The sequence below is a fragment of the Janthinobacterium sp. BJB401 genome (assembly GCF_013372745.1).
In the GTDB taxonomy this organism is placed as follows: domain Bacteria; phylum Pseudomonadota; class Gammaproteobacteria; order Burkholderiales; family Burkholderiaceae_D; genus Janthinobacterium; species Janthinobacterium rivuli.
The window spans coordinates 1-108,863 of sequence record NZ_JABXFH010000017.1; the positions used below are offsets into that span (position 1 = coordinate 1).

96 protein-coding genes are annotated in these 108,863 nt (G+C 60.7%); 55 read left to right on the plus strand and 41 right to left on the minus strand.

Features of this window, described 5'->3' with window-relative positions; translation table 11 throughout:
- The first annotated feature begins 40 nt into the window (after positions 1 to 40).
- Together HWE17_RS13120 and HWE17_RS13125 are read left to right on the plus strand one after the other, a co-directional pair.
- The gene (locus tag HWE17_RS13120; RefSeq protein WP_217916774.1) at positions 41 to 4,960 is read left to right on the plus strand and encodes a hypothetical protein; all 4,920 of its coding nucleotides are present in this window, start codon (positions 41 to 43) and stop codon (positions 4,958 to 4,960) included.
- A gap of 28 nt (positions 4,961 to 4,988) precedes the next feature.
- Positions 4,989 to 5,276: a hypothetical protein gene (locus HWE17_RS13125; protein ID WP_176389037.1), complete on the plus strand. Its 288-nt coding sequence runs from the start codon at positions 4,989 to 4,991 to the stop codon at positions 5,274 to 5,276.
- Between the two features lie 341 nt (positions 5,277 to 5,617).
- Here the strand turns inward: HWE17_RS13125 and HWE17_RS13130 are convergent, their stop codons facing one another.
- The 7 genes from HWE17_RS13130 to HWE17_RS13160 form a co-directional block, all read right to left on the minus strand.
- The gene (locus HWE17_RS13130; RefSeq protein ID WP_255206234.1) at positions 5,618 to 6,115 is read right to left on the minus strand and encodes a hypothetical protein; all 498 of its coding nucleotides are present in this window, start codon (positions 6,113 to 6,115) and stop codon (positions 5,618 to 5,620) included.
- Positions 6,108 to 8,435 carry a hypothetical protein gene (locus HWE17_RS13135; protein WP_176389038.1) on the minus strand — a complete coding sequence of 776 codons (2,328 nt, stop codon included), beginning with the start codon at positions 8,433 to 8,435 and terminating at the stop codon, positions 6,108 to 6,110. Before HWE17_RS13135 ends, HWE17_RS13130 begins: the two co-directional genes overlap by 8 nt.
- Positions 8,428 to 9,951, minus strand: a complete 1,524-nt coding sequence (locus tag HWE17_RS13140; RefSeq protein ID WP_176389039.1) for a site-specific integrase — start codon at positions 9,949 to 9,951, stop codon at positions 8,428 to 8,430. Before HWE17_RS13140 ends, HWE17_RS13135 begins: the two co-directional genes overlap by 8 nt.
- Positions 9,951 to 11,198 carry a site-specific integrase gene (locus HWE17_RS13145; RefSeq protein WP_176389040.1) on the minus strand — a complete coding sequence of 416 codons (1,248 nt, stop codon included), beginning with the start codon at positions 11,196 to 11,198 and terminating at the stop codon, positions 9,951 to 9,953. Before HWE17_RS13145 ends, HWE17_RS13140 begins: the two co-directional genes overlap by 1 nt.
- Before the next feature lie 326 nt (positions 11,199 to 11,524).
- A complete protein-coding gene (locus HWE17_RS13150; RefSeq protein WP_176389041.1) occupies positions 11,525 to 14,104 on the minus strand; it encodes an AAA family ATPase in 2,580 nt (859 codons plus the stop codon).
- 230 nt (positions 14,105 to 14,334) lie between these two features.
- Positions 14,335 to 14,616 carry a hypothetical protein gene (locus HWE17_RS13155; RefSeq protein ID WP_176389042.1) on the minus strand — a complete coding sequence of 94 codons (282 nt, stop codon included), beginning with the start codon at positions 14,614 to 14,616 and terminating at the stop codon, positions 14,335 to 14,337.
- 118 nt (positions 14,617 to 14,734) lie between these two features.
- Positions 14,735 to 15,055: a hypothetical protein gene (locus tag HWE17_RS13160; protein WP_176389043.1), complete on the minus strand. Its 321-nt coding sequence runs from the start codon at positions 15,053 to 15,055 to the stop codon at positions 14,735 to 14,737.
- Positions 15,056 to 15,331: 276 nt separating this feature from the next.
- On the opposite strand from HWE17_RS13160, the gene HWE17_RS13165 reads away from it, so the two are divergent.
- Complete coding sequence (locus HWE17_RS13165; protein ID WP_176389044.1) at positions 15,332 to 16,048, plus strand: DUF6710 family protein; 717 nt, start codon at positions 15,332 to 15,334, stop codon at positions 16,046 to 16,048.
- A 339-nt stretch (positions 16,049 to 16,387) separates the two neighbouring features.
- On the opposite strand, the gene arsH is transcribed toward HWE17_RS13165, so the two are convergent.
- Positions 16,388 to 17,119, minus strand: coding sequence for an arsenical resistance protein ArsH (gene arsH, locus HWE17_RS13170; RefSeq protein WP_176389045.1), 732 nt, complete (start codon positions 17,117 to 17,119; stop codon positions 16,388 to 16,390).
- A 217-nt stretch (positions 17,120 to 17,336) separates the two neighbouring features.
- Between arsH and HWE17_RS13175 the strand changes: the two genes are divergently transcribed.
- The 3 genes from HWE17_RS13175 to HWE17_RS13185 all read left to right on the plus strand — a co-directional run bounded on the left by HWE17_RS13175 (position 17,337) and on the right by HWE17_RS13185 (position 21,267).
- Positions 17,337 to 18,374: a zinc-dependent alcohol dehydrogenase gene (locus HWE17_RS13175; protein ID WP_235211667.1), complete on the plus strand. Its 1,038-nt coding sequence runs from the start codon at positions 17,337 to 17,339 to the stop codon at positions 18,372 to 18,374.
- A 92-nt stretch (positions 18,375 to 18,466) separates the two neighbouring features.
- Positions 18,467 to 19,177 carry a hypothetical protein gene (locus tag HWE17_RS13180; protein WP_176389035.1) on the plus strand — a complete coding sequence of 237 codons (711 nt, stop codon included), beginning with the start codon at positions 18,467 to 18,469 and terminating at the stop codon, positions 19,175 to 19,177.
- A 140-nt stretch (positions 19,178 to 19,317) separates the two neighbouring features.
- Positions 19,318 to 21,267, plus strand: coding sequence for a cytochrome c/FTR1 family iron permease (locus tag HWE17_RS13185; protein ID WP_176389046.1), 1,950 nt, complete (start codon positions 19,318 to 19,320; stop codon positions 21,265 to 21,267).
- A gap of 39 nt (positions 21,268 to 21,306) precedes the next feature.
- Here HWE17_RS13185 and HWE17_RS13190 read toward each other — a convergent pair whose 3' ends face one another.
- Positions 21,307 to 22,698 (minus strand): amidohydrolase family protein, encoded by a 1,392-nt coding sequence (locus HWE17_RS13190; protein WP_176389047.1) that lies wholly within the window; start codon positions 22,696 to 22,698, stop codon positions 21,307 to 21,309.
- Between the two features lie 149 nt (positions 22,699 to 22,847).
- Here HWE17_RS13190 and HWE17_RS13195 point away from each other — a divergent pair, with 149 nt between their 5' ends.
- The 9 genes from HWE17_RS13195 (at position 22,848) to HWE17_RS13235 (ending at position 34,819) form a co-directional block, all read left to right on the plus strand.
- Positions 22,848 to 23,744, plus strand: a complete 897-nt coding sequence (locus HWE17_RS13195) for a LysR family transcriptional regulator (RefSeq protein ID WP_176389048.1) — start codon at positions 22,848 to 22,850, stop codon at positions 23,742 to 23,744.
- A gap of 3 nt (positions 23,745 to 23,747) precedes the next feature.
- Positions 23,748 to 24,278 carry a ribonuclease domain-containing protein gene (locus HWE17_RS13200; protein WP_176389049.1) on the plus strand — a complete coding sequence of 177 codons (531 nt, stop codon included), beginning with the start codon at positions 23,748 to 23,750 and terminating at the stop codon, positions 24,276 to 24,278.
- An 80-nt stretch (positions 24,279 to 24,358) separates the two neighbouring features.
- Positions 24,359 to 24,964: a TetR/AcrR family transcriptional regulator gene (locus HWE17_RS13205; protein ID WP_255206237.1), complete on the plus strand. Its 606-nt coding sequence runs from the start codon at positions 24,359 to 24,361 to the stop codon at positions 24,962 to 24,964.
- 103 nt (positions 24,965 to 25,067) lie between these two features.
- Positions 25,068 to 25,877, plus strand: coding sequence for an oxidoreductase (locus HWE17_RS13210; protein ID WP_176389051.1), 810 nt, complete (start codon positions 25,068 to 25,070; stop codon positions 25,875 to 25,877).
- A gap of 37 nt (positions 25,878 to 25,914) precedes the next feature.
- Positions 25,915 to 26,922, plus strand: a complete 1,008-nt coding sequence (locus HWE17_RS13215; protein ID WP_176389052.1) for an NADP-dependent oxidoreductase — start codon at positions 25,915 to 25,917, stop codon at positions 26,920 to 26,922.
- 120 nt (positions 26,923 to 27,042) lie between these two features.
- Positions 27,043 to 28,200, plus strand: coding sequence for an ABC transporter substrate-binding protein (locus HWE17_RS13220; protein WP_255206235.1), 1,158 nt, complete (start codon positions 27,043 to 27,045; stop codon positions 28,198 to 28,200).
- A gap of 37 nt (positions 28,201 to 28,237) precedes the next feature.
- Positions 28,238 to 31,888: a response regulator gene (locus tag HWE17_RS13225; RefSeq protein WP_176389053.1), complete on the plus strand. Its 3,651-nt coding sequence runs from the start codon at positions 28,238 to 28,240 to the stop codon at positions 31,886 to 31,888.
- The gene (locus HWE17_RS13230; RefSeq protein WP_176389054.1) at positions 31,885 to 34,425 is read left to right on the plus strand and encodes an EAL domain-containing protein; all 2,541 of its coding nucleotides are present in this window, start codon (positions 31,885 to 31,887) and stop codon (positions 34,423 to 34,425) included. The genes HWE17_RS13225 and HWE17_RS13230 overlap by 4 nt, the downstream gene beginning before the upstream one ends.
- A gap of 19 nt (positions 34,426 to 34,444) precedes the next feature.
- Positions 34,445 to 34,819: an oxidoreductase gene (locus HWE17_RS13235; RefSeq protein ID WP_176389055.1), complete on the plus strand. Its 375-nt coding sequence runs from the start codon at positions 34,445 to 34,447 to the stop codon at positions 34,817 to 34,819.
- A gap of 13 nt (positions 34,820 to 34,832) precedes the next feature.
- Here the strand turns inward: HWE17_RS13235 and HWE17_RS13240 are convergent, their stop codons facing one another.
- Entirely contained in the window at positions 34,833 to 36,338 is a 1,506-nt protein-coding gene (locus HWE17_RS13240; protein ID WP_035818954.1) for a DASS family sodium-coupled anion symporter, read from the minus strand.
- Positions 36,339 to 36,602: 264 nt separating this feature from the next.
- Between HWE17_RS13240 and HWE17_RS13245 the strand changes: the two genes are divergently transcribed.
- The 3 genes from HWE17_RS13245 (at position 36,603) to HWE17_RS13255 (ending at position 39,500) form a co-directional block, all read left to right on the plus strand.
- The gene (locus HWE17_RS13245) at positions 36,603 to 37,709 is read left to right on the plus strand and encodes an acyltransferase (protein WP_176389056.1); all 1,107 of its coding nucleotides are present in this window, start codon (positions 36,603 to 36,605) and stop codon (positions 37,707 to 37,709) included.
- Positions 37,710 to 37,934: 225 nt separating this feature from the next.
- Positions 37,935 to 38,708, plus strand: a complete 774-nt coding sequence (locus HWE17_RS13250) for a ferredoxin--NADP reductase (protein WP_035818959.1) — start codon at positions 37,935 to 37,937, stop codon at positions 38,706 to 38,708.
- Positions 38,709 to 38,924: 216 nt separating this feature from the next.
- Positions 38,925 to 39,500, plus strand: coding sequence for a type 1 glutamine amidotransferase family protein (locus tag HWE17_RS13255; RefSeq protein WP_176389057.1), 576 nt, complete (start codon positions 38,925 to 38,927; stop codon positions 39,498 to 39,500).
- Here HWE17_RS13255 and HWE17_RS13260 read toward each other — a convergent pair.
- From HWE17_RS13260 to HWE17_RS13270, 3 genes are all read right to left on the minus strand, one after another.
- Positions 39,497 to 40,942: a serine hydrolase domain-containing protein gene (locus tag HWE17_RS13260; RefSeq protein ID WP_176389058.1), complete on the minus strand. Its 1,446-nt coding sequence runs from the start codon at positions 40,940 to 40,942 to the stop codon at positions 39,497 to 39,499. The genes HWE17_RS13255 and HWE17_RS13260 overlap by 4 nt on opposite strands.
- Positions 40,943 to 41,027: 85 nt before the next feature.
- Positions 41,028 to 41,357, minus strand: a complete 330-nt coding sequence (locus HWE17_RS13265) for a hypothetical protein (RefSeq protein WP_176389059.1) — start codon at positions 41,355 to 41,357, stop codon at positions 41,028 to 41,030.
- Between the two features lie 7 nt (positions 41,358 to 41,364).
- Positions 41,365 to 41,745 carry a hypothetical protein gene (locus HWE17_RS13270; RefSeq protein WP_217916775.1) on the minus strand — a complete coding sequence of 127 codons (381 nt, stop codon included), beginning with the start codon at positions 41,743 to 41,745 and terminating at the stop codon, positions 41,365 to 41,367.
- Positions 41,746 to 42,001: 256 nt separating this feature from the next.
- Here HWE17_RS13270 and HWE17_RS13275 point away from each other — a divergent pair, with 256 nt between their 5' ends.
- Genes HWE17_RS13275 through HWE17_RS13285 form a run of 3 tightly spaced genes read left to right on the plus strand, consistent with a single transcriptional unit; the run spans position 42,002 to position 43,459 of the window.
- Positions 42,002 to 42,316 (plus strand): hypothetical protein, encoded by a 315-nt coding sequence (locus HWE17_RS13275; protein WP_035818984.1) that lies wholly within the window; start codon positions 42,002 to 42,004, stop codon positions 42,314 to 42,316.
- A 33-nt stretch (positions 42,317 to 42,349) separates the two neighbouring features.
- Complete coding sequence (locus tag HWE17_RS13280; protein WP_176389060.1) at positions 42,350 to 43,156, plus strand: OBAP family protein; 807 nt, start codon at positions 42,350 to 42,352, stop codon at positions 43,154 to 43,156.
- 54 nt (positions 43,157 to 43,210) lie between these two features.
- Complete coding sequence (locus HWE17_RS13285) at positions 43,211 to 43,459, plus strand: DUF3297 family protein (RefSeq protein WP_010398340.1); 249 nt, start codon at positions 43,211 to 43,213, stop codon at positions 43,457 to 43,459.
- Positions 43,460 to 43,535: 76 nt separating this feature from the next.
- Here the strand turns inward: HWE17_RS13285 and HWE17_RS13290 are convergent, their stop codons facing one another.
- The 4 genes from HWE17_RS13290 to HWE17_RS13305 form a co-directional block, all read right to left on the minus strand.
- Positions 43,536 to 44,183 carry a hypothetical protein gene (locus tag HWE17_RS13290; RefSeq protein WP_176389061.1) on the minus strand — a complete coding sequence of 216 codons (648 nt, stop codon included), beginning with the start codon at positions 44,181 to 44,183 and terminating at the stop codon, positions 43,536 to 43,538.
- Positions 44,180 to 45,046 carry a hypothetical protein gene (locus tag HWE17_RS13295; RefSeq protein WP_217916776.1) on the minus strand — a complete coding sequence of 289 codons (867 nt, stop codon included), beginning with the start codon at positions 45,044 to 45,046 and terminating at the stop codon, positions 44,180 to 44,182. Before HWE17_RS13295 ends, HWE17_RS13290 begins: the two co-directional genes overlap by 4 nt.
- An 81-nt stretch (positions 45,047 to 45,127) precedes the next feature.
- Complete coding sequence (locus tag HWE17_RS13300) at positions 45,128 to 45,922, minus strand: glutaminyl-peptide cyclotransferase (protein WP_369681730.1); 795 nt, start codon at positions 45,920 to 45,922, stop codon at positions 45,128 to 45,130.
- Between the two features lie 49 nt (positions 45,923 to 45,971).
- Positions 45,972 to 46,880 carry a LysR family transcriptional regulator gene (locus HWE17_RS13305; RefSeq protein ID WP_176389063.1) on the minus strand — a complete coding sequence of 303 codons (909 nt, stop codon included), beginning with the start codon at positions 46,878 to 46,880 and terminating at the stop codon, positions 45,972 to 45,974.
- 103 nt (positions 46,881 to 46,983) lie between these two features.
- Between HWE17_RS13305 and HWE17_RS13310 the strand changes: the two genes are divergently transcribed.
- Both HWE17_RS13310 and HWE17_RS13315 read left to right on the plus strand, forming a co-directional pair.
- Positions 46,984 to 47,442 carry a CidA/LrgA family protein gene (locus tag HWE17_RS13310; protein WP_176389064.1) on the plus strand — a complete coding sequence of 153 codons (459 nt, stop codon included), beginning with the start codon at positions 46,984 to 46,986 and terminating at the stop codon, positions 47,440 to 47,442.
- A complete protein-coding gene (locus HWE17_RS13315; protein ID WP_099401999.1) occupies positions 47,439 to 48,128 on the plus strand; it encodes an LrgB family protein in 690 nt (229 codons plus the stop codon). Before HWE17_RS13310 ends, HWE17_RS13315 begins: the two co-directional genes overlap by 4 nt.
- Here the strand turns inward: HWE17_RS13315 and HWE17_RS13320 are convergent.
- Positions 48,125 to 48,808 carry a TetR/AcrR family transcriptional regulator gene (locus HWE17_RS13320; protein ID WP_176389065.1) on the minus strand — a complete coding sequence of 228 codons (684 nt, stop codon included), beginning with the start codon at positions 48,806 to 48,808 and terminating at the stop codon, positions 48,125 to 48,127. The two genes, HWE17_RS13315 and HWE17_RS13320, sit on opposite strands and share 4 nt — an antisense overlap.
- An 84-nt stretch (positions 48,809 to 48,892) precedes the next feature.
- Between HWE17_RS13320 and HWE17_RS13325 the strand changes: the two genes are divergently transcribed.
- From HWE17_RS13325 to HWE17_RS13375, 11 genes are all read left to right on the plus strand, one after another.
- The gene (locus tag HWE17_RS13325) at positions 48,893 to 50,035 is read left to right on the plus strand and encodes an NAD(P)/FAD-dependent oxidoreductase (protein ID WP_176389066.1); all 1,143 of its coding nucleotides are present in this window, start codon (positions 48,893 to 48,895) and stop codon (positions 50,033 to 50,035) included.
- A gap of 90 nt (positions 50,036 to 50,125) precedes the next feature.
- Positions 50,126 to 51,217: a tRNA 2-selenouridine(34) synthase MnmH gene (gene mnmH, locus HWE17_RS13330; RefSeq protein WP_176389067.1), complete on the plus strand. Its 1,092-nt coding sequence runs from the start codon at positions 50,126 to 50,128 to the stop codon at positions 51,215 to 51,217.
- Between the two features lie 45 nt (positions 51,218 to 51,262).
- Positions 51,263 to 52,327, plus strand: a complete 1,065-nt coding sequence (gene selD, locus HWE17_RS13335) for a selenide, water dikinase SelD (protein ID WP_176389068.1) — start codon at positions 51,263 to 51,265, stop codon at positions 52,325 to 52,327.
- 27 nt (positions 52,328 to 52,354) lie between these two features.
- Positions 52,355 to 53,221 (plus strand): putative selenate ABC transporter substrate-binding protein, encoded by an 867-nt coding sequence (locus HWE17_RS13340; RefSeq protein WP_176389069.1) that lies wholly within the window; start codon positions 52,355 to 52,357, stop codon positions 53,219 to 53,221.
- 169 nt (positions 53,222 to 53,390) lie between these two features.
- Positions 53,391 to 54,203, plus strand: coding sequence for a phosphonate ABC transporter ATP-binding protein (locus HWE17_RS13345; protein WP_176389070.1), 813 nt, complete (start codon positions 53,391 to 53,393; stop codon positions 54,201 to 54,203).
- A 17-nt stretch (positions 54,204 to 54,220) separates the two neighbouring features.
- Positions 54,221 to 55,033 carry an ABC transporter permease gene (locus tag HWE17_RS13350; RefSeq protein ID WP_176389104.1) on the plus strand — a complete coding sequence of 271 codons (813 nt, stop codon included), beginning with the start codon at positions 54,221 to 54,223 and terminating at the stop codon, positions 55,031 to 55,033.
- A complete protein-coding gene (gene phnE, locus HWE17_RS13355; protein WP_176389071.1) occupies positions 55,030 to 55,833 on the plus strand; it encodes a phosphonate ABC transporter, permease protein PhnE in 804 nt (267 codons plus the stop codon). The genes HWE17_RS13350 and phnE overlap by 4 nt, the downstream gene beginning before the upstream one ends.
- A 25-nt stretch (positions 55,834 to 55,858) precedes the next feature.
- Complete coding sequence (locus HWE17_RS13360; protein ID WP_176389072.1) at positions 55,859 to 56,224, plus strand: hypothetical protein; 366 nt, start codon at positions 55,859 to 55,861, stop codon at positions 56,222 to 56,224.
- 104 nt (positions 56,225 to 56,328) lie between these two features.
- Positions 56,329 to 56,823, plus strand: a complete 495-nt coding sequence (locus HWE17_RS13365; RefSeq protein ID WP_176389073.1) for an N-acetyltransferase — start codon at positions 56,329 to 56,331, stop codon at positions 56,821 to 56,823.
- 27 nt (positions 56,824 to 56,850) lie between these two features.
- Complete coding sequence (locus tag HWE17_RS13370) at positions 56,851 to 57,435, plus strand: hypothetical protein (protein ID WP_176389074.1); 585 nt, start codon at positions 56,851 to 56,853, stop codon at positions 57,433 to 57,435.
- Positions 57,436 to 57,581: 146 nt separating this feature from the next.
- The gene (locus HWE17_RS13375) at positions 57,582 to 58,328 is read left to right on the plus strand and encodes a hypothetical protein (protein ID WP_176389075.1); all 747 of its coding nucleotides are present in this window, start codon (positions 57,582 to 57,584) and stop codon (positions 58,326 to 58,328) included.
- Here HWE17_RS13375 and HWE17_RS13380 read toward each other — a convergent pair whose 3' ends face one another.
- The 7 genes from HWE17_RS13380 to cyoA all read right to left on the minus strand — a co-directional run bounded on the left by HWE17_RS13380 (position 58,329) and on the right by cyoA (position 65,106).
- Positions 58,329 to 58,865 carry a response regulator transcription factor gene (locus HWE17_RS13380; protein WP_099402007.1) on the minus strand — a complete coding sequence of 179 codons (537 nt, stop codon included), beginning with the start codon at positions 58,863 to 58,865 and terminating at the stop codon, positions 58,329 to 58,331.
- A complete protein-coding gene (locus HWE17_RS13385; protein ID WP_034748064.1) occupies positions 58,855 to 60,204 on the minus strand; it encodes an ATP-binding protein in 1,350 nt (449 codons plus the stop codon). Before HWE17_RS13385 ends, HWE17_RS13380 begins: the two co-directional genes overlap by 11 nt.
- On the minus strand, positions 60,188 to 61,024 hold the full coding sequence (locus HWE17_RS13390; RefSeq protein WP_176389076.1) for an SURF1 family protein: 837 nt from the start codon (positions 61,022 to 61,024) through the stop codon (positions 60,188 to 60,190). Before HWE17_RS13390 ends, HWE17_RS13385 begins: the two co-directional genes overlap by 17 nt.
- On the minus strand, positions 61,021 to 61,407 hold the full coding sequence (cyoD, locus tag HWE17_RS13395; RefSeq protein ID WP_034748058.1) for a cytochrome o ubiquinol oxidase subunit IV: 387 nt from the start codon (positions 61,405 to 61,407) through the stop codon (positions 61,021 to 61,023). Before cyoD ends, HWE17_RS13390 begins: the two co-directional genes overlap by 4 nt.
- The gene (gene cyoC, locus HWE17_RS13400) at positions 61,404 to 62,042 is read right to left on the minus strand and encodes a cytochrome o ubiquinol oxidase subunit III (protein WP_034788486.1); all 639 of its coding nucleotides are present in this window, start codon (positions 62,040 to 62,042) and stop codon (positions 61,404 to 61,406) included. The genes cyoD and cyoC overlap by 4 nt, the downstream gene beginning before the upstream one ends.
- Positions 62,035 to 64,038, minus strand: coding sequence for a cytochrome o ubiquinol oxidase subunit I (gene cyoB, locus HWE17_RS13405; protein WP_034748052.1), 2,004 nt, complete (start codon positions 64,036 to 64,038; stop codon positions 62,035 to 62,037). Before cyoB ends, cyoC begins: the two co-directional genes overlap by 8 nt.
- An 84-nt stretch (positions 64,039 to 64,122) precedes the next feature.
- Positions 64,123 to 65,106, minus strand: coding sequence for a ubiquinol oxidase subunit II (cyoA, locus tag HWE17_RS13410; protein WP_071653323.1), 984 nt, complete (start codon positions 65,104 to 65,106; stop codon positions 64,123 to 64,125).
- Between the two features lie 217 nt (positions 65,107 to 65,323).
- Between cyoA and HWE17_RS13415 the strand changes: the two genes are divergently transcribed.
- The gene (locus tag HWE17_RS13415; protein WP_035819021.1) at positions 65,324 to 66,670 is read left to right on the plus strand and encodes an MFS transporter; all 1,347 of its coding nucleotides are present in this window, start codon (positions 65,324 to 65,326) and stop codon (positions 66,668 to 66,670) included.
- A gap of 329 nt (positions 66,671 to 66,999) precedes the next feature.
- Here the strand turns inward: HWE17_RS13415 and HWE17_RS13420 are convergent, their stop codons facing one another.
- Entirely contained in the window at positions 67,000 to 67,452 is a 453-nt protein-coding gene (locus HWE17_RS13420; protein ID WP_176389077.1) for an Hsp20/alpha crystallin family protein, read from the minus strand.
- Positions 67,453 to 67,734: 282 nt separating this feature from the next.
- On the opposite strand from HWE17_RS13420, the gene HWE17_RS13425 reads away from it, so the two are divergent.
- Genes HWE17_RS13425 through HWE17_RS13440 form a run of 4 tightly spaced genes read left to right on the plus strand, consistent with a single transcriptional unit; the run spans position 67,735 to position 76,183 of the window.
- Positions 67,735 to 71,217: a response regulator gene (locus HWE17_RS13425; protein WP_176389078.1), complete on the plus strand. Its 3,483-nt coding sequence runs from the start codon at positions 67,735 to 67,737 to the stop codon at positions 71,215 to 71,217.
- Positions 71,217 to 72,095, plus strand: a complete 879-nt coding sequence (locus HWE17_RS13430; RefSeq protein WP_176389079.1) for a protein-glutamate O-methyltransferase CheR — start codon at positions 71,217 to 71,219, stop codon at positions 72,093 to 72,095. The genes HWE17_RS13425 and HWE17_RS13430 overlap by 1 nt, the downstream gene beginning before the upstream one ends.
- The gene (locus tag HWE17_RS13435; RefSeq protein WP_176389080.1) at positions 72,092 to 73,282 is read left to right on the plus strand and encodes a hybrid sensor histidine kinase/response regulator; all 1,191 of its coding nucleotides are present in this window, start codon (positions 72,092 to 72,094) and stop codon (positions 73,280 to 73,282) included. The genes HWE17_RS13430 and HWE17_RS13435 overlap by 4 nt, the downstream gene beginning before the upstream one ends.
- A gap of 6 nt (positions 73,283 to 73,288) precedes the next feature.
- A complete protein-coding gene (locus tag HWE17_RS13440; RefSeq protein WP_176389081.1) occupies positions 73,289 to 76,183 on the plus strand; it encodes a PAS domain S-box protein in 2,895 nt (964 codons plus the stop codon).
- On the opposite strand, the gene HWE17_RS13445 is transcribed toward HWE17_RS13440, so the two are convergent.
- Entirely contained in the window at positions 76,180 to 79,380 is a 3,201-nt protein-coding gene (locus tag HWE17_RS13445; protein ID WP_369681731.1) for a PAS domain-containing protein, read from the minus strand. The genes HWE17_RS13440 and HWE17_RS13445 overlap by 4 nt on opposite strands.
- A 140-nt stretch (positions 79,381 to 79,520) precedes the next feature.
- On the opposite strand from HWE17_RS13445, the gene HWE17_RS13450 reads away from it, so the two are divergent.
- The 3 genes from HWE17_RS13450 to HWE17_RS13460 all read left to right on the plus strand — a co-directional run bounded on the left by HWE17_RS13450 (position 79,521) and on the right by HWE17_RS13460 (position 82,904).
- Entirely contained in the window at positions 79,521 to 80,435 is a 915-nt protein-coding gene (locus HWE17_RS13450; protein WP_176389082.1) for an alpha/beta hydrolase, read from the plus strand.
- Between the two features lie 162 nt (positions 80,436 to 80,597).
- Complete coding sequence (locus HWE17_RS13455) at positions 80,598 to 81,290, plus strand: hypothetical protein (RefSeq protein WP_176389083.1); 693 nt, start codon at positions 80,598 to 80,600, stop codon at positions 81,288 to 81,290.
- 141 nt (positions 81,291 to 81,431) lie between these two features.
- Positions 81,432 to 82,904: an AAA family ATPase gene (locus tag HWE17_RS13460; protein WP_176389084.1), complete on the plus strand. Its 1,473-nt coding sequence runs from the start codon at positions 81,432 to 81,434 to the stop codon at positions 82,902 to 82,904.
- Positions 82,905 to 83,134: 230 nt separating this feature from the next.
- On the opposite strand, the gene HWE17_RS13465 is transcribed toward HWE17_RS13460, so the two are convergent.
- Both HWE17_RS13465 and fusA read right to left on the minus strand, forming a co-directional pair.
- The gene (locus HWE17_RS13465; protein WP_176389085.1) at positions 83,135 to 83,665 is read right to left on the minus strand and encodes an SRPBCC domain-containing protein; all 531 of its coding nucleotides are present in this window, start codon (positions 83,663 to 83,665) and stop codon (positions 83,135 to 83,137) included.
- Between the two features lie 183 nt (positions 83,666 to 83,848).
- Entirely contained in the window at positions 83,849 to 85,957 is a 2,109-nt protein-coding gene (gene fusA / locus HWE17_RS13470; protein WP_176389086.1) for an elongation factor G, read from the minus strand.
- 286 nt (positions 85,958 to 86,243) lie between these two features.
- Here fusA and HWE17_RS13475 point away from each other — a divergent pair, with 286 nt between their 5' ends.
- Positions 86,244 to 87,362 carry a phospholipase A gene (locus HWE17_RS13475; protein ID WP_369681732.1) on the plus strand — a complete coding sequence of 373 codons (1,119 nt, stop codon included), beginning with the start codon at positions 86,244 to 86,246 and terminating at the stop codon, positions 87,360 to 87,362.
- 63 nt (positions 87,363 to 87,425) lie between these two features.
- Here HWE17_RS13475 and HWE17_RS13480 read toward each other — a convergent pair whose 3' ends face one another.
- The 5 genes from HWE17_RS13480 to HWE17_RS13500 form a co-directional block, all read right to left on the minus strand.
- Positions 87,426 to 87,623 carry a hypothetical protein gene (locus HWE17_RS13480; protein WP_034784591.1) on the minus strand — a complete coding sequence of 66 codons (198 nt, stop codon included), beginning with the start codon at positions 87,621 to 87,623 and terminating at the stop codon, positions 87,426 to 87,428.
- A 163-nt stretch (positions 87,624 to 87,786) separates the two neighbouring features.
- Positions 87,787 to 88,035, minus strand: coding sequence for a hypothetical protein (locus HWE17_RS13485; protein ID WP_035819046.1), 249 nt, complete (start codon positions 88,033 to 88,035; stop codon positions 87,787 to 87,789).
- 217 nt (positions 88,036 to 88,252) lie between these two features.
- Positions 88,253 to 89,176 (minus strand): methyltransferase domain-containing protein, encoded by a 924-nt coding sequence (locus HWE17_RS13490; RefSeq protein WP_099402023.1) that lies wholly within the window; start codon positions 89,174 to 89,176, stop codon positions 88,253 to 88,255.
- 270 nt (positions 89,177 to 89,446) lie between these two features.
- On the minus strand, positions 89,447 to 90,106 hold the full coding sequence (locus HWE17_RS13495) for an ankyrin repeat domain-containing protein (protein WP_176389087.1): 660 nt from the start codon (positions 90,104 to 90,106) through the stop codon (positions 89,447 to 89,449).
- A gap of 16 nt (positions 90,107 to 90,122) precedes the next feature.
- Positions 90,123 to 90,902, minus strand: coding sequence for a TatD family hydrolase (locus HWE17_RS13500; protein WP_077404693.1), 780 nt, complete (start codon positions 90,900 to 90,902; stop codon positions 90,123 to 90,125).
- A gap of 327 nt (positions 90,903 to 91,229) precedes the next feature.
- On the opposite strand from HWE17_RS13500, the gene HWE17_RS13505 reads away from it, so the two are divergent.
- Positions 91,230 to 92,225: a hypothetical protein gene (locus HWE17_RS13505; RefSeq protein WP_176389088.1), complete on the plus strand. Its 996-nt coding sequence runs from the start codon at positions 91,230 to 91,232 to the stop codon at positions 92,223 to 92,225.
- 17 nt (positions 92,226 to 92,242) lie between these two features.
- Here HWE17_RS13505 and HWE17_RS13510 read toward each other — a convergent pair whose 3' ends face one another.
- Positions 92,243 to 92,629 (minus strand): VOC family protein, encoded by a 387-nt coding sequence (locus tag HWE17_RS13510; RefSeq protein WP_035819054.1) that lies wholly within the window; start codon positions 92,627 to 92,629, stop codon positions 92,243 to 92,245.
- A gap of 153 nt (positions 92,630 to 92,782) precedes the next feature.
- Between HWE17_RS13510 and HWE17_RS13515 the strand changes: the two genes are divergently transcribed.
- Entirely contained in the window at positions 92,783 to 93,136 is a 354-nt protein-coding gene (locus HWE17_RS13515) for a hypothetical protein (RefSeq protein ID WP_176389089.1), read from the plus strand.
- 60 nt (positions 93,137 to 93,196) lie between these two features.
- Here the strand turns inward: HWE17_RS13515 and HWE17_RS13520 are convergent, their stop codons facing one another.
- Genes HWE17_RS13520 through mltG form a run of 3 tightly spaced genes read right to left on the minus strand, consistent with a single transcriptional unit; the run spans position 93,197 to position 95,892 of the window.
- Positions 93,197 to 94,225: a DNA polymerase III subunit delta' gene (locus HWE17_RS13520; protein WP_070302470.1), complete on the minus strand. Its 1,029-nt coding sequence runs from the start codon at positions 94,223 to 94,225 to the stop codon at positions 93,197 to 93,199.
- A 14-nt stretch (positions 94,226 to 94,239) separates the two neighbouring features.
- Positions 94,240 to 94,881, minus strand: a complete 642-nt coding sequence (tmk, locus tag HWE17_RS13525; RefSeq protein WP_176389090.1) for a dTMP kinase — start codon at positions 94,879 to 94,881, stop codon at positions 94,240 to 94,242.
- A gap of 24 nt (positions 94,882 to 94,905) precedes the next feature.
- The gene (gene mltG, locus HWE17_RS13530) at positions 94,906 to 95,892 is read right to left on the minus strand and encodes an endolytic transglycosylase MltG (RefSeq protein WP_035819066.1); all 987 of its coding nucleotides are present in this window, start codon (positions 95,890 to 95,892) and stop codon (positions 94,906 to 94,908) included.
- Between the two features lie 176 nt (positions 95,893 to 96,068).
- On the opposite strand from mltG, the gene HWE17_RS13535 reads away from it, so the two are divergent.
- The 9 genes from HWE17_RS13535 to HWE17_RS13575 all read left to right on the plus strand — a co-directional run bounded on the left by HWE17_RS13535 (position 96,069) and on the right by HWE17_RS13575 (position 105,595).
- Positions 96,069 to 97,184, plus strand: coding sequence for a folate-binding protein YgfZ (locus HWE17_RS13535; RefSeq protein ID WP_176389091.1), 1,116 nt, complete (start codon positions 96,069 to 96,071; stop codon positions 97,182 to 97,184).
- 7 nt (positions 97,185 to 97,191) lie between these two features.
- Positions 97,192 to 97,482, plus strand: a complete 291-nt coding sequence (locus HWE17_RS13540) for a DUF4936 family protein (protein ID WP_035819070.1) — start codon at positions 97,192 to 97,194, stop codon at positions 97,480 to 97,482.
- Complete coding sequence (locus HWE17_RS13545; protein WP_176389092.1) at positions 97,473 to 98,210, plus strand: NRDE family protein; 738 nt, start codon at positions 97,473 to 97,475, stop codon at positions 98,208 to 98,210. Before HWE17_RS13540 ends, HWE17_RS13545 begins: the two co-directional genes overlap by 10 nt.
- 293 nt (positions 98,211 to 98,503) lie before the next feature.
- A complete protein-coding gene (locus tag HWE17_RS13550) occupies positions 98,504 to 99,511 on the plus strand; it encodes a LacI family DNA-binding transcriptional regulator (protein WP_176389093.1) in 1,008 nt (335 codons plus the stop codon).
- Positions 99,512 to 99,532: 21 nt separating this feature from the next.
- Entirely contained in the window at positions 99,533 to 101,032 is a 1,500-nt protein-coding gene (xylB, locus tag HWE17_RS13555; protein WP_176389094.1) for a xylulokinase, read from the plus strand.
- Complete coding sequence (gene tal / locus HWE17_RS13560) at positions 101,032 to 101,982, plus strand: transaldolase (RefSeq protein ID WP_176389095.1); 951 nt, start codon at positions 101,032 to 101,034, stop codon at positions 101,980 to 101,982. The genes xylB and tal overlap by 1 nt, the downstream gene beginning before the upstream one ends.
- 64 nt (positions 101,983 to 102,046) lie before the next feature.
- Entirely contained in the window at positions 102,047 to 102,982 is a 936-nt protein-coding gene (locus HWE17_RS13565) for an ABC transporter substrate-binding protein (protein ID WP_077404737.1), read from the plus strand.
- A 76-nt stretch (positions 102,983 to 103,058) separates the two neighbouring features.
- The gene (locus HWE17_RS13570) at positions 103,059 to 104,558 is read left to right on the plus strand and encodes a sugar ABC transporter ATP-binding protein (protein WP_176389096.1); all 1,500 of its coding nucleotides are present in this window, start codon (positions 103,059 to 103,061) and stop codon (positions 104,556 to 104,558) included.
- 26 nt (positions 104,559 to 104,584) lie between these two features.
- Positions 104,585 to 105,595: a ribose ABC transporter permease gene (locus tag HWE17_RS13575; RefSeq protein WP_035819084.1), complete on the plus strand. Its 1,011-nt coding sequence runs from the start codon at positions 104,585 to 104,587 to the stop codon at positions 105,593 to 105,595.
- Positions 105,596 to 105,696: 101 nt separating this feature from the next.
- On the opposite strand, the gene HWE17_RS13580 is transcribed toward HWE17_RS13575, so the two are convergent.
- Together HWE17_RS13580 and HWE17_RS13585 are read right to left on the minus strand one after the other, a co-directional pair.
- A complete protein-coding gene (locus tag HWE17_RS13580) occupies positions 105,697 to 106,122 on the minus strand; it encodes a GNAT family N-acetyltransferase (protein WP_176389097.1) in 426 nt (141 codons plus the stop codon).
- A 68-nt stretch (positions 106,123 to 106,190) separates the two neighbouring features.
- The gene (locus HWE17_RS13585) at positions 106,191 to 106,553 is read right to left on the minus strand and encodes a helix-turn-helix domain-containing protein (protein WP_369681733.1); all 363 of its coding nucleotides are present in this window, start codon (positions 106,551 to 106,553) and stop codon (positions 106,191 to 106,193) included.
- Here HWE17_RS13585 and HWE17_RS13590 point away from each other — a divergent pair, their 5' ends adjacent.
- Positions 106,554 to 107,750, plus strand: a complete 1,197-nt coding sequence (locus HWE17_RS13590; RefSeq protein WP_176389098.1) for an FAD-dependent monooxygenase — start codon at positions 106,554 to 106,556, stop codon at positions 107,748 to 107,750.
- 51 nt (positions 107,751 to 107,801) lie between these two features.
- Here the strand turns inward: HWE17_RS13590 and HWE17_RS13595 are convergent, their stop codons facing one another.
- Positions 107,802 to 108,800, minus strand: a complete 999-nt coding sequence (locus HWE17_RS13595; protein ID WP_176389099.1) for an NADP-dependent oxidoreductase — start codon at positions 108,798 to 108,800, stop codon at positions 107,802 to 107,804.
- Between the last annotated feature and the right edge of the window lie 63 nt (positions 108,801 to 108,863).

Sequence of the window (108,863 nt, forward strand, 5' to 3'; positions counted from 1 at the left end):
TGGTGAAATCTCAGACGCGAGCAAAAGAACCTTCGAAACCTTGTGCGAATGGGCGCGTGCGGAGAGTTCTTCGGAGCGGTTCGGGAAAAAACTCCGGACAGAGGGCGCTGCTGGCGAAAAGCTGGTGCACTACGAGGCAGTCCGAACAATCCTCACCCCGCACGTTCTGCAAGATGAACTCGATGCAGTAGCTTTTAGGTTATTGGCTCACTTCACGCTTATCCGCCTGGATATGCTGACTGAAGGCTCACCAACGGAGGCAAACACTGTTTCGCTGCTAGCAAATGCGCTTGCTCCAATCGACCGCGAGCGGGCGGATGATTTGTGGCGCCGGCTCCTCGCTTTGATTCGCGTGTCTCAAGGCCGAGCGGCGGCGTTCGACCGAAAAACGCTCGTGGCTAGGCTAAATGGAGCGTTCCGGCTATCAGGTGGCCCAAGTCTGCGTGCTGCCTTGCAGGCGATTGAGCACGAGAGCAGACTTGCTGTTGCTGAAATCGGTGACGACATCTCTGGGTTGAATGTGCCGCGAGATAGACACGTAAAGTCGATAATTGACGCTATCGCAACGCCCGGCTTTTATCAGATTACCGGTAAGCCAGGTGCAGGTAAGTCCGCGGTACTTCGTTCGGCAATCGAATGCCTTTTGGAGGCATCGCCGGTCATTTTTCTGAAGTCCGACCGGCTTCAAGGGGCGACGTGGTCACAATATGCGACTACCAGCGGCATTTCACATACCAGTCTTGAGGAACTTCTTGTTGAACTTGGCGCTGCTGGTACCGGTGTTTTGTTCATCGATGGTATTGACCGCATTGAGGTCGCACATCGCGGTATTGTTCTTGACCTGCTTAACACTATCCATAATTCCCCACACTTGTCTGACTGGTGTATCGTCGCTACGGTGCGCGATACCGGCATGGAGCCATTGCGTACTTGGCTTCCCTCGCAGATGTTTGCTAGGGGAATTCGCTCACTGGTCGTGGATTCGTTTAACGACGAAGAGGCTAAAATTCTCGCGAAAGGGAGGCCGGAGCTTCAGCACCTTCTGTTCGGCCCAGCTGCCGTACAATCTGTCGTCCGCAGACCATTTTTTGCAGCGGTTCTCGCGAAGGAATCTGATGCAGGAAACACGGCCGCGACCTCTGAGGTCGACTTAGCTGCGCTCTGGTGGCAGCGTGGTGGCTATGCTGCGGACCACAACCGCGTTGGGTACCGTCGCAAAGCGCTTGTTGAATTAGCAAAGTTAGGCGCACATCAGCTAGGCCGCCGTATCCCAGCTTTTGAGATTGATGCGCAGATTCTCGCAGAACTTGAAGCGGACGGAATTATCCGCGCTGTCCGAATGGGTCACACCGTTCAGTTCGTTCATGACATTTTCTTCGAGTGGGCGTTCCTGCAGTATCTGGTGAGCGAAGGTGACACCTGGTTCCGTGTCATTCATCAAATCGGAGAACCGCCCGCACTGGGTCGAGTCGTCGAGCTGCTATCACAGATGGAGTTGCTATATCAAGAAAACTGGACGACATACCTCATAGCGCTTGAGACCGATACCATGCTTCGCTCACAGTGGCTTCGTGCATGGCTGGCGGGCCCATTTGCACTGGAGACTTTTGAGGAGCATTCTTCCACGTTTAGTCAAGCTATGCTTGACCCAGCTCACACGAGGGTAGGCAAGTTAGTCGTTTGGTATCAGGCAGAGAAAACGAGGCCAAACGCGAAGATTCTAAACCGCGGCGACCTTCCTGCTATCGACATTGCAGAGCGGATGATGTATGCCGATATGTTTGGTTACCCATCAGATATCCCTGCGTGGGCTCGCTTCTGTAACTGGCTACTCGACAATTCGGCTTACCTCCCGACCAATATCCTCCCGGACGTCGTTGCCGCATTCGGTGTATGGCAGAACGCGTTTGCGAATTTTCATAATCCTGTCTCCGAACGAATCATTCAAACGTGTCTCGCCTGGTTGTACCACATCGAACACGAGCGGCATCGTAAAGAATTCACTTCCGACTATGGCGTTTGGCGCACTTTGGACCGCAAAGGGGTAGGGCGGGATGATTTGGAGCACCTGGAGCAGTCGTTGCGGTCAATGGTGCTAAGCGCAGCACTTGCACAGCGAACGCAGGTGGCTCAGTATGTGCGCGACTTGCATCATCTCGAACGTATGCCCCGCGAAGTCGTGAAGGCGCTGTTCTCAAGCGCACCGTTCCTTGCCAGAACATGTCCAGCCGAGTTGGTCGATTTCATGCTGAGGTTCGTCAGGAAACGCCTGCCTGTCGATGTAGAGAGATATGTACGGGGTCATGAATATAGAGTATCGCGCAGTTTTGGGCAATGGGATTGGGACAAGCTTTCCATTGAGGACAATCACAACTTTTTCCCGGCCGCGCCCACCAGAGAGCCCTTCCACTCACTGTTCGAAGAAGCACCTGATGAGGGACGCAGGTTAATTCGAGAGCTTGCGAACCATTCCATTCAGGCGTGGCGACAGCTTCATCGTCTGTCGTACGAACGCAAAGGTACCGCTATTCCTGTTGTTATGCAGTTTCCGTGGGGTAGGCAGATGTTTTGGGGCGGCAAACGAGAGTATATGGGTGCCAGGGGTAATTGGTCACCATCGACGGTGAATTCAGGGTGGATGGCGCTGGAAGCTTGGGCGTTCCGGCAACTCGAGAAAGGTGTTCCGATTGACGAAATTCTCCAAGATGTTTTGGAGGGGCATCGGTCAGTCGGAGCTTTAGCAGTGGCTACTGCCATCATCACCCAGGCGCAGCATTCCTCTGCCGCGTGCCTGCCCCTTGCGATAAACCAGCGAGTCTGGTGCTGGGACATTGAGCGAAGGGTTCATGACATGATGCAGATGGCTAACCTCATTGGCTTTAAGCCGTATGAACAAACGCACGCCAAAGCCGTGCGCGACGGGAATACTCGTCCCGTGCGCCGCCAGGATATCCGGTCTCTGACCATGCTTATCCTTCTCAATGGAGGTGAACTAGGTGCACAGGCTGGTGCCGCCATTCAACGCTTCCCTGAAGAGTTGCCGTTCAATTATGTAGAAGAGCGCGAAAACGAAAGTATCATCGCGGACCTTAGCAGCACAGCCAAAATATGGGCGGAGTTCGGTAAGACCAAAAACTATCGAGCAGAGGTAAGTGAAGACAAATCGAAAATAGTCATTTCACTGGAGAATCCGAAATCAACCGGTCCGGAATTTGACGCCATGCGGGCCAAGCACGACGATATGTCCCGCAATTTGCGCATCCTGAACTGGGTCCATGGATATTTCGATGGAGGCAAGCTAGCAAACTCGCTCACCATTGAGGAAGCGGTTGCTGCGGCGAAAGAGTTGCAAACTCCGGACCTTTTTGAGGCCGGCTATCCGGGCTTGGACCCACGCCACCAAAGGCAAGCTGCGGTCGCAGCGGTTGCCGCAATCGTCGTCGCCGAGAACGCCGTTGACCATGTCGAATGGGCGGTAGAGGTTTGTATATACGCTTCTCAAGTGCCTGAGATTTTCGATGATTTTTTTATTAAAAGTGCAATTCTCATGCACCACCCAGTGCTGTTTGCGACAAGTGGCTTGGGAGCTTGCTTTAAGTTATCCGACGACGAACAAGACATCCTGTATTTGCAATCGCAGCTTACTAAGCTCGTCGCTCACCCCTACGAAGAGATTACTGTTGCGGCGTTAAAAGGCCTATTGGGTACATGGGAAAGCGATTCAAGCATTGGCTGGGCTGCGCTTTGCTTGGCCACTGAACATGCTCTGGTTGAAGTCCGACACGACTTACGGGCCAACGAATCTCAGTTGCATCGGCAGACATACGTGCACGCAGTCATTGACGCTGAACTTGAACGCATTTCTGAAGGAAACACTGTCAAGGATACCCAACCAAGTTTGCCAGCGCCTTGGATTGAGGTATCAGTGTCGGATAGCGCACCAAAAAGAAGAGGACGAGGGCATCATCAGGAGTCCGGGTGGAAACTGAACGCCATGCAAGTAGATGTCGCATTCCTTCAAAAAATCATTGGCGTAATCCCGATAGATGCGGCCGTTGCGGATAAACGCTTTGCAAGCCAATTCCTGGATTGGTGCGAAGATTTAGTGAGGTGGACTACTGAACGAGTTGCACCATCTTGGGTAACAAGCAAACGAGAGCTTGAAGTTGACGGGGCCGATTTCTACGAGTGGAAACGGTACCTATATGCGTTCTTGGCGAAAGTTTCGCTTTGCCTTCCAGCGGAAGAGGGTATCCGCAGATTTCTCGCGCCAGCCGTCGCCGCAGATGACGATACTTTTGGCAGCGTTGCCGAAGAGTTCACCGGGCATCTCATTGCGGCCGTAGTGGATAGCCCTGAAATTCCGCCGGTAGCACTCACACTGCTTTCGGCGGTCGCACAGCGAGTGCTGCAGTATCGCGGCTGGCACTATGCCGGCGAACCTGGTGGGCGCACTGATAGAGAGATTATCGAAATCGTTCAGGATTTATTTTTCTCCAAGATGCCGTATGCAGAGCTATCTGCGAGGTTTGCAAACCGTGAATGGTCCGAAGTCGAGGTTGTCATTCCCATATTTGAGCCGATTCTGAAAGCGCATGGGTCGGTCGCCTTTGTCGCGGGTGCTTGGATGACTTTATGTGAGACCAGCTTTGAACACTATCCAGTCGAACACTTTGTGAGCAGTCTCGATTATATGTTCGTGCTAGATGGTAGCCCGAGTGGGTGGCGAGATGCTCAGCTGCCGGCAAGGCTCTCTGGACTGATTCAGAGATTCAGTGAGCGAGAACAACCTATGCCGGTAGCCATGGCACAGAAGCTACTGAGAGCATTGGACCGGCTCGTTGACATGGGCGACCGAAGGGCGGCCGCCGTTCAATTGAGCGAGATTTTCCGCTCGGTCCGAGTCGTAAGTTCAGAGCAAGACGTATGGCTAGCTAAAGCACAGTCGCGCGCAAGTTGACCTCTAATGTCGGCTGAGGCTTCGAGAAGTGCCTGTCGTCGCACATGCCTTCAATCTGGAGCTGACGCGCAAGACCGACACCGACAAGGGCAGCGACGGTCCACGTGCACTGGACAGCTTGGAAACCGAGCGGTGGCTGCGCTTGGCGATGAAGTTCGCCCCGTTCTTGGCTGGCGACGCCGAACAGGGCATAGACCGCCTGAGCGCAGGCGACCGTCGTAACCACGCCACCATGGTCATCATGGACGCCGGAGACTGCGCAATCACCCAAGTCGGCCCAATAAGTCTCGTTGGTGCCGCCTACGCTTGTCGGTAAAGGAGGGGAGGGTGAGTGCTGCCATGCGACTGACACCAAATGGTATTACGGTCTATGGACTTTGTCAGCACGGTCGCCAAGGCATCAATGGCTGCTGGTCGGCTGCAGGCGGGAGGAAATGCATTACGTGCTGCTGAACTGCACAACCTATGTGGGCAAGATTTAGCAGACATGCGAGCTGATGCACCAACCTTACCTCATGAGGACAACGCTTATTACGTGCGCTTGCCGGCCCCCGGATGTGATGTGTAAGTCTTGCTTTAGGCAATTATGCTGACGGTTGGGAACTCCAGGTAGCCCTGGCTGAGAGCCTTGTCGCTCTCCCAATTTTGCGTGGCCGATTAGCGACCTTTTTCATCTAAAGCGATGACTTTTGCGGTTGGCATTGCCCCCATTTTTATCAGTTCGTCTCGTATATCCTTGTAGCTTTCGAAGAATTTAGCCCATTTCGCATATCCACCGAGCTCGCCCACCGCACGTAACATTGCGACGTGCGATGCAGTCAATAGTTCAACTTGACGCTCCAGTTCGGCGATTCGACTATCTTTTTCCGCCATGCCCATAGCGGCGCTATCCTTCGAGCGCTTCGCCAGACGAGTCCGCCAGCCCCTGAACTCTTCTTGTCTCGCCTGGAATTTGGCCAGCATTTGCGAACGCGCCGGGTTCCTTGTAATGGAAGAAGCGGCACTTAAGGACGCGTACCTGCGTATCACACCGCGGGCGGTAATGTCCTCGTCATTTTCCAACATTGTCCGAAGAATTTCTTCCATTTCATGGTCATAAGATGCAGGCATTGATGATACTGATGGCGCGCAGGTGTTGTCGGTCCTATTAGTCATCAAGAACACTCCCCGGAGGTGTCAATTTAGATAAATCGGGACCGTCCGGGAATACCCGCTTTCCGCGGGGGGTGGACAGTAGTTTGCGAACACCCTCCAGCCCAATAGTCGCATGTTGTAGCTGGTTTTTTCTACCCACCGTTCCGACGGGGCGGGCTTGGATATCCGACAGGGCAGCTTGAAATCTTACTTCAAGTCCCTCAAGATTCCTTCTGTTCTCGGGTAGGCCCGTTGCAATCAATTGGCTGCAGCCGGTGAAGCATTGGAGATGCAGGGGGCAGGGCTCCGTCATGAAACTTTGAACGCACGCTCCGTAGGGAGTAGAGTGATATCCGTCCGCTTCTACCCTCAGGTATTCGAATGCTGCCTGGTCCCCTTGTTCACGTTGAATACGCTTATACGTGGTCGCTATCGGACCCACGGCTTTCCCTGCGAGGATGAGAGCAGCAACGGTCGCAGAGCTTTGACCCAGAGCGACCTCGGTGCCGGCAGGCAAATCCATGTCTTCCAGGTGCTCGGCAAGAGTCCGGTGGTCATACTCATAAGACTGGGCGACATCGCGGCGGTTGAGGTGCTTGGAAATGATGGTATCCGCCAAACCTAGTCTGAATAATTCGTTCGTCAGGAGGTGCCGGAGCATATGCGAGTCCAGTGTTAGGGCCCGGTCTTCAACGGTTTGACCATAGCGCATAAAAAGACTTTCTTTTTGGTCCTTCACATCCCCTAGGACAGAGAGTAGAAGCATGTCGTTGGGGACGCCAACGGAGCAATATCGCGTAATATCGCATATCCCGTCGTTGCGCTCCTCGGATAACGCCCTTTTGGGTGTAAGGTAAAGAAACTCCCACGCCTGGAATTCACCCGCTCCGAGCTTTAGCGATGTGATGTCCGAAAGCTTGGTTGGGGCAGAGGCGGCCAGATAGTTCTCCAGTTCGCCTACGCGTACGAAGACTTCACGCCACGTTTTCCTTTCAGGGGCATATTCTTCCCCGGAAGAATGACGTAGCTTCAACAAGGGATATTCTTTAGAATCGTTTTTTAACAATCGGTTGTAGTAAACGTATGTCGCCGAATCAAGCGCTCCGGCCTTTTCAAATTCTTTGTGCTGATGTTGTGCGAGTGACTGCAGCACCTGAGCGTCGAAGCCCTGGCGGTACCTAGCGACGTAATCGTCAGACAGCTCCTTTCCCATCTTCAGCCAGAATGGATTGCCAGTAATAAATGGATACAGCTCGGCGACAGGAACCAGGTCGTTTTCCCCAAACTGCGGCAGCATTCGGCCCGTCTCAACTTGACGTTTTAAGGTGTCGCGCAAGGGTTGCGTCAATCGAACCGTATCGTCTAAAGTCGCCGTAATGATTTCAGAAAAAATCTTCGGAACGTACTGCGCCTTCTCAATCAAAACAGCGCTATCGCCGTGTCTCGGTTGCTGTTTCTCAGCGAAATGACGTAGCATCAGCGCTTTTGAATATCCTCCCGACTCACCGGCTGGCCGTCCATTCGCGTCATAATATTCGCGAAATCGTTTCCAGTCCGCAGGCAACCCTGTCATTTCGCCCACCCGCAGTCCGGACAGAACCATAGCTTTCAGGGCGTTGAACCGTATCGCGTCAACAAACGTCCTTGGAGTTTCCGTAAAGATGATGCGCACCAATTCCCAGAACGCGCGCTTTGTGGGGAGACGTTCAGCGCGTTTGCGATGTTCCAATGACTGACGTATCTCGTCCTTTGATTTAACTTCCTTAGACTTTCTATCAGGGTTGGGAGCCAACCGCTCAGTGGGCAGGGCGGAGGATAACGGGCAATTTTCGGAGAGATGATTCGTGTCGACAACTGTTTTGATAATTCCAATTACAAGGTCCGCCAACTTGCCGGATTTTTGCATTCGCCCGGCCATTGAAATGGCGTCGCGCGCCACGTCGGCGGTCAATTGCCACGGTTCGACAGTGCCGGCCCAAGTTGCGAGCACCTTTAGAGGGCGAATGATGTTCTGAGCCACGTGCGAAGGTGTATTCCTCTTGAATAATAGTTGGTCGCAGGTAGCCGCTTTGATGAAGTCTTGCCAAGGCGTGCTGAGGGCGGACTTAACGAGGGGAGGGTGGCCTCGTTCGACGCGTAATGCATTCATAAATGCAAGCGCCTTTGTATCTTGACCAAGGTCCCGCAGGTAGTGCGTGGGCGGCCGGCCGCGGATAATTTCGGTCAGATTCCACCCGATGACGGATGCCCCTGCGTCATCCAAAGGAAAATCCCATGCCATCCCTCTGCCTTTGGCCAGGGCCTTGCCGCTCTCGACGAAGGAAACGAATGCATCATGCATCGGTGTCGTCCTCTAATTCCCGGATGACTTCCTGTACAGCTAATAGCGTGTGACGGAGTTGGTATGCCGGCGACTTCTTCTCCTCACGACTTGCATCGGCGAAGAAAATCACCACTCCGCGTAAGTCCCCGAGGACCCGCCGGTGGAGCTCGATGTCCCGCACAGGCTTAAAGTTAGGGCAACCATAGCATGAGGTGATGGGGTTATACGGGCAAGACGGTTGGCCTACACCGCACCCGCCGATTCCTGCAATTGGAATTCCGTGGGGAACCCCAGCAATTTGTTCTTCTTCTTTTAACTCGGATAACTCAGCTGCACTAATGAATTTGTCATGCGCAATCTTTATCACCCGCTGATATGTTGGCGAGATGGCTAATGCCCGATTGATTAATTCCGCTTGGTTTGGCGAGGATTCGAAATATACGAGACAGGTGGTGATATCCGTATGTCCAAGAAACGTCGCAACTTCTTCCTGACTGGCCCCCGAATCGGCAAGACGCTGAGCGGCGGTGTGGCGAAAGTCGTTCGCGCCAATTTGACGGTGAGCGATTTCGGTGGCAAGTACTTTAATCGCGACGCCGACATCATCTGCGGAGACAACGGAGAAAAGCCTGTCGCTTCCGCGTAAGTTTTGCTTCAAAGCTCGTTCGTGCAATAGGAGAACTAGGGGTGCCCAAGCATGCTTTACACGCCGAACCATGGGGAGCGCCGCTGAATCACTCCGTTGCTTAATCATATAAAAGGTAATGTGTACAGATGGGTGTGTCCCTTCCTGCTCATCCCAAATACGCACGTCGCGCATCGCGACTTTGGCAATCTGATACGGCCGCATCCCAAAAAGATAGGAAAACATGAGCATCGCGCCATTGCGAATAGTCGCATCGGTCAATTGTTCCGGGGCTCGAATACTGGTGGCCACCAGCCCGTCCAGATAATGGACAATTTGTGCCTCCTCGCTCGCTGAAAGGAAGGCGTCGCCGGTCAGTACAGTGGAATACTTGGTATTAGCCGGAAGCGGCAGGGTGGAACTAATGAATTCTAGGTAGGCAGGCTCCCAGCCGCACAAATGGCGTTGGCTCAACATGACTAACAGCCATTTGAGTGCCATGAATGACTCTTTTTTGAGGTTTTTAGCGAACAATAGCGGCCATATCTCTTTGATTTTCATCGGGCTGGCACACAACACGTCCACCAACAGGTCATGTTCAACATGCTGAAGGGCTGCAATATAGAGATAAACGGTAGAAATGCTCAGGTCTGCCGTGATACAGTGAAAAAACAAGTGTTTCGCTAAGCAACCGTAGTTCAGTCCCAACCTAAAAAAATCGAGGGTTTCGCGCCTTCCTGCCCGATAAATGGAAAAGATGTATCTGGAATCGAAATTCTCAATCGACCGAACTTTTTCGTCGAATTCGTCGTAATACCGGACGGTTCCCGGCAAGGAAGGCAGCGCCGCTAATAGGGACGGTAAGACATCCGCCCTGACTGCAGAGGGTTCGAGATTGAGTTTTGTCATCAAATACCCTTAGGGATTGACCTGACCAGTTCAATGCGGTCGTCAAGAATCCTCGCCCACACGTTCGCATTTCTGTCTTCGAACACGGCCCTGGCATACCTAAGCGGCATGTCTGACTTGTAGGACCAACCGAAAAATGAACGCAACCTTTGTAGAGCCTCGACCATTGGTACTTTTTCTTCTAGCATTTGGTTGAGCCGGACAACTGCACAAGTATGCCGAAGGTCGTGAGGGGAAATAGAATCCTTCTTATTCTTGTCCTGTAGCAGTTTGCGCACAGAAGCCGGCATACGCTCGGACAAGTGGTTGAAGTAAGCAGTCAACGACTCATGAGATAGTGCCGTTTTCAACTGTGTATTTAAGAGGAAAGGGTGGTCACATTTGCCTCGAAAATTCTCAACGTAGGATTGAATCAAATTGGATATCAAATCACTTACAGGAATTTGGCGGATGGAATCATTAGTTTTGATACTGGGCTTGTTATACCTTGTGTCAACTATAACTGCGGCGCCGCCTTCATCATCCTCTACTTCAAGGTTTTGAACATTTATCCAATGCCGATAGCGCTGTGTTTTTTTGTCAAACCTGGTCTTGACCGCATCGACTGAGAGAAGCAGCAACTCGCCACGCCGCAATCCCTCATGCAGCATGACAACGAATGCAATAAAGACCCTCCAGCGTGTTATTTGACGTTTGAAGGGGTTCTTCGGGGATTCGGGGTCGAGCGTCTCATATAGCCATTCGACGACTTCCGCAGGGAGCGAGCGGAGAGTCGCAGGACGACGTGTTTTCTGAAGTCTTAATTGACCATACGATGTGTCCAGTTGAAGCAACTTAGTCTCAAGCTGTGACAAGCCAGAAGGCGCTGCGGCGTTTTTCCCAAGGCCTGTCACCACGTCGCGCACAAACGATAGGCCGGTCCGCCATTGCTTCTGAGCCGCCTCCGTCAGCTTGGGCCTGTTCCTCAAGCTAATGAAATAGGCTTCCAACAGGCTGCCCAGTTCGGCAAAGTCACATTGGGTCAGCATATCGTCCAGGAAGCCTGGGCGATGGAGTTCGTCGGCGAAAACGTAGAACGCTTCAATGTAGCGCAGATTCCTTGTTTCGGTTGTCAGCGCCAAATCCCGCGACGACACCGCCGCGCTCACCGCCGCCCAGTATCTGGGCAAGCCGATATCATCCAGAAGCACCGGCGACCTAAGTGCCTGATGGAGTGCAACTGAACCGGAGAATTGTTTGAATCCCATGGCATATGCAACATGTGAATATAACATTTGTCAAATGTATGTTGCGTCGCCTGGACTGTCAAGCTGGATTCTTAGCAACACATAAAAATATGCTAGTCTTTCGCATAATTTATATTATGTCAAATGATGGACGGAGGTGGGCGACACTTTTTAGTACATTCAGACTCTCTTACGCATCACAAGAAAAGTAGCCAGGCGTTTGGACCTTTTGTCATCATCACCCAGCGCCACCTCGCCCTCATGAAGACCTAAAGAATGCCAAAATATAGAAAAATTTCTCAGCCATTGAAAAAACCTAATGGCCGAGAACCATTGCACCAACCTACTTAGGCAGCAGCCAACTTACGACGATTTGTAAAGTCAGTGCGCCACTGCTTAAGTAATTCAATATCTTCCTTCAATTCAACCGCTTCTGGAATGAAAGCTGGAACTTCTTGAGATTGGCTATGCTCATAAAATGAATATTTTGTCATCAATCTATCAATAAGTTGGCAATCTTCTGCTTCAATTGAGTGTATTGTCCCAAGCCGGTTATCAGTTGTTATGCTTCGACGATGACGTTTAACGACCTCGTTGAAAAGATCGTCTTCGACAGTGCGCTCTAATAACTTCCGGAAATCGCTGCATATCCCCTGAGCTAAACCGCGATACGTCTCAGCACCATCCACATCACCGATCTTTTTTGCCGTATCAATTCGAGTTATTAGTATATTATTTGCCTTCTCAGTCTTCCCATTCCATACGGCTTGTTCAACAGGATGACCCGCAGCACCCGAAAATGCTTCAATGCATAACTGAGTGAAATTTTTCTTTTTCCAATCTTCGCCTATTTTCTTTGCTGCGTCATCCATTAATCCATACAGTGAAAGTCTATGTGTAAACACCAAAACTTGTCGACTTTTTGCTAGCTCAGCCAGACGCACAGCAACGTTCCATTCAAAATCATGATCCAAAGAGGAAATAGGATCATCAAAAATAAATGGGGCAATTTGCGGCTTCTCCGCCACATCTGCTAAAAATGCTGCAAGTGAAATAATTCTTCGTTCACCTTCACTCAGGATGGCCTCAGGCATTGCTTGATCATTTTTTACGCCCTTCAATCTTAGCTGATGATATACCTTGGCTCGACTCGTTCGACTTTTCACAAGCTCAATTTGAATCCTCCGTGCTCCTAGTGCTTGCAATTCTTTATTGAACCTCGCCACATATGCTTGAGTAATGAACTTTTCTGAAACATCACTTGCTTTAACGGATATTTTCCTCGAATTAGTCAGCGCCTTCCAAGATTCATAGATTTTGATTTTCTTCAACCGTTCGATTTCTATAAGAACAGCTGCCGCCTGTTGCGATACCCATTTCTGTGCCTCCAACTCTAATTTGGCGTTTTCAGCTTGACCTCGATCAAATCCCATTGCATCCATATCATAGCGTTGAGCTTCCGACTCTAGCTGCAAAACATAATCACGAAGTATGCGTAAGTTCTCAGTCTGCTCATCAACAGGAATAGCTATTTCATTTGCTTCATCAGTCAATAAACTATTTCGAACCTGTATAACCATAGTCCAAAAACTGTAAAAATTCTGCTTCCATTCATCAGTACTAACGCCAGCGGCCTCACACTGCGTATCAATCTGTTGTTGATTTAAAGCAACAGGAAGATTTTTTAGTACGTCACCATAAAGTATCTCTGCAGACTTAGCCTCGGCTTCCAACTTGCTTTGTACAAACGCCTCAAAATCTTTAAGTCGTTGTTGGGCGTCGACGTTTAACTCTTGATGACACAAGACACAAAATGCATCGTTAGTTACTGGAAAAACCTGTTGGGGATATGCGGTGGCAGAATATGATTTTGCTGCAAGCCAAAGAGCGCGCCATGTGGGTGATCCAACACCATCTAATCTTGCAGATACAACTTGCGCCGCTTCAGTCGCAATTTTCCGTTTAGCCCATGCGTCGCTTCGAAGCATTCTCACAAGTTCAATATGAGCCAAACCATAATTTTTCGTGGCGTGATTTAGGTTGGTGATTAAATGTTCCACCTGCAATTTTGTTGCTCTCTTTTTCCTGGCAAGTGCTGCTGGATCGACTACCTTTAAGCGCTCAACTAGTTCATCGAGCTTATTACCATCCAGTTCTGTCCAACTAAGCAGGTTTTTGAGCGCTAATTCTTTTATCCCTTGGGGCGCTAGATACTGCTTTGCGCACACAGTTGGAAGGAAATTAGCAGGAACTTTAGGAAGCACACTAATCAATCGATCCTGCTCTGCTTGCAAATAATCTTTAATACTATCGCTTGCGGAAGCCAACGATTCAAACATGGCCACCATAGGCGGTGTGTATGCCGCAGCATTTTCCTTGCTTAAATAATATCCAGCCTCGTCGCTATCAAAAATATCCGTGGCGCGAATTCTGTCAATTACTTCACCATTGGCAATCCATTCGATTGCAGTATCTTCGCCGCTGTACTTATAAGAAATAGTACATTTTTTATCGATAGGTATAGGCTGAAACACGTTGTGTTTTAGGTCTGTTGCCCTAGGCTTCCCAGATGCTCTTTTAAGAATTCGAGAATAACTAGATTTGCCCGATCCATTGTGGCCATAAATTATAGTTAAATTTCCTGGCCCAAAAACCAACGGCTGTCTCGGACAAAGATTTTCGATGCCGACAACGCTACCGATAGAATTCAGACGAAGTTCATGTCCACCATCTCCTCCGACAATCAGTCCTTCGAATATCCGATTTTTAGTGACGAGTTGACCGGCAGGAGTCTTGAGAATTGCCGTAATTTCCAAAATATCGTCATCACTGAGTACACCTTTTCTCATTAGCCTATCAGCTGCGACTTGAAGCCACTCCTGTTGCGTCAAAAGCCATTCATGAACATCCTCTTGAATTGTCGACATCAAATTTTCCTTTATGGTATTTCATAAATTGGCATTAAAATTTCTATCATCTCAATTTTACTTAGTAACGATATCCATATTATCAGAAAAAAAACTAAGTCCGTAAGACAAATAATTTAATTTGCACATATTTCAAAAGCCATAAAGAAATAAATAAGAACCGGTGGTTTTATTGCAACAATTTGTTGTTCTATTGAAATCAATATACATCCATACAATTGCAAAAAAATTTATTTATTGAAGTCGCCTCGTCTTGCGCGTTCAGAAATTCCATGGCAGCGAAACTCGTCCTTAAAGCATCGCTCACATACCCGTAGACGCAAACTGTAACGTGCTTGTTGCACCGCCCATTTCGGTACCCCAAGCATGTACATAAAATCTCCAAGCATCCTAGTCCGGTTGACCGCCCGCCAGTTGGTGCGCCTAGAATTGCGAATGATCCAGTACTGGTTGCGGAATTCATCCTCAATTAACTCAAGTATCCGCAGTGAATTAGCATCAAAATTTGCCATGTCACGTCCCTCCTCCCCTTCAATTAAGGTGGAGTAACTGTCAGAACGGACAATCGTCCACCACTTGTGGCAACCCCGGAGCCGTTGCCAGGTACACAACGCCAAGATTGTTGTTGCATCAGGTCTGCAGGCCGTCCATGCAATGGCCGGAAAGCGCCTGGAATGCGACCTGTGCGGCGCGCAGCATGTTTGTACAAAACGGCACCCGCCATACATCGACTTCCGGCACTACAATGCCCCTGGAGCGGAAGTAGCGTTTCTGGTCAAGCGCCCTGCACTGCATTTCTTTGCCGCAGTATTTCGCTATGTAGCTGGCGATCTTGTGCGCCCCGGCCACGCCAAAGCCGAAACGGTGCGGGTCGCGGACGTGTCCCATCTGCTCACCGTTTGGGCCGCGTCCCAGGATGCCTTGCCAGATGGAGCGCAGCAGCGCGTACATTTGCCGTCCTGCGACGGCTACATGAAAATGAAATGCGCCACGGGCCTGTTCTTCAATAACCGCGACATAATGATATTGTTTATGATTACTTGCTTGTATAGGCCGTTTAAGTTTCTTTTAACTGTCAAACATATCCATATGGAAATCTTTTCAGGTATATTTGAATAACCTGACTTTACCTGCTTGATGAGGATTTCTTATGCTTAGTATGGATCGCGCCCCGAAACACATTGATATTCCATCCGTTAACAGCCGCCCTACTGTATATTGCCTATCTTGAGCTGGTTCCGCGATCTCCTGTCGGCAGATCGCACTTCGACGTTGAAAAGAACATCCAAAAGCGGAGTCAGCGATGACGAACTGAATGCATTTCGACTCTTGGTCGGCCAAGCGCATGAGATTCACAAGGCAAATCCCGCTGGGCTGCGCTCTCTAGTTACCGCCATCCTTCGCCCGCTGCAATCAGAGCAAATTTTGTCGGTCGCTGAACGCATGGAGCACGCCGCAGTTGGTGAAATAGCAATATGGCGACTATTCTCTCGGGACAGTTTTTTCTCTATATTTGAAGAGCGCGATTGCCTGCGACACGAGGCAAAGAGCTATCGAATCAAGTTCTCGCGCGATATAGTGCTGACGACGCCTTGGCAGCGCGACCGTTTCACGGACGCCTTGGCGTTTATTGGAGAAGGAAAAAAAATGGGAAACTGGGAGCAGGATCGCAATCACTCGATCGCGCTGATCCTTCCATGGAACTTCGGGATCGTCAACGGTGGCAATCACTCGATTGCGGCGGGTATCTTGAGCGGAGAGGGTGAAGCTACGCCGACTGACGTGTGTGACCTCACGCCACTACTGTCCAGGGTCCATTGCGATGGTGAATACTACATCGACACCCTTTCTCAGGCTCGCCTGGCTCCGGTGTCGAATTATCGTATGGGCGCGCTGTACGAGATTGGCCGAATCATCACTGGCGCGAACAAATCTACTGCTTAGCCCCTTCCCCTGATGGGCGTTCATGAACACCGGAAAACGCGGCCACTTCCTGCGAAGCCAGCCTGGTAGTTAATTTTTACCGGCTATACCCATGCTTTCCATGATCCTTGCAGGCCACAGTTGATCGCGTATATGGCGATGGTGAAGTATCAGCTGCGACGCCTGAGTCAGGGCAAGCAGACCCGGCCGCAGGTGGCGCCTGCCCTGGTGCTGCTGATACAGCAATGGGAAACCGCCATCCGGAACCGGCAGTATCGCCGCAGGATGCATAGCGGCTTTTGAATTGACTTTTCCAAGTCAAACATTGCTGGAAGTCATTATTAATAGACCATTGATAACTTACGTGCCCGGCATCTCGTGCACCATGGCCGCCGCAGCTAGGGCGCGCACGTCGGCCGGCATGGATTCCTTGCGCTCGCTGTAGCGGCTGGTCAGGTAATCCGAACGGTCGCGCACCACCAGGGTGAATTTATACAATTCCTCCATGACGTCGACCAGTCGGTCGTAGTATGGCGACGGCTTCATGCGGTCGTTGTCGTCGAATTCCTGGTATGCCTTGGCGACGGACGACTGGTTCGGGATCGTCACCATGCGCATCCAGCGGCCCAGCACGCGCAAGCCGTTGACGGCGTTAAACGATTGCGAGCCGCCTGACACTTGCATCACCGCCAGGGTGCGTCCCTGCGTGGGGCGCACGCTGCCCATTTCCAGCGGCAACCAGTCGATCTGCGACTTGAACACGCCCGTCACGGCGCCATGGCGCTCCGGGCTGCACCACACTTGCCCTTCCGACCACAGCGACAGTTCGCGCAGTTCCCGCACCTTGGGATGGTCAGGGCTGACGCTGTCGACCATGGGCAAGCCATGCGGGTCGAACACCCGCGTCTCGGCGCCGAAATGCCGCAGCAGCCGCTCCGCTTCCAGGGTCAGCAAACGGCTGAACGAACGTTCCCGCAGCGAGCCGTACAGCAAGAGGATGCGCGGCGCATGCGTGGCCACCGCCGGCGGCGCAAGTTTATCGAGGGTCGGCGTGTCGAGGTGGGCCGCGCTGATGTTGGGCAAGTCATGCATGGTGGTTTCCTTCTTCAATTATTCCATAATAGTCGAATTATGGAATTAATGTAAGCCTGTTTTCCATCTGAGCACATGCCATCGCTTCCCGTATATGTTGATGTGGATCAATCAATTTTCGTATCGTGTGCAGCAGAATATGATCATTCGCAAGACTTTGTTCTGCATCCTGCGTCCTACATCCTCCACTAAACATTAGCCACTTCAAAGGAATAATATGCTACCCACAACAATGAAAGCCGCCGTTGTCGAGCAACTGGGCCAGCCGCTGGTGCTGCGCGACGTCCCCGTGCCGGTGCCCGGCCCCGGCCAGATCCTCGTCAAGACGGAAGCGTGCGGCGTGTGCCACACGGACTTGCATGCGGCGCGCGGCGACTGGCCCGTCAAGCCGACGCCGCCGTTCATTCCCGGCCACGAAGGCATCGGCCTGGTAGTGGCCGTGGGCACGGGTGTGACCGAAGTGCAGCTGGGCGACCGGGTCGGTGTGCCCTGGTTGTACTCGGCGTGCGGCCATTGCGAACATTGCCTGGCAGCCTGGGAAACCGTGTGTGCCGAAGCGCAGTTTGGCGGCTATACCAAAAATGGCGGCTTTGCCGAATACATCCTGGCCGACCCGCGTTACGTTGCGCATATCCCGGCGGGTCTGTCGGCCGTGCAGGCGGCGCCCATCATCTGCGCCGGCGTGACCAGTTACAAGGGCATCAAGGAAACGGGCGCGCGGCCGGGCCAGTGGCTGGCCGTGTCCGGCATCGGCGGGCTGGGCCACCTGGCCATCGAATATGCGGTGGCCATGGGCTTGCGCGTGGCGGCCGTCGACATCGATGAAGGCAAGCTGGAGCATGCGCGCGCCCTGGGCGCCGAAGTGACCATCAATGCGCGCCAGGGCGACCCCGTCGCGGCCTTGCGCGAAGCGACCGGGGGCGGCGCCCACGGCGTGCTGATCACGGCGCCGTCGATCGATGCCTTCCAACAAGGCGTGGCGATGACGCGCAAGCGCGGCACCTGCGTGCTGGTGGGCTTGCCGCCGGGCGACTTCCCGACGCCGCTGTTCGACGTCGTCGCCAATTGCGTGACGATACGCGGCTCTTTTGTGGGCACGCGCCAGGACATGGCCGAGGCGCTCGCCTTCGCCGCCACGGGCAAGGTCAAGGCCGGCGTGGAATTGCAGCCGCTGTCGGCCATCAACGAGATCTTCAGCCGGCTGGAGCACGGCAAGGTGGCCTCGCGCGTGGTGCTCGATTTCAGCGGCAAGTAAGCGCGACGCCGGCATGCCGGTGTGTCGTGCGACGGCAAGTAAATTTATGTTGCTATGATGGCATTCCATAAAGACACACCGAGGACCTACCGATGAAGAAATCCCTCTCCGGCCTGCTGGCCTGCGCCGCCCTCGCCTTGTCCTTTTCGGCTGGCGCGGCCAGCGCGGCGGCCCCCGTCGCGACTTCGCTGCCCGGACACTATTATCTGCAAGGCGTCATGGAAGTGGGCTCCGAACTGCTGCTGAAAAAGGATGGCAAGTTCGAATGGACGCTCAGTTATGGCAATACCGACGAGCAAGCCAGCGGCGAGTGGCGAGTGGCCGGCGATATGGTGACCCTGGTGGCGGGCGACGGCGGCAAGGAGCCGCAGTTTCGCGTGTTCGAGGAATCGGAAATGCGCATCCAGAAACCCGCTGAAGCAGGCACGTGGGTGGCCATCGTCGGTTTCCCCCAAGTGGGACCGATGGCCGACGTGGAAGTGAAGTTCGAAGCGCAAAGCGGCAAAACGGCCACGGCCGTGAGTGTGGCGAACGGCGACGCCATCGTCCGCATGCCGGCGTCGGAACGCTGGGTGCGGGCCGGCTTGCGCCGCCAGGGTTCCAAAGCCGATTATCAATGGCTGGCCGTGCCAGCCGAGCGGGCGCAGGAACGCCTTGCCGCATTCGCCGTCACCGACGCCCAATGGCTCAGGGGGCAAGCCTTCCAGACGCTGAACTTTCGGGTGGTCAAGGGCGGCCTGAAACTGCACGGCATGGACAGCGCCGTCGCCAAGGGCCTGTACGCGAAGGCATCCGGCCAGTAAGGCACATTCCCCCTTCACATTCTCTACAGCAGCTCGGCGCCTGGCCGGCAATATCGTCCAGGACAAGGCCCGTGCGCCGTTGACACCCTGCGCTGTCTGTCCTATAGTCGCCGGGTTAACGACAAATGAGAATGAGAATCATGTTCAGTTCTATCAAGAAATGGCTCGCGTGCTACCCGCTCGTGGCCGCCAGCCTCAGCCTGTTACTGGCCGGTGGCGCGCACGCGCAAGCGACGGATCCTGGCGCCGGCGCCAAGCAATTGTGGCAATTGATTGACTACGTTGCCGTCGATTACAGCGGCGCCGTCGAGCACGGTAAAGTGGTCAGCGAGGCGGAATACGCCGAAATGCTCGACTTTACGGACAACGCGACGACACAGATCGCCGCCCTGCCCGCCCACGCCTCGCAAGCGGCCATTGCCGCCGCCATCGCCGACCTGCGCAAAGCCGTCGTCGCCAAGGCGGACGGCGCGGAAGTCAAGCGCCTGGCGCACCACGCAAATGGCTTGCTGATCGCCGCCTACCCGATCCCCGTGGCGCCGAAAGTGCTGCCGAACCTGGCGCGCGGCGCGGCCCTGTATGCGGCCCAGTGCGCTTCTTGCCATGGCGTGGCCGGCGGCGGCGATGGTCCGTTGGCGGCCAGCCTGGAGCCGAAACCGATCGCCTTCACGGATGGCGAACGGGCGCAGTCGCGCAGCCTGATGGCGCTGTACCAGGTCATTTCGCAAGGCGTGGCCGGCACCTCGATGGCCAGTTTCGGCCAGCTGTCCGAGAACGAGCGCTGGGATCTGGCCTTCTATATCGGCGGCATGTCGCACGATGCGGCGGCCAGCGCGCAGGGCGAAAAGCTGTGGCAGGACGATCCGCGCAGCAAAAAACTGTACGCGGACCTGGCCGCCGTGACGACCTTGACGCAGGAAGCCGTGGCCGCCAAGCTGGGCGCGGACGAGGCCAAAGCGCTGACGGCGTATCTGCGCAGCCATGCCGACAAGGCCGAGGCGCACAAGCCGGCCGGCCTGGCCTTGTCGCGTCTGCGCCTTGCCGAAAGCCTGGCGGCCATGCACACGGGCGACCGCGCGGGCGCCACGCGCCTGGGCCTGTCGGCCTACCTCGACGGTTTCGAGCCTATCGAGCCGATGGTCGGCGCGCGCAACAAGTCCCTGCTGCTGGCCGTGGAAAACGCCATGCTGGCCTACCGTTCCGCCGTGGCCAAGGGCACGGTGGCCGACGCCGACGCGGCCGGTGAAAAGCTGCAGCAACTGTTTACCCACGTGGAAGCGGAGCTGGGCGACGCCAAGGCTGACCCGATGACAACCTTCGTCGGCGCCCTGACGATTCTGCTGCGCGAAGGCGTGGAAGCGCTGCTGATCGTGATCGGCATCATCGCCTTCCTGCGCAAGGCCAAGCGCAAGGACGTGCTGGCCTATGTGCATGCGGGCTGGGCCAGTGCGCTGGTGGCGGGTGGACTGACGTGGGTGGCGGCGACGTATCTGGTGACCATCAGCGGCGCCAGCCGGGAAGTGAGCGAGGGACTCGGTTCCGTGTTTGCGGCCCTGGTCCTGCTGAGCGTGGGCTTGTGGATGCACCAGAAGAGCAGCGCCGGGCGCTGGCAGGAATACCTGCACGAGAAACTCACGGCGGCCATGACGCGGCGCTCTGCCTGGGGCCTGTTCGCCCTGGCCTTCATCGCCGTCTACCGCGAAGTCTTTGAAACCGTGCTGTTCTATTCAGCCCTGGCGGCGGACGGCAATGGCGGCGCCTTGCTGGGCGGCTTCCTGGTGGCCATCGTGCTGCTGGTCGTGATCGCCTGGGCCTTGCTGCGCACGAGCGCCCGCATGCCAATCGGCAAGTTCTTCTCGTGGACGTCGGCCTTCGTGGCCGTGCTGGCCGTGATCCTGATGGGCAAAGGCGTGGCCGCGCTGCAGGAAGCGGGCTGGGTTGGCGTCAGCCCCGTCGATTTCATCCGCGTCGACCTGCTGGGCATCCTGCCGACCCTGGAAACGCTGCTGGCGCAAGCGGCCATCGTGGCCATCATCGTCGCCGGCTATGGCTGGAACCGCGTTTCCGCAGGCAAGCGCAAGCTGGCCTGATCCTGCAGTCGGGGCACGGCAGCGTCCAGCGGGCGCTGCCTACGCCTGGTGGATCGGCGCGAACGACTCGGCAAACAGATCGGGCTCGTAACCGGCGGCATTGAACAGGTGGGCACAGGATTCGTCGATCGCGGCGCGCAGTTGTGCCTGATCGACGCCCAGCACGACGCCGCCCCGTTTGCGCACGCGCCCGCCAATGATGACGGTATCGATATTGCTGCGCTCAGCAGCATGCACGACGGTACCGATGGCGTTATTGACCGGGTAAAGGTTGAGGTCACCGGTGCGTATCAGCACCAGGTCGGCCTGCTTGCCTGGCGTCAAACTCCCGATGCGCTGTTCCAGCCCCGCCACCGCGGCGCCGTCGATCGTGGCGGCTTCCAGCAAGCGGAAGGCATCGGTGGGCGCGGCCGCATGGCGATGTCCCTGGCGATGCCCCTGGCAATTTCCCATTACCCGCTGCAGGTAGAACGCCACGCGCATTTCCATGAACATGTCGCCGCTGTACGAGGTCTCGTTGTCGACACTGAGGCCGGGACGTATGCCGTGCTGGTACGCCGCCTGCCAGGCGTTCATGCCATCCTCGATACCGTAGTGGGCATCCGAACGCGGGCATACATTGACGCGCACGCCCGCCTCGCGCAAGATGCGCCAGCCCGATTCCGGCAGACAAGTGCAGTGGTTGAAGATATTGTCGCTGCCGAGCAGTCCCTGCCGGTGCAAGCTTTCCAGTTCGGCCGCCATGCCGCCGCCAAAAAACTCGGTCACGATGGGAATACCCAATTGACGTGCGACGGCCCACTGCGCCGGTTCCAGCTGCGCCATCATGGCCAGCGTCACCAGGCTGTCGGGATTCGTAAAATACCTGGCCTGCAGGCGCGCCAGGTTGCCCGGCCAATGCGCCTCATCCCAGTCGCCCGACACGGGCGCCCCCGAGGCGTGAACGGCGCGGATGCCCGCATCGAGCAGCGCGTCGACCGCCGCGTCGGAGTGCGCCGCCGTGCGGCTGTTGTGGGAATTGTCGACCACGGTCGTGATACCGGCGTCGATGCAGCCCAGAGCCGTGAGCACATTGCCCACGTAAATGTCGCGCGGCCGGTAGTATTTGGCGAACGAGAAATGCGTGGCGTTGCAATAGTCCTCGAGCGTTGCCGCATTCGGGTTGATGCGGCGCAGTTGGCCTTCCCAGGAATGGCGGTGGGTATCGACCATGCCTGGAATGGCGATCATCCCTGCGGCATCGATCACTTCGGCGCCGTCGGCTTGCAGGTTCTGGCCGATGGCGGCAATGGTGCCATCGGCAATCAGGATATCGCCCCTGGGTACATTGCCGACATTGCCATCCATGCTGATGATGGTGGCGCCTTTGATCAGCATCTTGTGCGGGGCTGGGGCCAGCGGAGCCAGCAATTGAGAGACTTGTTCAGACATGCTTGATTTCCTGCCATAGGTAGTGGATTGCACGCAGTCTAGTGCAGGCAAGCACGGGGAAAAAGTGGCGCCCCGCGTTTTCAGCATGCGGAAAAACCGAACAATGTTGGGTTATAGTGCCGTTTCCCCTACTGCCAACAAGACAAGACATGGACCGCGTACAAGCAATGCAGGTATTCCTCCGCGTGGTCGAGAGCAAGAGTTTTGTGCGCGCGGCAGAGACCCTGGGCTTGCCCGCCTCGTCGGTCACCGGCATCATCAAGCGGCTGGAAAAACATTTGCAGACGCGCCTGCTGAACCGTTCCACCAGAAACCTCAGCCTGACACCGGAAGGCGAGCGCTACTTTCACCGTTGCCGCGAGATCCTCGACCTGATCGCCGACACCGAAGCGAGCCTGCAGGGTTCCAGCGAGCGCCCGCAAGGACGTTTGCGCGTGGATATGCCTGGCGGCATCGCCCATGCCGTGATCCTGCCCCAGCTGGCGCAATTCCAGCAGCGCTACCCCGATATCTACCTGATGATCGGCGTCAATGACCGCCAGGTCGACTTGATACAGGAAGGCGTCGATTGCGTCATCCGCACCGGCAGCCTGGAAGACTCGACGCTGGTCGCGCGCCGGCTGGGCGAACTGCGCTGGATCACCTGCGCGGCGCCGTCCTACCTGGCCGAGCACGGCGTTCCCGCAACTGTGGAAGAGGTACCAGGACACCGGGCCGTCCACTACTTTTCCAGCACGCCGCGGCGCGGCGGCGAGCTGCAGTTCATCGACGACGGCGCCAGCATCACCGTTCCCCTCCCCGGCACGGTCGCCGTCAACGAGACGGGGCTGTACATCGAGCTGGGCCTGGCCGGCCACGGCTTGATGCAGCTGGCCGAGATCCTCGTAAGCGGCCATTTGCAGGCCGGAGCTTTGGTCGAGGTGCTGGCCGACAAGCGGCCGGCGCCCGTGCCGGTATCGCTGCTCTACCCCCACCAGCGCTTTCTTTCCCCGGCGATGCGGGCGTTCATCGACTGGACTACGGGGCTGTTCAACAACGGTGCGTGACAATTGAATAGTAATATTTTCAAAAATTTAACTATATTCGGTATTGCAGAGATTTATGCCGGCCAGCCGGACATTGGCCGTATCGGAAGCAAGCCATCCATTGAACGTTCCACCAACGAAAGCATATCGATGAAAACTTCACGCGCAACTAGCTGGTCGCTGGGTCTTATTGTGGCAGGCGCCCTGCTCTCTTCCCATGCCTTTGCGGCGAAAATCCCCGACTGCGGCAAAAGGGAGCCAAGCAAAACCCTGCCCACCCCGCAAAACAGCGAATATGACGCCTACCGCAATGCGAAAACGAGTGCGGTGGCCGGTGGTCCTGGCAATACCGTCTTCAATAACAATGAGGGCCGCCTTCCCGCCGCCGGCAAGGACGAGGTTTATTATGAATACTATCTGGGTATCGGCGGCGATGGCGGAGCCGGTTCGCATCGTGCGGTCTTGCTTGTGCAGACTCCGAAGGGGAAACGCAAATTGGTGGAGCGCTATTACACGCAGGACCACTATGCCAGCTTTTGCAGCCTGAAGAGCTAGTCTCTCCTCAACTACCGGCCGCGGCGGGGAAACGTCTGCCGCGGCTGGGTCGCGTGCACGGTGTTGAAAAGTACGATATGATGACCGTCATGCAGAACTTACCCAACAAGAAATCCTCGGCGCACAGCCGCAAGGAAGCCACCCACGAACGCATCGTCGAAGTGGCCACGCGCGCCATCCGCCGCAGCGGCTACGCGGGCACGGGCGTGGCCGACATCATGAAGGAAGCGGGCCTGACGCACGGCGGCTTTTATGCGCACTTCGCCTCGCGCGACGCCCTGCTGGCCGAAGCGGGCGACCGCGCGGGCGCCGAAGCGGTGGCGCTGGCAGCCCGGGTAGCGGCCGCCGCCCCGGCTGGCCAGGCGCTGCAGGCCATGCTGGCCGCGTATCTGTCGCCCGAACACATCGCCGCCATCGAGGTGGGCTGCCCCGTGTCGGCGCTGGCTTCGGAAATGCCGCGCCAGGCGCCCGAGGTGCGGCGCGCCGCCACCATCCACATCAAGGAAATGATCGACCTGTTCGCGCGCCAGATGCCGAACTGGGGCCAGCCGGAAGCGCACGCGCAAGCCATGGCGACGGTGTGCGCCATGATCGGCACCACCATCCTGGCGCGCGCCGTCGACGAGCCGGCCCTGTCGGACGCGCTGTGCGCGGCCACCCTGGCGCAGTTTCAGACACCAGACTAGCCGTACCGGCCTGGGCCATGATCCGTCCCGGGCTTTTTTTCAAACAAGAATATGATGATCGTCATATTTTGTATTCCACGCTGTCAACCACTGAAGGAACATCATGAACAACAAGAAAATTGCCCTGGTCACCGGCGCCTCGTCCGGCATCGGCGCGGCCACGGCCCGGCGCCTGGCGCAAGCGGGCTATACCGTGTACGGCACCAGCCGCAGCGGCGCGCAGCTCCCTGGCCAGCAATACGCCATGCTGGCGCTCGACGTCACCAGCGAGGAGTCCGTCGCTGCCGCCGTGGCAGAGGTAATGCAGCGCGAGGGCCGCATCGACCTGCTGGTGAATAACGCCGGCTTCGGCGTGGCCCCGGCCGGCGCCGAAGAAAGTTCCATCGCGCAAGCGCGCGCCATCTTCGAGACGAATTTCTTTGGCGTCGTGCGCATGACCCTGGCCGTGCTGCCGCACATGCGGGCCCAGGGCGGCGGGCGCATCCTCAATATCGGTTCCGTCGTGGGCTTTTTGCCCATGCCCTACGGCGCGCTGTATTCGGCCACCAAACACGCCATCGAAGGCTACACTGAATCGCTCGACCATGAAGTGCGCGGCTGGGGCATCCGCGCCAGTGTCATCGAACCGGCCTATACGAAAACCACGTTCGAAGCCAATCTGCTGGCGCCCGACACACCGCTGTCGGCCTACCGGCAAGTCAGCGCAGCCGTCACAAGCCGGCTGCAAACGCTGATGGCCGGCGCCGATGACCCGGCCATCGTGGCCGACAGCGTATTGGCGGCAGCGATGGCAAGCGAACCAAAATTGCGCTACACGGCCGGGCCGCTGGCCGCGCGTTTGCGCCTGATGCGACGTTTCATGCCCGCGTCGCTGCTGGACGCCGGCTTGCGCAAGGACCTGCGCCTGGCGTGAACGCGGGCATTTCATTCAACCTGACAAAGAGAACAGCATGCAAGCTCTGCAACTGAAAAAATACGGCGGCCCCGATCACGTGGCGTTTGTGGAACTGCCCCGCCCCACGCCCGGCCCCGGCGAATTGCTGGTGCGGGTGCGCGCCGTGGGTCTGAACCCCATCGACAACCTGATTCCCAAGGGCGACTTCAAGCCGATCTTGAAAACGCGCTTGCCGGCCACCCTGGGCAGCGATCTGGCCGGCGTGGTCATGGCCGTCGGCAGCGGCGTCACGCGTTTTACAGTGGGCGACGCCGTGTATGCGAGTATTTTCGACACGCCACACGGCAGCCTGGCCGAATTTGCCATCGTGCCGGAACAGGCGGCCGCGCTGAAACCGGCCAACCTCGATTTCGTGCAGGCGGCGTCGATTCCCATGGTGGGCCTGACGGCGTGGCAAGCGATGCATGAGCGCATGCAGCTGAAGCCGGGCCAGAAAGTGTTCATCCCGGCCGGTTCCGGCGGCATCGGCACGTTCGCCATCCAGCTGGCCAGGCACCTGGGCGCCCGCGTGGGCTCCACCACCAGCACGGCGAACGTGGAACTGGTGCGCGGCCTGGGCGCCGATGAGGTCATCGATTACAAGCAACAGCCGTTCGAAGAGGTGCTGCGCGACTACGACGCCGTACTGGGCACGGTGCGCGGCGACGGGCTGGAAAAGGCCTTGCGCATCGTCAAGCCGGGCAGCCATGTCGTCTCGCTGATCGGCCCGCCGGACGCCGCCTTTGCCCGCGCGCGCGGCATGAACGTGGTGCTGAAACTGGTGTTTGGTTTGCTTAGCCGCAAGATCATCGGCCTGGCGAAGCGGCGCGGCGCCAGCTATGCCTTTCACTTCGTGCGTCCCGACGGCAGCCAGCTGGCGCAGATCGCCGGCCTGCTCGAGGCTGGAACCATCCGCCCCGTCATCGACAAGGTGTTTCCTTTTGCTGAGGCGAAACAGGCGCTGGCCTACCTGGCGCAGGGCCGCGCACGGGGCAAGGTGGTGGTGCAACTGCCCGAGTCTTGAGGCATATTTGAGCTGCTTTCCGCGCTGTGACTATGTGTGAGTTTTTTGTTGGCAATTTACTCCATACTCGTTGTCAACCCTATGCCTCTTGATACCGGTCAACCTCCATAAAGGTAGCTCATGCGCGTTTTCCCGGAATGCTGCTGGCTCGCTATCACCCTCGTGACTGGCATGGTCCACGCCGCCGAACCGGGTGTCACCGATACGCACATCCGGCTGGGCATGGTCAATGCGCAAACGGGCGCGGCCTCGGGGCTGGGGAAAGCCATGCTCGACGGCGCGACGGCCGTGTTCCAGGAAGCGAACCAGCGCGGCGGCATCCATGGCCGCAGCATCGAACTGGTGCTTGCCGACGATGGCTACGATCCGGACCGCGCCATCAGCGAAACGCTCAGGCTGGTAGAGGAAAAACAGGTGTTCGCCCTGTTCGGCAACGTGGGCACGCCGACCACCAACGCCGTCATCCCTATCGTCCGGGAAATGAAGGTGCCGCTGGTGGGCGCGTTTACGGGGGCGATGACCTTGCGCCGCCCCGTGGTGCATGAAATTATCAACTTCCGCGCCAGTTATGACGATGAATCCGACGCCCTGGTGCAGTATTTCACCAGCCGCGGCGTCAAGCGCTTTGGCGTGCTGTACCAGGACGACGGCTTCGGCAATGCCGTACTCGACGGCACCGTGCGCGCCCTGCAACGGCGCGGCATGGAACTCGTCGCCAAGGGTTCCTTCCAGCGCGGCACGACGGCCGTCAAGGCGGGACTGGCGGCCCTGATCGGACACGACCTGCAAGCGGTGATCATGGCCGGGCCCTACACGCCGGTGGCCGCGTTCGTGCGCGAGGCAAGCCAGACCGGGCTGAAGGCGGCCCTGGCCACGGTATCGTTTGTCGGCACGGACAGCCTGCTGCAATTACTGGGCAAGGCAGGCGACAATATCGTCATTTCCCAGGTGGTGCCGCTGCCGGAAGAGCGCCAACTGCCCATCGCCGCCGACTGCGCCGCGCTGCTGGCAAGGCATGTGCCGGCGGCCAGGCTGACTTTCGTCAGTTTCGAAGGCTGCATCTCGGCCACCCTGATGGTGGCGGCGCTGCGCGGCGCGGGCGCCGACCTCACGCGCGAGCGCCTGATCCAGAGCTTCGAAACGTTCGACCGGCTCGACCTGGGCGGCATGCGGGTGACGCTGCGGCCCGACAACCACCAGGCGTCGACGTCCGTCTTCCTGACCCGCATCGCCGACGGCAGGATCGTTCCGGCCGACCTCGACCCTGGCGCGAAGTGATGCGCGCTCCCCTGCCCTGCGCGACCTGGAGCCTGACATGAAAATCAGGACCAAGCTGATCATCAGTACCAGCGTCCTGCTGGCGGGCGTGGCGGCCATGGCGGCGGCCAGTCTGCTGCTGGTGAAAGGCATCGAAACCCATGTGCACGGCTTGACCGACCGGACCGTGCCGCTGTACACGGACGTGTTGCGCCTGCGCTATACCGTGCAAGACATGGCGTCGGATTTTTTCGAGCTGGGCAAGGCGGAAGACCTGGCGCAGCTGGAGCAGGTATCAAGCAAGATCGTCGCCAATATCCAGGCCGCCGAGAGCATCAGCCAGCAATTGCGGCGTCACGGCGAGTTGCAAACGCCCCGCTACCACTCGGCCTTCGAGCAGGAATTCCAGCGCATGCGCGTGGCCGTGCGCAAACGCCTGGAAAACGAGGCTTATTACAAGGCGCAGGCGACGGAAATGCGCCAGGTGCTGGCGCAGATCAAGGCCGCCGCCAAGGGCGCGCGCGGCAAGATCCGCCTGGTTGACAGCCAGGCCCAGGCCACCGCCGCCGAAGTGCAGCTGGAAAGCCAGCGCCTGAACGAGAACGCCCGCTACCTGACCGACTTACGCAAGAGCATCCTCGACATGCAGATTGCGCTGGCCGAAACGGAGGCCGTGAAGAACCGTTTTCGCATCGCCCCCTTGCGCGAACGGCTGACGGCGGCCGTCGCGCATCTGGCGGGAAGCGGCGAGCGCGGCATCAGCCCGGCCCAGCAGGCGCTGCGGGAAAAGCTGCTGGCCACGGCGCGCCAGATGCTCGATCCCGCCAGCGGCTTGCTGGCCCTGCGCGCCGGACTGCTGGCCGAGGGCGGCGCAAGCACGGCGCAGCAGACGCACTATGCGGCGCTCAAGGAACAAGTCGGCGCCACCCTGGCTTCCACGCTCCTGCGCCTGGCCGAGGAACTCGATCCCATCGAACTGCAGCTGGCCATCGGACGCGACCGCCTGGCGCAGGCCAACCGCTACATGCGTACTTCGGCCCGCATCGAGGACGCCAGCGGCGAAATCAACCTGGCCGTCGACGCCATCAGCATCGGCGTGGGCGAAGTCATGCTGGCCACGGCCGCCGGCGACGTCACGCGCCTGGGCGACGATATCGCCCTGCACATCAGCACCCTGCACGGCGACATGGCGACCATGCAAACCTTGCTGCAAAGCATAAGCCAGCTGGGCTTGCTGGCCGAAACGCGCGGCGTCAACACCTACCTGGACGCGGTGGAACGCTCGGGACAGCGGCTGGTGCAAGCCAAGGGCAGCGTACTGGACAGCGAAAAGGCGCTGGACGAGGTCATCGACCACGTGCGCGCCTTCGAGCGCGAACAGGCCGCCTATTCGGCGCAGCAAGTGGCGCGCATCACGGGGCAGCAGCAGGACGCGGTGGCCCAGGTGCGCGACGGCGTGCGCCATGCCTTCGTGCTGATTCTCGGCATCGGACTGATCCTGCTGCTGGCCTGCGTGGCCATCACGGGGCTGATCAGCGCTTCCATCGCCAGGCCGCTGGCGCACCTGTCCCATGCAATTGCCCATATCCGCGGCGGCAAACCGCTGTCGGTGCGCGTGGCGCAGCATGGCAGCGATGAACTGGGGCAATTGATCATGGGCTTTAACGGCATGCTCGAGCACGTCGAACAGCGCGACCTGGCGCTCAAGCAGGCCAAGGCCGAGGCCGACGCCGCCAACCGCGCCAAGTCGGAATTCCTGGCCAAGATGAGCCACGAGATCCGCACGCCGATGAATGGCGTGCTGGGCATGACGGAATTGCTGCAGCGCACGGAACTCAGTCCCAAGCAGCAGCGTTTCGTGCACACGGTACACCGCTCGGGCGAAAGCTTGCTGAGCATCATCGACGATATCCTCGATTTTTCCAAGATCGAGGCGGGCAAGCTGGTGCTCGAACATATCCCCTTCGACCTGCGCCAGGTGATCGACGATGTCGTGGCCCTGTTTGCCAACGGCATCCAGCGCAAGGCCATCGAATTTACCTGCCGCATCGCCTCCGACGTGCCGCAGCACGTGCGCGGCGACCCCGTGCGCCTGCGCCAGATCCTCACCAACCTGCTCAACAACGCCACCAAGTTCACCGAACGGGGCGAGATTTCCGTTGATGTCAGCTGCCCCGCCGCCGGCCAGATCCGCCTGGAAGTACGCGACACGGGCATCGGTATGGCGCCGGAGGCGGCCGCCGCCGTCTTCCAGCCCTTCCGCCAGGCCGACAGCACCACTTCGCGCAAATACGGCGGCACGGGCCTGGGCCTGGCCATCATCAAGCAGCTGGTGGAAATGATGGGTGGCAACATTGTGCTCGAATCCGTGGCGGGCCAGGGGTCCAGCTTTGCCGTCACTGTTGCCGTGGGCACCGTGGCGCCCGAGGACGCGCCGCCGGCGCCGCCGCCGCGCGTGTCGCTGGGCGCCTTGCACGTGCTGATCGTGGATGACCATGCCACCAACCGCACGATCCTGCTGCAGCATGCGATCGAGTGGCAGATGGCCGCCGCCAGCGCCGCCGACGGCGCCGAAGCGCGGGGCCTGCTGCAAGCCGCGCTGCGCGGCGGGCGCCCGTTCGACCTGGCCATCATCGACATGCGCATGCCGGTCATGGATGGCCCCGAGCTGGTGCGGGCGATCAAGGCCGACACCGGCCTGGCGGCCCTGAAAATCATCATGCTCAGTTCACTCGATGCCTCGGCCGAGTTGCGCCAGGTGACGGCGCTGGGCGTGGCATATTGTCTGACCAAGCCCGTGCGGGCGCTGGAACTGCGCCACTGCATCGAAGCCGTGTGCGGCTACGCCCCCCTGGCGCCAACAATACCTGCCATGCCTGCCCTGCCCGCGCCAGCGGACACCGCGGTCGCAGGCCAGGCGCCGCTGCGCATGCTGCTGGTGGAAGACAATGCCATCAACCAGGAAATCGCCCTGGCCATGCTGGAAGATAGCGGCTACGAAGCGACGCCGGCCGACAACGGGCGGCGCGCGCTGGCGCTGTGGGAGCGCTACCCGTTCGACGTGATCCTGATGGATTGCCAGATGCCCGAAATGGACGGTTTTGAAGCGACGCGGCGCTTGCGCCGCATGGAGGCCGAGCAAGGCCGTGTCCGCACACCCATCATTGCCCTGACGGCCAACGCCATCCTCGGCGACCGCGAACTGTGCCTGGACGCGGGTATGGACGACTACCTGGCCAAGCCGTACACGCGCGCCGCCCTGCTGGAAATCCTGGCCCGCTGGCGCCCGTCGCCCGCCGCGCAGGCCACAGCCGGGACGCCTACAGTAACCACGGAGGCGGCGCCGGTGGAATCGGCCGCCATCCTCGACGCCGCCGCCCTGCAAAACCTGCGCGCCATGCGGCGTCCCGGCCGTCCCGACGTGCTGGGCCGCATCATCGACCTGTTCTACAGCGACGCGCCGCGCCTGCTGGGCCAGCTGGAAGTGGCCGCCGAGGCCAGCGATACCGCGGCCCTGCAGCTGGCGGCCCATACGCTCAAGTCCAGCTGCGCCAACGTGGGCGCGCTGGGCTTGTCGGCCACCTGCCGTGAAATCGAACAATACGCGCGCGGCAATGACGTCGGCAGCGCGCTGCAGCATATCCGCGGCATCCAGCAAGAACTCGACCGTGTCCTCGCCGCCCTGGCCATTGAGAAGGAAGCCATATGAATACCGCACTGCTCCCGCAAGCACTGGTCCTGGTGGTCGATGACGACACCATGACGCGCATCCTGGTGACGGAAGCGCTGGAACCGGAAGGCTTCCGCATCGAGGAAGCGGCCAGCGGCCTGGAAGCGCTGGCCGCTTTCCAGCGCGGCGTGCCCGACCTGATCCTGCTCGACGTTGCCATGCCCGGCATGAGCGGCTTCGAATGCTGCCAGCAGCTGCGCCGCTTGCCCGGCGGCGCGCACGTGCCCATCGTCGTGCTGACCGGCAACGACGACGATGACTCCATCAAGCAGGCGCTGGAAGCGGGCGCCAGTGATTTTATCTCCAAGCCGATGCAATGGCGGCTGCTGGCGCACCGGCTGCGCTACCTGCTGCGGGCCAGCAGCGCGCTCACCGAATTGAGCCGTATCCAGGAAAGCCTGAACCACGCGCAGGCGCTGGCCCGCCTCGGCAACTGGGAATACCAGGTCGCCGGCGGTGACGGCTACTGGTCGCCGGAACTGTTGCGCATCCTGGGCCTGGACGCCGATTCCGGCCCCACCAGCTTCGAGCGCCTGCTGCAATGCCTGCCGGAAGACCAGCGACCGCTGCTGCTCGATGCCTTCATGGAGCTGCATGCGAGCGGCACCAGCTACGGCCTGGAACACAAGGTGCTACGGCCCGATGGCGGCGAATGCATCGTCTTTCACCAGGCCGAAGCCGTGCGCGAAGGCCGCCAGGTGCTGCTGATGCGCGGTACCGTGCAGGACATCACGGAACGCAAGCTGCAGCAATTGCGCATCGAATACCTGGCTAACCACGATGCGCTGACGGACTTGCCCAACCGCCAGTTGCTGAACGACCGCATCGGCCAGGCCATCGCCCATGCCCGCCGCACCCGCCTGCACCTGGCCACCCTGATGCTGGACCTCGACCGTTTCAAGTTCGTCAACGACAGCTATGGCCACCCGGTGGGCGATGCGCTGCTGCAGGAAGTGGCCCGTCGGCTGAAGCTGGCGGTGCGCGAGGGTGACACCGTGGCACGCCAGGGCGGCGACGAATTCGTCCTCCTGCTGACGGACCTGCCCGACATCGTGACGGCCGAACAGATCGTGCAAAAAGTGCTGGCGGTGTTCGCCGATCCTTTCGTGCTGGGCGAGCATACCCTGCACGTGAGCACCAGCATCGGCGCCAGCGTGTTTCCGTCCGACGGCGACAGCGGCGACATGCTGCTCAAGACGGCCGATGCGGCCCTTTACAGCGCCAAGGACAAGGGCCGCAACGGCTACCAGTTCTACAACCACAAGATGGGCGTGCTGGTGGAGGAGCGGGCCGAAATCGAACACGCGCTGCACCAGGCGCTGGCGCTGGGCGAGCTGGAACTGCACTACCAGCCCAAGGTCGACCTCACCAGCGGCAAGATTTATGGCATGGAAGCGCTGCTGCGCTGGCGCCGCGACGGCATCGGCCTGGTGCCGCCGGACCGCTTCATTCCCCTGGCCGAGGAAACGGGCATGATCGTGCCCATCGGCGAATGGGTGCTGCGCACGGCGTGCGCGCAACTGGGCGTCTGGCATGCCTACGGCTTTACGCACCTGACGATGGCCGTCAACGTGTCGGCGCGCCAGTTCCGCCAGGCCGATATGCCGCAGCTGGTGCGCGAAGTGCTGGCCGACAGCGGCGTGCCGGCCCACTGCCTGGAACTGGAGCTGACGGAGAGCGTGCTGATGCAAAACCGCGACCTCGTGGTGAAGGCATTGGAACAGTTGAAGGAAATCGGCGTCACCCTGTCGCTGGACGACTTCGGCACCGGCTATTCCAGCCTGTCCTACCTCAAGCAGTTCCCCATCGACGTGGTGAAAATCGATCAATCGTTCATCCGCGACGTGACCGACAGCGTGGATGGCGCGTCGCTGACCCGCTCCATCATCGCCATGGCCAAGTCGCTGCACATGACCACCGTAGCCGAAGGCGTGGAAACGGAGGGGCAATTGGGATTTCTCAATACCAACCACTGTGACGCCATGCAAGGCTATTACTTCAGCCGCCCGCTGCCCGGCGCCGAGATGGATCAGATGTTGCATGCCGGCACCCATTTGCCGCCCGAGAACTGCCATGCCGAAACGCCGCAGCGTGTGCTGCTGCTGGTGGACGACGAAGAGCACATCCTGTCCGCCCTGCGCCGCTCGCTGCGCAAGGAAGGCTACCAGATACTCAGCACCAGCAAGCCGCAGGAAGCGCTGGAACTGGTGGCCGCCAATGCCGTGGGCGTGATCCTCACGGATGCGCGCATGCCGGGCATGTCCGGCAACGAACTCTTGCGCCGCATCAAGGGCATCTATCCGGAGATCGTGCGCGTGATGCTGTCCGGCTACCCTGAACTGCATTCGGTCACGGCAGCCATCAACGAAGGCTCGGTCTACAAGTTCATCACCAAGCCCTGGGACGAAACCTTGCTGAAAGACCATTTGCGCGAAGCCTTCGTGCGCTTCGAATCGGGCGTGCAGCGCCCGCCCGTGGGTCCGCATGGCATCGAGATCGGCAACCGTGCCGCCTAGCGCGCCACCAGGAGCAAGCATGCCGGATCAGCTGTTCTTCGCAGGCTTGCGCGCCTTGGCCGAAGCCGCCTTTCCCAAGCATTGCGCCTGCTGCGGGCGCGTCTTCGCCACGGCGGACGAGTTTATCGGGCAGACGCAATCGATGCGCCAGAATGTCTCCGGGCTGAAACAAAGCTTCGACGATAACAACGTGGCCATCGTCGAGGTCTACCGCAATTGCCTGTGCGGTTCGACCCTGATGGATTTCTTTTCAGACCGGCGCAGCACCTCCGAGGCCAGCCAGGAGCGGCGCCAGCTGTTTGAGCGCCTGTTGCCGCTGCTGATGGAAAAAGGCATGGAACGGGCTGCCGCGCGCGAATATCTGCTGCACGTCGTGCGCGGCCAGTTGCCGTGACGAGCCGCCTGCTTTACCAGTAGCCCAGCACCTTCCACCACGTCGTGCCGACGACGGCAAAGATCAGCAGCTCCACCACGCACATGATGAAGCCGACTCTCCACCAGTTGCCCATGGTCACGAAGCCGCTGCCGAAGATGATGGGCGAGGTGCCCGTCGCATAGTGGGTCAGTGTCATCATGATGGCCGAGCCGGCCGTCATCATCAGCATGAAGGGCACGTGGTATTCGGCCGGGATCAGGTGCAGGCCCACCGTCAGGAAGGCCAGCAGCATGGCGCTGATGTGGGCCGTCGTGCTGGCGAAGAAGTAGTGCGAGAAGACAAACACCAGCACCAGGACGCCGGCGATCGGCAGCCAGTCCATGCCGCTGGCGACAATCGCCGCCTTCATGCCGGCCGAGAACCAGGCGATCACGCCCGTCTTGTTGAGTTGCTCGGCCATCATGACGAGCGCGCCGAACCACACCAAAGTGTCCCAGGCACTCTTTTCCGACAGCACGTCATCCCAGTCGATGGTGCCCGTGATGATCAGCACGAACAGGCCGACAAAGGCGACCACCGTCGCATCGAGCGAAAACGCGGGGCCGAACAGCATGGCGGGAACGTTGGCCCACAGCAACAGCAGCAAGGCGAAGGTGCCCAGCATGACTTTTTCCGACGGCGACAGCGGGCCCATGCTTTTCAGTTCCGCCTTGGCGTAGGTGACGGCGTCGGGCGTGGCCTTGAGTTCCGGCGGCGACAGCCAATAAATAATCAGGGGCATCAGCAGCAGGCAGACCAGGCCCGGCAACAGCATGCACAGGGCCCAGGTGGTCCACGTCAGGTGGAAACTCTGGCCGCTGGCCTTGGCCACGAAGTCGACCACCAGCGGATTGGGCGCCGTGGCCGTCAAAAACATGGCCGAGGTGATCGGGTTGGCGTGGTAGTTGACGAGGGCCAGGTAGGTGCCGACCTTCTTTTCCGTGCCCTTGGCCGGATCCGAATCGAAGGCGTTGGCGATCGATTTCATGACGGGGTGGACGATGCCGCCGCCGCGCGCCGTGTTACTGGGCGTAAATGGCGCCAGCACCAGTTCGCAGATGGCCAGGCCATAGCCGATGCCCATGGTGCGTTTGCCGAGCAGCGAGATGAACAGCAGGCCGATGCGGCTGCCCAGTCCCGTCTTTTTCAGGCCGCGCGAAATCAGGATCGCCACGACGATCAGCCAGATCAAGGGATTCGAGAAACTGCTGAGCGCATCCGTGATGGCGCCCTTGGACGAGGTCGACGTCACTTGCGACAGCGACACGATGACGATCGCCATCATCGCCATCACGCCGATCGGCATGACTTTCAGAATGATCGCCAAAATCGTGGTGAGGAAAATCGCCACCAGGCCCCAGGCCTTGGGCGTCAAGCCGTCCGGCGCCGGCAGCAATAGCATGCTCACGAGCAAAGCGGTGCAGATCAGGGCGGGGACGAGGCGGAATGGGACGGCTTCCTTGAAATGCAGGAACAAGTCGCGCACTGTTTTATACATCTTTATTACCTTTCGCTGTGGGTCAGGCATCGTAGCAAGCGGCGTGGCACGCGCAGAGTCTTGGGCCGGGACGCAGGAAAAAACGCGCCTTCAACGATGACAGATGCCCAACAATTCTGTTCGGCAATATCATACACGCAAGACTTCCCTGCCCGTGCCCCATTGCCGCATTCGCTACCGACTATCTGTAAAATCGTTGACCAGCAAGCGACACATGTCGCATAATTGCCCCATTAGTCGCCAGACCGGCTGACAAGGAAACCATTGAATACCCGCAACCACCATATCGACGCCTTGCGCGGCGCCGCCATCCTGGGCGTGCTGCTGCTGCACTTCGCCCTCGCCTACGGCTTGAAGAACAGCCCGCTCGAAATCCTGCCCGCCTGGCTGCTGCGCGCCGCCTACCAGGGCAATTACGGCGTGACCATGTTTTTCGTCATTTCCGGCTATCTGATCACCTCGACCTCGCTGCAGCGCTGGGGCGACCTGGCGCGCATCGACCTGGCGGCGTTCTATCTCTACCGCATTGCCCGCCTGCTGCCATCGCTGCTGCTGGCCCTGTCCATCATCGTGCTGCTGGGCGTGCTGGACGTGCCCTACTTTGCCAACTCGGACGGCGGCAAGGATTTGCCCGCCAGCTATTTCGTCATCGCCATCGCCTCCGTGCTGACCTTCTGGCATAACGTGCTGATGCAAAGCGCCGGCTATTTCAATTACTGCTTGAATGTATACTGGTCCTTGTCCGTCGAGGAAATGTTTTATCTGCTGCTGCCCTTGTCGTGCCGCATCCTGCGCCGGCGCCAGGCGATCATGCTGCTGTGCGGCGCCGCCATCGTCGCCGGCCCCGTGTATCGCAGCCTGCATGCGGACAACGAGATTGACTTCATGTACGGCTATATCGCCTGCTTCGACGCCATCGCCATCGGTTGCCTGACGGCATTGCTGACGCAACGCTGGCGGCCGGGTGCACGGATCGGGCGACTCTTGCGCTGGACAGCGGGCCTGGCCCTGGCGGCCGTGTATGTGCGCGGCATCGGCGGCCATGAGGTGTTCGGTTTTACCCTGGTCGCCGTGGCCAGCGCCGCCTTCATTCTTGGCGGCGTGGCGGCCGAACCGGCCAGCCAGCGACGGCCCGGCCCGCTGCAATGGCTGGGCCGCCATAGCTACGAACTCTATCTGTTCCATATTATCGTGCTGGCCGGCATGCGCAATGTAGTGGACAAGGCGGGCCTGGCCTACGCCGAGCGCCTGCCGTGGCTGGCGCTGTTCCTGGCCGCAACGGCGCTGGCTGCCGCCCTCGTGGCCCGCTACGTGTCCGAACCGGCCAATGCCGCCATCCGCCAGCGCTGGCGGCGTGCCGCGGAAAAGTGAGCCAGGTCAAGAGTCCGCATGCCCACCGCTCATTTCCGGCCCATTTCCAGCCCCGCCTTGCCATTCGCACTATAATGTCGGCACCGCGTGCGGCAGCAATGGCGGCGATAGACGGTAACAATTTCGTGTGGAGGCCAGTACAATAGCGTCTGGGCCTACACAGGGTTTCACTTTTGCCAGCAGTTGCCAGCAACTAACCATTTTTTTGACCAGCCAACACATACTATGAGTTCGATGAATGAAGAGCGCGTTTTAAGCGTGCACCACTGGACGGATACCCTGTTCTCCTTTACCACCACGCGCGACCCGTCGCTGCGTTTCTCGAATGGCCATTTCACCATGATCGGCCTGCGCGTCGATGGCAAGCCGTTGCTGCGCGCCTACAGTATCGCCAGCGCCAATTACGAAGACCACCTGGAATTTTTCAGCATCAAGGTGCCGGGCGGTCCATTGACGTCGCGCTTGCAGCACTTGCAAGTGGGCGACACCGTCATCGTCGGCCGCAAGCCGACGGGCACCCTGGTGTCCGACTACCTGCTGCCAGGCAAGCGCCTGTACATGCTGTCGACGGGCACGGGCCTGGCGCCTTTCCTCAGCATCGTGCGCGATCCCGACATCTACGAACGCTTCGACGAATTGATCCTCGTGCACGGCGTGCGCCAGGTCGATGAGCTGGCTTACCACGACTTGCTGGAAGAGCACCTGCCGAAACACGAATTCCTGGGCGAAATGGTCAGCGACAAGCTGCGCTACTACCCGACCGTGACGCGCGAAGACTTCCGCAACATGGGCCGCATCACGGAACTGATCGAAAACGGCAAGCTGGCCGAAGATCTGGGCGTGCCGGCACTGAACCCTGCCGAAGACCGCGTGATGATCTGCGGCAGTTCGGACATGCTGCGCGACCTGAAGGAAATGCTGGAAGCGCGTGGCTTCAAGGAAGGCAATACCTCGACGCCTGGCGACTTCGTTGTCGAGCGCGCGTTCGCCGAGAAGTAATCCGCAAAAGTCATCCGCCATACCCCAGGGGCCCGGTCCCGCCGCACACTGCGGCGGCGCCGGGCCTTTTTCATTGCCGCGTCAGCGGGCCGGCGATTGTTGCGCAGGCTGTTCGCTCCTGACAGAAACTGTCAGTACCGTTCATTATGATTTCGGCACCAGCAGGCTAGCGAGCCTGTATTACTATTGATATCTCCACCTGCGACAGGAATTTTCATGACACGTGCCATCACCATTCTGACCGAGAACTTTGCCGATTGGGAAACCGCCCTGCTCAATTCCACGGCGCGCCTGTATTACGGCTTTTACACGCAGTTCGCCACGCCCGGCGGTTTGCCCGTCACCTCGTCCGGCGGCATGCTGGTCACGCCGCAACTGGCGCTGGAAGAGATTGTGCTCGATGAACTCGATTTGCTGATGGTATGTGGTGGCAGCCACTGGCAAAGCGGCAAGGCGCCCGACATCTCCCCCTTGCTGCGCGCGGCGCGCGACAAGAATATCGTGCTGGCCGGCATTTGCGACGGCACGCGCGTGCTGGCGCAGGCTGGCGTGCTCGACAACGTGCGCCACACCTCGAATTGCGCCGATAACCTGACGGCAACCGGCTATGCGGGCGCCGCCCTGTACCAGGATGTGCCGTGGGCCGTGGCCGACCAGCGCGTCATCACGGCACCGGGCACGGCGCCCGTCAGCTTCACCAAGGAAGTCTTGCGCGCCTTGGGCATCGCCGATGACAACCTGGCCGCCTACCTGGCCATGCACGGCGCCGAACACGGCAAGACGCCCGGCTAATTGGCGCCCAGCGCGCGCAAGCGCGCCACGGCGTGCGTGTTGCCCGGATCCAGTTCCAGCGAACGGCGATAATGCGTGATGGCCTGCGCCTTCGCGCCGTCCGCCTCGTACGCTTCGGCCAGGCTGTCGTGGCCATTCGCCCCTTGCGGATACAGCTGCACGCCAAGCTCGAAGACGGCCACCGCCTGTTTCGGCTGCTGCCGGCCCAGCAGGCGATAGCCCCAGGCATTCAAGTCATCTTCCGTGGGTTCCGGCAAGCCATGCTGGCGCCGGATGGCCGCCAGTTTCTTGTCCAGTCCGTCGAAACCGGCGCTGGCCGCTTTGTTGCGCAGCAAGTGCGCGGCATACGCGCCGCCGCGCTGCTGGCGCAGGGCGGGAAGATAAAAGCCGGCGACAGTATCGATCAGCTGTTCCGGCTGGGCGCCGGCCAGGTTGCTGAGGATAATGACGGCCAGGCCATCGTTGGGATACACATAAAAGGCTGAGCGGGCGCCGCCGATGCCGGCCACGGCGCGGTGACCATCGCGGCCGATGGTGGGCCAGCCCAGCGCCCACGGCGCCGGCTTGCCGTCATTCAAGCTGGTCGGCTGCCACAGCCGTTCCACACTGGCGGGCGCCAGCAAGCGCCCGGACTGCAGCGCGATGAGCCAGTTGGCCAGTTCGCCCGCATTGCTGTTGATGCCAGCGCCGGCGCGCATGAACACGGGAAAGTCTTCGATCACATTGCGGTAACCGTTACCGCCCCGGTCCAGCACGTAGGAACTGGCCTTGTTGGCCACCACGTCCTTCGCGTCGCCAAAGCCGCTATGCGGCATGCCGGCCACGTCAAACTGCCCGCGCTGGACGAAAGTGGTAAAGGGCATTCCGCCTAGCCGCTCGACCAATTGCGCCAGCAACACGTAATTCGTCTGGTTATAGCGGAAGCGCTGGCCAGGCGCAGCTTCCACGGGCAGCGCCTGTACGGCTGTCCACGCCGCAGCGCCATCGTCCGGCTGCGGCCCCACCAGCTTGCCGCTGCGCTGGTCCAGCACGTCGGGCAAGCCCGAGGTGTGGTTGAGCAATTGCGTCACCGTCACGGCTTGCCAGGCGACAGGCAGCCCCGTCAGGTACTGGCCGATGGGCGCAGCCAGGTCGATCTTGCCCTGTTGCACCAGCTGCAGTACGGCGACACCCGCAAACGCCTTCGTTGCCGAATTGATGGAAAACAGGCTCGCCTCCGTCACGGGCACCTGGTATTGCAGGCTGGCCAGGCCGAAATTGCGCTTCAGCACAACCTTGCCACCTTGTATCACGGCCAGTTGCAGCCCTGGAATCTGGCGCTCCTGCATTTCGCTGCGCACGAAGGCGGCAATGTCGTGTTCCACTGGGGATGCCTGCACATGGCTGGCGGGGGCGGCGGCAAGCGCCAGGGCGAACAGGACAGACGGCAGGCGTGGCTTCAAGATGCGGCTTTCGACAGTGGAAAACGGAACCGCAGCATCCCATACCTATTTATCAACGTCAACGACAATCTTGCCGGTCGGAAAGTTACTCTTCCAGCCACACGTCCTCGTACCCTTCGCGGTCGAGGATGAATCTGGCGCCGCTGGGCAAGGCCAGGTAATCGACCACCTGCGGCAGCATCTCGTGCAGGTGTTCCGCATGCAGGGGCTGGTAAAAGCCACTGGCATCGTCGTGTTCGCCGCAGTGGATGAACCAGCTGATGGTGCCGTTTTCCGGCAGCACGACGCGCGTGCCATAGATGGGCGACTGGTCCAGGCTGCCGATGGCCAGGGCCACCATGGGTTCGGGTGCTTGCGCCGGCAAGCCGAATTTGTCGCAGATGCGCTGCTGTGTTTCGGTGATCAGTTCAATCATAGGGTCTTCAGGATCCGATATATTGGTAGTGGAGGCGCAGCGCGCCATCGTGACCGGACATTTCCAGGTGCAGGATCGCTTCGCCCGGCTTGCCATCGGCCAGCAGCAGGCATTCCAGGCCCAGCGCTCCAGCGTCGGTGGCATATACGTCGACGCCGGGACGGCCGCCCTTGCCCGGCACGAAGGCTTGCGCCAGCGGCGACAGGGACAATGCCTGGTTCGCCGCAAAATAGCTGTCGAGCATCTCGATGATCTCGTCGGACACGGCCGGCGACAGACCCCAGTCGCGTTGCAGCGCAACAGGATCGCGCACGTCCAGCGTCTGCACGAAGGCGGCGGCCTGCGCGTATGCCAGCTGCCGCAAGCTGTCTGTGATGGCCATTTCCATGCTGCGACTCCTCGCTCTTGAACAGGCGCCATTATAGTGCGTGGCCTGGAGCACACGCCATACATTGCCACCGCCTGCAGGCCGTAAATGCAGTGTAGAAATGGTTGTCATCCACCACAGAGTTTTCCTACGTGGCGACAAGTGGTGTCCCTATGGTTAAGCCCGACGCAGGCAGCGAGAATGGTTTCAACGGTGCAGCCTATGCTGGACCGGATGATCATGCAAACCAGCCAAACCAACCATAGGGGACACGACCATGACTTCGAACAGCAACGACAAATCCGGCAGCCAATCGGACAAGCAGCAATCGGGCCAATCGGGCAGCCAGCAGTCGGACAAGCAATCCGGCACCCGCCAATCGTCGGGCGGCACCCAGGGCGGCACGCACGAGCAGCATGTCGAGGCAGGCCGCCAAAGCCACAAGAATGACGGCGACAAGCAGTCGGGCTCGCAGCAATCGGGCCAACAGTCGGGCCAGCAATCGGGATCCGGCACCGGCACGCGCGGCGGCACGCATGAGCAGCACGTGGAAGCGGGACGTCAAAGCCACAAGAATGACGATAAATCCTGATCCCGGTGGCATGGCTAGACGCGCCTTCTCAACATGAAAGCACTGACGGCCATGCTGTGCGCGGGGTTGGGCATGGGCCTTGCCGCCTGCGGCGCCAGGAATACGGCATCAAACGTGGAGGCGCCCGGCGCGCCGGCCGGAGTCTCCACGCGCGTGCTCGACGCGGGTGCCGACGCATTGCAAGCGCGGCCGCCCGTCGCGGCGCTCAATGCCTATCTTGACGGTTTTCATTTTTACAACGGCAACCAGCGCGGCCAGATGGAAGCGCACCACTATTGCGCCATCGTCAACGAAGAGCTGATCCAGTGCGTGATCTACGATGGCAACGTCAAGGACGCCAAGCTGATGGGTGTCGAATACATCGTCAGCGCCAGACTGTACCAGGGCTTGCCGGCGGCGGAAAAAGCGCTGTGGCACAGCCATGTGCATGAAGTGAAATCAGGCCAGCTGATCGCTCCCGGCATTCCCGCCGTGGCCGAAAAGGCCTTGATGCAAAAACTCGTCGCCACGTATGGCAAGACTTGGCATACCTGGCACACGGATCTGCACAAGACCTTGCCGCTGGGCGTGCCGCAACTGATGATGGGTTTTACAAGCGATGGCCAGGCCGATGCCGCCATGGTCGCCGCGCGCGACCGCCGCTTCCGCATCGATTCCGCCGAAAAACGCCGCCAGCGGGCCGACATCGCCGCGCCCGCCATCATAGACGGCGCCGATGCCTGGCAACACGGCACGACCATCCAGCTGGCCGACCCGAGCGGAACGCAGCACGGGGACTCATCGCCGCCGTCCCTCTCCCCGCACACGGCCGCGCCCGCCATTTCGCCCCCGGCCAGATAGGCTGCGCGCGAAAGGCCGTTGTCTGGATCGGCATTCTGGGCGATAATTACGCCCATGAACGATACCACCACCTTACCCCCATTGCCCGATCGCCTGTCGATCGACCCTAGCAGCCCTTACCACGTTGCAGCCGTGTTCGAGAACGACGTCGGCATCCGCTTCAACGACAAGGAGCGTCTTGACGTGGAAGAATATTGCATCAGCGAACGCTGGATCAAGGTTGCTTCCACCAAGTCCCTCGACCGCCGCGGCCGTCCGCTGCAGATCAAGCTGAAGGGCAAAGTCGAAGCGTTCTACCGCTAAGCAACACCTACCGTTGTCATCGAGGCCGATTTGCATCGGCCTTTTTTACGTCCGCAGGAATTGCCCAGCAGGCCGATCAGGCTGCCGGCGGCGGCTGGAAGGCGCAAAAACCCGGCCACTGGTCGCGGCTGTCGCACACTTTCAGGCAACCTTTGTTCTCCTTGAACGTGGCGACGACCTTGATGGGGAAGCCATAGAGTGGCGTAGTGGCCAGGAAGGCGGTCGAGCAGCTTTGCTCGTTGCTGAAGCGAAAGGTGATTTCTTCGCGGCGGCCCTTGCGCTCAAAGCTCAGCATGAAGGTTTCATTGCTGTTCCACTGCGCCTTGCCTGGTACGCGGAAACGGTAGCGGGGGCTGCCCTGTTGCTGACCCTCAAGTTTCTGCCCGAAGACGCGGCTGCTGGCCGTGGCCGTTTCGACCTTGGCAACGGGATACACGACGCCAAAGATATAGGTGCCGGCAAACCCCTGGTCGAAGCCGAGTCCCTTCTGGTAAAACGGCACGACGATATGCGGTGCGCCCGCGTATTCCACGGTATTGCGCGCCGTCACGCGCGACGTCAGCTTGTCATCGGGCTCTTTGCCGAAGACCACGTCCAGTTCCAGCAAAGCTTGTTGCTTGTCGATATCTTGCGCCAGATAATCCTTGGGGAACGTTTCGCCGTGCACGCAGCCGGCCAGCAAGGAGGCGGCAAAGCAGCCGGCGATCAGTTTACATATTGTCATGGCTGTTTTCCTTCCGGCGGCGCGGAGATGAGACCCAGCCCCGTCACTTGCAAGCCGTTCTTGCCTTGTTTCCATTGAAATTGCTGGCCGAACCAGGCCAGTTCCAGCTCGCGCCGGATGCGGATCGAATCCGTGCGGCCCTGGCGCGCCTTGATGGCGGCGCCCGCCTGCGCGGAAGCGGCCTCCGACAAGGGCTTCAGCCACCGTTGATAGGTGTCCGGCGGCAAGGCCAGCTCACCGGCCACGCCGTCGTCGCGCGTGGCAACGATGATGCCCACCTTCGTCAGCGTATTCGTCAGATAGGCGCCGCGCCGCCCGTCGGGCGAGACGGAGACGAGCATGGCATGCGGATAATCGCCGCGGACGTTGCCCGGCACGTCAAACCACAGCAGTTCGCCCGTGCCCGTATCGAGCGCGCGTCCGTCGCGGGGAAACAGCAGTACCTCGCTATTGCCCGGCTGCGGTACGCCCCATTCGGGGTCGCGTTCCGTGCGGACCATATTGTCGCGCTGCATGGGACTGATGGGGCGCATCAGCGGCTCGCCATTCTGCACGCCGATCAATATCGTGCCCTGGCCCGTATAGCCCTTGGTAAACGCCAGCAGCATGGGCTGGCCTTCGCGCGTGGCCTTGATGGGCCGCACTTCCACCACCTCGCGCGCGCCGCCGGGCCAGTAGCCGTGCCGGCGGAAAGTCAAGGTAACGAGCGGGTCGTGGCGGTCACGCGTGACGACAAAGTCGCCGTATTGCTTCATCACCGGCACGTAGGATGTTTGCGCCTGCGCGGCGGGCAGGACAGCGGGCAGGACAGCGGCCAGCAAGCTGGCGGAGGCCGCCAGGCGGCATAAAGAGAGGGACAGCATGGCATCCTGTAAAGGTCGCACGGAGCGAAGAATCAGAATTCTAAACGATTCCTCGCCAGCAACACTGCCCAATTGGAAACATCAGCGGCGCTGGATTTCGATCAGCTCGATCTCGAACAGCTTGGGCCACAGTTTTCCCGTGACAAACAAGCGCTTGCCCCGTGCATCCCAGGCGATGCCGTTGAGCACGGCGTCGGGATTAGCCGTGCCCCGCTGCCCGGGTGGCAGCAAGCCCGTCAGGTCGATCCAGCCGACAACCTTGCCGCTGGCCGGGTCGATGCGGGCGATCACGTCCGCGCCCCACACATTGGCAAACAATTGCCCGTCGACCATTTCCAGCTCGTTCAGACGCTCGATGGCGCGGCCCTCGGCCTTCACCTCGAAGCGGCGCACCTCGGCCAGGGTTTTCGGATTGAGCACGCGGATGGCGGACGTGCCATCGCTCATGTAGACGAATTGACTGTCGCTGGCCAGGCCCCAGCCTTCGCCCTGGTAGCTGAATTTGCGTTTCAATTTGAAGGTCTTCAAGTCGAAGACATAGCCGGTTTGCGAAATCCAGGTCAGGCCCAGGATTTCATCGCCCACGTCCGTGATGCCTTCGCCAAACACTGTCTTGTCCAGCATGGTTTTCTGCAAGACCTTGCCCGTCGCCAATTCCACCTTGCGCAAGGAAGACTGGCCGTTCTGGCCCGTGCTTTCATACAGGTGGCCATCCTTGAACAGCAAGCCCTGGGTGAACGCCTGGGGGTCGTGCGGATAGGTATTCTTGACGAAATAGCCATACACGGGAATGGCCGCCTGGGCGTAGCCCATTTCGCTCATCAGGCCCACGGTGCACAACAATCCCAGCAGCAGCGAGCCTGCCGTGCGTTTCACACTTGTTTTACCGATATTCTTCATATTCTTGACGGTGGTTGGCGAGCGCCTATTGTAAACGGGCCGCGTCCGCCATGCGCGTCCTGACGAGCTCCAGCCAGGCGCGCGCGGCAAATGACAGCCGCCCGCCGCGGCGCCAGGCCAGCATCAGATTCCACTCCACGGGCGGACCGTCCAGGGGAATGACGGCAAATTTCGCTTGATCCAGCGTGTCGCAATACATCTTCGGCAGCAGGCAGATGCCCACGCCCAGCTGTACCAGCGAGGCGATAAAATCCCACTGCCCGCTGCGGCCCGTGATGCGCGGCGCGAAGCCGGCCCGCTGGCAAGCATCGAGCACGATGTCGTTCAGGGCGAAGGCGGCGCCATAGAAAATGAAGGGACTGTCGGCCAGCTCGGCCAGGGCGACGGAAGCGCGTCCCTGCCACGCAGAACCGGGCGCGGCAAGCAGGCACAGCGGCGAGCGCACGAGGGGCAAGGCTTCGAAATCTTGCCAGGTGGCCGCATTGCCCGGGTAGTCGAGCATGGTGCCCAGTTCCACCGTGCCGGTGCGCAAGTCGCGCTCGATCGCCTGCGTGCCGCTTTCATACATCTTCAGCTCGATGCCGGGATAGCGCTGGTGGTATTCGGCCAGCCACGGCGCCAGGGTCGAATGGGTTTGCGGCGACACGCCGACGCGCAATTCACCCCGCTCCAGATGTTGCAGGTCGCGCAATTCCACTTTCAGTTCCGCGTGCAGGGCCAGCAACTCATGCGCGCGCGCCAGCACCACCTGGCCCGCGTCCGTCAGGGTAAACCGCTTGCCCGCGCGGTCGAGCAAGGCAAGGTCCAGCGACTGCTCCAGCTGGGCGACCATCTTGCTGACGGTGGGTTGCGTCACGTGCAGCCTGGCGGCCGCGCGCGTAAAACTGGCTTGCTCGACCACTTCGACGAAGTAGCGCAAGGAGCGGATATCCATGATGCATTCCAATATCGAATGATAATCATGAGTTTAAGTCATTTTATCTTTTTATGCGGGATCCCTACAATGAAAACTTCCCCCTGCCGCTAGAAAGTCTGCCGTGAAAGCCTTGCACTGTTCCACCGCCACCCTGCCCTCCATCCCAGCCTGGCGCCAGCCTGCGCAGACCGTGTGGCAAGTAGGCGTGCTGATCGCCGCCTGGTGGCTGTCCGATGCGGCCGCTTCCGCCTTGCACTTGCCGTTTTCCGGCGGCGTCGTCGGCCTGTTCGTGCTGGTGGCACTGTTGCTGGCCGGCTGGGTACGGCCCGCCGCCATCGAACTGGGCGCGAACTGGCTGCTGGCCAACATGCTGCTGTTCTTCATTCCGCTGGTCGTGTCCGTGGTGCAATTTACGCAGCTGCTGAAGTCACAGGGCTTGATGCTGTTCGTGAATATCGGCCTGGGCTTTGCCAGCGTGATGCTGGTCACGGCGTTCACCGTGGAATGGGTCTGCCGCTATGAGCGCAAGTTGCGCCTGCAAAAGTTGCTGCGCCAGCGCACAGCCAAGGCGCAAGCATGAACACCGTGCTCCTGTCCCTGCTGTTTTTGCTGCTGACCCTGGTGCTGTTCTACGCCAACCAGGCGCTGCACCGCCGCCATCCCCACTTCCTGCTCACGCCCGCCATTTGCACCTCGGCAATACTCATCGTCATCGTGCAGGCGACCTCGACGCCGTTCGCCACGTATTTCGGCGAAACGCGCTGGCTGCCGTGGCTGCTGGGGCCGGCCACCATCGCGTTTGCGCTGCCCATCTTCCAGGAGCGCAAGCTGATCCGCAAACACTGGCTGGCCCTGTCGCTGGGCAGCTGCGCCGGCATTGTCGCCTCGGTCGCCGCCACCCTGCTGCTGGACCGCTTGCTGGGGGTGCACGGCGACATGGCGCGCAGCCTGCTGGCCCGCTCCGTGTCGACGCCGTTCGCGCTGGAAGCGTCGCGCCACATGGGCGGCTCGGCCCAGCTGACGGGCATCTTCGTGGTGATGACCGGCTTGTTCGGCTTGATGCTGGGCAAACCGCTGCTGAAACTGCTGCCCTTGCGCATGCGCATCGCCCGTGGCGCTCCATATGGCGCGGCCGCGCACGGTTTTGGCTTGTCCGTGGCGCGCCGGGTGGGCACGGAAGAAGGCGCCGTGGCCAGCCTGACGATGATTTTTTCCGGCGTCGTGACGGTGCTGCTGGCGCCGCTGCTGGGGTATCTGCTGGGCTAGCGGCCCGCTTGCAGGGCCTGCATGCCATGCACGATCAGGTCTATCCCCGCCAGAAAATCCTCGCGGTCGTCGTGCGCGCGCAATTGCCCCGCCACCTTGCGGGCAAACGGAAACGCTTGCGCGTCAAGGCGTGACCAGGCGCCCGCCAGGGTGTCGAGGAAATGCGCGCGCTCCTGGCCCTGGTCGCGCGCGATGACGGCGTTGGCCGCATTCTGCCCGCTCACGCCCAGCAAATAATTCAACAAGGTGCATGCCGCCAGCCACTGTTTTTCCTGCGGCACGCCCAGGGCATCCACTTGCCGGCCCAGGCGCTCCAGGATGCGCACCGTGGGCAGCTGGCCCGGCGCGCGCGACAGGGCCGAGCCCAGCCATGGATGCGCATCCATCGCCTCGAACATGGCCAGCGCCACGGCGCGGATGCCCGCCTGCGGCGTGTCGCCGTGGGAAGCGGAATCCATGGCGCGGGCGACGATGGCGTCGCTGGAGGCCGTAAACAAATCATCCTTATCGGCCACGTGCCAGTAAATGGCCCCCGCCCCCGTGGCCAGGCGTGTTGCCAGGGCGCGGAACGTCAGGCCGCCCTCGCCCGCTGTGTCGAGCAGGGCAATGGCGGCGTCGATGATGGTGTCGCGCGTCAGCGAGTCGGCGCGTCGTGGTGGGTTCGCTACTGTCTTGGGCATCGCTTATCTTGACACAGATGCCGGCCTGCCGCAAAATTCTTGTGGAACACTGTTCCACATCATCAACAACATCAAGGAAGCATCATGCATATCGCCATCATCGGCGCAGGGCTGGGCGGGCTGATGCTCGCCCGCGCGCTGCACGTCCACGGCATCGCCGCCACCGTCTATGAAGCGGACGCTACACCGCAAGCGCGCCGCCAGGGCGGCATGCTCGACATCCACGAAGACACGGGCCAGCAAGCGCTGCGGGCAGCCGGCCTGCATGACGCCTTCCGCGCCCTCATCCGTGCGGGCGGCGAAGCGAGCCGCGTGCTCGACCAGCACGGCACGGTTCTGCTCGAAGAGGGGGACGATGGCACGGGCGGCCGTCCCGAAGTGGCGCGCGGCGAACTGCGCAGGCTCCTGCTCGAGTCGCTGCCGACCGGCACCGTGCGCTGGGGACATAAACTGACCGGCGTCACGACGCTGGACGGCTGCCGGCACAGGCTGAGCTTTGGGCACGGCGCCACGGCCACCAGCGATCTGCTGGTGGGTGCGGATGGCGCCTGGTCGAAGGTGCGTCCGCTGCTTTCCAACGCGCAGCCCGCGTATAGCGGCATTGCCTTCATTGAAACCTATCTGTTTGACAGCGACCGCCGCCACCCGGCCAGCGCGCACGCCGTAGGCGCTGGCGCCCTGTTCGCGCTGGCGCCCGGCAAGGGTATACAGGCGCACCGCGAAGCCGATGGCGTGCTGCACGCCTATGTGGCCCTGAGCAAGCCCGAGGCATGGCTGGCCGACATCGATTTTGCCGCCCCCGCCGCCGCCCGGACCCGCATCGCGGCCCAGTTTGCCGGCTGGGCGCCGGCGCTGACAGCCCTGATCACGGAGGCGGACACGCCGCCCGCGCCCCGTCCCGTGCATATGCTGCCCGTGGACCACCGCTGGCAGCGCGTGGCGGGCGTGACCTTGCTGGGCGACGCGGCCCATCTGATGGCGCCGGCCGGCGAAGGCGCGAATCTCGCCATGTTCGATGGCGCCGAGCTGGCGCAGGCACTTGCCGCGCACCCAAGCGACATGGAAGCGGCCCTGCTGGCGTATGAAACGGCGCTGTTTGCGCGCAGCAGCGTGGCGGCGGTGGAGTCCGAGCGCATCCTGCGCCTGTGCTTTGGCGACGACGCGCCGCACAGCCTGGTCCAGTTCTTTGCCGGCATGCAAGACGCCGGCCCGGCGCGCGAAGTGTAAGGGGCGGCGTGAAGCGCAGTGCCAAAGCTCCACGCCAGCGGCCTTTATCGGGGATAATACGTCTTTCCCCTTGCCAGCACCCGCGCCACGATGAAATACCCCGCAGTTCAGCCTTTCAGCGATATCCTGCCCCGCTTGAGCGAGTTCGATGCCATCATCGATGTGCGCAGCCCGTCCGAGTTCGCGGAAGACCATTTGCCGGGCGCCATCAACCTTCCCGTGCTGGACGACGAACAGCGCGTGCGCGTCGGCACCTTGTACAAGCAGACGAGCGCCTTCGAAGCGAAGAAGCTGGGCGCGGCGCTGGTGGCGAAAAATATCGCGCGGCATATCGAAGAGGGTTTGCTCGGTCACCCGCAGCATTGGAAGCCGCTCGTCTACTGCTGGCGCGGCGGCAACCGCAGCGGCGCCATGGCGCACATCCTGGCGCGCATCGGCTGGCCCGTCACGCAGCTCGAGGGCGGCTACAAGGATTACCGGCGCCACGTGAACGCCGAGCTGGCCACCCTGCCCGAGCCCTTCGACTTCATCAACGTGCTGTGCGGTCCCACGGGCAGCGGCAAGAGCCGCTTGCTGCAAGTGCTGGACAGCCAAGGCGCGCAAGTGATCGACCTGGAGCAATTGGCGGCCCACCGCGGTTCCGTGCTGGGCGGCTTGCCCGAGGAAGACCAGCCATCGCAAAAAGCGTTTGAAAGCGCGCTGTGGCAGCAACTGCGCACTTTCGACCCGGCACTGCCCGTCTTCATCGAATCGGAAAGCAAGAAAGTGGGCCGTTTGCGCGTGCCCGATGCGCTGATGGAAAAGATGCGCGCGGCCGCTTGTACGGACGTCCGGCTGGCAACAGACCAGCGCGTGCAATTGCTGATGCAGGACTATGACCATTTCGTCGGCGACCCGGCGCGCCTGAACGTGCAGCTGGCCCTGCTGACGCAGTTGCATGGCAAGGAGAAAATTACCCACTGGCAGCAACTGGCCACGTCTGGACGGATGGCCGAGCTGGTGGAAGAACTGCTGGTACAGCATTACGACCCCGTTTACCGGCAATCGATCGCCCGCAACTTCAGCCGCTATGCCCAGGCGACGCCGCTGGTCTTGCCCGATATTTCAGAACATGCCTTTGAGCAAGCCGCGCGCGCATTATGTGCTATCGTCGGCGAACACCGTACCGCCAGCGCCGCGTGATGCCTGGCTTGCCACCCAATTACTTATTTCAGCAGGATGAAGACCATGTCCGATAGCGCAGCAACATCCGATACACCGATCCGATTGACCGAATTTGCCCATGGCGGCGGCTGCGGCTGCAAAATTGCGCCGGGCGTGCTGGCCGATATTTTAAAGGGCAGCGGCGGCTTTCCCCTGCCGAAGGAATTGCTGGTCGGCATAGAAACCTCGGATGACGCGGCCGTCTACCAGCTCAACGACGAGCAGGCGCTGATCGCCACGACGGACTTCTTCATGCCCATCGTCGACGACCCGTTCGACTTCGGCCGCATCGCCGCCACCAACGCCATTTCCGACGTGTACGCCATGGGCGGCACGCCCATCATGGCCCTGGCCCTGGTCGGCATGCCGATCAACAAGCTGCCGGTGGAAACCATCGGCCTCATATTAAAAGGCGGCGAAACCATCTGCGCCCAGGCCGGCATCCCCATCGCGGGTGGCCATACCATCGACTCCGTCGAGCCGATCTATGGCCTGGTCGTGCTGGGCCTCGTGCACCCGTCGCAGGTGAAACGCAACGCGGGCGCGCGCGCCGGCGACAAGCTGGTATTGGGCAAGCCGATCGGCGTGGGCATCTTGTCGGCCGCGCTGAAGAAAAACGCGCTCGACGCGGATGGCTATGCCTCCTTGATAGCCAACACCACCAAATTGAATACCCCGGGCAAGAAGCTGGCTTTGCTCGATGGCGTGCATGCGCTGACGGACGTGACGGGCTTCGGCTTGCTGGGCCACACCCTGGAACTGGCGCGCGGCGCCAAGTTGCAGGCGCGCATCGCCATGAATGACGTGCCGCTGCTGCCGCAAGTGCAGCAACTGGCGCACAACGGCAACATCACGGGCGCCTCCGGCCGCAACTGGCAAGGCTACGGCGCGCAAGTGGCGCTGGCCGACAGCCTGAGCGCCATCGACAAGGCCATTTTGACGGACCCGCAAACGGCCGGCCCCCTGCTGGTGGCCTGCGCGCCGGAAGCCGTCGAGCAAGTGCTGGCGATTTTCCGCGCAGAAGGTTTTGCCGACGCCGTCGTCATCGGCGAGATGCAGCAAGGCACGACCGGGGTTTCCGTCATCTAATGAACAATTTTTTTTAAAGGCAGTCCCATGAGCACATTCTCAAAATTCCCCGCCATCCTGGCCACCGTTGCCGCTACCCTGGCCATCCACAGCGGCCTGGCGCAGGCGCAGCAAGTGCTGCGCGTGTCCGCCATTCCCGACGAAGCGCCGACGGAACTGCAGCGCAAGTTCAAACCGCTGGGCAACTACCTGGAGAAAAAGCTGGGCATGAAGGTGGAATTTACGCCTGTCACCGATTACGCGGCCTCCGTGGAAGGCTTGATCAATAACAAGCTCGACATGGTCTGGTTCGGCGGTTTTACTTTCGTGCAAGCGAACGTGCGCAGCGGCGGCAAGATCGTGCCTCTGGTGCAGCGCGAGGAAGACACGAAATTCCGCTCGGTGTTCGTGACCACCAGCAAGGACATCAATCAATTGTCGGACCTGAAAGGCAAGAATTTCACCTTCGGTTCGGAATCGTCGACCTCCGGTCACTTGATGCCGCGCTACTACCTGCTGGCCGCCAAGATCAATCCGGACACGGACATGAAGCGCATCGCGTTTTCCGGCGCACATGACGCCACCGTGGCGGCAGTGGCCGGCGGCAAGGTCGATGCGGGTACCTTGAATATCTCCGTGTGGGAAAAACTGGTCGAAGCGAAAAAGGTCGACCCAAGCAAGGTGCGCGTGTTCTACACGACACCAGGCTACTACGACTACAACTGGAGCGTGCGCGCCGACATGAACCCCGTCGTGCGCAAGAAGCTGACGGACGCCTTCCTGGCGCTCGATCCATCGACAGCCGAAGGCAAGGAAATCCTCGAACTGCAGCGCGCCACCAAGTTCATCCCGACCAAGGCCGAGAACTACAAGGATATCGAAGCGGCTGCGCGCGATGCGAAGTTGTTGAAGTAATGTAAGCCGGCACCTAGTACAGTAGGTCGGATTAGCGGCGCAGCCGCGTAATCCGACACAGCCAATGTATCCAACAATGTTGTCGGATTACGGCCTCCGGCCTAATCCGACCTACGTTGCCCTTGCATGGCCTAATCCGACACCGCCTCAAAAAAAACCGAAACATCGCATGACATTCCAACTTCACAAGGTCAGCGTCCACCACGCGGGCGCCGCCGGTAATGCGCTGGCCCTGCGCGAGCTCAACCTGGACGTGGCCCAAGGTGAACAGATCGCCCTGATCGGTCCCTCCGGCGCCGGCAAGACCAGCTTGCTGCACACCTTGGCCTGCGCGCTGCGCCCGGAATCGGGCACATTGAACATCCTGGGCACTTCACCGTGGCAGATGGGCAACGCCGAACGCCACCGCTTGCGCGCGCGCTTATTCCTGGCACCGCAAACGCCGCCGCTGCCGCCGCGCCAGCGCGTCGTCAACGCCGTGCTGGCGGGCCGCTTGCCGCAATGGAGCTTGTGGACAGCGATGCGTTCCCTGCTGGCGCCCGTCGACCCGCGCGCCGCGTGGGAAGCTTTAGGTAAATTCAACTTGCAGGACAAACTGTATGCAAGAGTCGACCGCCTGTCGGGCGGCGAACGCCAGCGCTGCGGCATGGCCCGCGCACTCGTGTCGGATGCGCAAGTGTTCCTCGTCGACGAACCCTTGTCCGCGCTCGACCCCACACTGGCCTTGCAGACGATCCAAGTGCTGCAGGCCGAAGCGGCGGAACGCAACGCCACCCTGATCTGCAGCCTGCACCAGGTGGAAATCGCCCGCACCTGCTTTACGCGCATCGTCGCCCTGCGCGATGGCCAGATCGTGTTCGATGCGCCCAGCAACGAGGTTAGCGACGCCATGATCGCCGAGCTTTACCGCAACAAGGCCGATCCCACACCGCAATTTGAGGCCGTGGAAACAAATCTGGACGCCGCGAGGCCCCTTTGCTGAACAGCGCCGACGCCGCCATGCCGCGCGACCCTGCCTGGCGCGGCCGCCTGACCATCACGGCCGTGGCGCTGCTCGTGCTGTGGCCGATGCTGGTGCAGGCCGAATTCAAGCCGTGGATTTTATGGGATGCGCAAAGCCTGGCGGCCACCTGGCAATTCATCGCCAGCTTCGTGCCGCCCGCCCACTCGCTGGAATTTTTGCAACTGGTGGCTGTGTCCAGCTGGGAAACCATCGCCATGGCCACGGCCGGCATGGCGCTGGCCATGCTGGGCGCCATCCCATTGACCCTGCTGGTGACGGAGCGCCTGTCGATTTCGCGCATCGGCAGCGGCAAAGTGTCGCCGCTGGCCGCCGCCTTGCGCCACGCAGTCCGTGCGCTGCTGGTGCTGCTGCGCAGCGTGCCGGAACTGGTCTGGGCTTTATTATTAGTGCGCATCGTGGGACTGGGACCGACGGCCGGCGTGATCGCCATTGCCCTCACCTATTGCGGCATGCTGGGCAAGGTGTATGCGGAAATCCTTGAATCGTCGGATGCGTCCGCCTGCAACGCCCTGCTCCACAATGGCAGCGGCAGATTACAAGCCTTGCTGTACGGCGCCTTGCCCGAATCGGCCGCCGAGCTGGTGTCGTACACGATTTACCGCTGGGAATGCGCGATCCGCGGCTCCGTCGTCATGGGCTTTGTCGGCGCGGGCGGCCTGGGCCAGCGCATGGATGAATCGATGAAAATGATGGCGGGCAATGAGCTGGCCACCATGCTGATGGTCTTCGTGCTGCTGGTGGCGGGCGCCGACGCCGTGTCCGCCATGCTGCGACGGAGGCTGGCATGAAGCATCCGAATTTCGGCGCGATGCCCGCGCCTGCGCCCGTGCGCTGGTCGACCTGGGCCTTGCTGGCCGGTTTGCTGCTGCTGGTCATCGCCAGCTTCGCCACCCTGCCCCTGAAATGGGGCGAGTTCTTCAGCGCCGACGCCGTGCGCACGAGCGCCGACTTCCTGCACGGTTTCGCTCCGCCCGAGCTGGCCAGCCCCTTCCTGATGAAAGTTGGCGTCGCCACGTTCGAGACCCTGGCCATGTCGGCCATCGGCACGGTCATCGCGGCCGTACTCGGCGCACTGCTGGCCCTGCCCGCCAGCGGCCGCTTTGGTTCCTTGGCGCGCAACGCCACGCGCGCGGTGCTCAACGTGCTGCGTTCGGTCCCGGAACTGGTGTGGGCTTCGATTTTGCTGATCGCCGCCGGCCTGGGCCCGTTCGCGGGCACCCTGGCGCTGGCGCTGCACACGGTAGGCGTGCTGGGCCGTCTGTTTGCCGATGCCTTCGAAAACTGCCCACCCTTGCCGGCCACCACCTTGCGCATCAATGGCGCGCGGCCCGCCGTGGCCTTTTTGTACGCGACCTTGCCGCAATGCAGTCCGCAGATGATGTCCTACACTTTGTACCGCTGGGAAAACAATATCCGCGCCGCCGCCATCCTCGGCGTCGTCGGTGCGGGCGGCCTGGGGCAGATGCTGAAATACCATCTGTCGCTGTTCCAGATGCAGAACGCCGCTACCGTCATCGTCGCCATGCTGCTGATGGTGGCGGCCGTCGATGGCCTCAGCTACCTGCTGCGCCGCGCCATGACCCGTTAACTTTCACTTTTCACAAGGACAAGCCATGTCAGGCTGGTGGACCATTATCTCGACAGAAACGCCGGAGCAAATGGCCGATATGACGAAAGTCAACAAGGAAGCATTTCTCGCCACGTGGGAAGCGGGCCTGTTCGGTGCGGACTGGATCGCGCAACTATGCCAGCAAGGCAAGGCGACCCAGCTGGCCTTCAACGGCTTTCCCAACCGCTACACGGCACTGGCGAACGTCGTCGTGCCGCTGCTGCAGGCGGGCATCGCCGAAGCGCAGGATGGCGAATTTCCGCAAGGCCAGTTGACGGGCTGGCCCGGCTGCATTACCGTGCACCAGAACCGTATTGCCGCATGTGAACCCGGTCAACTGCTGACCATCGAAGTGTGGGACCAGTCCTGAGTGGCATCCGATAAATATGAACGGGAAGCCCGCACGGCAGCGATGCTGTTAATATCGCCAATGACCGCTATGACTGAGCTTGTCGCCTGAGGAATCCTGAAGATTTGAACAATATTCTCATCCGCCCCACCACCGCCAGCGACTGGCCCGCCCTGAAAGCCGCGCGCCTGGCCGCCCTGCTCGACGCCCCCACGGCCTTTGGCGCCAGCCATGCCAGCGCGGCCGGTTTTTCCGATGCCGACTGGCAGCAGCGTGCCGTCAGCACGCCGCAGCGCACCTTTTTCCTCGCCTTTGATGGCGACAAACCCATTGGCCTCGCCGCGCAAGTGGTGGCCGGCAATGGCGAGTGCCATCTGATCGCCATGTGGGTGCATCGCGAATATCGGGGCCTGGCCGTGGCGCAGGGCCTGGTCGACGCCGTGAAACAATGCGCCGTGAACAATGGCCATGCGCGCCTGGTGCTCGACGTGGCGCCGGAAAATGCGCGCGCGGCCGCGTTTTATCAGAAACAGGGCTTTGTCTTTTTGCCGGAATGGGAAGCGCTGGAAAGCCATCCGCATATCCAGGTGCAGAAAATGGAATGGCGGGAGCCTGCCTAGACATTAACAATGGAAAGAGGAAACGCGATGCGACGATCTATTGCAACACTCCTGCTATTCATCACCGCCTTTGCCGGCAAGGCAAACGCTGACAATATTCCACAGATCGTTCTTGAATATGCGCATGCGTTTGCGCAATCAGAGGCGGCGGACAAGCAAGCATCCACGCCGCCAGCCGAATATGCGCAGTGGTTCTTTCAAGGCTTGACTCATCCATACGGTGGAATTCTCACGCAATCAGACGTCATGCGTGATGCCTACACGAATGGTCAACGCTATTGGCGCGACCATCCATCCGAACACGCCAATATCATGGCAGGCTATGGCTACCGTACCATCGAACGCGATGGCGTCTGGTCGCGAGGCTTTGAAAAGAGCATGTTCCAGCCGGCCCAGCTTGACCCGGGTGACGCCGGCCCATGGTGGCTAAATTCCTTCGGCAGTGTTGCATGGCGGGACGTTGGCCTGGTGGCGCCCAATTCAGCCTATGAGCAGCCGCTTGTGCATATTGTCGCTTATCTCAGTCCCAAAGGTCATTATGGCCATCTGGGCGCCTATGAGCACGAGGCATTGGTGATTTCGGGCGCCGCCATTAAAGCCGCGGATCATTGATGGTGAATCCGGAAAACGGCAATTTCAAGCACTCCATTCATCCCGATTGACATCCTGTCTTAAAAACCACTTGGCGCCCGTGTTTTTTTCTACACTCTGCCAAGCTGGGATTACGATTACTTGGGAGTCAAATGAACAGGATGAATATGCGTGCAATAGCTGGTCTTCTGCTGTGTTTATGCGGCGCCGCGGTCCAGGCCCAGGCGGACACGGCGCAAGCCGTGGAGCCAGCCGGCCAGGAGGCGGCGGCGTCCGTCAATGTCAAAGGCATCCGGGATCCGGACTGGAAGCCCTACAGTGCCATGCTCAAGGGCGTCAAACGCTTCGAGGAAAAACATGGTCTGGCGCCTGGCGCGCAGCTGCGCTTCATCCTGGAGCCGCGCCGTGCCGATGTCGACATGCACGCCATCGCCCTTCGGCTGGAAAGCGACGAGGCGGGGATGGCGATCCCGCTGAACGAGCGCAATATCTTCGTTTTACCCGTCGAGCAGGGTCCGCTGTATGAAAAGGCCGAGCTGAGCGTGAACCGCAAGGCTGGCTCGGTCCGGTGGATACCCTACGTCAGGAGTGCGGCCACCAGCGACACCATCCGCCGCCTGGGCGACCTGCGGCTGGCCTGCGAAGTGCATTGGGCCATCGACAAGGACACCTTGCCATTTGCCATGCGCACGGCGATGGGCGCACTGGGCGGCCCGTGCAACTTCGTGTCGCAAAAGGGAACCTACAGCTTTTCCGAACCACGGCGCATCACGGCCGCGACAATCAGCTACAACGGCAAAAGCGCGCCCGTGCCCTTCAGTGGCTCATCGTTTACGCCGCCGCTGCGCGAGCAGGACTGGAGCGACGACAGCGTACTTGAGCTGACGTTCGACGACACCCAAACTGCGCAGTGACTATTTCACCCGCTGCTTTTCCAGCTTGCGCGCCAGGGTGCGCCGGTGCATGCCAAGGCGGCGGGCCGTTTCCGAAATATTAAAATCCGTCTCGGCCAGCATTTCGTGGATGCGTTCCCATTCCAGGGTCTTGATGTTGGTGGCGCGGTTGGTCAGTTCGATGTCGGCGTTGCCGGCCACGTGGCCGAAGGCCGCTTCGATGTCGTCCGTGTTCGACGGTTTCGCCAGATACTGGCAGGCGCCCAGCTTGATCGCTTCGACGGCCGTGCCAATGCTGGCGTAGCCGGTCAGCACGACGATCAGCATGTCCGGGTCGTGCTGGTGCAGCATTTGCACGCAGGCCAGACCCGAGGTATTGCCGTTGAGTTTCAAATCGACGACGGCGTAGTCGGGGCAATGCTGCTCCAGCAAGGCGCTCGCTTCGTCGAAATTGGTGGCCAGGATGACCTGGTAGCCGCGCCGCTCGAACGAGCGGCCTAGGGTGCGGGCAAACGCGGCGTCGTCTTCGATGATCAGTAACAGACGGTCATCCTGCATGGTGGTCGCTTTCTCTTTCCAGTTTGATGGCCGCCAGCGGCAAGGCCAGGTGCACCACCGCCCCGCCCTGCACCCTGTTGCGCGCCGTCACCGTGCCGCCCAGGGTACGCGCGACATTGACCACCAGGAACAGTCCGAGACCGCCACCGGGCTTGCCCTTGCTGCTTTGATACGGTTTGCCCAGGTGCGTCAGCATCGACGGTTCGAAGCCGGGACCCGCATCGGTAATGACCAGGTGCAAGGCGTCCGCTTCGCGCGTGGCTTCGAAACGCAGCCACTCGGGCGACGCTTCCAGCGCATTGTCGAGCACATTGCAAATGGTTTGTTTCAGGGTCGAATCGAAGACGACGGGCACGTCGTGCTCGATGCGGTTATCGTACTCGAAACCCTGGATCGGGCGGCTGGTGCGCCACTCGTCGACCAGGTCGTTGAGGAAGGTATTGATCGTCGTTTTCACGGAAGATTCCCCGCGCGCCTCGCCCGCCGACAACAGAATGCCGCTGACGATGCTCTTGCAGCGCTGCAACTGCGCCTGCATTTCCGTGATTTCTTCCAGCAATTCGCTGTTCTTGCTCAGTTCCGGCATGCGGCGCCAGTCGCCGAGGATGACGGAGAGGGTTGCCAGCGGCGTGCCCAGCTCGTGCGCTGCGCCCGAGGCCAGCAAGCCCATGCGAATGATGTGCTCTTCCTCCGCCGCGCGCTGGCGCAAGTCCGCCACCTTGGCGTCGCCGGCGCGCTGGTTGCGGTTGATGCGCGTGATGAACACCACCAGCAAGGCGGCGTTCAAAATGAAGCAGATCAGCAAGCCCTGCACGTAGAGGCTGGAAAAGCCCCGCTCCGGGTCGATCGGCAGGATCAAGGGGCCGGGCAGCAAGGCCAGGCCGGCCAGGCACAGGCTGGTGATGGCCACCATGATCCAGGTCGACCACACTTCCAGCAGGACGGCGCTGAGGATGACTTGCAGCAGGTACAGGAAGGCAAACGGGTTGCTGATGCCGCCGCTCAGGTAGAGCTGGGCCGTCAGCACGGTGACGTCGACCAGCAGAGCGAGGAACAGGGCCGTGTTGGAAACGGGCTGGCGTTCATGCCAGCGCAGCAGGCTGGCAAGATTAAAAGCGATGAGGCAGGACAGCACTTCGAGCATGTAGGGCACGGGCAAGGCGATGCCCAGTCCCACGCCCACGCCGAAGATCGTGCTGATCTGGCCGATCACGGCCAGCCAGCGCAGCTGGATCAGCAACTTCATGTTCTGGTGGCCGGCCGGATGTTCCATCTCGGCCGCCACCGCACCGCGCTCTAAGACTTCGCGGTTGGGCAGGATCTCAATCCTGCCCGGCATGGTCACTCTCTTGAAGACCGGCACTACGGCGCGCGCGGCGGCGCTTGTCTTCGCGCACGAGCCACCACGTGATGCCGGCCACCATCAGGGCCAGCGCAAACCACGTCAAGGCGTACACGAGGTGGTTGTTGTGGAAGGAAACCACGGTCAGGCCGCCGACGGGTGCATCAACGGCCGTTTCCGATTTGGCCTTCGCATCGACAAAATACGGCGCCACGTTGCTCAGCATGTGCGAGGCGCCGATGGCGGCCACGTCGCGCGAATACCAGTGCTGCGTGGCAGGACTGTTTTCGCGCAGGAAACCGCCGCCCGTCTCGCTGACGCGCAGCAAGCCGTCGACGTGGACGATACCGGCCGGCGTGCTGGCGGCGATGCCTTCCCGTTTCGGCACGAAGCCGCGGTTGACCAGCACGGTGCTGCCATCGGCCAGACGCAAGGGCGTCATCAGCCAGTAACCGCTGCCCAGTGCCGTCGTTGCTTGCACCAGGGTATTGAAAATGGGGAGATAGGTACCGGAGAGTCGCACATGGCGGTATTCATCCGTTTGCTGCGTGATGCTGGCCCAGGCTGCGGGTCCAGGTGCGTCCGTTGCGGGCGCATGTACGCGTTGTTCGACGCGCTCGATCAGGTCAAGCTTCCAGAACAGACGCTTGACTTGCCAGGTGCCCAGGGCACAGAAACCGGCAAACAAGATCCCCGCCAGCAAGGCCAATGCAATTTTTGAATAATGCACGACCATGCCGCGTGGGCCTGGCGCGGCATCTTGCGATGCGGCGCCAGGGGCGCGCCCGGTGTTGCTTGGGCGCGTATTACTCATCATGGAGCCGTTTTCGTATGCATGTACTCAGGCATCAGATCCGGCATCATGTTGTGGTTCATGTGGTACATGACCCACAGGGAACCGGCCATGGCGATGCCCACGATCATGATCGTGAAGATCAGCGCCATCATGTTCCAGCCGCCTTCGGACTTGGTGTTCATGTGCAGGAAGTACACCATGTGCACCACGACTTGAACAGCCGCGAACGCCAGCAGGACCAGGCCCATGGTGCCCGAGTTGGTGATGGCTTTCGTCATCACCAGCCAGAACGGGATGGCCGTCAGGATCACCGACAGGATGAAACCGATCGTGTAGCTTTTCAGGCTGCCATGATCGTGGTTGTCATGGTGGTGGCTATCGCCGTGTGTGTGGTGGTCGCTCATGGCAGCACTCCCATCAGGTAGACAAAGGTGAAGACGCCAATCCAGATGACGTCCAGGAAGTGCCAGAACAGCGACAGGCACATCATGCGACGGCCGTTTTCCGGAGTCAGGCCATGCTTGTTCAACTGGAACATCAAGGTCACGAGCCAGATCACGCCAAACGTCACGTGCAAGCCGTGGGTGCCGACCAGTGCGAAGAACGACGACAGGAACGCGCTGCGCTGCGGACCGGCGCCTTCGTGGATCAGATGAATGAATTCATACATTTCCAGCGACAGGAAGGCCAGGCCGAACAGGCCCGTGATGCCCAGCCAGACCAGGGTGCTGCGCAATTGCTTGCGCTGCATGGCCAGCATGGCGAAGCCGTAGGTGATCGACGACAGCAGCAGCATGGCCGTGTTGACGGCCACCAGCGGCAGGTCGAACAGCGCGGCGCCCGTCGGGCCGTCCGCATAGCTGCGGCCGACCACGGCGTACGTGGCGAACAGACAGGCGAAGATCAGGCAATCGCTCATCAGGTAGAGCCAGAAACCCAGCAGGCTGCCGTTTTCCGGGTGGTGCTCGCGCACAAAGTAGCTGCGCGTGCTTGGTGCGGCGCCAGCGGCGCCGGTGTTATGGGCGATGGTATCAGACATGGCTGCTCAGCAATTTAGTATAAGCGTCTTCGGTACGGACCACTTCTTCCGCAGGAATGTAGTAATCGCGCTTGTAGTTAAAGGTATGGACGATGATGGTGACCATCATGATCACGAAGCCAATGCTGGCGACGAGCCACATTTGCCAGATCAGGCCAAAACCGACCAGTGCGCTCAGCGCGGCGATCACGAAACCAGCCCAGGTGTTCTTCGGCATGTGGATCTTCGTGAAACCGGATGTCGGACGCTGGTAACCGTGTTTCTTCATGTCAGTCCATGCATCGAGTTCGTGCACTTGTGGCGTGAAGGCGAAATTATAGTCTGGCGGTGGCGACGACGTCGACCATTCCAGCGTACGGCCACCCCATGGGTCACCGGTCACGTCGCGCAGGGCGTGACGGTTGCGGTAGCTGACGAAGAACTGGATCAGCATGGAAGCGATACCCAGTGCGATCGAGACGGCGCCAAACCAGGCGATGATGGTCCAGATTTGCAACGATGGATCTTCAAAGTGGTTGACACGACGGGTCACGCCCATCAGACCCAGCACGTACAGCGGCATGAAGGCCAGGTAGAAGCCGACGAACCAGAACCAGAACGAGCACTTGCCCCAGAACACGTCGAGCTTGTAACCGAAGGCTTTCGGGTACCAGTAGTTGATTGCAGCAAATACACCGAAGACCACGCCGCCGATAATCACGTTATGGAAGTGGGCGATCAGGAACAGGCTGTTGTGCAGCACGAAGTCCGCTGGTGGTACGGCCAGCAACACGCCGGTCATGCCGCCGATGGTGAAGGTGACCATGAAGCCGATCGTCCACAGCATAGGCAGTTCAAAGCGGATACGGCCGCGGTACATGGTAAACAACCAGTTGAAGATCTTCGCGCCCGTCGGGATCGAAATGATCATCGTCGTGATGCCGAAGAAGGAGTTGACGCTGGCGCCCGAACCCATGGTGAAGAAGTGATGCAGCCATACCAGGTACGACAGGATCATGATGACGCAGGTGGCGTACACCATCGAGGCGTAGCCGAACAGGCGCTTGCTGCTGAACGTGGCGACGACTTCCGAGAACACGCCGAACAGCGGCAGGATCAGGATGTAGACTTCCGGGTGACCCCAGATCCAGATCAGGTTGACGTACATCATGGCGTTGCCGCCCAGTTCCGTCGTGAAGAAGTTAAAGCCTGCAACGCGGTCCAGCGACAGCATGGCCAGCACGGCCGTCAGTACCGGGAAAGCGGCGACGATCAGGATGTTGGTGCACAGTGCGGTCCAGGTGAAGACGGGCATTTTCATCCAGGTCATGCCTGGCGCGCGCATCTTGACGATGGTGGCGATCAGGTTGACACCGGACAAGAGCGTCCCGACCCCGGCAATCTGCAAGGACCAGATGTAATAGTCTACCCCCACGTCCGGACTGCCGACGATGCCCGACAGCGGTGGATATGCCAGCCAGCCCGTGCGGGCGAATTCGCCAACGAACAGCGAAGCCATGACCAGGGCGGCGCCCATGGTGGTCATCCAGAAGCTGAAGTTGTTCAGGAAAGGGAAAGCCACGTCGCGCGCGCCGATTTGCAGCGGCACCACGTAGTTCATCAGACCCGTCACGAAAGGCATCGCGACGAAGAAGATCATGATCACGCCGTGGGCGGTGAAGATCTGGTCGTAGTGATGCGGTGGCAGGAAGCCGGCATTGTCGCCAAAGGCAACAGCCTGCTGGGTACGCATCATGAGCGCGTCGGCAAAGCCGCGCAGCAGCATGACGAGGCCCAGGATCATGTACATGATACCGATTTTTTTATGGTCGATACTGGTGATCCAGTCGCGCCACAGGGTACCCCAGACGCGGAAATACGTCAGTGCCGCAACGAGTGCGATACCGCCCAGGGCAACCATCGCAAAGGTCACCAGCAGGATAGGTTCGTGAAATGGAATTGCATCCCAAGTCAGACGGCCGAATATAAGCTTCGTCAGATCAATATGGTCTAGCATTGTTACTCTCAGAGAAAAAAGGGAGGCGCCAGGCAAGCGGCGCCAGTATCTGCAGCGCAATGCGCTGCGGGATTCATGCAGTCGTTACTTGGCTTGAACGCCCTTTTCAACTACTGCATCGCTAGCGACTACTGCCGTTACGGCCGCTACCGGGCTATTTGCCATCGTCAATTTGTATGGCTCGACCGGCGTCACGCACAGGGCGTCGGAAACGATGGTGCGGTTCAGAATTGCCTTGTACAGATCGCTAGGTACGGCGCTGTAGCGGCGAACCGGATCGCGTTCGCTAGGCTGGGCCAGCGACAGGTAGTCGTCGCGGTTCAGCGCGCCGCCACCGGCACGTGCCGATGCCACCCATTTGTCGAAGTCCGCATCATTCACGCCATGGAACTTGAAGCGCATGCCCGAGAAACCGGCACCGCTGTAGTTGGCGGAGAAGCCTTTATAGACACCAGGCTTGTTGATGACGGCATTCAACTGCGTTTCCATGCCCGGCATGGCGTAGATCTGACCTGCCAGTGCGGGGATGAAGAACGAGTTCATGACGGACGAGGCGGTGATCTTGAAGCGGATCGGACGATCGACGGGCGCGTACAGTTCATTCACGGAAGCGATGCCTTGCTCCGGGTAGATGAACAGCCATTTCCAGTCCAGGGCCACGACTTCGACGATCATCGGCTTGTGGCTGGCAGGAATAGGACGGTTGGCGTCGATACGGCTCAATGGGCGGTATGGATCGAGGGTGTGGGTGCTGATCCAGGTCAGCAGGCCCAGCACGATAATGATCAACAGGGGCGCGCCCCAGATGATCAGCTCGAGGCGAGTCGAGTGGTCCCAGTCCGGCTCGTATTTGGCCGCGGTGTTGTTTTTTCTATAGCGCCATGCGAAAAGCAGGGTCAGGGCGATTACCGGAACGATAATCAACAGCATCAGCAATGTCGAGATGACAATCAGATTGCCTTGCTGAACTGCGATGTCACCAGACGCATTCAGTACCACCGTATTGCAACCAGCCAACAATGCGAGAGGTAAAAGAAGCAGTCCGCGACGAACTTTTAATGAAAACATACAGGAAAGTCCAGTACAGGGGATGAAGATATGGTACTGTATTCTCACTGGAGCGCGTTGGCAATTGGACGTTTTGTCCACCCCCTTGCTCGGATTTTCACTCGGTGGTTGCGGAGTTTTCCTACAGCTATCTATTGAATAGTCCTACTCCGGGCGTGAGACACCCGGGGTATGTTACGCGTTGGCCGAACTCGAAACTATATTGGAGACGATCATCATGTCCAGCACGCGCATACACAGCGGGGATGTACCCGCCGACTTTTCCCCCCACTCCCTGCGCGACGCACGCGGGGCCGGCACGGTCGAATCGCATATCGACCCCGGTGAGATCGCCGTCGGCGTGATCATCGGCCGCGCTTCCGAATACTTTGACTTCTTTGTCTACGCCATCGCCTCGGTGCTGGTGTTTCCACGCGTCTTCTTCCCGTTTGAAGAACGCCTGGAAGGTACCTTATATGCATTCCTGATCTTTTCGTTCGCCTTCATCGCCCGTCCGTTCGGCACCGTGATCTTCATGGAGATCCAGCGCCGCATGGGACGCAGTGCCAAGCTGACGTTCGCCCTCTTCCTGCTGGGCGTGTCGACGGCCGGCATCGCCTTCCTGCCGACGTATTCGCACCTGGGCTTTGCCGCCATCATCTGGCTGTCCGTGCTGCGCATCGGCCAGGGCGTGGCCCTGGGCGGCTCGTGGGATGGCTTGCCGTCGCTGCTGGCCCTGAACGCGCCGGAAAACAAGCGCGGCTGGTACGCCATGCTGGGCCAGCTGGGCGCACCGGTCGGTTTCCTGATCGCCGCCGGCCTGTTCTGGTTCATGCTGACCACCCTGACGGATGAGGACTTCCTCGACTGGGGCTGGCGCTATCCTTTCTATGTGGCCTTCGCCATCAACGTGGTAGCCCTGTTTGCCCGCCTGCGCCTGGTGTCGACGAATGAATATGCGCGCCTGCTCGACGAACGCGAACTGCAGCCCGTGAGCGTGTTTGAAATGAGCCGCGGCCAGGGCCGCAACGTGCTGATCGGCGCCCTCGCCGCACTGGCCAGCTACGCCCTGTTCCACCTCGTCACCGTGTTCCCGCTGTCGTGGATTTCCGTCTACCAGACCCGTTCCGCATCCGACTTCCTGCAAGTGCAGATGCTGGGCGCCGTGCTGGCCGCCATCGGCGTCGTGATTTCCGGCGTGCTGGCCGATAAAGTGGGCCGCCGCACCACCCTGGGCGTACTGGCCGTGCTGATCGCCATCTTCAGCGCCTTCGTGCCAACCCTGATGGGTGGCGGCAACTTTGGCCAGGACGTCTTCATCCTCGTCGGCTTCAGCCTGCTGGGCCTGTCCTACGGCCAGGCAGCCGGCGCCGTGACGGCCAACTTCCCTGCCCGCTTCCGCTACACGGGTGCGGCGTTGACGTCCGACCTGGCCTGGCTGGTCGGTGCCGGCTTCGCCCCGCTCGTGGCGTTGGGCCTGTCGGCCAACTTCGGCCTCGCCTACGTCAGTTTCTACCTGCTGTCAGGCGCCGTCGCCTCACTGGCCGCCCTGAGCCTGAACCGGGCGCTGGAAATTCGCGACTGACATATATACAGAGGCAATCCGGGTGGCGGCGCGCCGTCACCCGGAACACCCCACGAAACGCCGGCACCGTCCGGCGTTTTTTCGTAGGTCAGCTTAGCCCGCAGGGCGTAAGCCGACAGGCGCGCCACGAAGATTGTCAGATTACGCTGCGCTAATCTGACCTACGCAACTAAAACCCGGCCCGGCGCGCAGTTTGAAAAAACGCCGGCATCGTCCCGCGTTTTTTCGTAGGTCGGCTTAGCCCGCAGGGCGTAAGCCGACAAGCACGCCACGAAGATGGTCAGATTACGCTGCACTAATCTGACCTACGCAGCTAAACCCGATCCGGCTCACTGTATCGCCAGCTGCCGGCCGCCCGTGCCCTCCTTCTTCGGCAAGTCCAGCAGCAACACGCCATTTTCATAGCGGGCCTGCGCGCCGGCCTCGTCCACTTCTTGCGGCAGCACGAAGCTGCGGTATTGCTGGCCGTACTCGCGCTCGCTGCGCACGCTCTTGCCGCCGCTATCGCGGGTCACCCTTTCATCCTTGAGTTCAGCGCTGATGGAGACGCGGTTGCCGTCGATGGACACCTTGATATCGTCCTTGTTGACGCCTGGAATGTCCGCCTGCACCTGATAAGCTTGCTCAGTTTCGGAAATGTCGACGCGCATGCGTGACGAACCGCCATCGCGCAGGCGCAGGGCTGGCGCGAAAAAGTCGTGCATGAATTCTTCCATATCGCTGAACGGGTCGAAACGTGCCAGCGGGTTTTGCGGATCGCGACGGATCAAATGATTAGCCATGATGTCCTCCTGCATGGTCTGGTTTGCACACAGTGGCCAGCCGCATGGGCGCCACCACCTCCTGCATCTTAAGATGTCAACAACCAATCTCTTTGATCCGCCTCAATCGTGGCCAGCTTGATTTTCAAGCTACTTTCATCTGTGCGCTGGCGCGCTTTGCACTACCTTGCGCCTGCGGAAAATGCCCCAAGGCTGTTATGCTAACGCACGCTATGCTTGACCACCAGAAATCTTGCATTTCAATTAAAATTGATTTTTTCGCGACAGCCTTCCACGGACATAATGAATACCAAGACCCCGATCGACTCCTTCAGCTTTCGCCGCATCCTCGCCCGCAATGTGACCTTGCCGCTGGTCATCGGGGTCATCACGGCCCTCGTGTTTGTCGGCCTGATCGCCTACCTGCTCTCGGCCCTGCGCTCGGTCGAGCATTCCGAACGCGTGATCGGCAATGCGAATGAAGTCATGAAGCTGTCGGTCGACCTGGAAACGGGCATGCGCGGCTATTTGCTGACGGGCGACGAAACGTTCCTGGCCCCGTATAAATCGGGCAAGGCAAAGATCGCCGTCGAAATGACCACCCTGCTGGATCTGGTGTCCGACAGCCCCATCCAGGTGGACCGCTTGCGCCGCATCCGCGCGCTGCAAGGCCAGTGGCTCGATTACGCGGAAGCCGTGATCGCCCAGCGCCGCAACAACCAGGAATTCCTCGCGCGCGTGCGCCAGGGCGAAGGCAAGCTCGAATTTGACGAAATCCGCCGCGAATTCCTCACCTTCCTGTCCATGGAGCAGCGCTTGCGCCAGGAGCGGGCCGATACGGCCGAAAGCCGCACCATGCTGGCCGTCGTCGTGTTCCTCATCCTCAGTCTGGGATTGTCGGGCCTGCTGGCCTACCTGGGACGGCGCGAACTGCTGCGCCTGTCCGACATCTACAACGATGCGCTCGAGCAGCGCGGCAAGGATAACGACGTGTTGCAGGAGCAAGCCTGGCTGCGCACGGGGCAGACGGAGCTGGCGGCCCACACGAGCGGCCAGCTGGGCTTGCCTCAACTGGGACGGCACGTGCTCGATTTCCTCGCTCACCGCCTCGACGTGGCCATCGCCACCCTGTACGTCGTCGACGAGGATGGCAGCCTGCGCCGCACGGCCGTGTACGGCTTCAACGATCAGGGTGTGAAGGACAAGCAAGTCTTCAAGCTGGGCGAAGGCCTGGTGGGCGAGACGGCGCGCGAAAAGCGCCTCAAGCATGTGCAGCAAGTGCCCGACAATTACCTGACCGTGACGTCAAGCCTGGGCCGCGGCACGCCGCTGGAACTGGTCTTGACGCCGGTCAACAACGAAGGCGTCGTCAACGGCGTCATCGAGCTGGGCTTTACGCATCCCGTCAGCGCCCGCGCCAAGGAATGGCTGAACCTGATTGCCGCGAATGTCGGCACCTCGCTGGAAGCGGCCCTGTACCGCCAGCGCCTGCAAAACGTGCTGGAAGAAACCCAGCAATTGAATGAAGAGCTGGAAGTGCAGCAGGAAGAACTGCGCACGGCCAATGAAGAGCTGGGCGAGCAGTCGCGCGTGCTGGAACAGTCGCAGGCGCACCTGGAAGAGCAAAAGGCGGCGCTGGAGCAGTCGAACGAGCAACTGGCCGTGCAGGCGCTGTCGCTGGACCAGAAAAACATGGCCATCGGCGAGGCGCACGCCCAGCTGGAAGCGCGCGCGGAAGAACTGCAGCGGGCCAGCCGCTACAAATCCGAATTCCTGGCGAACATGTCGCATGAGCTGCGCACACCGCTGAACAGCTCGCTGATCCTGTCCAAGCTGCTGTCGGACAACACCAGCGGCAACCTGACGCCGGAACAAGTGACGTTTGCGCAAACCATTTATTCAGCCGGCAACGATTTACTCACCCTCATCAACGATATCCTCGACATTTCCAAGGTCGAGGCAGGCAAGCTGGAATTGACCCCGGAAGCCGTGCCCTTCAACGAGCTGCTCAGCAGCATGAAGATGCTGTTCGGCGCCCAGGCGCAGCAAAAGAAACTGGTGTTTGACGTCAAGGTGGCGCCGGACGTCCCGCCGTCCTTCGTCAGCGACCGCCAGCGCCTCGAGCAAATCCTGAAAAACCTGCTGTCGAATGCCATCAAGTTCACGGATGCGGGCACGGTGTCCCTGCACGTGAGCACGGATGCGGCCGGCCAGGTGCGCTTCCAGGTGCAGGATACCGGCATCGGCATCGCAGGCGACCAGCAGCACAAGATTTTCGACGCCTTCCACCAGGCCGACGGCACCACCAGCCGCCGCTATGGCGGCACGGGCCTGGGCCTGTCGATTTCGCGCGACCTGGCCGCCTTGCTGGGTGGCAGCATCGAACTGGCCAGCAGCCCGGGCCAGGGCAGCACGTTTACCCTGGTGCTGCCGGCCGTCATGCCGGAACGCGCGGTGGAAGCGGCGTCGACGCCGACGCCCACCGCCGCGCCGCAAGCGCCCGCCGCGGCCGCCGCACCCAAGGCGGCGCCTGCCGCCAAGCCCGTGCCGCTGCCCACCTTCGAGGATGACCGCAATAGCGTGCCGGCCGCCAAAACGGGCCAGCGTTCCGTGCTGGTGATCGAGGATGAACCGTCGTTTGCCGGCATCCTGTTCGACCTCGCGCATGAAATGCAATACCGCTGCCTGGTGGCGCACGGCGCCGATGAAGGCTTGCGCCTGGCCGAGGAATTCCTGCCCGACGCCATCTTGCTCGACATGGGCTTGCCGGACCGTCCAGGCTTGCTGGTCTTGCAGCAATTGAAGGAAAACCCGCTGACGCGCCACATTCCCGTGCACATCGTGTCCGGCAACGACCAGATCCAGGAAGCCATGCAACTGGGCGCCATCGGCTACGCCACCAAGCCGCGCACGCGCGAGCAGCTGAAGGAAGTGTTCCGCAAGCTCGAATCGAAGTTTACGCAAAAAATGAAGCGCATCCTGCTGGTCGAGGACGACGAACGCCAGCGCGAAAGCGTGGTCCACCTGATCAGCGACGACGACGTGGAAATCACGGCAGTGGCGCTGGGCGAGCAAGCGCTGGAATTGCTGAAAACACAGATTTTCGACTGCATGATCATCGACTTGAAGCTGCCCGATATCCAGGGCAACGAATTACTCGAACGCATGGAACATGAAGAGCTGTGCTCGTTCCCGCCCGTCATCGTCTACACGGGCCGCAACCTGAGCCGCGAGGAAGAAGCGGACCTGATGAAATACTCGCGCTCGATCATCATCAAGGGCGCCCGTTCGCCCGAGCGCCTGCTCGACGAAGTCACCCTCTTCCTGCACAAGGTGGAGTCCGAACTGTCGAGCGAGCGCCAGGGCATGCTGCAGCAGGTACGCAGCCGCGAACGCGTGTTTGAAGGGCGCAAGATTTTGCTGGTGGACGACGATGTGCGCAATATCTTCGCCCTGACGAATGCGCTGGAACAGCGAGGCGTGGTGGTGGAAATCGGCCGCAACGGCTTCGAAGCCATCAGCAAGCTCAACAGCGTGGACGATATCGACCTGGTGTTGATGGATGTCATGATGCCGGGCATGGATGGGCTGGAAGCGACGCGCTTGATACGCGCCGATGGCCGCTACAACAAGCTGCCCATCATCGCCATCACGGCCAAGGCCATGAAGAATGACCAGGAAGAATGCCTGCAGGCGGGCGCATCCGATTACCTGGCCAAGCCGATCGACCTGGACCGCTTGTATTCGCTGCTGCGCGTGTGGATGCCGAAGATGGAACGCATCTGATGTCTCTGCGCACCACGGACGCGCAACTGCACGCGCTGATGGATGCGATCTATCAGCGCTACAGCTATGATTTTCGCGATTACTCCTTACCCTCGCAGCGGCGCCGCCTGAGTCAGGCGCTCGAACGCTTGCATTGCGCCGACGTGCCCGCCTTGCAGCAACTGGTGCTCGACGACGCGGCCGCCTTTGGCAAGCTGCTGCAGATTTTGACCGTGCCCGTCACGCAAATGTTCCGCGATCCGGCTTTTTTCCTCGCCTTGCGCGAACAGGTCGTGCCCGTGCTGAAAACCTACCCGTCGCCGACCATCTGGGTGGCCGGCTGCTGCACGGGCGAAGAGGCGCTGTCGCTGGCCATCGTGCTGCACGAGGAAGGCTTGCTCGAACGCAGCACGATTTACGCCACCGACATCAATCCGCAAGCGCTGGCCACGGCCGCGCGCGGCGTGTATCCGATGCACCGGCTCGACGAGTACGGCGCCAACTACCTGGCCGCGGGCGGCCTGGGCCAGCTGGCCGATTACTACACGGTCGAGCATGCCACTGCGCGCTTCCAGCAGCGCCTGCTCGACAGGATTAACTTTACCGACCACAGCCTGTCCACGGACAGCGTGTTTATTGAAACGCAATTGATTTTGTGCCGTAACGTGCTGATTTATTTCAACAAAACCTTGCAGGAGCGGGCCCTGGGCCTGTTCCACGACTCGCTGTGCCATCGGGGTTTCCTAGGCCTGGGCAGCAAGGAAAGCACGCATTTCACCCGCTTTGCCGCCGACTTCGAGCCATTGCCGGGTCCCGAAAAGCTCTACCGCAAGCGTGCGCCCTCGCACGCCGCTTCCCACTACGCTGGACGGCAAAGCCATGCCAGGAATGAAACATGATGAATGAAACAAGTACCAAACTGCTGATCGTCGACGACTTGCCGGAAAACCTGCGCGCACTCAATGCGCTGATCCGCGAGAGCGACCGCAGCGTCTACCAGGCATCCTCGGGCGAAGAAGCGCTGGCCCTGCTGCTGGAACACGATTTCGCGCTGGCCATCCTCGACGTGCAAATGCCGGAAATGGATGGTTTTGAACTGGCGCAATTGATGCGCGGCACGGAAAAGACGCGCCACATCCCCATCGTCTTCGTCACGGCGGCCGGCAAGGAAATGAATTTCGCCTTCCAGGGCTATGAAAGCGGCGCCGTCGACTTCCTGCACAAGCCGCTCGACATCAATGCCGTGCAAAGCAAGGTCAACGTCTTCGTGGCCCTGCACCAGCAGCGCAGCGAAACGCGGCGCCAGGTGCAGGCGCTCGAGCACAGCCGCCAGCAGCAGGAAGCGTTATTAAAAGAGTTGCGCGCCACGCAGGCGGAACTGCAGCGCTCGCTGCGCCTGCGCGATGAATTCATGTCCATGGTGGCGCACGAACTGCGCACGCCGCTGAACACGCTGTTTTTGGAAACGCAGATGCGCACCGTCAACCTGGAACGGGGCAACCTGGCCGCTTTCGAGCCGGAAAAGCTGGGCAAGATGGTGGCGCGCGACGGGCGGCAAATCCGCAGCATGGTGCGCCTGATCGACGACATGCTCGACGTCTCGCGCATCACCAGCGGCAAGCTGTCGATCCGCCGCGAAGCCGTCGACTTGACCTGCCTCGTGCGCCGCGTGGCGGACGACCTGGCGCCATATGCGGCCACGACGGGCAGCACGCTGGAAGTGATGGCCTTCGAGCCCATCCACGGTTACTGGGATGCCTTCCGCGTCGAGCAGATCGTCGTCAACCTGATCAGCAATGCCGTGCGCTACGGCCAGGGCCAGCCCGTGGAAATCAGCCTGGCGCACACGCAAAACAGCGCCGTCATCGAAGTGCGCGACCATGGCATCGGCATCAACGCGCGCGACCAGGAACGCATTTTCGACGCCTTCGAGCGCGTCATCCACCAGGACCGCACGGGTGGCCTGGGCCTGGGCCTGTTCATCACCAAGCAGCTGGTCGATGCGCACGGCGGCGCCATCACCCTGCAAAGCCAGCCCGGCAATGGCGCCCTGTTCAGCGTCACCCTGCCGCTGGCCGGCAGCTGAGGCGGCATGAGCAGCACTCCCGCCCCCCGCAGCCAGACCGGCGCCAGCGGCGTCGCCTTTTTGCTGCAACTGGAACGCCGGCTGCGCCTGCTGCAAGACACGGGCGAGATCCTGTCCCTGTCGGCGCAGTTGCTGGGCCAGCGCCTGAGCGCGCAGCAAGTGGCCTGTTTCGATATCGACCAGACCCTGCAGTGCCCCACCCTGCAGCATGCGTGGAGCGATGGCCTGGCGCCGGGCGCCGCTGGCGAGTATTTCCTCGGCGATTACGCGGCCGGCCTGGCCGATGCGCTTGCCGCCGGCCAGGCGCTGGCCGTCAGCGACGTGGCCAGCGACCCGCGCACGGCCATGCCGGCCGCGCTGGCCACGTTCGCGCGCCTGGGCATCCGTGCCTTTCTGAACATTCCCATTGCCAAGGATGGCCAGCTGGCGGCCCTGTTCGTCGTGCACAGCCGCGCTGCGCGCCTGTGGCATGCGGACGAGATCGAACTGGCCGTGCAAGTGTCGGAACGGGTCTGGTCGACCATTTTGCGGGCGCGGGCGGAAGCGCGTTTGCGCACCCTGACTGCCAGCATGGAAATGCAAGTGGCCGAGCGCACGCGCGAATTCGGCCGTACCTGGAACGTCAGCCCCGATCTGCTGGGTGTGCTTAACCTCGACGGCTATTTCGAACACTCGAATCCCGCCTGGCAAGCCACTCTGGGCTGGTCGGCCGAGGAAATCCGCACGACGAAATTTTTTGAACTGATCCACCCGGACGACTTGCCGCGCACGTATGCGGCCTGGGATGCGGCCAACCAGGGCCAGCCGGCCCTGCGCTTCGAAAACCGCTACCGCCACAAGCTGGGCGGCTGGCACTGGCTGTCGTGGGTAGCCGTGCCCGAGGGCGAGAAGGTGTATTGCAGTGCGCGCGACATCACCGTGGAAAAGAAACTGGAAGCGGACCTGGCCGCGCGCAACAGCGAACGCGAGCGGCTATGGCGCAGCGCGCAAGACCTGATGGTGGCCATCGATGCCGATGGCTGCTTTGCCGCCGTCAACCCGGCCGCCGGCGCCATCCTGGGCTGGCTGCCCGAAGAAATGCTGGGCCGCAGCATCTTCGACTTCGTGCTGCCCGACGATGCCGCCGCCACGCGCCAGGCCTTGCTGCAAGTCGGCAAGGAATCCATGCCCAGCTTTGAAAACCGCTACCGGCACCGCGATGGCGGCCACCGCTGGCTGTCGTGGGTGGCGGCCCCCGAAGGCGACCTGATCTTCGCCACCGGGCGCCACGTCACTGTGGAAAAAGAGGCGCAAAACACCTTGCGCAGCATGCAGGAATCATTGCGCCACAGCGAGATGGCCCTGCTGCAATCGCAAAAGCTCGAAGCGCTGGGCAAGCTGACGGGCGGCGTGGCCCATGATTTCAATAACGTGCTGCAAATTATCTCCGGCAATCTGCAATTGCTGCAGCTGGGCCTGGATGACGACCCGCTGGCTGCCAAGCGCATCGCCAGCGCCTCGGCCGCCGTGGAACGGGGCGCCAAGCTATCGGCCCAGCTGCTGGCCTTTGCGCGGCGCCAGCCCTTGAAACCGCTGGTGACCGACCTGGCGCAGCTACTGCGCGCGACGGAAGAACTGCTGCGGCGCGCCACCGGCGAAAGCATCGAGACGCGCTTGCTGCTGGCCAACGACTGCTGGCGCGCCCTGGTCGACCCGCACCAGCTGGAAAACGTCATCCTCAACCTGGCCATCAACGCGCGCGACGCCATGGATGGCCAGGGCCAGCTGACCATCGAACTCAGTAACAGCGTGCTGGGCAGCGACTACACGGCCCGCCATGCGGACGTGGCGCCCGGCGACTACGTGCAGCTGGCCGTCTCGGATACGGGCACGGGCATTCCCGCCGAGCTGCTGGACAAGATTTTCGAACCGTTCTTCACGACAAAAAAGGAAGGCGAAGGCACGGGGCTGGGTTTGAGCATGGCCTACGGCTTCCTGCGCCAGAGCGGCGGCCACCTGACGGTGGACAGTTTGCCGGGCCATGGCAGCACTTTCCGCATCTACCTGCCGCGCTCGCTTGAAGCGGAAACGGAACTGCCGCTGCAACTGGGCGGCCCCGTGCTGGGCGGCAAGGAAACCATTCTCGTCGTGGAAGACGACGTGCAGGTGCAGACGACGGTGGTCGACATGCTGCGCGGCTTGGGTTACGTCGTGCTGCGCGCCAGCGATGGCGAAAGCGCGCTGGCCATCATCGGCAGCGGCGTCCCCATCGACCTGCTGTTTACGGACGTGGTGATGCCGGGCAAGGTGGCCAGCACGGCGCTGGCGCGCCAGGCCCGCGTGCTGCTGCCGCATCTGGCCGTGCTGTTTACCTCGGGCTACACGCAGGACGCCATGATGCAGGGCGGCCGTCTGGAGCCGGGCGTAGAATTGTTGAGCAAACCGTACCGGCGCGAAGACCTGGCGCGGCGCATCCGCCACTTGCTGGCCAACGGCCGCCACGTGACTGCCCTGCACCAGTACCGCGCGCAGCTGGCGCCGCAGCAGCCTGTGCCATCGCTGCCGGGTGTGCGTCACATCCTGTTAGTGGAAGACAATGCGGACGCGCGCGCCATGACGGGCGAGCTGCTGGCCATGCTGGGACACACGGTGCTGGCCGTGGGCACGGCCGAGGAAGCCTTGCCCCTGCTGGGGACGCCGGGACTGGAACTGTTGCTGACCGATATCAGCCTGCCGCGGATGTCGGGCGCCGAGCTGGCCAAAGTCGCGGCGCGCGACTATCCGCAGCTGGAAGTGGTGTTTTCCACGGGCCACGCGCCCGCCAATTCCGGCGTGCTGGACCCGCAGGCGCGCTTCCTGGTGAAACCATTTACCGTCGAGCAATTGCAGCAAGCCTTGTTGCCGCCAAGCTTGGGTGCCTAGTAGACGTCGAGCCGGCGCGCCTTCAGTGCGCCGGCCAGCTCTTCCAGGCCAAACGGCTTGCGCAGGAAACGCGCGCTGGCGTCCTGCATCAGGCTGGCGCCCCAATCGTGCCCGGAAGCAAACACCACGTCCAGCTGCGGCCAGTGCGCGCGCGCATGGCGCGCCAGTTCCAGGCCGGACATGGTGGGCAGGCTGATGTCCGTCACCAGCACATCCAGGCCCGGCATGGCCAGCAGTGGCAAGGCTTCCTCGGCGCTGGCCACGCCGTGCACGGTGTGCCCCAGCATATTGAGCATCTCGGTCGTCATTTCGCGCGCATCATCATTGTCTTCCACCAGCAGGATGCGCCGTCCGGACGGGTCGGGCGCGCCCACCAGGCGGCGGTCGGCCAGCACATGGCGGATGCGCCGCGCCAGGTCTTCGCGCTGGTAGGGTTTGCTCAACAATTCAACGCCCGGATCGAGCCGCCCGCCCTGCATGATGGCGTTGTGCGTATAGCCCGAGGTAAACAATACGGCCAGTTCCGGCAGCAGCAGCCTGGCCTGCTGCGCCAGTTCCTTGCTGCTGACGGGCCCCGGCATGACCACATCCGTAAACAGCAGGTCGATGGCCACTCCCGTGCCCAGCAGGGCCAGGGCCGAGGCGCCATCGTCCGCATGCAGCACGTCGTAGCCAAGGCCGCGCAGCATGTCGACCACCGTATGTTGAACTGGAGCATCATCTTCCACCACGAGGATGGTCTCGCTGCCGCCCAGCACGGGGCCCGTCAGGCCCGGTGGCGGCTCGGCCAGCTTTTCCAGCGAACGGGGCAGATATATCTTGAACGTCGTGCCGGCGCCCGGCGCGCTGTGCACCTTGATGTGGCCCGCGCTCTGGCGGATGAAGCCGTAAGCCATGGACAGGCCCAGTCCCGTGCCCTCGCCTTCGCGCTTGGTGGTGAAAAACGGCTCGAAAATCTGGTCGATCACGTCGCGCTCCATGCCATGGCCCGTGTCGGTGATGGTCAGCAGCACGTATTGCCCTTCCAGCACGTCCGCATGCCGGCTGGCGTAGTCCGCATCGAGCGTGACGTTGCTCAAGGTGAACGTGAGGCGCCCGCCCTTGTCCATCGCGTCGCGCGCATTGATGGCCATGTTCAGCAGCACGTTTTCCATCTGGTTCGGGTCGACCAGGGTATGCCACAAGCCTTCGCTGATGAAGGTTTCCTCGGCAATCGCCTCGCCCAGGGCGCGGCGGATCAGCTCATGCATGCGGCGCAGCAAACGGCCCAGGTCCGTCACCAGCGGCCGCAAAGGTTGACGCCGGGCAAAGGCCAGCAGTTGCGACGACAGCTTGGCGCCCCGTTCCACGGCCGAGGCGGCCGAAGCGAGGCGCCTGGCCGCCTGCGGATTGTCGGCCACCGTCAGTTTCAGCAACTGCAAATTGCCCGAGATAATTTGCAGCACGTTGTTGAAATCGTGGGCCACGCCGCCTGTCAGCTTGCCGATCGATTCCAGCTTTTGCGCCTGCAATAAAGCTTGCTCGCTACGCACCAGCGCCAGCCGCGCCTCTTTTTCATCGGTGACGTCGCGGCCGATGGCGTGGATCAGCTTTTGCGCCGGCACGGCCGTCCAGGAAATCCAGCGGTAGCCGCCATCGCGGCGCCGGTAGCGGTTTTCCATGCGCAAGGTGGGTGCGCCATGAGCCAGGCGCGACAAATCCTTCAAGGCCGCCATGCGGTCGTCGGGATGCACGAGGCTGATGAAGTCCATGCCCAGCGATTCGATTTCCGGCCGCTCGAGGATCTGGCTCCAGGCGGGATTGACGGCGATGATCATCCCGGCCAGGTCGGCCACCAGCATGATGTCGGTGGACAAGCGCCACATGCGGTCGCGGTCGGCCGTGCGGTTGGCCATTTCCACTTCCAGCGAGGAATTCAGGTAAGCCATCTTTTCCAGCACGTTCTTCTGTTCCTGCACGTCCGTATTCGTGCCCACCCAGCGCAGCACCGTGCCCGCCTCGTCGAACAGGGGCAAGGCGCGCGCCAGGAACCAGCGGTAGGCGCCATCGCTGGCGCGGCGCATGCGGAATTCGTGCTCGTAGGCACTGGCGGTGGTAACGGCCCGTTCCCAGCTTTTTTGCGTGGCCTGCACGTCGTCCGGATGCACGCAGTGGCGAAAACCGCTGGTGATCAGTGACTTCAGCGATTGCCCCGTGTAGTCGCAGACTTGCTCGTTGACCCAGTAGGTGGCGCCGCTGCCATGCGCCAGCCAGGCCTGGTTCGGCATGGTGGAAGCGAGCGAACGGAACTGCGCTTCGCTGTCGAGCAAGGCATTGCGCGCTTGCCAATGCTCGTCGATATCCTCGCACGAGCCATACCATTTCACGGGCTGGCCGCGCTCGTCCTGCCGGCAATACGCGCGCGAATGCACCCAGCGGTACTGGCCATCCTGCCGGCGCACGCGCATTTCCTGGTCGAAAGGCTGACCGCTGCCCACCGCTTCGCTCCAGGCCGCCAGAGAATGGGGCACGTCCTCGGGATGGATGGCGTCCAGCCAGCTGGTGCCCAGGCCGATGCCACCCGTCCATTCGCGCCAGCGCTGCGCCACATAATCGAGCTTGCCGTCGACATCGGCCGTCCACAGCACTTGCGTGTTCAGTTCTATGGCGTAATGAAAATGTTCGCGGCTGTCGTGCAGCGCCTGTTCCAGCTGGCCCCGCTCGATCACATGCGCGGCCACGCGCGCGGCCAGCGCCAGCAATTCGATCTCGGGTTGCGTGGGATGGCATGGCGCGGGGAAAAACAGGCCCAGCACGCCCAGGATATGTCCCTTGGCGCCGAAGACGGGGGCAACCCAGCAGGCGCGGTAGCCGTGCAGCATGGCTTCCTTGCGTCCCGCGCTCCAGTGCACGTCGCGCGTGATGTCGCCGCAATACACGGGCGCGCCGGAAAAGGCGGCCGTGCCGAACGGGGATGGCTGCTCGCCGCCGTGGCGCAGCGCCAGACACAGGTCTTGCGGCAGGCTGGGCGCGGACCAGCCGCAAAAGCGGTCGGCCTCGTCGATGAGCACGAGGCAGGCATGCGCGCCGCCCTCAGCCAGGTCTTGCAGCGCCAGCAACAGGTGTTCCAGTGCATGGGCCAGGTCGGCGCCGGCCGCAATGCTGCCCAGCGCACTATGCTCGGCGTCCAGCAAGGAAAGAATGTTGTTTGCGTGCACCGTGTCGATAAGGGGAAAACTGATGCCCGGAATATACCATGGGGCACCCCTCTTGCAGGAGGAAAACAGCGCACTGCTTGATCTCTGCGACCCTGCGGGCCTATGCTAAAGTGTTGCTCTCTTCTCAAGCGAATTCCAGCATGCCTACTTCCCTGCCGTCCTCCCTGATCGCCACCGCCCTGCTCGCCTCGGTCCACGGCGCCGTCGCCGCCCCCATGAGCCTGGACGACTACCTGGCCCTGAACGGCCCGCCACCCACGGCGCAGATCGCGTATGGCCCCGCGCCGTCGCAATACGCGCAGCTGTTCCGGCCCGAAGGCAGCGGGCCGTTCCCCGTCGTCGTACTCGTGCATGGCGGCTGCTGGACGGTGGCCTTCGGCGGCATCAAACAGATGCGCAACGTGGCCGGCGCCCTCGTGGCGCAAGGCATCGCCGTGTGGAATGTGGAATACCGGCGCGTGGACGAGCCGGGCGGCGGCTATCCGGGCACCTATGAAGACATGCACGCGGCGCTCGACAGCCTGCAGCAGCACGCGCCCCAATACCAGCTGGACGTGAACCGCATCGTCGCCATGGGCCACTCGGCCGGCGGCCAACTGGTGCAATGGATCGCCGGCCGGGAAAAACTGCCAAAGACCAGCCCCCTGTACCGCGACAAGTTCCTGCCAGTGAAAAACATCGTCAGCCTGGGCGGCCTGGCCGACCTGCGCCATGAGAAAGACTTGATCAAAACCAGCTGCGAGCGCGACATCGCCCAGCTGGCAGGCAGCGCCAGCACCGACCGCCCCGACATCTACAGCGACACCAACGCCGCCGACCTGATCCCCAACGGCAGCCGTACCGTGCTGATCACAGGCGAGCTCGACACCATCTCCCCACCCCGCGTGGCGCACGACTATGCGGCCAAGGCCAAGCTGGCCGGTGACCATGCGGAGGTGCTGATCTTGCCGGGTGCCAGCCATTATGACGAGATTGCGGCTACGTCGAATGCTTGGGGGATGATTTTGCCGGTGGTGCGGGAGATGTTGGGGATGGAGGGCGACAAGAATCAATAAGGTACGCGATCAATGCATGCGAATACGCAGTTTTCGAACCGGGCAATGAAGGTGAACCATGCGGGAGGGCAACCGGTGCCTGCCGGTTGAACTGAACGGGTGCTGGATGCGACTACAAACATATTAACTACGGTTATCAACTGCTCATCAGGGAAATCAAATATGGAAAAACCACCGGTAGCAAGAAGCAAAGGTGATGTAGCAAGAGAGGTCGGACGAGCGATTGTCTCGCTCGTCCCAGCAGCAGGTGGACCGCTTCAAGTGGCGTTTGAAAATCTATTTGCGTCACCGTTGGAGAGGCGAAAGGAAGCATGGCTAGAGCAACTTGCGGAGGTCCTGACTGAAGTAGAGCGGCGCATAGAGGGTCTGACGCCGGAAAAACTAGCTTCCAACGAAGCTTTTGTTACCGTCGTAATGCAAGCATCACAGGTTGCTCTTCGAAATCATCAGAACGCAAAACTCGAAGCCCTACGTAATGCAGTTTTAAATGCAGCCCTGCCAGGTGCACCGCAGGAAGATGAGCAGTTGACATTCCTGCGGCTCATTGACCAGCTCGCGCCTTGGCACTTAAGAGTACTAGCTGTTCTCGACAATCCAGAACTGTGGATGCGTAAACATGCAATTCAAAACCCAGGATGGAGCGCAGGCGGAGTTTTTACCGTCCTTGAGCACTGTGTTTCAGAATTACGTGGCCAACGCGAAATCTACGACCAAATTGTGCGCGATTTACAAGCCGATGGATTGATGGGACAAGGTCAATTCTTGCACATAATGATGACAGGAAACGGAATGATGGAGTCTCGAACAACTGAGCGAGGAAAACGATTCATTCAGTTCATATCAGCGCAGCGATAGATCTTCAAAGCGAGAAACAGATGTCTAACGCATTTTGCGCATGCGTTCCTAGACTCATGACAACGAAGTCGCATGATAATAGATGCCTCGGCGCGACTCATTGCTGCCCTAGACCTTTAACAATAAATTAGGAGTACCGCATTGACCGATTTTACATTCACAGATAATGAAGATATTCCCTACGGATTGAAGGGGCTGAAATGCATAAACATAATTCTAGGTCGTAACGGGGCGGGGAAATCTCGTTTCCTTCGTGCCATCGACAGCCATCTGGCTGAAAATTCCAAATACCGCGTGAATTATGTTACGCCGGAAAGAACAGGAACCTTTCAACGAGACGGCAATATTGATAGCAATTCCTCAACCAATCCTAATTGGATTCGGCAAATCAGACGCGCTAATCAGGTAAATGGCAACAGCTTTAAAGCTATGTCACACCTTGCTCTACGAAATGCTGAGACAGCATACCTTCGGCGACTCCAAGATGTCGACGCCCGTGGAAAAAGCTTTCAGATCGATTGCCTTGAGCCTATCAATCGCATGTTAGGTAATGTTTTCATTGAGCAAGGCGGTAGTGATTTTCTGATTCGAACCATGAACGGAACACCCGTTGCGCCAGGAGAACTGAGTAGCGGGGAATCAGAAACGATCGCCCTTGCCTCTGAAGTGATGAGTTTCATCATGGCTGTCGACCCAAGCAAGGACAACATATTGCTCTTGGATGAGCCAGACGTACACCAGCACCCTGATTTGCAGGCGCGATTCGGGCACTACCTGCTAGAACTATTGCGCACACTGCCGAATGAAACGAGAAACCGCGTATTCATCCACATAGCAACGCACAGCACAGCGTTGGTCTGCTCGCTGGCTAACAGCCAGCTCGTTGCGGTGGGAACGAAAGAATTTGAAAATAATATTATCACTCTCGGGGCGATTTCCGACAACCTCAAGAAAGTTGCTCCATTCTTTGGGCATCCACTTTCACTAAGCCTGAGCAACGATCCCATTCTGATTTTGGAAGGAGAAGATGACGAACGAGTTTGGCAGCAAGCTGCAAGGTCTTCGTCTGGACGCATACGTGTATTTCCGGTACTGGCGCAATCCGTTGACCAGCAATCTGAGTTAGAACGATTTTGCGACAAAATGCTGGTCAATGTCTATGACAACCCCAAAGCTTATTCTTTGAGAGATGGCGATGGCGTATCAGGACAGATCGCTGCTATTGGCTGCGTCGAGCGATTCCGACTGCAGTGTTACGCCATCGAGAATGCGCTCGTAACAACTGAATGCTTAGCGAAACTCAACCTAGACTGGGCAGGTTTTCAAAAGCTTGCTAATATTTGGATCGATGAGAACTCGGGACACCAAAATATCACTCTCTTGCAGGAACTCCTAGCCGCTGATGATCGTTTAAGAAATACCAAGATCAAAAACATTCGACAACTGATAGTTGCTATTTCTGGGTCTAATAAGCCTTGGGAAGTCGTTATCGGGCAATCCTTGTCCAGTGTAATCGGTAATACGATGCCGGCAGAAGATCCATTTTCGCTTCTGAGTTTTGTAGGAGAGGCAGCAACTAAAGGTCTCTTACAGACTGGAGTGACGCACGCCTAATATGAAGAGACTTCCATCCTTCGCGGCATTTGTGATCTTTGTCCTTCGAAAGGGCGGCGATAGAAAGAATAGGCCCCCGCCCCAAACAAAGGCTCCCCGGGCCCAGCGGGCCTGAATAATGGCCAGGGCAAGGCGCGCGGGCGAAGACAGTACGCATGTACGGCGAGCCCAAGCAACGCAGCCATGGACATTTTCTCAGGCCCGCGGCTCTGGCCCGCTGTTCTTAAATATTACTGAACACGGGCAAGGTACTGGGCCAGTTGGGCAAAGGTAGCCTTGAAGCCTTCCGTCATCGACTCATGCCCTTCCAGAAAAGTCCGATGCTGCTCATCCGTCGCCTTGTGCGGCGTTGACCGCAAGGTCATCGTCGTCTTGCCGTTTTCCTCGGTGAGCGTCATGACATTGAACGATTCCAGCGGCCAAGTGGCGCTGACAGGGTGCTGCACGGCATTGCCCTGCTTGTCGGCAAACGACAGGATGGAAACGATACGTTCAGGTGCTTCGATAGACTGATAGGTGAACTTGCCCCACATCTCGTAGCCATTATCGGCGCGCATGCCGTAGTGGAAAACGCCGCCCGGTTTGAGGTCCAGCGCCAGCACGCTCAATTCGAAGCCGACGGGGCCCCACCATTGGGCCAGGCGCTCCGGCTCCACCCACGAGCGGAACACCAGTTCGCGCGGCGCGTCGAAAGTCTGCGTGATGACAAAGTCGCTGCTGTCGCGGTGCTGTCCTTCCTGCTTCTGTTCTGCGGTGGTCATGCTCTCTCCTGTGTTGGTGGACTGATAGTTAATGTAGCAGTGACGCCGAAAATGGGAAAGGCCTGCACGCCATCTTGGGCGTAGGTCGGGTTAGCGCACAGCGCGTAAGCCGACACCATCAACGGACCAGGCCAACAATGGTGTCGGATTACGGCCCGGAGGGCCTAATCCGACCTACCCGACCTACTTGGCTTTGCCAGCAGATGCCACCTGGTCGAGGATATGCTTGGGCACGGCCGCATAATGCTTGAATTCCATCGTATAGGTGGCGCGGCCCTGGGTCAGCGAACGCAGCGTTGTCGAGTAACCGAACATTTCCGCCAGCGGCACGAGGGCCTTGACGATGCGGCCCGCGCCGCCGGGGATGTCGTCGACGCCTTGCACCATGCCGCGGCGGGCCGTCAGGTCGCCCATGACGTTGCCCATGAACTCTTCCGGCGTTTCCGCCTCCACCTGCATCATCGGTTCCAGCAGCACGGGCGACGCTTTGCGCATGCCATCCTTGAAGGCGATGGAGCCAGCCATGCGGAACGCGTTTTCGTTCGAATCAACGTCGTGGTAGGAGCCAAACGTCAGCGTGGCCTTCACGTCGACGACCGGGTAGCCGGCCAGCACGCCCGCCTTGAGGGTTTCGACGATGCCCTTGTCGACGGCGGGGATGAATTCGCGCGGCACCACGCCACCCTTGATGGCGTCGACGAACTGGTAGCCTGTGCCTGGCGGCAAGGGTTCGAGTTTGAGCACCACGTGGCCATACTGGCCCCGTCCGCCCGATTGCTTGACGAACTTGCCTTCCACGTCTTCCACCGCGCGCGTGATGGTTTCGCGGTACGCGACCTGCGGCTTGCCAACATTGGCTTCCACGCCGAATTCGCGCCGCATGCGGTCGACCAGAATTTCCAGGTGCAACTCACCCATGCCCGACATGATGGTCTGGCCCGATTCCTCGTCCGTATGCACCCTGAACGACGGGTCTTCCTGCGCCAGGCGGTTCAGGGCGATGCCCATCTTTTCCTGGTCAGGCTTGGTCTTCGGTTCGACCGCCTGGGAGATCACAGGTTCCGGGAAGATCATCTTTTCCAGCACGATGATGTGGTCGATGGCGCACAGGGTGTCGCCCGTGGTCACGGCTTTCAGGCCCACGGCGGCGGCGATGTCGCCCGCATACACTTCCTTGATTTCCTTGCGCTCGTTCGCATGCATCTGCAGGATGCGCCCCAGCCGTTCGCGCGCGCTCTTGGTCGGGTTGTAGACCATGTCGCCCGAATTGACCACGCCCGAATACACGCGGAAGAAGGTCAGCTGCCCCACGAACGGGTCCGTCATGATCTTGAAAGCCAGCGCCGCAAAATGCTCGTCGTCCGTCGGATGGCGCTCCACTTCGTTGTCATGCTCGTCATGGCCCATGATGGGCGGTACTTCCATCGGTGACGGCAGGTATTCGATGACGGCGTCGAGCATCGCCTGCACGCCCTTGTTCTTGAAGGCGCTGCCGCACAGCATGGGCACGATTTCATTGCGGATGGTGCGCTCGCGCAAAGCCTGCTTGAGCTCCGCTTCCGTAAACGTGTCGCCATTCAGGTAGCGTTCCGTCATGTCCAGCGTGGCTTCGGCCGCGTGCTCGACCATGTGCTCGTGCCACTCCTGCGCCTGCGCCTGTAATTCGGCGGGAATCTCGCCATAGCTGAACTGCACGCCCTGGCTGGCGTCGTCCCAGGTGATGGCGCGCATTTTCAACAGGTCGATCACGCCCGTGAAATGCTCTTCGGCGCCGATGGGCAGCTGGATGGGCACAGCCACACCCTTCAGGCGGTCGGCGATCTGCTTGCGCACACGCAAGAAATCCGCGCCGACCCGGTCCATCTTGTTGATGAAAGCAATGCGCGGCACGTGGTATTTGTTGGCTTGCCGCCAGACGGTTTCCGATTGCGGCTGCACGCCGCCGACGGCATCGTAGACCATCACGGCGCCGTCGAGCACGCGCATCGAGCGCTCGACTTCAATCGTGAAATCCACGTGACCGGGCGTGTCGATGATGTTGATCCGGTGTTCGGGGAAGTTGCCGGCCATGCCTTTCCAGAAGGCCGTGGTGGCGGCCGAGGTGATGGTGATGCCCCGTTCCTGCTCCTGCTCCATCCAGTCCATGGTGGCGGCGCCATTGTGCACTTCGCCTATCTTGTGATTCACCCCGGTGTAGAAAAGAATGCGCTCGGTGGTGGTGGTCTTGCCGGCGTCGATATGGGCGCTGATGCCGATGTTGCGGTAGCGCTCGATAGGTGTTTTGCGGGTCATCACAATCTCCATGGCTAGCCCCGGCGCCCGGTTTTCCAGTGTAGCAGACATCGATTTGGGCGGCACGGCAGCGGGCCGTTTACCAAGCGCGCAACACTGTCCGCCATGCGCACGTCAGGGACACGGGGGCTAATTGCAGATTCGGCTATACTTCCAAGACCTTAATTTTTGAACTTTAATTCAACAAAGATTAATAAAAATCAATACGCATGGCATCCCGCCATGCAAGGCGACGCCGCCGGCATGCAGCCCAGGTGCGCACCGAACGACATGCCCTACTCAGCTTATGACTATCCAACTAAGAAAAATAATCCTCTCTTCCCTGCTGGCATCGCCGGCGCTGGCCATGGCCGGCGAACTGGAACAGCAAATGCAGCGTTGCGCCGTCCTCGGTGACGCCAGCGCCCGCCTCGGCTGCTTCGATACCCTGGCCAAGGCGGCGGAAAAGGCCACCATCGCGGCCGGCGGCGATCCCGCCACTGCGGCCGTCGCCCTGGCAGCAGCGGCCGAGGGCGCGCCCCTCACGCCGGTCAGTCCGCCGGGCGTCGCCACGCCGGACGCCGTCAACGCCGCCATTCCCGCCATCGCGCAGGCTGGCGCCGCGCCACCGGAAGCGCCGATTTCGCGCACGCAGCAATCGTGGGAACTGAACGACGCCTCGAAGCGCGGCCTGTTCAACTTCCGCCCGCACCGCGACACCTATCTGCTGCTGGCCAATTACAGCGACGCCTCGAACGACGAACCGTTCCAGGATTTCACGCCAGGCGGCATCAAGAGCCAGCATGTGGAACTGACTTTCCAGCTGAGCTTCAAGATGAAGTTGCTGGAAGACATCGCCGGCACACCGATCGACATGTGGTTCGGCTACACGCAGCAAAGTTTCTGGCAAGCGTATAACCGCAAGGCCTCAAGCCCGTTCCGCGAGACCAATTACCAGCCGGAACTGATGCTGGTCATGCCGATCAACAAGAATTTCGCGGGCGTGGAATTCAATTACCTGAACTTCGGCCTCGTGCACCAGTCCAACGGACAGACGTCGACTCTGTCGCGCAGCTGGAACCGCGTGTATGCCGAGCTGGGTATGGAAAAGGACAACCTGGCCGTCACGACGCGCATCTGGCACCGCCTCGACAATGGCAAGACCGATAATGACAATATCGACATCACCGATTACATGGGACATGGCGATTTGCGCGTGAGCTACCGCAACAAGGGGCACGAGTACGCCGTGACGGCGCGCCGCAATTTCAGCAAGAAACATGGTTCCATGCAGGCCAGCTGGGCCTTCCCATTGAAGGCCAACCTGAAAGGCTATCTGCAACTGTTCTCCGGCTATGGCCAGAGCTTGATCGACTACAACTATTCGCAGAAATCGATCGGCGCCGGTTTCATGGTCGACCTGTAAGCGGCACAGTCACGCAAACAAAAATGGCGCCGAGGGCGCCATTTTTTATGGGAAATATCTGGTTTATCGCCGGCCACCGCCCAGCACGCGCGCCGGCAGCATGACGATGGCGCGCAGCAATTCGAACACGCCTTCCACGCCGATGCCGATCAAACGGAATGGCAGCAACAGCAGCCAGGCCAGCGGATACAGCACGAGGGCCAGCAAGGCCAGGGGCCAGCACACCAGCAAGAGCAGCAACCACAGCACGAATCCCAGCATCGCGTTCCCCTAGAATGAAATGTGCGGAGCAAGCCGTGCTTGCCCCGCTACCGTGACAGCACTATATAAAAGCGCCGCCACGGCGGCAACGGCCGTGCGATGAACTGCGTGCTACGGGGATGAACGGCGCAAAAACGGGAATGAACGGGGCCTGCGGGTACCTTTATTGACCGACGCAAATCACTTTCGTGATGTATTCATGCGCATTCGGTTTCTTGCTGGTGGCCCATTTGATGGCCTGGTTGGCATCTTCGATGGTCATGATGGTGGCCTTGTCCTTGGACTTGATGAAGGACACGCCTTCAAACACGCCTTCCTTGCTGCGCATTACCTTGGCAAACACGGGTGGCCTGGTCTCGCCATCGCTGATTTTGTTCTGTTGCACGAGGTAACGCTGATCGATCTGTTCCATGATAGTAAAGCTGTCCAGTGGGTAAAAGACGAAATATACCCTGAATGGACAAACGCCGCAGGACGAAATCGCTGCGGCGTTGCCCAAATTTGGTTTCGAACGGCTGACAAAACCGTCGCGAGCGGCAGTGAGTTGTGGCTAAGAAGCGCAACCGTACTTTAGTACGGTGAGCATCGCAAGCCGCAAATCGCGACGCGCAGCAGGTTTGGTCAGCTGGTCAGGCGTAGACGGCGTTCTGTACCGCGGGTTGCAGGTTGACGTCATAGATGACCTGGGCGCGAATTGACGCTTCCAGCGAAGGGATCGAACCACCGGCGCGGTACTGGAAGCTCACTTGCAGCACGTCGCCCGCCTTCACGGCCACCGGCGTGGCCAGCGGCAAACACATGTAGTGGTTCAGCCAGTCGATGGTGGTCGAGCGCTCGGGCACCACGGCCAGAATGTTCTTGGTGACGAAACGCAAGGCGTTCAGGGTGCCGCTGCGCTCGACAACGAACTTGCCGTCAAAGCCGAACACGCTGTCCGTCGGCTGACTGAAGTCGATGATGCTGTAGACGGAAGGCGGCGCCAGTTCCAGCACGCCAGGATGGATGGCCGTGGTTTCCTGGAATTGCACGATGGGCGCATAGAAACCCTCGAAATCGTATTCCTGCTGCATCGGCTGCACGGCCATGATGACGGCTTCGGGCAGGAAGATGGGCAGCGGGCCGCCAAAGCGGGCCAGGTAGCGGCGCTTGAACGATTCGATCACTTCCACCTGCTTTTCGCGCAGCATGCCGACATGGATCATTTCGCAAATGACCACATCGACGGGCTCGGGCGGCAGGTACTCGAAGGCGTCCGCGTGGACGACTTCGACTTTTTCACCGTTGGGATTGAGCGCCAGCATCTTGCGCGCTTCCTTGACCATGTCCGGATTGAACTCCACGCACCACACCTTGTCGGCGCGTGCGGCCGCAAACCACGACAGCACGCCCGTGCCGCCGCCCAGCTCCAGCACCTTCATGCCAGGCTTCACCGCGTAATCGATCGCCGACTTGAACCCGTGCATGCGGTTCTGATCCATCAACATATTGTGGTGGTAATGGACGGGGATAAATTGCCCCAGGTAACAACTCTCGATTTCTCGTTCATTCAGCATGTCTGTCCTCTTGGAGTCTGGCTCCGATGGCCGATCGGTTTTGTCATTCCAGAAAGCAGTGATATCGCACGGGCTGCGCGAGGGGCGGCGACAATACAGCCGGCGCCTGACGGTGAGGTGATGACCCATGCGACGTATCTCCTGATTAATGCGACACGATCATTATCGTTAATCGGCAAGGAGAACAAAGGGCTGAGGTGAGAGGCAATTCCATGCCAGTTTCAGCGCTGGCATGGAAAGTATTGAAATTAAAGCATTGCTTGCATGGACTTATTTACGTGCGGCGCGCGCCTTTTGTGCCGCTTCGATGATGGCGACTACACCGGGCTTGTCGCCCGCCTGGGCAAACTGCACGGCCGTCCAGCCATGGTCGCTTTTCAGGCTGGCGTCCGCGCCCCAGGACAGCAGCAGCTTGACGGCGCCCTCCTGCCCTTCGCGGGCGGCAAACATCAGCGGCGTGACGTTGGCGGGCGCGCGCGCATCGACCACGGCGTCGCGGTCGAGAAAAATCTTCATGATGGGCAAGTCGTCCGCCGAGGCCGCATAGTGCAGCGCCGTCCAGCCGCTCTGGTTGACCTTGGCGCCCTTGGCCAGCAAGGCGTTCACGGCGTCCTGCTTGTGCTTGTAGGCCGCCATCATCAGCGCCGTGTTGCCATTGGCTGAACGGGCTTCGATGTCGATGCCGGGCGCCTCGAGCAGCACCTGGAAAACCCGGTCCGCATCGTCGCGCAAGGCCAGCACGAGGGGAATGTCGCCCCGCTGCGCGTCAGGCTGGTTCGGATTCATGCCGTCAAGCAGCATGCTGCGCACGCCGCTGACGTTGTTGACGGACACGGCGCGGAAGAATGCGTCCGGCTCCGGCGCAGCATGGCTGGCATGGCTGGCGTTGGCGCAGCACAACAGCATCGCCAGCGCGAGTTTTTTCATCATGTCTGACCTTAAGAAGTTATGGCAACTGATTGAATAACTTGAAGAAATTATCCGTCGTCTGGCGTGCCACCTGATCCAGCGGTATGCCTTTCAGGGTCGACAGGTATTCCGCCACGTGGGCCACGTAGCCGGGTTCGTTCATGCGGCCGCGGAACGGCACGGGCGCAAGATACGGCGAATCCGTCTCGATGAGGATGCGCTCAAGCGGCACTTCCAGAGCCACGGCTTGCAAATCCTTGGCGCTCTTGAACGTGACGATGCCGGAAAACGAAATATAGAAGCCCATGTCGATGGCGGCGCGCGCCACTTCCAGCGATTCTGTAAAGCAATGCATGACGCCGGCCACGCCGCCGTCCGACACGCCAGCACCCTCTTCGCGCATGATGCGTATCGTGTCTTCGCTGGCCGCTCTTGTGTGAATAATCAAGGGCTTACGCGTGATTCTTGAAGCTTTGATGTGAGTGCGAAAACGCTCGCGCTGCCACTCCAGATCGCCCGTCAGGCGGAAATAGTCGAGGCCAGTCTCGCCGATGGCGATGATCTTCGGATGGTCGGCCAGGCGCACCAGGTCTTCCACGGAAGGTTCAGGCGTGTCCTCGTAATCGGGATGCACGCCGACGGAAGCGAAAATGTGCGGATACTGCTCGGCCAGGGCCAGCACCTGTGGAAAGTCCGGCAAGTCGACGGACACGCACAAGGCATGGGTCACCTTGTTCTCGGCCATCTTGGCGAGGATCTCGGGCATGCGAGCAGCCAGCTCGGGGAAATTGATATGGCAATGGGAATCGATATACATAAGGCGGGATTGTACCGGAGGGAGCGGAATCTGGCAGGGTGGAACAGTGGCGCGAGCGGCGGCTGAGAGGAAATATTTATTCGTTCCACCAGACTTGGCGGACATGGTTTCGCCGTGCCCCCCCTGATGCGCCCAACAACGGCCGCCGTCGTCGACCAAGAATATGCGCCAAAAAATTCCCCATAACAATGTTTACCATTTTAAAACCATTTATGGCAACATCGGCTAGCTTGTCTTCCATAAATTCGTATTTTCGGACATATCGAAACCGATTGACCGGCATGGAAACACAATGTCGTGCCGGCACTCATAAAAAAAGGAACACGTATGCGTCATACTTTTGTTTTGGTCGCGATCTTGGTCAGCGGCGCAGCACATGCCGACTGGGTTCCCGTTTTAAGGGGAAATAACAACGTCGTGACTGTCAGCTACAACGGCGGCTCGGCATCGTATCAGGAAAGTGCCTCCATATATGATGGCCGGCTGTCGCCATTCATCGGCGACATGCGTAGTATCCGCACAGGGCTGGGAAACAAGCTCAACAGCGTGGTTGGCGCCACCGTTGCAGCAAATGGCATCACGTTCAGAGGGGGCAGCCTCAGCGGCAACTTGCATGCCCGCATCCAGCCTGCGGCGCCTGATACATTATTAATGAGTATCGATGGCATCAGTTACGAGGCCCTCAGCACCTATTCCGGAAAAAGATGGGGTATCCTCAGCTTCGATTGCACCAATACATTTTCTGCCAATAATATTTCATTGACAGGTCAGTACGGCGCGAACAACGGCGTGCTGCTGCCTTCCGTCGGCCTCACTTCGAACATCAATTCCTCTACCGATTGCGACACCAACTTGGGATGGATACTGCCTATCGTGGGCGATATGCTGGTCAACAAGGTGACCGGCATACTCGACAACCGCCTCGAAGACGGTGTGCGCGGCGCCATGAACGAGGTCAAGAACAAGCTGCTGTATGTGCCGGATCCGGCATGGGGCATCGGCATGCTGCGCCTGGTACCCAATACAATGCAGATAACGGCGGCCGATGGCAGGACCTTCAATATCGGCCAGATCATCGCCAACAACCTGCCCTATTTGCTCGGCAATAGCCAGATCGACCTGCAATTCGGACTAGGCATGAATCCCAAAACGGTGCCTGGCACCAGCGCACCGCAAATCACGAAGTTCGATGAAAACGTCGTAACGCTTTCCGTTACGTCACCTTCAATCAGCTTTTCCGTCAGACTGAGCCAGCAGGCCTACGTCGACTGGAAATGGAAATGCCCAGCCAATTCGCCACCTGGCGGCTGCCGCGAACCTTAAATCCAGGATGCTGCTGTCTACTGTCCCTGCGGCGGCTGCCACAGCTCCACCTTGTTGCCTTCGGGATCGATGACCCAGCCGAACTGGCCATACTCGGAATCGGGCGCCTTTTCCAGCACGTTGCAGCCTTCGTCGCGCAGGGCTTGCAGCAGCGCGTCGAGGTCGTCGACCCGGTAGTTGATCATGAAGGATGCCTTGCCGGGCGCGAATTGTTCGTTGTCATTGGCCGCGACGGACCAGATGGTGGTGCCGCCAGTCGGCTTGCCGTCGGCGTCCGTCCAGCTGAAAGCGGCGCCGCCCCACGGCTGCACGTCGAGGCCCAGGTGGCGCTGGTACCAGGCGCGCAGCGCGGCCGGGTCTTGCGCGTGGAAAAAGATGCCGCCGATGCCAGTGACTCGTTTCATGCCCGCCTCCGTTGCTGTCCAGTGTCCTGACTGTATCACCGGGGGCCAGGCGTGGCAAACGGGTATGCCTGATAGGCAAAAATATTATCAAGATGTATAGTGGCTTACCGCAGCGCAACCATGGGGTTGCGCGCGGATACGTGGAGAGTGTTCATGCTGAAAGTTGCCCGCCCTTTGATACTGCTGGCCTGCCTGGCCCTGACAGCGCATGCCCAGGATAAACGCGGCGTGCCCAAGCCTGCCGCCGAGGCGGGCCTGTGCCAGCCCGTCTGCGCGTCGGCGCGCCAGGATTGCCGCGCGCAGGCGCAAGGCGCCACGGAAAACGATACCGGCCCCATCTTGTCGATGAAGCCCAGCAGCAATCCCTACGTCGCGGCCGGCAGGAATGTCGACGCGCAAGCGGAGCAGCTGCGCCCCACCGAAGCCCAGGCCTTCCGCGCCCGGCGCGCCGAACGCCAGCAAGCGTGCGAAGTGCAATACCGCAGTTGCACGCGCGCCTGCGGCTAAGTTCCAAGTGCGCCAATATTCAAAGAATTTGGATTAACTTGACAATGCAAGCGCTTGATTTTATTGGCAACTGGATGCGTAGTCGAGCAGCATGTCTTCCAGGAACAGCTTCGGTGACAAGGGGTGCTCGGCAATCGCCCGGCGCTCATTCGCGGCCTTGATGGCGGCCATCAGCCGGCTCACGTTGATGCGTCCTGCCAAGGCTTCCAGCTCGCGCCGGTGGCGCGGGTAGTAGCGGATGGTGCCGGATAGCTTGACGGAAAACACGTCGTACAGCCAGCGCTGCAATGACGCAACCAGCGGTGCCAGCGGCGCCTTCTGCAATTTATCGGCCGCCTTCAGGGCCGCTTCCACGCCGGGATTGGCCAGCACTTGCAGCAACTGTTCCGTTTCTTCGCGGCCGCCCGATTCGGACTGGGCCAGCGCGGCCAGCGGCGCACCGCCCTGCTCGCGCAGCCAGCTGTCCGCATCGTTCAAGCCTTGTTGCTTGAGCCACGTCAAGGCTTGCTCGTGGCTGGGCATGGGCAAGGCGAATTTGCGGCAGCGCGACAAGATCGTCGGCAGCAAGCGGTCCAGGCTGTTCGATGCCAGCAGGAACAAAGTGCCCGGCGGCGGCTCTTCCAGGGTTTTCAGCAAGGCGTTCGAGGCCGGCGTGTTCAGCGCCTCGGCCGGGTACAGCACCACCACGCGCAAGCCTTGCCGGTGCGTGGAAATGTTCATGAAGTCGGCCAGGTTGCGGATCTGCTCGATCTTGATGTCTTTCGACGGCGTCTTGGTCTTGGCGCTTTTCTTCGCGCCTTCGCCCTCTTCGCCGTCGTCCGCCACCTCGTCTTCCAGCGCTTCCGGACGGACCCGGCGGTAATCGGGATGGTTGCCCTGGCTAAACCAGCCGCACGAGGCGCACGCGCCGCACGCATGACCATCGGCGCGCACGTCTTCGCACAGCAAAGCCTGCGCGAAATGCTCGATGAAGTCGGCCTTGCCGATGCCCTGCGCGCCATGGAACAGAATGGCGTGCGGCATGCGCGGGCGCAAGGCTTGCAATTGCTGCCAGGCATCCTGCTGCCACGGATAGAGAGAACTGGTCATTTTATTCTTTTAAATCAGCGTATTACAGGGCTTTGTTCGAGCAAAATATCCAGCAGTTTTGCCAGCTGTACTTGAATATCGGCAATGCTTTGCGTGGAATCGATGATGCGGAAACGTTCCTGGAACTGGGCCGCGCGGCGCAGATACTCGTTGCGCGTGGCGGCAAAGAAATCGGCCTGCTCCTGCTCGAACTTGTCGAGCGCGCGCGTGGCATCCAGGCGGGCTCTGGCGACAGCCAGCGGCACGTCGAACAGGAATGTCAGGTCCGGCTGCAAGTGCGGGTGCACCCATGCTTCCAGCGCATCCATCTTGCGCAAGTCCATGCCACGCCCGCCGCCCTGATAGGCGAAGCTGGCATCGCTAAAGCGGTCGGAAATGACCCACTCGCCCCGTTCCAGGGCGGGGGCGATGACTTGCGCGATGTGTTCACGGCGGCTGGCGAACATCAGCAAGGCTTCCGTTTCCAGGTGCATTTTTTCATGCAGCAGCAGTTCGCGCAGCTTTTCGCCCAGGCTGGTGCCGCCCGGTTCGCGCGATGAAACGAGGCTCACGCCCCGCTGCTGCAGGTAGTCGGTCACAAAGCCGATATGCGTCGACTTGCCCGCGCCATCGATGCCTTCGAAGGTGATGAAGCGGGGTTGATAGTGTTGTGTCATGAAACTCTTAATCTTGTGATGATATTAACGCTGATACTGGTTCACGGCGCGGTTATGGTCGGGCAAGTTGGCCGAGAACTGGCTGGTGCCGTCGCCGCGCGCAACGAAATACAGCGCTTGCGTGCGGGCCGGCGCCAGCGCCGCCGTCAGCGATTGCGCGCCAGCCAGGGCGATCGGCGTGGGCGGCAAGCCGCCGCGCGTGTAGGTATTGTAAGGGGTGTCCGCTTCCAGGTCGCGTTTGCGGATCTTGCCTTGGTAGTTATCGCCCATGCCATAGATCACGGTCGGGTCCGTCTGCAGCAGCATGCCTGTTTTCAAGCGGTTGACGAACACGCCGGCGATCATCGCGCGCTCGGACTTTTGCCCCGTTTCTTTTTCCACGATGGAAGCCATGATCAGCGCCTCGTACGGGTTTTTATATGGCAAGGCCGGATCGCGCTTGTCCCACGCTTCGGAAAGGCGGCCGATCATGGCCGTGTGCGCCTGCCTGAAAATCTGCATTTCGCTGGCGCCCTTGGCAAACAAATATGTATCCGGGAAGAACAAGCCTTCCGGGTGCACGTATTCCGGGCTGATCTTCGCCATCAGTTCCTTGTCGGACAGGCCCACGGTATCGTGCTTGAGGCCAGGGTGATTCGCCATCGCCAGGCGCATCTGCTTGAAGGTCCAGCCTTCGATGATGGTCAGCGCCTCTTGCGCGAATTCGCCGCGCGCCAGCTGCGTGATCAGGCGCTGCGGCGTGGTGCCCGGTTTCAACTCGTAAGAACCGGCCTTGATCTTCGAGGTCTTGCCTTCGATGCGCGCCAGCATGTTGAACAGGATGGGCACGATGGGCACGCCCGCGTCCGCGATTTGCTGGCCGGCCGCATGCGCGCCGCTGCCCGGCGCGATCGTAAACGGGATCGCCTCGCCGTCCGTGGTGATGGGCTGCTGCGCCCAATACACAAAAGTACCGCCGACGCCGATGGCGGCGATGACTGAGCTGACTACAAGTTTTTTAAAGAAAGCCATTGTTCCGATTCTTGTGATGCGCTCGCTGGCGGGCAACGCGCGCTTGTTATGATCGTTCATTTGTGAAGCAAGTCCGCGCAAAGCGGCGCCAACACTGGCAATCTTGCCGCTGCCGACGCAATTTGCGCGACATCACTATAATGAACCCGTAATGATAATGCTTAATCGCTGATCTAATGGAAATTATGAATAACTGGAATCAATTTTTAACCGCCCAAGGCGCCCGCCCCGTTGCCATCGATGGCGCGCCTGACGGCACCGCCCCCATCGCCGCCGCCCCTATCCATGATTTCGGCCAGTCCCTGACCGTGCCCCAGCTGCAAGAAGGTTTTGTCGCGGCCATCACGGACCAGGGCTTGATCGGCTTGAACGGCGACGAGGCAGCCAGTTTCCTGCACGGCCAGCTGACCAACGACGTGGAACACCTGAGCCAGGAGCAAGTGCGCCTGGCCGGCTACTGCACGCCGAAGGGCCGCTTGCTGGCCAGTTTCCTGATGTGGCGCAACGCCACCACCATTTATCTGCAATTGCCGCGCACCATACAGCCAGCCATCCAGAAGCGGCTGCAAATGTTCGTGCTGCGCGCCAAGGCCAAGCTGCACGATGCATCCTTTGACGAAGCGAACCAGGTCGTCCTGGGCCTCGGCGGCCAAAAGGCCAGCTCGGCCCTGTCCGCCTGGTTCCCGGCACTGCCCGCCACGCCGTTCAGCAAGGTCGAGCATGAGTTGGGCACGCTGCTGCGCGTGGCCGATGCATTTGGCAGCGCCCGCTATGAATGGCTGACGTCTGCCGCCACGGCGCGCGACGTGTGGACCCCATTGACGCAACAGCTGGCCAAGGGCGGCAATGACGCCTGGCAATTGTCCGAGATCCACGCGGGCATCCCGCAAATCACGGCCGCCACGCAAGAGCAATTCGTGCCGCAAATGGTCAACTTCGAGCTGCTGGGCGGCGTCAATTTCAAGAAAGGCTGCTACCCGGGCCAGGAAATCGTCGCGCGCAGCCAGTATCTGGGCAAGCTCAAGCGCCGCACCACCCTCGTCAGCATTGCCGATCCCTCGGTCGTGGCCGGCGGCGAACTATTCGCCATCAGCGACCCCGAGCAGCCTTGCGGCATGGTCGTCAACGCGGCTCCGAACGGCGTGGGCGGCATCGACGCCCTCGTTGAAATGAAGCTGGGGGCCATAGCAGAAGGTGCAAGCGCCGCCGGCGCCGTGCGCTACGGCTCGGCCCAGGGCGCCGCCGTGCAATTCCTGACCATGCCTTACGTGCTCGACGCACTCGACTTGTGAGAATGCCATGAAAGATCTGTACGTTTACTATCAGGTAAAAGAAGAGCACGCCCAGGCGCTGGAAGCCAGGGTGCGTGCCTTGCAGGCAAAACTGGCGGCCGCCTCCGGCGTGGCGCCGCAACTCAAGCGCCGTCCTGACGCCAAGGATGGCTTGCAGACGTGGATGGAAATTTATCCCGTCGTCGGCGAAGGCTTTACGGAACTGCTGGCCAGCGCAGCCGACGAAGCGGGCTTGCTGTCATTGACGGCCGGCGCGCGCCATACGGAAGTGTTCATGGATTTGCCTCCATGTGCCTGATCGTTTTTGCCTGGAAAGTCAATCCGCACATCCCGCTGATTGCCGCCGCCAACCGCGACGAATTTTACGAACGCGCCAGCGCCCCCGCTGGTGCCTGGCCCGAGCACCCGCAAGTGTATGCTGGCCGCGACCTGCAGGCGGGCGGCAGCTGGATGGGTATCACGCAAGCCGGCGCCGGCAGCTCGCGCTTTGCCGCCATCACGAATATCCGCAGCCCGCAAGACCGCAACCCGGACGCCCCCTCGCGCGGCGCCCTGGTGGCCGACTACCTGGCTGGCAATATGTCGCCGCAAGACTACATCGCGCAAATCCGCCCCGGATGCAAAGCCTACAACGGTTTTAATCTGGTGCTGGGCGACGCGGATACCCTGATCTGGTTTTCCAACCGGGGCGATGGCGATGCGCGCAACGGCCAGCCTCTGGAGCCAGGCATCTACGGCCTGTCCAACGCGCTGCTCGACGCGCCATGGCCGAAGGTCCTGAAGACCAAGGCCCAGTTCGCCAGCTTGCTGTGCCAGGGCGCGCCCGACGAAGCGTATTTCGACATGCTGGCCGACACCACGCGCGCACCCGACTTCCGCTTGCCGGACACGGGCGTGCCGCTCGACCTCGAACGCGTGCTGTCCGCCGTCTGCATCGAAACGCCGGGCTACGGCACGCGCGCCTCCACCGTCGTCAAATTGTTCCCGGATTCTCCCGGCGAATTGCATGAGCTGGTGATACAGTAGGTCCGGGTAGGTCGGGGTAGGTCGGGTTAGCGCGCAAGCGCGTAACCCGACAACACCACCACACTCAACCGGCATCACCACCGTCCACAATGTCGGATTACGCGCCCCTGCGGCGCGCTAATCCGACCTACGCAAGCTTCCCCTCTCTTCATCAAAAACTCACTCGACATCCGCTCGCACAAAAAAGAAAGCGCTTGCGCAAGCGCTTTCTTTTGTTTACGATAGCTTCAATCGCGGCGACACAGCCGCACACTATCGCAGTACACAATAATAAAAAAACCTCAGGAGACACCATGGCCACCATGGAAGATGTAGCGCGGGCGGCGGACGTATCGCTGTCGACCGTCTCTCACGTAGTCAACGGCACCCGCAAGGTCAGCCCGAAAACCGTCGCCGCCGTCAATGCGGCCATGCAGCAGATCGGCTATGTGCCCAACATGCTGGCGCGCGCGCTGGCCGGCTCCTCGTCGGGCACCATCGGCGTGGCCATTTCCGCCTTCACCAATCATTACTTCAGTGAAACCGTGCGCGCCATCGAGGCGGCCTGCACGCGCCATGGCTTGATGATGCTGTTTTCCGATACGCATGACGATCCCGAGCAGGAACTCAAAGTAGTACAGAACTTGCACCAGCGCCGGGTCGACGGCATCGTGCTGGCGCCGTCCGGCGATCCGCACAACCGCGCGCTCGACTATTTGACCAGCAACAAGATCGCTTCCGTGCTGGTCGACCGCATGTCGCCACAGCCGTTCGACCAGGTAGGTGTGGAAAACATCGAGGCGACGGCCCAGCTAGTCAGCCACCTGATCACGGCCCACGGCCACCGCCGCATCGGTTTCATCGCGGGCGCGCCCGGCCTGTCCACGACGGATGAACGTATCGCAGGCTACCGCCTGGCCTTGCAGCGCGCCAATATCACCTTCGATGCGGAGCTGCTGCGCTCGGGCGACTCCAATCTGGAGCGCAGCGGCGCGGCCACACGCGAATTGCTGGCCTTACCTGCCGGACAGCGCCCGACGGCCATCGTGGCCGGCAATAACCTGATGACCATCGGCACCATGCATGCCTTGCGCGACGCCCACATTGCGGTACCGCAAGACGTCGCCCTGGCCGGCTTCGATGATTTCGACTGGGCCGATTATTTCAGCCCCCGCCTGACCGTGATGGCGCAGCCGCTCGAAGAGCTGGGCGCCATGGCCGTCGACCTGCTAATCGAGCGCATCGCCCATCCCGGCCGTGCCCAGCACGTGCAGCGCCTGTCGCCGACCTTGCGCGTACGCAATTCTTGCGGCTGCCTCTGACCTTTTACAGTACAACCAAACATGCATCCAGCGATTTCCCTCGGTATCGACCTCGGTACCTCCGAACTGAAAACCGTGCTGATGGACAGCACTGGCGCCGTGCGCGGCCAGGCGTCCGTGCGCGTCGACACCAGCCGCCCACAGCCGGGCTGGTCCGAACAAGCGCCGCAAGACTGGTGGGCCGCCTGCGTCAACGCCCTGGCGCAGCTGCGCGCCGGCTGGCCGCAGGAATACGCACAGATCGCCTGCATCGGTCTGTCGGGCCAGATGCACGGCGCTGTGCTGCTCGACGACCAAGACGCCGTGATCCGTCCCGCCATCCTGTGGAACGATGCGCGCGCCGAAGCCGAAGCGGCCAGCCTGGCGCGCGACTATCCCGCGTATGCGGACGTGACGGGCAGCCTGCCCATGGCGGGCCTGACGGCGCCAAAACTGCTGTGGCTGCAAACCCACGAGCCTGACGCCTTTGCCGCCATCGCCTGCGTGCTGTCGCCGAAAGACTACCTGCGCCTGCACCTGACGGGCAACAAGGTCACCGACATGTCCGACGCGGCCGGTACCCTGTGGCTGGACGAGGCCAACCGTGCCTGGTTCGCCCCCATGCTGGCCGCCTGCGGCTTGATACCGGAACAGATGCCGGCGCTGGCCGAAGGCGACGCCGCCACGGGCACCGTGCTGGCCGCCGTCGCAGACAAACTGGGCTTGTCATCGGATGTGGTGGTGGCGGCCGGTGGCGGCGACAACCCCGTCTCGGCCGTGGGCATCGGCGCCGTCAATGGCGGCGACAGTTTCATTTCGCTGGGCACCAGCGCCGCCATCGTTTCCGTCACAGAACAGCCTTTGGGCAATCCGGCCGGCGGCGTGCACAGCTTTTGCCACGCCCTGCCCGGCCGCTGGTATGCGATGGGCGCGATCTTGTCCGGCGCCAGTTGCTTGCGCTGGGCCACTGGCGTGCTGGGCCAGCCCGACGAGGCAGCCCTGCTGGCGTTGGTGGAAGCGCTCTTGCCGCTCGACGCCCCCGTCGCGCCATCGGCACCGCTGTTCCTTCCGTATCTGTCTGGCGAGCGCACGCCGCATAACGACCCGCAAGTGCGCGGCGCCTTTTTGCAGCTGGGCCATGACAGTACGCCGGCACAGCTCGGCTATGCCGTACTCGAAGGCGTGGCCTTTGCCTTGCGCGACGCCATGGCGGCCGTCACGTCGACGGGCGCCGTCGTTCCCCACTGCATGCTGGTGGGCGGCGGCGCGCGCAGCCAGTACTGGGCGCAACTGCTGGCCAATGTGCTGGGACGCGAAATGCGCACCCTGCACAACAGCGAACTGTCCGCCAGCCTGGGCGCGGCCAAGCTGGGCTTTGCCGCCATCGGTGACGCCAGCCTGCTGACGCAAGGGTTACCCATCAAAAACACTTTCTTGCCCGATGCCGCGCACAGCGCAGCCTTGAGCATCCGCTACAGCCGCTACCGTAGCTTGTTTCCCGCCGTGCAAGCCTTGCACCAACTCAGTGATAAGGAAGAGTAATGAATCAGCTGCAACAATTGAAACAACACAGCACCGTCGTCGCCGACACGGGCGACTTTTTGCAACTGGCGCGCTTCGCGCCGCAGGACGCCACCACCAATCCGTCGCTGATTTTAAAGGCCGTGCTGCAGCCCGATTACGCACCCTTGCTGGAAAGCACGGTCGCCGCGCACAAGAACGCGTCGCTGGACGATATTGTCGACCAGGTGCTGGTGCGCTTCGGCCTGGAAATTTTGAAGGTGGTGCCGGGCCGCGTATCGACGGAAGTCGATGCGCGCCTGAGCTTTGACCGCGACGCCACCGTGGCCCGCGGGCGCCGCCTGATCGCCCTGTACGAGCAAGCCGGCATTGGTCGCGAGCGCGTGCTGATCAAGGTCGCCGCCACCTGGGAAGGCATCCAGGCGGCGCGCGAACTGGAAAAAGACGGCATCTTTTGCAACCTGACCCTGCTGTTCGCATTTTGCCAGGCCGTCGCCTGCGCTGATGCGAAAGTACGGCTGATTTCGCCTTTTGTGGGCCGCATCTACGACTGGCATAAAAAATCGCTGGGCGCGGCATGGGACGAAGCGGCGCGCAGCTTGTCCAACGATCCAGGTGTACAGTCGGTCACGCGCATCTTCAATTACTACAAACAACATGGCATCGCCACGCAAGTGATGGGCGCCAGCTTCCGCAACGTGGGCCAGATCACGGCCCTGTCCGGCTGCGACTTGCTGACCATCAGCCCCGATCTGCTGGCGAAACTCGAAACGGCAGATGCACCGTTCGAGCGGGCCCTGGGCGCCGACCTGGGCGAGGCGCAGCCGGCCATCACGTATGACGAAGCCGCTTTCCGCTACGCCTTGAACGACGACGCGATGGCCACCGAAAAGCTGGCCGAAGGCATCCGCGGCTTTGCCGTCGATGCGGGCAAGCTGGACGCCATGATCGAGAAATTACGCAGTCAATAAGTTGGCACCCCTTTTCACCCGTAGCACCGTTTGTTTTTCACAATAAAAACCCTTGGAGATCCTCATGAAAAAAGTCATTACCGCCTCCCTGCTGCTGTCCGCCGCCTGCGGCGCTTTCGCTGCTGACAAACCGCTGAAATCGATCGGCGTGAGCGTGGGCGACCTGGCCAATCCGTTTTTTGTCGCCATTGGCCGCGGCGCGGAAGAAAGCGCGAAAAAGCTGGGCGGCCCTGGCGTGAAAGTCACCACTGTTTCCAGCAAGTATGACCTGAACACCCAGGTGGACCAGATCGAGAACTTTATTGCCAACAAGACCGACATCATCATCCTGAACGCCGTCGACTCCAAGGGCATCGCGCCAGCCATCAAGAAAGCGCGCAATGCGGGCGTGGTCGTGATCGCTGTCGACGTGGGCGCCGTGGGCGCTTCGGCCACCGTGATGTCCGACAACACCATGGCGGGCGACGTCTCGTGCGCCTACCTGGCCAAGCAGATCGGCGGCAAGGGCAATGTGGTGATCCTGAACGGCCCGCCGGTCACGTCCGTGATCGACCGCGTGAATGGCTGCAAGAAAACCCTGGCCGCGTTCAAGGATATCAAGATCCTGTCCGACAACCAGAACGCCGGCGGCAGCCGCGACGGCGGCATGACCGTGATGTCGAACCTGCTGACGGCCCATCCGAAGATCGACGGCGTGTTCGCCATCAATGACCCAACCGGTATCGGCGCCGAACTGGCGATCAAGCAGTCGAAGCGCACGGACGTGAAACTGATCACGGCAGTCGATGGCGCGCCCGACGGCCAGAACGCCCTGAAAAACAAGGCCGGCCTGTTTGCCGCCACCTCGGCGCAAAACCCGTACCGCATGGCGACCGACGCCGTGCAGATGGGCTACGACATCATGAACGGCCGCACGCCGAAGCAGACCATGGTGCTGTTGCCGACCCCGGCCATCACCAAGGAAAACGTCGCCACCTACACGGGCTGGGTAAAGAACTGATCTGCCTGACCTGAACCACGAGGCGCCGCCAGCCAATGGCAGGCGGCGCCAGTTTCACAAGCAAGGAAGGACAGTCATGAGCGATGATATTATTTTTGAAATGCGCGGCATCGAGAAGCGCTTTGGCGCCACGCGCGCGCTGCGCGGCGTGCACCTGACGGTGCGCAGCGGCGAAATCCATGCCGTGATGGGCGAGAACGGCGCCGGCAAGAGTACCCTGATGAAGATTTTATCCGGCGTGTACACGCCGGACGCGGGCGAGATCATTCTCGACGGCAAGCCGATCCGCATCCGCAACCCGGGCGAGGCACGCGCGCTGGGCATCAACCTGATCTACCAGGAACTGAGCGTGGCCAAGAACATGACGGTGGCGCAGAACGTCTTCATGGGCAGCGAGCCGAAGGGACCGTTCTGGACCGTCAAGGGCGGCGAAATGCGCGCGCGCACGAACGCCATCCTGGCCGATCTCGGTTCCCGCTTCGACGCCGACACCATGGTCTCGACCCTGTCGATCGCCGAGCAGCAGCAGGTGGAAATCGCCCGCGCCCTCGTGCATGAAAGCCGCATCCTGATCATGGACGAGCCCACTGCCGCCCTGTCCGACCGGGAAACAGAACAATTGTTCCGCATCATCGAAGAACAGCGCGACAAGGGCCTGGCCGTACTCTACATCAGCCACCGCATGGCCGAAGTGGAACGCCTGGCGCGCCGCATCACGGTGCTGCGCGACGGCGCCTATGTGGGCGAGCTGGGCAAGGATGAGCTGGATCAAAAGAAAGTCGTGCAAATGATGGTGGGCCGCCCTGCCGACGACTTTTATTCGCACCAGCGGCGCACCACCCGGGGCGCCGAGCGCCTGCGCGTGGACAAGGTGGGCGGCGGCAAGGTCAAGCCGGCCTCGTTCACCCTGCATGCGGGCGAAGTGACGGGTCTTGCCGGCCTCGTCGGCGCAGGCCGCACGGAACTGGCGCGCCTGATCTTTGGCGCGGACAAGAAGCAATCGGGGCAAGTATGGCTCGACGGCCAGGAAGTGCATATCCACCGGCCGCTGGCGGCCATCCGCCACGGCATCGGCTACCTGCCCGAAGACCGCAAGAGTCTGGGCCTGTTCATGCAATTGTCGGCCATGGAAAACATGTCGATGAATATCCTGTCCAAGCATGCGACGGCGGGCGTGGTCAACCGTGGCGCCCTGACCCAGCTCACGCGCGAGGCCATCAGCAACCTCAACGTGAAAGTGTCGGGGCCGGACGGCATCGTCGGCGGACTCTCCGGCGGCAACCAGCAGAAAGTCTTGCTGGCGCGCTGGCTGGCCATCGCGCCCAAGGTCCTCATCCTCGATGAACCGACGCGGGGCGTGGACGTGGGCGCGAAGAGCGAAATTTACAAGATCATCCACCAGCTGGCGGACGCGGGCACGGCCGTGCTGTGCATTTCCAGCGAACTGGCCGAACTGGTAGGCATTTGCGACCGCGTGATGGTGATGTGCGAAGGCAGGCTCACCGGCGAAGTGACGGGTGACGACATCACGCAGGAAAACATCCTTGCCTATGCCACCCAGCTGGAAGCGGCATAAAAGAACAACCATTCAGGAGATTTAACATGACAACGAGTACCACCAGCGGCGCCGCGCGCGCCGGCGAACCCTTCAATGCCTCGAACCTGATGCGCCGCCTGGGCATGCTGCCCGTGCTGGTGGTGCTCTACCTGGCCATGTACGGCCTGACCGTGTATTTCTCGGCCGACGGCACGTCGACGTTCATGACCAGCAATAACACCATGAACATCTTCCGCCAGGTGTCGATCAACATCGTGCTGGCGTCCGGCATGACCTTTGTCATTCTGACCAGCGGCATCGATTTGTCCGTCGGCTCCGTGCTGGCGGTCTCGGCCGTGGCAGGCATGCTGATGTCGCTGTCGGCCCAGTTCGCCGGCTTTTCGATTCCCGCCTTCCTCATCGTCGGCCTGCTGCTGGGCGCGCTCAATGGCGTGCTGGTCGCCCTCGTCGGCCTGAACCCATTTGTCGTGACCCTGGGCACCATGACGGCCCTGCGCGGCGCCGCCTACCTGCTGGCGGATGGCACCAGCGTGCTGAACACGGAAATCCCGAGCTTCGAATGGATGGGCAACGGCAGCTTCCTGGCCGTGCCCTGGCTGATCTGGCTGGCGGCGGCCGTCGTCGTGCTGACGTGGTTTATTTTGCGCAAGACAACCCTGGGCCTGCATATCTACGCCGTCGGCGGCAATATCCAGGCGGCACGTTTGACCGGTATCAAGGTCGGCCTCGTGCTGATGTTTGTCTACACCATCAGCGGCCTGTTCGCCGGCCTGGGCGGCGCCATGTCGGCCAGCCGCCTGTACGCGGCCAACGGCAACTGGGGTACCGGTTATGAACTCGATGCGATTGCGGCCGTCGTGCTCGGCGGCACCAGCCTGATGGGTGGCGTGGGTTCCGTCTGGGGCACCGTCATCGGCGCCCTGATCATCGGCGTGATGAACAATGGCTTGACGATTCTGGGGCTGTCGTCGTTCTGGCAGTATGTGGCGAAAGGTGTCGTGATCGTGCTGGCGGTGATTCTGGACAAATGGCGCCAGTCGCACGCGCAGAACTGATTGTGCTGGTGGTGTCGGGTTACGCGCTTTGCGCTAACCCGACCTACGTGCAACGACAGGCGTAGGTCGGATTAGGCCGCAGGCCGTAATCCGACAACACCCTAAAACACCAGCCGCATCTCCACATGCGCAATCCCCGCCTCTTCAAACTGTTCCCCCTGCTGCACGAAACCGTGGCGCGCATAAAATGGCGCGGCCACGGTTTGCGCATTCAGCACCACCGCTGCATCGCCGCGTTCGCGGGCCTTCTCCATCAGCAAAGTCAAAATGGCGCCGCCCACGCCCGTGCCGCGGCCCGGCTGGCGCACGGCCATGCGGCCGATATGGCCATCGGGCAATAACCGGCCCGTGCCGATGGCGGCACCAACGTCGTCATAGGCAACGGCATGCAGGCAGACGGCGTCCATGTCGTCGAGTTCGATCTCGGCCGGCACTTTCTGTTCATCGACAAAGACTTCAAAACGGATGGCGGTGGCGTCGGAGCCCAGGGTGGCCCAGTCGCCGAGGCGGATGGTGTGCTTGGTCATGGCATGCGGTAATAAGAGAGGGGCCGCCATTGTCGCACGGCCTGCCACGCCTTGGCAGGTGGTGCGGCTCAAGCGTTCGATTTCAAGTAACGTCCAGGTGTTTCACCGAGTATTTTGCGAAACATGACGACAAAATTGCTCGCGTTCTCGTAGCCCAGGCCCTCTGCGACATGCTGGACCGTGGCCCCCCTGGCCATCCATTGCAAGGCGAGCAGGATATGCAGTTGCCTGCGCCAGCGTCCGAAACTCATGCCGGTTTCCCGGGACACCAGGCGTGACAGCGTGCGCGCACTGATGCCCATCCGCTGCGCCCATGATTCGATGTTGCCGGGATCGGACGGACGCGATATAACATGGCCTGTTGGCTCATTGTGACCAACACGTGGCGCGCCTAACATGGACGCTGACATCACAACCACGAAAGCTGTCACATGGAACAAACGAAGAAAATCCTGATCTGCGGCGGCGGCATCGCCGGCCCCGCGTGTGCCTGGTGGCTGAGCAGGTACGGCTACTCCGTGGTGCTTGTCGAAAAGGCTGGCGCGCTCAGGGTCGGCGGGCAGAACATCGATGTGAAGGATGCCGCGCAGCAGGTCATCAAGCTCATGGGTTTGACATCACAGGTCGAGGCGCGCGACACGCTGGAGTGCGGCCAGAAGTGGCTCGACGCGGCCGGCAAGGTGGTGGCTGTTTTTCCCAAAGGTAGTATCGGCGGACTGACCTGCGATTTTGAAATCCTGCGCGGCGATTTCGCCCGTATTTTGTTCGATGCTACCCACGGCACTTGCGAATACCGTTTTGGCACGTGCGTCAGTGGCGTTGAAGAGATTGAAAATGGCGTGCGGGCAATCTTTGCCGATGGCACGGCAGAGGACTTCGAACTGGTGATCTGCGCCGACGGCGTGAGCTCGCCGACCAGAGACCTGGCGCTGGCTGCTGAAACGCGCATGCGTTACCTCGGTGCCTACATGGCGTTTTTCAACATTCCCCGGCGACCGGAGGACGACTTCTGGGCCTGCTCCGTCAATGGCATAGGCGGGACGATGATCAACCTCAGGCCAGGTGGCTTGACACACACTACCGTGCTGATGACCTTTCCTGCCGCTGAGCCTGGCCTGCGAAGTCCGACGGCGCCGTCGCGGCGCGAGATGCTGCGTGCGGCACTGGTGGGCCGGGGCAAGGTGGCCGATCGTATCATCGCCGAGCTTGATAATGTCCAGGACTTCTACTTCGGGCCGATGAGCCAGGTACAAGCTTCCACCTGGTCAAAAGGCCGGCTGGTCTTGCTGGGCGATGCGGCGCACTGCCCGACGCCATTCACGGGCAAGGGCACGGCTCTGGCGCTGGTGGGAGCCTACGTGCTGGCGGGGGAAATCAAGAGATGCGCGACCCACACCGAGGCTTTCGAGGCATACGAACGCATCCTTCGCCCGTATGCCGAGCGTACACAGCGGGAGCTGAGCCCTCGCCTCATCCGGCTCATGCACGTGCGGACGCGGTTCGGCATCGCCATCGCGCACCTGCTGCAACGGTGCTTCGGCAGCGCCCTGATCCAGTCGCTGTTGCAAGCGAACGCCACGAGCAAGGCGCGCAGGATCGACGAGGATTTCACGCTCCCGATCTATTGAAAGCTTTGCTGCGCTACCGGGCGCGCCCGGTCACTTTTCAGGACGGCCCGCTTACAACTTCACCAGCTGCTTGCCGAAGTTGCGCCCTTTTAAGAGGCCGATGAAGGCCTCGGGCGCGCTGGCCAAGCCGTCGGCCACGGATTCGCGGAATTTCAGCTTGCCCGTCGCCACCAGCGTTCCCAGTTCCGCCAGTCCCTGCGGCCAGAATTCCGGCTGTTCCGAAACGATGAAGCCGCGCACGGTCAGGCGGTTGGTGAGGATCAGGCGCGCATTGTCGAGCGGCGTCGGTTCGCCGTTGTAGCCGGCGATCCAGCCGCACACGGCCACACGGCCAAACGCGTTGGTGCGCGCCAGCGCCGCATCGAAGATGGCGCCGCCCACGTTTTCAAAGATGGCGTCGATGCCGTCCGGCGTGGCCGCCGCCAAATCGGCCTCAAGATTGCCCGCCTTGTAATCGACGCAGGCATCGAAACCCAGTTCATTCACCACATAGGCGCACTTGTCCGCGCCGCCGGCGATGCCGACGACGCGGCAGCCTTTCAACTTAGCCAGTTGCCCCACGACGCTGCCCACGGCGCCGCTGGCGGCCGACACGACCACAGTTTCGCCCGCCTTCGGCGCCATGATCTGATTCAAGCCATACCAGGCCGTCATGCCCGGCATGCCGACGGAACCAAGGTAGGCGGAGGCAGGAATGTGTGTCGTGTCGACCTTGCGCAGCATGGTGCCATCCGACACGGCCACTTCCGTCCAGCCCAAAGTACCCACGACCGTGTCGCCCACGGCAAACTTCGGATGCTTCGATTCCAGCACGACGCCCACCGTACCGCCGATCATGGTTTCATTCAAAGCCTGCGGCGCCGCATAGCTTTTATTGGCACTCATGCGCCCGCGCATGTAGGGATCGAGCGACAGGTACTGGTTACGTACCAGCAATTCACCATCCTTGATGGCGGGAAGGTCTTGATTTTCCAGACGAAAATGTGCCGGGTTGACTTCCTCCGTGGAGGCGGGACGCGAGGCGAGGACGATGCGTTGGTAGGTGGTCATGGTGCTCCTGTTATTAATCAAATGAAACCCAGAGGCAACTACTGGGGTGCCACCCAGAGGGTT

Bases quoted from the DNA above. Each gene is read 5' to 3' on its own strand.
- HWE17_RS13370 (WP_176389074.1), top strand. From the start codon at position 56,851: ATGCGACGATCTATTGCAACACTCCTGCTATTCATCACCGCCTTTGCC.
- HWE17_RS13425 (WP_176389078.1), top strand. From the start codon at position 67,735: ATGAATACCAAGACCCCGATCGACTCCTTCAGCTTTCGCCGCATCCTC.
- cyoB (WP_034748052.1), bottom strand. From the start codon at position 64,038: ATGCTAGACCATATTGATCTGACGAAGCTTATATTCGGCCGTCTGACT.
- xylB (WP_176389094.1), top strand. From the start codon at position 99,533: ATGCATCCAGCGATTTCCCTCGGTATCGACCTCGGTACCTCCGAACTG.
- HWE17_RS13575 (WP_035819084.1), top strand. From the start codon at position 104,585: ATGACAACGAGTACCACCAGCGGCGCCGCGCGCGCCGGCGAACCCTTC.
- HWE17_RS13280 (WP_176389060.1), top strand. From the start codon at position 42,350: ATGAAAGCACTGACGGCCATGCTGTGCGCGGGGTTGGGCATGGGCCTT.
- HWE17_RS13500 (WP_077404693.1), bottom strand. From the start codon at position 90,902: ATGTATATCGATTCCCATTGCCATATCAATTTCCCCGAGCTGGCTGCT.
- HWE17_RS13385 (WP_034748064.1), bottom strand. From the start codon at position 60,204: ATGCCGGGCAGGATTGAGATCCTGCCCAACCGCGAAGTCTTAGAGCGC.
- HWE17_RS13210 (WP_176389051.1), top strand. From the start codon at position 25,068: ATGAACAACAAGAAAATTGCCCTGGTCACCGGCGCCTCGTCCGGCATC.
- HWE17_RS13455 (WP_176389083.1), top strand. From the start codon at position 80,598: ATGGAAAAACCACCGGTAGCAAGAAGCAAAGGTGATGTAGCAAGAGAG.
- HWE17_RS13505 (WP_176389088.1), top strand. From the start codon at position 91,230: ATGCGTCATACTTTTGTTTTGGTCGCGATCTTGGTCAGCGGCGCAGCA.
- phnE (WP_176389071.1), top strand. From the start codon at position 55,030: ATGAAGCATCCGAATTTCGGCGCGATGCCCGCGCCTGCGCCCGTGCGC.
- mltG (WP_035819066.1), bottom strand. From the start codon at position 95,892: ATGGCTTTCTTTAAAAAACTTGTAGTCAGCTCAGTCATCGCCGCCATC.
- HWE17_RS13340 (WP_176389069.1), top strand. From the start codon at position 52,355: ATGAGCACATTCTCAAAATTCCCCGCCATCCTGGCCACCGTTGCCGCT.
- HWE17_RS13325 (WP_176389066.1), top strand. From the start codon at position 48,893: ATGCATATCGCCATCATCGGCGCAGGGCTGGGCGGGCTGATGCTCGCC.
- HWE17_RS13285 (WP_010398340.1), top strand. From the start codon at position 43,211: ATGAACGATACCACCACCTTACCCCCATTGCCCGATCGCCTGTCGATC.
- HWE17_RS13515 (WP_176389089.1), top strand. From the start codon at position 92,783: ATGCTGAAAGTTGCCCGCCCTTTGATACTGCTGGCCTGCCTGGCCCTG.
- HWE17_RS13235 (WP_176389055.1), top strand. From the start codon at position 34,445: ATGCCGGATCAGCTGTTCTTCGCAGGCTTGCGCGCCTTGGCCGAAGCC.
- HWE17_RS13480 (WP_034784591.1), bottom strand. From the start codon at position 87,623: ATGCTGGGATTCGTGCTGTGGTTGCTGCTCTTGCTGGTGTGCTGGCCC.
- HWE17_RS13135 (WP_176389038.1), bottom strand. From the start codon at position 8,435: ATGCATGATGCATTCGTTTCCTTCGTCGAGAGCGGCAAGGCCCTGGCC.
- HWE17_RS13495 (WP_176389087.1), bottom strand. From the start codon at position 90,106: ATGATGAAAAAACTCGCGCTGGCGATGCTGTTGTGCTGCGCCAACGCC.
- HWE17_RS13450 (WP_176389082.1), top strand. From the start codon at position 79,521: ATGCCTACTTCCCTGCCGTCCTCCCTGATCGCCACCGCCCTGCTCGCC.
- HWE17_RS13130 (WP_255206234.1), bottom strand. From the start codon at position 6,115: ATGACTAATAGGACCGACAACACCTGCGCGCCATCAGTATCATCAATG.
- HWE17_RS13175 (WP_235211667.1), top strand. From the start codon at position 17,337: ATGCTACCCACAACAATGAAAGCCGCCGTTGTCGAGCAACTGGGCCAG.
- HWE17_RS13580 (WP_176389097.1), bottom strand. From the start codon at position 106,122: ATGACCAAGCACACCATCCGCCTCGGCGACTGGGCCACCCTGGGCTCC.
- HWE17_RS13275 (WP_035818984.1), top strand. From the start codon at position 42,002: ATGACTTCGAACAGCAACGACAAATCCGGCAGCCAATCGGACAAGCAG.
- HWE17_RS13430 (WP_176389079.1), top strand. From the start codon at position 71,217: ATGTCTCTGCGCACCACGGACGCGCAACTGCACGCGCTGATGGATGCG.
- HWE17_RS13550 (WP_176389093.1), top strand. From the start codon at position 98,504: ATGGCCACCATGGAAGATGTAGCGCGGGCGGCGGACGTATCGCTGTCG.
- HWE17_RS13145 (WP_176389040.1), bottom strand. From the start codon at position 11,198: ATGGGATTCAAACAATTCTCCGGTTCAGTTGCACTCCATCAGGCACTT.
- HWE17_RS13270 (WP_217916775.1), bottom strand. From the start codon at position 41,745: ATGGAAATGGCCATCACAGACAGCTTGCGGCAGCTGGCATACGCGCAG.
- HWE17_RS13510 (WP_035819054.1), bottom strand. From the start codon at position 92,629: ATGAAACGAGTCACTGGCATCGGCGGCATCTTTTTCCACGCGCAAGAC.
- HWE17_RS13390 (WP_176389076.1), bottom strand. From the start codon at position 61,024: ATGATGAGTAATACGCGCCCAAGCAACACCGGGCGCGCCCCTGGCGCC.
- HWE17_RS13255 (WP_176389057.1), top strand. From the start codon at position 38,925: ATGACACGTGCCATCACCATTCTGACCGAGAACTTTGCCGATTGGGAA.
- HWE17_RS13315 (WP_099401999.1), top strand. From the start codon at position 47,439: ATGAACACCGTGCTCCTGTCCCTGCTGTTTTTGCTGCTGACCCTGGTG.
- cyoD (WP_034748058.1), bottom strand. From the start codon at position 61,407: ATGAGCGACCACCACACACACGGCGATAGCCACCACCATGACAACCAC.
- HWE17_RS13140 (WP_176389039.1), bottom strand. From the start codon at position 9,951: ATGACAAAACTCAATCTCGAACCCTCTGCAGTCAGGGCGGATGTCTTA.
- HWE17_RS13360 (WP_176389072.1), top strand. From the start codon at position 55,859: ATGTCAGGCTGGTGGACCATTATCTCGACAGAAACGCCGGAGCAAATG.
- fusA (WP_176389086.1), bottom strand. From the start codon at position 85,957: ATGACCCGCAAAACACCTATCGAGCGCTACCGCAACATCGGCATCAGC.
- HWE17_RS13465 (WP_176389085.1), bottom strand. From the start codon at position 83,665: ATGACCACCGCAGAACAGAAGCAGGAAGGACAGCACCGCGACAGCAGC.
- HWE17_RS13590 (WP_176389098.1), top strand. From the start codon at position 106,554: ATGGAACAAACGAAGAAAATCCTGATCTGCGGCGGCGGCATCGCCGGC.
- HWE17_RS13220 (WP_255206235.1), top strand. From the start codon at position 27,043: ATGCGCGTTTTCCCGGAATGCTGCTGGCTCGCTATCACCCTCGTGACT.
- HWE17_RS13380 (WP_099402007.1), bottom strand. From the start codon at position 58,865: ATGCAGGATGACCGTCTGTTACTGATCATCGAAGACGACGCCGCGTTT.
- HWE17_RS13520 (WP_070302470.1), bottom strand. From the start codon at position 94,225: ATGACCAGTTCTCTCTATCCGTGGCAGCAGGATGCCTGGCAGCAATTG.
- HWE17_RS13150 (WP_176389041.1), bottom strand. From the start codon at position 14,104: ATGTCGACAATTCAAGAGGATGTTCATGAATGGCTTTTGACGCAACAG.
- HWE17_RS13595 (WP_176389099.1), bottom strand. From the start codon at position 108,800: ATGACCACCTACCAACGCATCGTCCTCGCCTCGCGTCCCGCCTCCACG.
- HWE17_RS13305 (WP_176389063.1), bottom strand. From the start codon at position 46,880: ATGGATATCCGCTCCTTGCGCTACTTCGTCGAAGTGGTCGAGCAAGCC.
- HWE17_RS13535 (WP_176389091.1), top strand. From the start codon at position 96,069: ATGGAAATTATGAATAACTGGAATCAATTTTTAACCGCCCAAGGCGCC.
- HWE17_RS13345 (WP_176389070.1), top strand. From the start codon at position 53,391: ATGACATTCCAACTTCACAAGGTCAGCGTCCACCACGCGGGCGCCGCC.
- HWE17_RS13265 (WP_176389059.1), bottom strand. From the start codon at position 41,357: ATGATTGAACTGATCACCGAAACACAGCAGCGCATCTGCGACAAATTC.
- selD (WP_176389068.1), top strand. From the start codon at position 51,263: ATGTCCGATAGCGCAGCAACATCCGATACACCGATCCGATTGACCGAA.
- HWE17_RS13350 (WP_176389104.1), top strand. From the start codon at position 54,221: ATGCCGCGCGACCCTGCCTGGCGCGGCCGCCTGACCATCACGGCCGTG.
- HWE17_RS13160 (WP_176389043.1), bottom strand. From the start codon at position 15,055: ATGTACGCGCTGCTGCGCTCCATCTGGCAAGGCATCCTGGGACGCGGC.
- cyoC (WP_034788486.1), bottom strand. From the start codon at position 62,042: ATGTCTGATACCATCGCCCATAACACCGGCGCCGCTGGCGCCGCACCA.
- HWE17_RS13190 (WP_176389047.1), bottom strand. From the start codon at position 22,698: ATGTCTGAACAAGTCTCTCAATTGCTGGCTCCGCTGGCCCCAGCCCCG.
- HWE17_RS13440 (WP_176389081.1), top strand. From the start codon at position 73,289: ATGAGCAGCACTCCCGCCCCCCGCAGCCAGACCGGCGCCAGCGGCGTC.
- cyoA (WP_071653323.1), bottom strand. From the start codon at position 65,106: ATGTTTTCATTAAAAGTTCGTCGCGGACTGCTTCTTTTACCTCTCGCA.
- HWE17_RS13205 (WP_255206237.1), top strand. From the start codon at position 24,359: ATGACCGTCATGCAGAACTTACCCAACAAGAAATCCTCGGCGCACAGC.
- HWE17_RS13230 (WP_176389054.1), top strand. From the start codon at position 31,885: ATGAATACCGCACTGCTCCCGCAAGCACTGGTCCTGGTGGTCGATGAC.
- HWE17_RS13290 (WP_176389061.1), bottom strand. From the start codon at position 44,183: ATGACAATATGTAAACTGATCGCCGGCTGCTTTGCCGCCTCCTTGCTG.
- HWE17_RS13195 (WP_176389048.1), top strand. From the start codon at position 22,848: ATGGACCGCGTACAAGCAATGCAGGTATTCCTCCGCGTGGTCGAGAGC.
- HWE17_RS13415 (WP_035819021.1), top strand. From the start codon at position 65,324: ATGTCCAGCACGCGCATACACAGCGGGGATGTACCCGCCGACTTTTCC.
- HWE17_RS13435 (WP_176389080.1), top strand. From the start codon at position 72,092: ATGATGAATGAAACAAGTACCAAACTGCTGATCGTCGACGACTTGCCG.
- tmk (WP_176389090.1), bottom strand. From the start codon at position 94,881: ATGACACAACACTATCAACCCCGCTTCATCACCTTCGAAGGCATCGAT.
- arsH (WP_176389045.1), bottom strand. From the start codon at position 17,119: ATGCATGACTTGCCCAACATCAGCGCGGCCCACCTCGACACGCCGACC.
- HWE17_RS13540 (WP_035819070.1), top strand. From the start codon at position 97,192: ATGAAAGATCTGTACGTTTACTATCAGGTAAAAGAAGAGCACGCCCAG.
- HWE17_RS13155 (WP_176389042.1), bottom strand. From the start codon at position 14,616: ATGGCAAATTTTGATGCTAATTCACTGCGGATACTTGAGTTAATTGAG.
- HWE17_RS13490 (WP_099402023.1), bottom strand. From the start codon at position 89,176: ATGCTGAATGAACGAGAAATCGAGAGTTGTTACCTGGGGCAATTTATC.
- HWE17_RS13185 (WP_176389046.1), top strand. From the start codon at position 19,318: ATGTTCAGTTCTATCAAGAAATGGCTCGCGTGCTACCCGCTCGTGGCC.
- HWE17_RS13215 (WP_176389052.1), top strand. From the start codon at position 25,915: ATGCAAGCTCTGCAACTGAAAAAATACGGCGGCCCCGATCACGTGGCG.
- HWE17_RS13565 (WP_077404737.1), top strand. From the start codon at position 102,047: ATGAAAAAAGTCATTACCGCCTCCCTGCTGCTGTCCGCCGCCTGCGGC.
- HWE17_RS13570 (WP_176389096.1), top strand. From the start codon at position 103,059: ATGAGCGATGATATTATTTTTGAAATGCGCGGCATCGAGAAGCGCTTT.
- HWE17_RS13375 (WP_176389075.1), top strand. From the start codon at position 57,582: ATGCGTGCAATAGCTGGTCTTCTGCTGTGTTTATGCGGCGCCGCGGTC.
- HWE17_RS13180 (WP_176389035.1), top strand. From the start codon at position 18,467: ATGAAGAAATCCCTCTCCGGCCTGCTGGCCTGCGCCGCCCTCGCCTTG.
- HWE17_RS13545 (WP_176389092.1), top strand. From the start codon at position 97,473: ATGTGCCTGATCGTTTTTGCCTGGAAAGTCAATCCGCACATCCCGCTG.
- tal (WP_176389095.1), top strand. From the start codon at position 101,032: ATGAATCAGCTGCAACAATTGAAACAACACAGCACCGTCGTCGCCGAC.
- HWE17_RS13320 (WP_176389065.1), bottom strand. From the start codon at position 48,808: ATGCCCAAGACAGTAGCGAACCCACCACGACGCGCCGACTCGCTGACG.
- HWE17_RS13240 (WP_035818954.1), bottom strand. From the start codon at position 36,338: ATGTATAAAACAGTGCGCGACTTGTTCCTGCATTTCAAGGAAGCCGTC.
- HWE17_RS13485 (WP_035819046.1), bottom strand. From the start codon at position 88,035: ATGGAACAGATCGATCAGCGTTACCTCGTGCAACAGAACAAAATCAGC.
- HWE17_RS13420 (WP_176389077.1), bottom strand. From the start codon at position 67,452: ATGGCTAATCATTTGATCCGTCGCGATCCGCAAAACCCGCTGGCACGT.
- HWE17_RS13225 (WP_176389053.1), top strand. From the start codon at position 28,238: ATGAAAATCAGGACCAAGCTGATCATCAGTACCAGCGTCCTGCTGGCG.
- mnmH (WP_176389067.1), top strand. From the start codon at position 50,126: ATGAAATACCCCGCAGTTCAGCCTTTCAGCGATATCCTGCCCCGCTTG.
- HWE17_RS13250 (WP_035818959.1), top strand. From the start codon at position 37,935: ATGAGTTCGATGAATGAAGAGCGCGTTTTAAGCGTGCACCACTGGACG.
- HWE17_RS13295 (WP_217916776.1), bottom strand. From the start codon at position 45,046: ATGCTGTCCCTCTCTTTATGCCGCCTGGCGGCCTCCGCCAGCTTGCTG.
- HWE17_RS13475 (WP_369681732.1), top strand. From the start codon at position 86,244: ATGACTATCCAACTAAGAAAAATAATCCTCTCTTCCCTGCTGGCATCG.